The following is a 115343-nucleotide window of genomic DNA, read 5'->3' as shown; positions in this document are numbered from 1 at the left end:
GCCGAAGGATCTGGATGTAGCCAAGCGCGCCAAGGTAATTGAATGGCTGAAAACCGAAGTGATTGATCAAGTTTCACGGTTATTTAAAGCGTTATGGGAAGGCAGTACTACCCGTGTCGGTGACAGTCTGGCTAGCTTGATTATGAGCTCTTATATTTTGGGCCGCAGACTAGGGATTCCTTATCGTTCTTTAGATGACTTGCTACTGGAGAAGCTTAGAAAGCACAAGCAGGAAGGGCATCAACTGGAAGATTGGTACCAAGATATATCTGCTTTAGAAGAACATATGCGTAAGAGGTGAATACTGTTGAAATTTCGCTGGTCATCTGTGGCTTGGAGCGTAGCATACTTACTTTTGCTGCTTAGTTTAACGACTCCACTCCTCATCATCACTACCCTGTTTATGATTGTTCCGGCAGTAGTGTTGTTTACTACACTGAACACGAGACAATTTGTGCTGCATGTATTGCCGGTGTTGCTGATTGTAGGCTTGATTACACCAATTTATCTGTTGATAGCTGCGTATTTCTTAATACCGGCTCTGGTTATGGGGCGCTGGTATAAAAGACATGCCCCGGCCATGTCTACTGTGATCGCAGGTACGGTTACGATTCTTGCACAGTTCCTGCTGCTTTTGCTGCTGGGTACGGCATTATTTAATTTTGACCTGTCTACCTATGTGAACGATGTATTACAAATGGTTAATTCACCTCTGTCCGAGCTCGGAACTACCAATCCTCTGCTCACTGATATTGGATTTTCAACTGAGGATGTAAACAAGATAAGTCATATGACGGTCCAAATGATCCCTATGACTCTAATCGTAAGCTCCTTCATGATTGCTGTGATTACGCATGCTATTGCCCGCCCGATTCTGAACAGTATGAATTATGCAGTGCCTAAGATGAAGCCTGCACGTGAATGGAGACTTTCGAGATCGTTTATTTGGTACTATCTGATTGGTGTTGTTCTACAGCTCTTCTTCTCAGGGTCGGAGAACAATTTCATCCTCATGATTTCTGCCAATCTTCTGCCATTGCTGCGAATTGGCTTTATGATTCAGGCCATCGGATTTTTCTTCTTCCTGGCGCATGAACGCAAATGGAACAAGATGTCTGCCGTTTTGTTAGCGATACCGGTTATTTTACTGCCGCCGCTGCGCATTATTGGTATTATTGATCTTGCGTTCCCACTGCGGGAGTATGTGACCAAATCGAAACGATAGGGTGAGAGTTCATGCCTAAATTTCTGCAAAGACGCTGGCACGGCTATCATACCGTATGGGCGTTCATGCTGCTGTTGGTCCTTATTATAATTGTCAGTGTCTATAACTGGGCGCTTGGGGTCGCCGGCCTGTTTCTGTCAGGTACTTTATGCTTCTATATGTTGAAAGCGGAGATCTCGTTCCGCCGTAATCTGGTGGAATATATTAATGGGCTGTCTTTCCGCATTAAGCGGGTAGAGGGCGAAGCAGTCAGCATGCTGCCGCTTGGAATCATTCTGTTTAGCGAGGATCGAACGGTGGAATGGAATAACCGCTATGCCGGCGATATTTTCGCACGCAAGTCTTTAGTTGGGGAATCACTGCAAGAATTATTGCCTGATATGCAGTCTTTTTTTACAGGTGCTGCAGCGGGTAAGCGGGAGGTCGGCAAAGAAGGTGTGCTCCATGACACCCGCCTTGAGATCACCGTGGATGAACGATTTTATCAAGCTGTCATTATTCCGAGTGAGCGTATTCTTTACTTGTATGATATCACTGAGCTTGTGGTGTTACGTGAGCGGTATGAGGATGAGAAGCTGGCGATCGGCATAGTGATGATGGATAACCTGGATGAATCCGCTCAAGGAATGGATGATCAACAGCGAACCTCGCTGATTGCTAAGGTGACGAGTGAGATCACTGAATGGAGTAAGCAGTTTGAGGTTTATCTGCGGCGGTTGTCCTCGGAACGTTATCTAATGCTGCTTAATCATCGTAGCCTGCAAGCATTGGAAGAGAGCCGCTTCGTGATTCTAGATGAAGTCAGAGAAATGACTGCTGATCTCAAGGTACCTATGACACTGAGTATTGGTCTGGCCTTTGGCGCAGACTCTGCAAGTGAATTAGGGGCATTGGCCCAATCCAGTCTAGACATGGCGCTGGGCCGAGGTGGTGATCAGGCGGCTGTAAAAGCAGGCCAACGGTTATCCTTCTACGGTGGCAAGAGTAATGCTGCTGAGAAGCGTACCCGAGTGCGGGCGCGGGTCATTGCGCATGCTTTGCGGGATCTGATGCAGGAGAGCGATCGTGTGCTGATCCTCGGTCATCGGACACCGGATATCGACGCTGTGGGTGCTGCAATCGGCCTGTTAAGGGCTGCGCAGATGTATAATGTAGAGGCTAGCATTGTGATGGAGACTCCTAATCCATCGATAACTAACATGATGGAGCAGATTCGTAAGGATGATGAGTTGTATAAGTCATTCATCACAACGGAGCAATCCCTACAGATCATGACAGAGCATACCCTGCTTATTGTTGTGGATACACATAAGGCGTCTATGACGATGGAGCCGCGGCTAGTGCAATATGCCAGCAGAATTGTAGTGGTGGATCATCACCGCAGAGGTGAAGAGTTCATTAACGATGCTGTATTGGTGTATTTGGAACCTTACGCTTCATCGACTTGTGAGTTGGTAACAGAGCTGCTTCAGTATATCCATGAGAAGGTAAAGATCAGTCCGTTGGATGCTACAATGTTGTTAGCAGGGATCACGGTGGATACGAAGCATTTTGCGCTCCATACGGGTTCGCGTACCTTTGAGGCCGCAGGCTTCCTGCGCCGGAATGGTGCCGATACCGTACTTATTCAGCGCATGCTGAAGGAGGATTTACAGGAGTATATTTCCAAAGCCGAAATTATCAAACATGCGCGAATGGTGTATGACCAAATCGCGCTCGTAGTTACGGCACCAGGCATGAAAATCCCGCAGCTTCTTATTGCTCAGACTGCGGACACGCTACTTGGGATGACCAACGTAGTCGCTTCATTCGTCATCAGCGAGCGGCCTGACGGCCTGATTGGCATTAGTGCCCGATCACTCGGACGTATGAATGTACAGGTCGTGATGGAGAAATTAGGCGGCGGTGGGCATCTGTCCAATGCCGCAGTACAGCTTGAAGGAACATGTAAAGAAGCAGAAGCCAGATTACTGCAGGTGCTGGCGGAAATCGAATCGAAAGAGGGGTTATTCGAATGAAGGTCATTTTCATAAAAGATGTTAAGGGTCAAGGTAAAAAAGGTCAGGTTAAAGAGGTATCCGAAGGTTATGCTTCCAACTTCTTATTGCCACGTGGATTGGTTCGTCCGGCAACGGAAGGTAACGTGAAGACGCTGGAGAATCAAGCAGCTGCTGAACAACGCCGTAAAGATAACGAAAAAGAAGAAGCACAGCAATTGGGTAAGAAGCTTGACGAGTTAACACTGACAATGAAAGCAAAATCAGGTGAAGGCGGACGTTTATTCGGCGCTATTACAAGCAAACAGATTGCTGAGACACTGGCTTCCACCAAAGGAATTACTATTGATAAGCGCAAGATTGAATTAGGTGAGCCAATTCGCCATATAGGAGTATTTCAAGTAAGCGTAAAATTGCATACTGAAGTAAAGGCCACACTTAAGGTTGAGGTAACGGAGGAGTAACATGGGTGGAGATCTCTTTTTCGATCGGGTTCCCCCGCAGAATCTTGAAGCCGAGCAGGCGGTAATTGGTGCGGTTCTGTTGCAGGATGAAGCGCTCATTACTGCAATGGAACGGGTGAATACTGAAGACTTCTACGATAAAGCGCATCAAATGATTTTTGAGGCGATGGTGCAGCTCGGAGAAGAGAGCCAGCCGATTGATCTTGTTACACTTACGTCCAGACTGCAGGACAAAGGAGAGCTTGAAGATATTGGTGGTGTTAGCTACTTAGCTAAGCTGGCGCATGCCGTGCCTACTGCTGCTAACGTAGAATACTACGCCCAGATTATCGAAGAGAAAGCCATGCTGCGCCGTTTGATTCGCACAGCCACGCAGATTGTGAGCGAAGGTTATACTGGCGGTGAAGATGTAGCCGATATGCTGAGTGATGCAGAGCGGCGTATTCTTGAAATCTCCAACCGGCGAAGCGGCAGTGGATTTATTGCGATCCGCGATGTCTTGATGGAAGTGTTCGACAAGGTTGAGTTGCTTCATCAAAATAAGGGGGGTACCTCAGGTATCCCAACCGGATTTGTGGATTTAGATCATATGACTAACGGATTCCAACGTAACGATCTGATCATTGTTGCGGCTCGTCCATCTGTTGGTAAGACTGCATTCGCCCTGAATATTGCACAGAACGTGGCAGTACGCGCTAAAGAAACTGTTGCGATATTCAGTCTGGAAATGTCAGCGCCACAGCTGGTACAGCGGATGATTTGTGCTGAAGCCAACTTAGATGCCAATATTATGCGTACCGGTGACTTCAAGAGTGATGATGATTGGTCCAAGCTGACGATGGGTATTCAGTCTCTATCTGAAGCGGAGATTTATATCGACGATACACCAGGTATCACGGTAACCGATATTCGTGCAAAGTGCCGGAGACTGAAGAAGGAAAAAGGACTTGGCATGATCGTCATCGACTACTTGCAGCTCATTCAGGGCCGCGGTAAAGGCGGAGAGAACCGTCAGCAGGAAGTATCGGATATATCTCGTACACTGAAGCAGATTGCTCGTGAGCTGGATGTTCCGGTTATTGCTCTGTCGCAGTTAAGCCGGGGTGTAGAGCAGCGTCAGGATAAACGTCCAATGATGAGTGACTTGCGTGAATCGGGTTCTATCGAGCAGGATGCCGACATTGTTGCGTTTCTGTATCGTGATGATTATTACAATGCAGATACGGAGAAGAAGAATATTATTGAGATCATTATAGCTAAACAGCGTAATGGTCCCGTAGGCACGGTAGAACTGGTCTTTCTTAAAAATTTCAACAAGTTCGTTAACTACGAGCGAGCACATGCGGAACCCTTTGCTGGTTAAACCTGACATGTATAATTCCCGAACGATTGCACATTTCTTTGTGTAATCGTTCGTTTTATTTGACTTTGAAAAAAACCGCTGTTACACTGAGAATTGTCCTTTAGCGGGTTAAATCTGCTTGGCGTCCGGAGGGCCACGTACATAAGAATGACGTATAGGGCCCATATTATGAAAAATAATGGTGCTAAGTAGCACCTACGGAGGAATGAACATGTCAACGGTAGTCGTCGTGGGAACACAATGGGGAGACGAAGGTAAAGGGAAAATCACTGACTTTCTAGCGGAAAGTGCAGATGTGGTCGCCCGTTATCAAGGGGGCAATAATGCCGGTCACACGATTCTGATTGACGGTGAGAAGTTTAAGCTCAGCTTGATCCCTTCGGGTGTATTTTATAAAGAGAAAACTTGTGTAATTGGTAACGGAATGGTTATTAATCCGGCTGCCTTGATCCAAGAAATTAATTATATTCACGAGAACGGTTTTGACACTAAGAACTTAGTGATCAGTGATCGTGCTCATGTCATTATGCCATACCATATGGTGCTGGATGCTCTCGAAGAAGACCGTAAGGGTCCGAACAAGATTGGTACTACACGTAAAGGTATCGGTCCTTGTTATATGGATAAGGCAGCACGCAACGGTATCCGTATTGCTGACTTGATGGACGCTGAGGAATTCGAACTGAGACTCCGCCCCTTGATGCAAGAGAAGAACCAAGTGATTACACAGGTCTATGGTGCGGAAGCTCTTAACGTAGAAGAGATTCTGACTCAATATCTGGAATATGCAGAAGTGCTGCGTAATTATGTAACAGACACCTCTGTTATTCTTAATGAAGCCATTGATGCGGATCGCAAAGTGTTGTTTGAAGGTGCGCAAGGAGTAATGCTTGATATCGATCAAGGTACGTATCCGTTTGTTACTTCATCCAACCCATCTGCCGGTGGGGTATGCATAGGTTCTGGTGTGGGACCGTCCAAAATCAAACAGGTTATTGGGGTTGCAAAAGCCTATACCACTCGTGTTGGAGATGGCCCGTTCCCTACAGAACTGAATGATGCAACAGGTGATTATATCCGTGAAACAGGTCATGAATATGGCACAGTTACCGGACGTGCGCGCCGTGTAGGCTGGTTCGACAGTGTAGTTGTGAGTCACGCTCGTCGTGTAAGTGGAATCACAGGGCTATCTCTTAACTCGCTGGATGTACTTAGCGGACTTGAGACTGTGAAGATCTGCACAGGCTACAAATACCGTGGTGAGGTAATTACTCATTACCCTGCTAGCCTCAAAATGCTGGCAGAATGCGAAGCGGTATATGAAGAGCTTCCAGGCTGGAGCGAAGATATTACTTCTGCAAAAACGTTGGATGATCTTCCAGCCAATACACGCAGATATGTTGAACGTGTATCTGAGCTTACGGGTATTCCGATTGCTATCTTCTCAGTGGGTCGTAACCGTGAGCAGACGAATCAAGTATTGCCAATTTATATCTAAAACCTAGTTATACTAAGGAGCCTCGTTAGAGGCTCTTTTTTTTGTTCTGAGGACTATATCTCTCTCTTTTGGGGCCTAGATTTATGCCTAGACGTTTCCCAAGGCCGGTTCTAGTCAATACTGGATGTATAGAAGAACATGTACATGATCTACCAGATAGACTTGAACATAGGTGAGAGGAGAAATGAAGATGAAGATCGTGAAGCGTGCACTTAGCGTATGTCTGATTGTGGTACTTGCCAGCACTCTTTCAATTCTAACAACGGGCGTGGTTGTAAATGCTTATATTCAGTCGGTACTGGCTAGCTTCGATATTAAAGTGAATACTCCCGGTCCGGGATTTGGAGGAATGATTCGGAGCATTATTGGCATGGATAACAAATCTGACTCGGATACAGCTAATAAAGAAGTAACCACAGGGAGTACAGTTAGCAAGGAGACCGACAAAAGCACGGATTCGCCAGCTAAAGGCAAGGGTGAGCCCGTAGATGATAATACTCCGACTGATGCCTTACCAGTTATGGGGCAAGTTACAACCGAAAGTTCAGCTGATAACGGAAGTGGAAGTGTTGGTGACCAACAATTAGTAATGACACCTGAGGCACTCAGTGACTTCAAAGATAAGCTTCCATCGGAAGAGAAGGTAAATATATTCAATATTTTGATGTCCAAACTACCCCAGGATGAGATGGCAAAAATTTCAACAGCGATGGAGGATGGATTAACAGAAGATGAGGTTAAAGAGCTGCAGCAGGTAATTGCAAAATATGTTGATGCAGACGAATATGAGAGCATAATGAAAATGCTTACACCAACTACAGAATCTACGCAATAGCATTTGTAATTGTCACTTTATAGACACATGAAAAAGGTTAAAATTTCATATTTGCGCAAAAAACCCGCGTATTTGGCGGGTTTTTTGTTATGTCTAAAGTTGAAATTTTTCTCTAAGCTATGGTACAGTAAACAAGGACCTCAAGAGGTTAATTTTTTGTAACCTCCTTAACAACCTTTTTATAGGTTCATTAGAAGCAGGAATTAAGCACTAGTATACGCAGAAATTTACATGGACGTAATCTATATAATCGAGGTCGTACAATTAGCTTGGCCGCTTTTGTCGGAAGTAAAAGCGGACTGAAAGGGAGAGTTTCATGAAGGGATTTATGTTCATGCGTCGGATGAGCAAGCTGCAGGATGGACATCCAGCAGAGTCCGAGGCGAATGTTCAACAGAGCCACAATTTCGATCACGACTCCAAACACTTTCAACAAGAGAAAGGTACTCGCAGATTTCGGCGCGCTTGGATTTTGGGATCTGTCGGCCTTGTGCTTCTAGCTACGGTGTTGGTTGGAGCAGAGAAAAAGTATGTAGCTGCTAACACGGTTACCTATTATCAAGTGTTGGTGAAGGGTGAAGAAATCGGAAGACTTACCGATCAGACGCAGCTTAACCAGCTATACGATAAGAAACAACGAGAATATCAGGAGAAATATCCGAATTCAACCATGGTGCTGCAAACAGAGGGCATTACAATAGAAGAGCAGAAGGCATACAAGCCAGAAGTTGATAGTGAGGCGACACTTACTAAACTAGATGGAATGCTGAAGGCTTATGCGGTAGGCGTACAATTGATGGTAGATGGCAAGGCTGTTGGCATAGTTAAGGATCAGGAAACTGCTAATGCAGTGCTTGAAGGGGTAAAAAATCATTATGTCCCACAAGCAGAAGTAGCAACGACGGCTAGTAAGCTAACAAGAACGGCTGCTTCCAGCTCATCTGCTGCAAAAGCGAAGACTCCGGAGCAAGTAGAGTCGGTAGAGATTAGTGAAGATATTTCTATCGTTCCTATCAAAGCAGATCCTAATAAAGTGTTGGATGTGGAGGCAGCGGTCCAGACACTTACCGAAGGTAAAGAGGCGCCCCTTCTTTATACCGTTCAAGAGGGTGATACGATTTCGGGGATTGCCAAACGGTTTGAAATCACCCAAAAAGAGATTTATAGTAACAATCCTAACGTGAAAGAGCTGACGTTGAAGATTGGAGATACACTGAAGCTGAAGGTACCCCAACCAGATGTTACAGTAGTAACTGTGGAAAAAGTGACTGAGCAAATAGTGACTGAGCCGGAAGTGGTTGTGCGTTCGAGCGATCAGCTAGCGGCAGGCAAAAGCAAAGTCGTTCGTCCAGGGCAAACTGGACTTAAAGAAATGGAGTATCGGGTAACGAAGGAAAATGGTACGGTCGTCCAAGAAGAATGGTTAGGCCAGACCGTTATACAAGCCTCGCTGCCAGAAGTTGTTTATCGGGGAACGAAGGTTGTTGGTGAAGGAACAGGCATGTTCAGTTGGCCGGTAAGCGGGGCGACACTGACAAGTAGCTTCGGCGAGCGTTGGAGCCGTGCCCATAAGGGTATTGATATGGTATCTAGCAATCGGAATATAAAAGCTTCTGATGCCGGGACCGTGATCTTTGCAGGTGTGCAGAGTGGATACGGGAATGTAGTTATTGTAGATCATCGCAACGGATACCAGACCTATTATGGTCATTTAAAAAGCATCTCGGTTTCTACAGGCCAACGCTTGGAGCAGGGTGGCAAGATTGGCGTAATGGGCAGCACTGGACGTTCGACGGGTACACATCTGCATTTTGAGATTCGGAAGAATGGCACTGCTGTAAATCCAATGAAGTATTTGCAATAATTCATACTTTATCCTTTAACTGCTCGATTTCAATCGGGCGGTTTTTATTTTTTTAATCTACGAGTGACGGCAAAGCCGTTTCTTTTTGCTGGGCAGGGGGATTGCTTATTTCGTAGGATGTGACGGTTAGACAGGTATGTTAAAATAAAGGAATGATCATTAAGTAAGGATAGGAAGGTGAAGCTGGGACATGCAGATGGGAACGATTCTGGTAGTAGATGATGAACAGCCTATTGCTGATATATTGAAATTTAATTTAGAAAAAGAAGGCTACGAGGTTATTTGTGCTTTTGATGGCAACAGTGCAGTGGAGCTGGCATTGTCCAAAAGGCCCGATCTTATGCTGCTTGATCTTATGCTGCCCGGCAAAGATGGCATGGACGTCTGCCGCGAGGTGCGTTCTGCGCACTTGGACATTCCTATCATTATGCTTACAGCCAAGGACGGAGAGATTGATAAGGTACTTGGCCTGGAGCTTGGTGCTGATGACTATGTGACCAAACCTTTTAGTACACGTGAATTGCTGGCCAGAGTTAAAGCCCAGATGCGGAGACAGCATAAACCGTCACCACAGGGGTTGGCGAGTGAACCAGCAGAGAATAAGCAGGGCATTTATCATTTTGATTTGTTTATAGATACAGATATGTATTTGGTCTATAAGGGCGGGGAGCCGCTTGACTTGACCCATCGTGAATATGAGCTGCTCTACTATATGATCAAACATGCCGGTAAGGTGATGACTCGGGAGCATTTGCTGCAGGCAGTGTGGGGATTTGAGTATTTCGGTGATGTGCGGACCGTTGACGTGACGATCCGTCGTCTAAGAGAGAAAATTGAGGAGAACCCCAGCAAGCCCGAATATATTTATACTCGGCGTGGACTCGGCTATTTGATGCATAGCCCTAAAAATGGAGGACTGTGATGAAGTGGCGGTCCTTTATCCGGACAATTCAGGCAAAACTTATTATTATTTACGTGTTGCTGATTCTGATAGCTATGCAGTTGATCGGGGTTTATTTTGTCAGCTCGATGAAGAACTCGTTAACAGATAATTTCACCAAGGACCTTAAAGCACGTGCTGAGATGTTGTCTATCCTGACTGCTGATAAATTTGGTAGTGAGGCTGGAACCGCAGATGAGGAAACCGCTGTGGAAAGTCTGCGCGGGATGGTCAATAATCTGTACATTAACGGGGCTGAGATTCAGGTACTGGATGCCAGCGGCAAAATCATCACCACTTCCGTTCCCTCGCAGAATGACTATGTCGGGCAGCGTAACACCCAGACAGTTGTGAATCGGGCCTTGCAGGGCATCAGTGATAACGAGGAATATATTATTGCCGATGATAATGTGCGTAAAAAGGTTGTGGCCAAGCCTGTGCTCTCGGGTGACAAGGTAGTGGGCGCAATCTATATTGCTGCTGACATGAAGGATCTGTACGCCACGATGGGCCGGATCAATAGTGTATTTATCTCAGGTTTGCTGTTAGCTCTAGCGTTAACGGTTGTTTTATGCGTCATTCTGGCGCACACCATCACGCAGCCTATTAAGGAAATGACGAGGCATGCTACGGCTGTCGCTGAAGGCCGATTCAATCGTAAAATGCCTGTATTAGGAAATGATGAAATTGGACAACTCAGTCAGGCGTTCAATTATATGACCGGTAGATTGCGTGAGGCACTCTCGCAGAATGAAGAGGAGAAGGAGAAGCTTACCTCTATTCTGACGAACATGAGTGATGGTGTTGTGGCTACAGATGAGAACGGAGTAGTGATTCTGATGAATCGGCGGGCAGCACTGATGCTCGGAAATGAAGGCCCGTTGCCGGAAGGCGCTCCTCTAGATAAACTGTTGGGCTTAGATTACGAACAAAGCGGATCTCTGGCTAAAGGTAATGCCCAATCTGCAATGCTTCATCTGACCCATATGGGTGGAGAAGATTCTAATATCGTAAGAGTGACGTTTACTCCCATTCATCGTCGTGAGGGTGGCATTGCCGGCACAATTGCTGTGCTGCAGGATGTCACCGAACAGGAGAATCTGGAGGAATCACGCCGTGAGTTCGTGGCGAACGTTTCGCATGAGCTAAGAACACCACTTACCACTATTAAAAGCTATGTTGAAGCACTGGATGATGGAGCACTTGAAGATCCGCAGCTGGCGGTTCGATTTGTTGGGGTTATTCGCAACGAAACCGAACGGATGATCCGTCTGGTTACGGATTTGCTGCATCTTTCCCGTCTGGATTCCAAGGAAGCTCTTCTTCGAATTCAGCAGACGGATATTACCGAGATGCTGGAGGATGTTGCGGATCGTTTTTCTTTTCAAATTCGGCAGAAGCGTATCGATATAAGTACAAGGGTCCGCAAAGATGTTACCACGGCGTGGCTTGATCGCGATCAAATCGATCAGGTCTTGGGGAATTTGGTCTCCAATGCGCTAAAATATACGCCAGAAGGCGGTACGATTGAACTGGAAGCGTTGAAGAATGAGGATGGAATGCTCTCCATTTCTGTGCGTGATTCGGGGATAGGGATTCCGAAAAAGGATATCGAGCGGATCTTCGAACGATTTTATCGCGTGGATAAGGCACGTTCGCGGAACATGGGAGGCACCGGCCTTGGCCTTTCCATTGCCCGGGAAATTGTGAAGGCACATGGAGGCTCCATTTCCCTGCAATCCGAGCTAAATGAAGGTTCAAAGGTAACCTTTACCTTGCCTTTGAACGAGCAAAGGGGGAGTGAGGCATGAAGGAACGAATCAAATCATGCATTCTAGCCTTGCTCGTGCTCGGAAGCCTGGTTGAAAGCTATTATTTGATCTACCGTTTGCCTGGTGCTGATTCAGCAGTGCTTTCTGAGAACCTGTATGTGAAGACAGATAATATGGGTCCGGAAGAGAAGGTAGAGAACCTGTTATACCCTGACAAAATGATCATCCATATGGGAGAAGGCAAACATACGCTTTTTTATCCGGACTCTACGTTCTATAGCTTGATCATGAATCGCTTAAAAGGTCGTGGCTTCGAAAGCTTCCAACGGCACTCGGTACAGGATTATGATTGGGATAAGATCCGCAATGAGAATCCTGGGATTGAGCTTTCATTCGGAGCGGGCATTCCGGTAACGTTATTGCAGCGGGTGATGCAGTTATCGCCAGATTCCCTTTTTGAAGGAGAAAGCATTGATCGCATTTGGATCTATAACATTAAGAATGATTCCAAGGCCCATGCTATTTTCTTCAGTACGAGAGGCGACATCATATACGAAGCGGCAAAAGCGGATTTAACGGTTCAGGATGTGCAGCAGCATGTTGATTTCGGTAAGAATTGGACGCCTTACAAGACCGTAAGCGGGGATTATTATGTGCCAGACAGTAAGATTTCTCTGGTTCAGGTAGACATGCCTTCCGGGATGTACACCATAGAGCAAATGCAGAGTAATCTTTTCTTCGATGTTGGAAGCACTAGATATATTCGGGAGAAGAACGGCTCGGAGATTTATACGGATAGCAAACGGAGCCTTCAGGTGGACCAGGGTAAGAACTGGATGAGCTATAGTGACCCTGCGGCGCTTCCAGCTGGAGAAAGTACCCCTGCCAAGGATGCTTTGGAAGCTGTAGAATTTGTGAACCAGCATGGCGGATGGAATGGGACTTACCGTTTGGAGGCTACAGAGGAAGGCAGACAGGAGAGAAAGGTCTCTTTTCAACAATATTATGGCTCCTATCCGTACGGCTCCTATCCAATAATGAGCAATTCATCATTACAGTATGGTGTAATAAATCTGGAACTGCAGCAGGGAACAGTATCCTCTTATGAACGTTCTCTAATTTATATAGATGAAAGTAAGGCCGTAAAAAAGGTAGTGGAGCTATCTGGAGGTGCGGATCTGGAGTATAGGTTGTCTCTGGTCAGTAAAACTTCGGCAGTGAAGGATTTAACGCCTGCTTATGTGCCTGAGGTGAAGGAAGATCATCTGGAGCTGATACCTGTCTGGAAAGTTACACTTAGTGATGGCAGTGTTCTTACTTTAAATTAATGGACAAGTGGTTCATATAACAATTAGGAGGTTCGGGTATGGATTGGGGAAGAGCTAAAAATGTACTGATTTGCGCCTTTTTAGGTCTGAATCTGCTGCTATGTTACCAGCTGTGGGTCGATTTGCGCGATCAGGTTAGTGCTAATCTTGATTTTACTTCCCTGTCTGCTGAGACCCAAGCCGTAATGGAGCAGAAAGGGATTCGTGTATTGTGTCCCATTCCGGCTTCTACCCCGCAGCTTCCTAACATTACTTATCGTTATTCTGCTGAAGAGCAGACTGAACCACCAATTAAATTAGATGTACCTATAGACAGCAAGCTGATCTATTCTTCCTTCTCAGAGCTTAGCAAGGCGCTTGAGGATAAGATTCCTGATATTTCCAATTATCGCTTTGATTCACAGGAAAGTGAGGTTGGGAAGTTTGTTCTTCATCCGCTGGTTCAAAATCAGTGGTCGTTGTTCCGTGTTAGGCTAGAGTTGATTAACAGTGATCAAAAAATCGTAGCTTACCGCTGGCCGAAGATTGAAATAGGGACAAGCAGCAGCGATAAAGAACAGAAGGTGCTTCCAGCATCGCAAGCACTTAGTAGCTTGATAGAGAAGTATTTCCCGGCAGATTCCGTAGTGAAGGAGATTGAGCTGGGGTATTACGGTGAGCTGTTCAACTCGGAAAGTCAGGTAGCTTCGCCGATGTGGCGGTTTATGCTGGAGAACGGCAATGCCTATTATGTGGATGCTATTAGTGCGGACATCATCAGTCCTAAGACAACAGAGTAGAAGGAGTAAGGAAAATGGGGATTTCATTTACAGTACTGTCCAGTGGTTCTACCGGCAATGTAACGGTGGTACGAAACGGGGAGACAACACTTATGATTGACGCAGGTTTTAGTGCCAAGCGGATCGATGAGCTGTTGGCCATGCGTGAACTAACGGGTAATGATATAGACGGGATTCTAGTTACACACGAACATTCCGATCATATCAAGGGACTCGGGGCCATGGCCCGTAAATACGATCTTCCGATTTATGCGAACACCAATACCTGGGGAGCTATCGAGAAGGGAATTGGTAAAATACCGGAGTATAACCGTATGATCATGGAGTCTGGCCAGCACAAGGATTTCGGCAGTATGCGAGTAGAATCCTTTGCGATTTCTCATGATGCAGCGGAGCCAGTGGGTTACAATTTTTATGATGGAAAAGAGAAGTTATGTGTAGCTACAGACCTGGGCTATGTTAGTGATAAGGTAAGAGATGCAATTTCAGATGCAGATGTATTGGTGCTGGAGGCGAATCATGATATCGAATTGCTGAGAATGGGACGTTATCCGTGGAATACGAAACGGCGCATCCTAGGCGACATGGGTCACCTTTCCAATGAGGCAGCTGGAGCTGCGCTTAGCGAAATTCTTACAGGGCGGACCAAACGGACCTATTTGGCGCATTTAAGCCGGGATCACAATATGATGGATTTGGCAAAAATGTCGGTACGCGGCGCAATGGAGGATCGGGGCTGTTTTTTCAAAGATAGTGAGTTCAGACTGTGTGATACGTATTATGATCAACCTACGCCATGGGATAAGCTGAGCCAGTCATAAGCTGATCAAGTTCAGCGGTCTTGCGATCTAATTCTTGGCGGGAGATCAGGCCTTTTTCAATCATCAATTCGATCATTGCGCTAAAGGCAAGGGTCATGTGGTAGTGTTCATCCTTTAAGTCACCAAGCTTACCGATAAACTCGACTAAATCCATACTTGTTGAAAAAGAACTCATAATTAATCCTCCTTTAATAGTGTGAATTTATAGTGTAATTAGAACTGAAAACTGTAAAAAATTCGCAGGTGTTTTAGCTGAGGAAAATCCCGAATTGCAGGTTGCCTGTGATACAATTAAAAGCGTGATGAGCAAAGCTAAAATTTTAGGGACACTTCTATTTTATTGTAGTCTTTTAAGTTGCAAAATATTCCTAATAGAGAAGATATATTAAAAGATTATCATAATCTAACGATTGATCGAAACTCTTGTGGGGTTAATGGATAAAGTGAAACTTTTTAGTGATATTTGGAGTCTAATGGTTACAGAGGTTTGGTTCGGACGTGGTTGCTATAGGTTCAGGTCTTAACAACAGTGAACGCTTGGCAATAGAAGGGGGAGATTTTCGGTGGGATTGTTTGATGATGATTTCTATTCAACTAAAGTTTCGCGGTCCAGAGGGGATGAAGCATCAAAGGGATCGTTTGCTAACCGTAGACATTCTGTACGCAGATCGCGTAAAGGGCTATCTACCTGGCAAATATCCGCCGTTTGCTCCTTAGTCAGCGCTGTGGTGGCAGTTCTGTTATTCAGTATGTTTACAGGCCAGATGAGTCATGAGACTGCTCAAAAGCCGGTTGTAACAACTGGAAATGTTGCCCCAAGCAGTAGTGATCCATTTGACCGGATTATTCAAGCTGCTGCCACGGTTCGCCCTGCAGTAGTAAGTATTATCAATCATAAAGAAGATAATGAAGAATTAAACATTCTGGATGAGTCCGCACTAGGGTCAGGAGTGATCTATAAAAAGACAGGAAATAAAGCATTTATCATTACCAATAATCATGTCATCGAAGACTCCGGTAATCTCGAGGTAGTTACAGTGAACGGAGAGACCCGTAAGGCAACACTCGTTGGAACGGATAAAGTAAGCGACATTGCGGTACTCTCTATTGATGCCAAAGGAATCGATACCATCGCGCAGCTCGGTGATTCCTCTAAGCTTCGTCTAGGTGAAACGGTCATTGCTATCGGTAATCCGCTAGGACTTGGTGATACATTGACCTCGGGGATTGTTAGCTATACTGAACGGATGGTTCCCGTATCCCTTAATCAGGATGGAGTATATGACTGGGAACAAGAAGTGATACAGACTGATGCGGCGATTAATGAAGGAAATAGTGGCGGCGCGTTAGTGGATCTCGATGGCAAGGTCATTGGAATTAACACGATGAAGATTTCAGATACGGGTGTAGAGGGTCTGGGTTTTGCAATTCCTGCGAATCATGTGATAGATATCGCTAATGAGCTGGCTGAAAAAGGGCATATTGCCCGTTCGTACTTGGGTGTATATTCAGTTGATTTGAACAATCCGTACGTTCCACTAGCAGAAGATCAACGCAATGAATTGAACCTGCCGAACAGTGTTAAGGATGGAGTAGTTGTTCTAGAAGCCGTTGGCCCTGCGAAGGAAGCTGGACTGCAATTCAATGATGTCATTACCAAATTTAATGATCAATCCATCATATCTACCCTTTCTCTTCGCAAGTACTTATATAATCATACGAAGATCGGTGATGATCTGAAAATTACTTACTATCGAAACGGCGAGGCCAAACAGGCAACAGTTAAACTTCTTGAAAAACCACAGGAATAATATGCTGGAAGTCGGTATATAATGATATAGCAGTTACGACAAGTAGAGCGGACTACCCCTTCGATTCCGAGGGGGTACCTTCTTGAAAAAGCGGATAAAAGTAACGTTTTTGGGAAAGCTATTTTTCTAAAACCATGATAATTATGCCAGAAAAAGGATCTATTTAGGGAATAAACACTAAGTGGCAGCCCTTACATTGGAAGGTAATACTTATTAGGGCAAAACCGGATATATTCGGATGCTTGCTTGCCTTTGCTAATCAGGTGTGGTAATATGATATCAATCATACATTTAGTCCCTAATTCTCGCATTGAAAAGGGCTGTCATATTTGGTAATACAACCTTTTTCAATGTGTGAATTTTTTCTTTGTTTGAAGATAAAAAGAACATATTAATTTAAATTTGTGGAGGTAACACACATGCAAACAGGTACAGTTAAATGGTTCAACGCAGAAAAAGGATTCGGATTTATCGAAGTTGAAGGCGGAAGCGACGTATTCGTTCACTTCAGCGCAATCACTGGCGACGGCTTCAAAACTTTGGACGAAGGCCAACGCGTTGAATTCAACGTTGTTCAAGGCAACCGTGGACCACAAGCCGAAAACGTTGTAAAACTGTAATAATAGAAGAAACCGTCCCAGCTTGTGAAAGTTGGGACGGTCTTTTTATATCTAGTTACTCACTATTGACTTACAGGATGGGAGGAACGGCAATGAACTACCGGAAGAAACCTTTGGAAGAAATACCGGAAGAAAATACCGCAATTTGGGCATGTACCAATGAGGGATGCAACGGATGGATGAGGGATAATTTCGCATTTGAACATGCGCCTTCTTGCCGTCTATGTGACTCTCCAATGGTTCGCAGCACGAAGATGCTACCCCAATTGCTTAATTCGAATGGCGATCTCAAATCGCTGAAGAAGGGTATTTCCATCTAACCAATACCTAAATGAGTCAAGCATTTAATAGAACGACGAACCACTCAAGACGGGTAAACCGTCTTATTTTTTTTGCTTTTTTTATGCTAAATTGTGATCTTTGTCACAAATCATTTGAATTTCACCGTTAAATGACTATCTTTATGTGACATTTATCACAAAAAGAAGCTTAAATTTTTGACAGAATATAATTAACGAAAAGGGGAGAAGGAAGGGACAAATATGGATACAGTAATGCTGTCGCGTATACAATTTGCGTCGACGACAATATTCCACTATTTCTTTGTACCGGTATCAATCGGACTAGCGCTCTTGATTGCAATCATGGAGACAATGTACGTTAGAAAAGGTAATGAAGAGTACAAAAAAATGGCGCAGTTCTGGGGAAAGCTATTCCTCATCAATTTTGCAGTAGGGGTAGTTACAGGGATATTGCAGGAATTTCAGTTCGGGATGAACTGGTCCGATTATTCACGTTTTGTTGGTGATGTATTCGGGGCTCCACTTGCAGTTGAGGCATTGGCAGCCTTTTTCCTGGAGTCTACTTTTATTGGGATATGGATATTCGGCTGGGATAAGGTGTCCAAGCGAGTACATTTACTGTCCATCTGGCTGGTAGCATTCGGTACGATGTTATCTGCATTCTGGATTCTAGCGGCTAACTCTTTTATGCAGCATCCTGTGGGTTTTGAGATAAATAATGGACGTGCAGAAATGAATGATTTCTTCGCGCTTATTACGAACGGACAATTGCTGGTTGAATTCCCACACACCGTACTGGCTGCTTATGCAACAGGTGCTTTTCTTGTAACTGGTATTAGTGCTTATAAAATATTGAAGAAACAAGAGGTTTCTTTCTTTAAGAAGTCTTTTCAGATTGCAGCCATCGTAGGGATTATTTCTTCTATTGGTGTAGCTGTTGCTGGTCACGCCCAAGCGCAATATTTGGTTGAAACTCAACCAATGAAAATGGCAGCTTCCGAAGGACTGTGGGGTAAGAGTGGTGACCCGGCACCTTGGACCGTATGGGCAAACATTGATCCAGAGAATCAAATCAGTACTGGAGAATTTCAAATTCCTTATATGCTGAGTTTCCTTTCATACAGTAAATTTTCCGGTGAAGTTAAAGGTATGCTTGAGCTGCAAGCGGAGTATGAGCAAACCTATGGCCCCGGTGACTATATTCCACCTGTACGTACGACATTCTGGAGTTTCCGGATCATGGTTCTAGCAGGAACGTTAATGATTGTATTGGGAATGTACGCTATGTACTTAATGTGGCGCAAAAAAATGGACCGTCCGAACACTTGGTTTATGCGGTTTATGTTATGGGGCTTGTTGCTTCCTCCGATTGCGAATACAGCCGGTTGGGTTATGACCGAATTCGGGCGTCAGCCATGGACGGTATTCGGACTGATGACAACGGAAGACAGTGTGTCGCCTAATATTACAAGTGGTCAAGTTCTGTTCTCCGTGATTTCTTTTACAACGATTTATTTAATTCTAGGATTAGTGTTGGTCGGATTGTTTATTAAAGTGATTAAAAAAGGTCCTTATGCGATGGATAACGATCACGGCGATTCGAATGATCCATATAACGAGGAGGGTTCCCATGATATCTCTTAATGAATTGTGGTTTGTGCTGATTGCAGTTCTGTTTATAGGGTTCTTCTTCCTGGAGGGTTTCGATTTCGGCGTAGGGATGGAAACACAAATTCTCGCTAAAAATGATACAGAGCGCCGTGTTCTGATTAACTCGATCGGACCTTTCTGGGATGGGAATGAGGTATGGCTTATCACCGCTGCGGGTGCAATGTTTGCGGCTTTCCCGGAGTGGTATGCAACGCTGTTTAGTGGATTCTATATTCCTTTTGTATTTGCCTTATTAGCTCTGATAGCGCGTGGTGTCGCTTTTGAATTCAGAGGTAAACGTGATTCATTGGCTTGGAAAAGAACTTGGGATGCTTGTATCTTTATCGGCAGCTTCCTTCCACCATTCCTCTTGGCTGTAGTGTTTGCAAGCTTTATCAAAGGGTTGCCTATTGATGGGGATATGCAAATGTATGCAGGGTTCACAGATATCGTGAATGTGTACACTGTAGTAGCAGGGCTTACTGTTGTCCTTCTGTGCCTGGTGCATGGTCTCATGTTCACAACGCTGCGTACAGTGGGTGATCTACAGGCTCGCGCTCGCAAGTTGGCACAAAAATTGCTGATACCACTCGCAGCTTTATTTACTGCTTTTGTGATTATGACTTATAATATGACGGATATTTTCGAGCAACGTGGAACGGTTCTTATGATTATTGTAGCCCTGGGAGTTATCGCCTTTGTACTGTCCGGTTACTTCATGACGAAGAAGAAGGACGGCTACGCTTTTGGAATGACAGGAGCGGTAATGGCGCTTTCGGTAACTTCTATCTTTGTAGGATTGTTCCCGCGTGTTATGATTAGTTCAATTGATCAAGCTTTTAATTTGACGATCACTAATGCGGCTTCGGGCCATTACTCTTTGAAGGTAATGACGATTGTGGCACTGACCATCCTTCCGTTCGTATTGGGATATCAAATTTGGAGTTACTTTGTCTTTCATAAACGGGTTCACGAGAAGGAGCATCTTGAATACTAATGGATAAAAACTTGCTTGGGTATAAAGGAGTTAAGCCAGTCTTTCTGATTGTAGGCTTCCTTACCCTGGTGCAAAGCTTGTCCATACTTCTGCTGGCTAAATCGCTGGCAGAAGTCATCTCTGCGCTATTTGCGGGAGAACCTCTGAAGGAACAATGGGGCACTGCGCTATTGTTCCTTCTTGCATTTCTTGTGCGCCATGCTTGTGCTATGCTGATGAGCCGTGTCTCTTACCGCTTCGCGGAAGCAACGGGCAGCACTATGCGGAGGGAAATGATGGACAAGCTCTTCCAGCTTGGCCCTAGAATGGTGGGCGGGCGTGGAACCGGGGATCTTGTTACACTAGTGCTGGAAGGCGTAACTAAATTCCGCACGTATCTAGAAGCAATCATTCCTAGAATGGTAGGGATGTCTGTTACACCGGTCTTGGTGCTTATTTACGTCTTTACGATGGACACTACGAGCGGGATTATTCTTACGGTAACTATGCCGATTATTATTGTTTTTATGATTTTGATTGGGATGACGGCCCGTAAGCAAATGGATCGGCAGTTGAAATCATATCGCACATTATCTAATCATTTTGTAGACTCACTACGTGGGCTAGAAACATTAAAATTTCTAGGACGAAGTCGTAGTCATAGCGACAGCATTGCTACGGTCAGCGATCGTTATCGCTCGGCGACCATGCGTACGCTGCGAGTGGCCTTTTTGTCATCGTTCGCCCTGGATTTCTTCACTATGCTGTCTGTAGCATCTGTAGCGGTAAGCCTCGGTTTACGGCTTGTAAATGAACAGATGACATTGGTTACGGGCTTAACGATTCTAATCTTGGCTCCGGAATATTTCCTGCCTGTCAGATTGGTGGGTTCAGATTTCCATGCTACTTTGGATGGGAAAGAAGCCGCTGAAGCAATGAAGAGCATTATAGATCAAGATGAGGTGAAGGCTGAAGTAATCGGCCCTAACGGTAATCTATCTGTCGGTTCTGCAGCAAAAACATCGGAACAAATATTCACTTGGCATGAGAATAGCGTGCTCACATTAAATGACGTTAGCGTGAAGTATGAGGAAGCAGAGCTTTCTTCGCTGGAAGCGCTGAACCTGCAATTTAAAGGAGCTAGCAAAATTGGGATTATCGGAGAGAGCGGGGCCGGTAAATCTACTTTAGTGGATATATTAGGGGGCTTCTTACACCCTACCTCAGGAAGTATCACGGTTAACAGTACAACGGTTAGTGCATTAACGGATGAGGCTTGGCGAAAACAGACCTCATATATCCCGCAGCGTCCGTATATTTTTAGCGGCACGTTAGCGGATAATATACGTTTTTATTACCCTGAGGCTTCTATGGAAGCTGTTGCCGCGGCAGTGAAAGCTACTGGTTTATCGGGGCTGGTGGATACTCTTCCGCATGGTTTAGATGAGATGATTGGTGGCGGCGGCCGTTCGTTCAGCGGTGGCCAGGAGCAACGGGTGGCATTAGCCCGGGCACTGCTTAGCAGCCGTCCAATTATGCTTCTAGATGAGCCAACGGCGCATCTGGATATTGAAACGGAATATGAGCTGAAGGAGACGATGGTGCCTCTTTTTGAAGGAAAGCTGGTCTTTCTGGCTACCCATCGCCTACACTGGATGCTAGATATGGACATTATTGTAGTAATGAAGCAAGGCCAAGTGGCAGAAATCGGTACCCATCAGGAGTTACTTGCCCGCAAGGGTGCGTATTATGAGTTGATTGGGTCGCAATTGGAGGGAATCCATTGAAACGTGAAGGATGGTTTGCTCCCTATGTATCGTCGTATTTTTGGCGTTTTGTGCTAATTATTGTGCTTGGGGCGTTGACGATATTTACAGCCTCTTCATTGATGTATACTTCAGGATTTCTGATCTCAAAAGCGTCTACACCGGTCGAAAATATCCTGATGATCTACGTGCCGATTGTTGGTGTACGTACGTTCGGAACAAGCCGAGCAGTCATTCACTACGTGGAACGGCTGATTGGGCATGACACGATTTTACGGATTCTTTCTAAAATGCGTGTGCGCCTGTACAATATTTTGGAGCCACAGGCCTTGTTCCTGTCGTCGCGTTTCCGTACTGGGGATATTCTCGGGATGTTAGCTGATGACATCGAATATTTGCAAAATGTATATCTGAGAACTGTATTTCCAAGTGTTATTGCTTTATTGATCTACGGGGTTGCGGTGATTGCGTTGGGCACCTTTGATATCGGTTTTGCGTTATTAATGGCTTTGTATATTTTGGTGTTGGTCGTGGTATTGCCGCTTATATCTTTGTTGTTCACCCAGAAACGTCAACGTGAAGTGAAGGTAGAGCGTAATCGCCTCTATCAAAAGCTGACTGACGCCGTTCTCGGTATGGGCGATTGGGTCATTAGTGGACGGCAAAGCCAGTTCGTGGAGACCTATGAAGCAGATGAGAAAAAAGTGGCCAAAACTGATGCAGCGCTGCGCAGCTGGGCGCGTCTACGTGCGTTCATCGGGCAAGCAGTTGTTGGAGTTGGCGTGCTTTCGATGTTATATTGGGCCGCCGGGGAGTATGCGGATGGTGCTATTGCAGGTACGTTGATTGCGGCGTTTGTATTGGTTGTTTTTCCTGTGGCAGATGCTTTTTTGCCAGTATCCGAAGCTGTGGAGAAAATCCCGCAGTACCGTAACTCGCTGGAGCGGTTGTCTGGAGTGGTTGGAGAAGAGCAGAATATAGTTTCCGAACAGGCATCTGTAGTCGATGTTCTACCTCAGGCCATAAAAAGTGCTCATATCCAGCTCGAAAATGTGGGTTACCGCTATGGATCAGAGGATAACTGGTCGGTTCGTGATCTCAGCCTCGACATCCCACAAGGCAAAAAAATTGCCATCATCGGCCGTAGTGGGGCAGGGAAATCGACGTTGTTAAAGGCTATTCAAGGGGTTATCCAACCTTCTGCAGGTTCGGCTATGATTAATGGAATCGCGGCGGCTGCCTATGGCGATAATATTCCTTCTATTATTGCGGTGCTAAATCAAAGCCCACACTTATTTGATACTACGGTAGCGAACAATATTCGCATGGGTGATCCGAAGGCTTCCGAACAAGCGATTAAAGAAGCTGGCGCATTAGCCAAAATGGATACGCTGATCTCCTCGTTACCAGAGGGATACAATACCTTTGTCCGTGAAGCGGGGCAACGTTTCTCCGGTGGAGAGCGTCAGCGGATAGCGTTAGCTCGTATTTTGCTGCAAAATACACCTGTCGTCATTCTTGACGAACCGACCGTAGGGCTGGACCCAAGCACGGAACGTAATCTTTTGCAGACGATGTTTGAAGCTATGGACGGTAAATCTCTGATCTGGGTAACGCATCATTTGGTTGGTGCGGAGCAGATGGATGAAGTGATTTTTATGGAAAATGGCTCGGTAGAAATGCGTGGAACCCATGCGGAGCTGATGGAAAAAGAACCACGTTACCGCAGATTGTATGAGCTGGATCGTCCAGTGGAGTTTCTAGTGTAAGATGGAGAGTTTGTAGATAACATTTATAGAAATTAGAGAGATATTAGTGAAGAGATTCCTTTTGCCCGTTTGGGGTGAGAGGAATCTTTTTTTTCGGTAGGGCAAGAATATAGACAATGGATGAACAGATTGCTGGAATGGATAGATAGGAGTTCCATTTTCGTGGGAAGTATGGTAGAACAATAGAAGGAGTATAGGCCGCAGCGGCACAGAAAGGGATGCTTGGTTGAATGTATGTAGTATGTAAAGAACATGTAGAGTTAGCCATCGACAAATTTGTGGACGAGTATGAGGATGCACCTGATATTGTGGACTTGAAGGAGACCGAGTTCTCGGACTGGGACCCGCCGGCCAAATGTGCGGAATGTGAGAAGAATGCGGAATATTTAGTGGTCTAAAGGACTGTTAAAATTTATTAAAAACACCTTGCAGTCCCGGAAATGGGCCGCAGGGTGTTTTTTTGCATGAAATAATATATGTGTTAGCCGATTAGGTCTTATGCATCTGCTGCATCTACTATGTCGGTCAGCGAGCTACTTCGGTTGCCTCGGCGGTAGAGAATAGCTGAGATGATGGCGATCAATGCTGCAATAGAGAGTCCCCAGTAGATATTGGAGTAGGCTGCAGAAAGCGGCAGTCCGCGCTGCCATTCTAGTGCGCTTGCGGCCATAGCCACGCTGAAGGCGCCGCTGAAGAATTGCAGCAGCTGGAACAGGCCCATCCCGGAGCCAATTTGTGAAGAAGGCAGAATCCGAGAAATTTCATTGGATACACTACTGGACAGTGTCGTGAAGGCCAGACTCATAATCATATAGATGAACATGACGGCAATCCATGACCGCCCAGCAAAGAAAGCGAATAGGATGGTAGCGGTCAATACGAGCAATGGTGCAAAACGCAAAATCCCCGCATTGCCATAACGGTCAATGATTCGCCCGACGGAGCGGGAGACAAAGATGGCGAGCAGCGAACCCGGAAAGATCACAAGCCCGGCATGGCTTGCGCTGAAGCCGAAACGGTGAGTCAGAATCTGCGGCAGCAGGAATAACGTGGCAAAGCTGCATAGGTAGGAGGCAACTCCGATCAGAGCCAACACGAGATATGAGCGGTTACGGAAAAGCTCCGGCATCACGAATGGATCAGGTGTGCTGCGGATACGGCCAACAAATAAAGCAATGGCGACAATTCCGGCGATCAAGGCAATCCACAGCCCGCTGGTCAGGAACAGCAGCAGCCCGGTCGTGCCGACGCCCAAGAACAGCCCACCAAGCACATCAAAGGAGCCACGGGTGGGTACTTCTTTGGGCAGCAGGATAAGGAACAGCGGCACTAGAAGCAGAATAGCTGCCGTTACAGAGAATAGCCAAATCCAGCCGAGATATTCGACGATGGCTCCGCCCGCGACCGGCCCAAGCCCTAGACCCAGCGAGACGGCTGACATAATTGTCGCCATTGCTTTGCCGCGGCGGGCTTGCGGGATATAGCGGGTAAACAGGACAAGCGACAAGGACATTACTGCGCCCGCGCCTGAGGCCTGGAGAATGCGTACGATAAGCAGGAAGATAAAGTTGGTGCTGAAAAAGCCGGCAACAGCCGCGAGGCCCAGCGTCAACAAGCCTATAACCAACAGACGGCGAATCGGCAGAAAATCAGAAAGCCGGCTGTACGTGATTGAGGCAATCGAGAACATAATAGAATACCCGGTGACAATCCAAGAAGCGGACGCAGCCGTAATCCCGAAGGCTTCGGTCACATCAGGCAGCGCCAGATTGAACATAGCCGTATTCATGATGACGAGAACCACAGCGACACTGAACAGCAGGGTCAGCAGGCCTTCTCGTGGAAGAGGCGCTTCCGGAACGGAGGCTTCATGATCCGCATTCGCGGAGAGGTTATTTACAGAAGTCATGTGCGAAGCACTCCTTTTATTATTGTTTAATAGTTCGATTACTTACGAACAATTGAAATATAGCATGCGTTGATATAAAATGCAATTAGGAACACCAATATTTTTTTCGCATTCATCGTACGACAAAAGGGGATAATCATCCGTGAAAATACTATTTCATCCGGACCGCAAGGACATTCAGCTTGCCTCCGTATTGTATGCACTCAGCGATCCGATTCGCTTACATATCGTATCGGATATTCACTTAAATGGAGAACAGGCTTGCAACGGCTTCAACGTCCCGATCGCAAAATCCACTATGTCTCACCATGCCCGTACTTTGCGCGAGTCAGGAGTTGTTTTTACACGAGTTCAAGGAACACAGCGCATGTTGTCCCTGCGGACTGAGGATCTTAATGCACGTTTCCCAGGCTTGCTGGACTCTATATTGAGCGCTTATGAAGCTGGGGGGAAACCGGATTTTTTGATGGAGGAGCAGGAAGAAAGTAAGTAGGGATGGATTGAACCTGCTGAGGACGAGGAATACATGAAATTCTAGATTCAGGAAATCTAGGAATACGTGGGATCAGGAGATCCATAGATTGCATGAAAAATAGGACATTTAGGGACTGCGCAAGAGTAGGCCGTTTTAATTGTCGTTTCTTTTCCACCAAATATGTGATAGAACAGAAGGTACTTACTAAAACTACAAGGGACGCCCAGTGCGCGTCCTTTTGCTATTTCTATAGAGGATTATGACAGGAGGCACTTATGCTTATTCAAATTATTGGCGTAGGAAAATTGAAGGAAAAGTACTTGATCGATGGCATCGCGGAGTATGCAAAACGGCTGACACCATACCTGAAGTTTCAGGTCATTGAGGTGGCAGATGAAAAAGCACCCGATTCTCTAAGCGAAGCAGAGGTCGTGCAGGTAAAGGGACGCGAGGGCGAACGCATCCTCGCGCAGATTAAGAGCGAGGCGCATGTCATTGCGCTCGCGATCGACGGCAAGCTGTGGAGCTCGGAAGAGCTTGCCGCAGAAATTGACCGGCTCGGCACCTACGGGACGAGCCATGTCGTGTTCGTCATCGGAGGGAGCCACGGGCTCTCCGACGAGGTCATGCGCCGCGCGCAGCAACGCATGAGCTTCGGGCGCATGACGCTGCCTCATCAGCTCATGCGCCTGGTGCTGGTGGAGCAGGTGTATCGCGCGGTGAAGATCAATCGCGGTGAACCGTATCACAAATAGTGGTAAAGCGGAGAACAGAACTCAATATTAGTTTAAATGACTTGAACTGCACAGCATAACGGTTAAAGCCAATACAATTGAAATAACAAAAATGTAAAAAGAGCCTCCACTTCGATTTTAGTGGAGGCTCTTTTAAGGCTGCTAATCAATGCGCCAGATGCTCGCTCATACTTATGTAAAATAAAATGTTAGCTACTTGGCAATGATAGGCACCCATAATTCCTGCTCAATTTTGGCTTCAGGAGCCAAATAATTCTCTATACATGAGGAGTGAAGAGTTTATGGTTACCTCAGCTGAGAGCGATATTCAGGAGATACGCGTGGCGAAAAATGTACTTAAAGAATTATTATAAGATACGTCCCTTAGAGCAAATGAGGTCATTTAAAACAAGCGCACAAGCCATTGACTTGTGCGTTTTGCTGCAGCTTAAGTATATTTCTTATTTTATGATTAATGGAAATAGTCTGAAGTTTGAGGCGTAACAAAAAATATCTTTAATAAAGAAATGTCGCTTTAACTAGCGTACAATTTATGGGTCATAGGAGGAAAAAATGTCTGAATTATTAGCTCCAGCAGGAAATATGGAAGCTTTAAAAGCTGCAATATCTAATGGTTGTGATGCAATATACTTAGGAATGCAAAAATTTGGTGCACGTGCATACTCGTCTAATTTTGATTTAGAAACGTTAAAAGAGGCTGTTACGTATGCGCACCTGAGGAACGTTAAAATCTATGTTGCCATGAATACCATCGTTTTTGAAAACGAAGTTGAAGAGATGAAAGAGCAGATACACGAATTAAATAAAATCGGTGTTGATGGCATTATCGTCCAGGACCTGATTGCTTTTGATTATATCGTTAAAAACTTTGTTGATATGGAAGCACATTGTTCAACTCAAATGGGAATAGACGATCTAGATGGAACTTTATTATTTAAAGAACTTGGTGCTAAAAGAGTTGTTCTGTCCCGTGAGGTCAAGATTGAAAAAGTAAAAGAGATCAAAAGAATAGCTGAAATCCCTTTAGAAATTTTCGTTCACGGTGCTTTATGTGTATCTTATTCGGGAAATTGTCTAATGTCAGGATTGCTCGGCAATCGATGCGCAAATCGCGGAAGATGTGTGGGTTCATGCCGTAAGGAGTATGAACTAATCGATAAGACAACAGATACATCTTTAGGGAAAAGCTATATTCTATCTACTAAGGACTTAAACACCATCGATTATATCCATGATTTAAAAGAAATCGATTCTTTAAAAATAGAAGGCCGAATGAAGGCGCCTACGTATGTTGCTAATGTTGTATCCAAATACCGCAAGGCCTTAGATCATAAAATAACCGAAGAAGACAAAGAAAATCTGAAAAAAACATTCAATAGAACATTTACTAAAGGGTATTTGTTTCACGAAGACAGGAGAAATATTACAAACATCTTAAAACCTAATAACTTTGGTTATGAAATTGGAACAATCAGCGGGATTGTTAAAGACATGTATGAAATAACACTTACACGTCCTTTAAATCAGAACGATACCATTCGAATCAGTCACAACAATGAAGATGTTAATTTAACGGTTGCCAAACTGTACGATAAAGATGGCGAATTAATCAACAAAGCAGAGGATGTCTGCTATATCAAAATCAAAGAAAAGATGTCTAAGGGAGATTTAGTATATAAAACGAAGGATTATTTCTATAACAAAGAATTAGAAGCATCACTGGAAAAAGAATTTAAGCGGTTTGACCTCGATATTAGAGTATATGCATGTCCAGATTCAAAGCTTTTCATAGATGCGGAAGGCTTAGGCTTTAATTATTCCTATGAAAGCGAGGAAATACTGGGCGAAGCCATTAATAATCCAACAACAAAAGACCAGGTAATCAAGCAATTCTCAAGATTAAATGATACGATATTCGAACTTAATCATGTCGAGTATGAGGAATGCAATGCATTTATTCCAGCTAAACTGTTAAATGCAGCAAGAAGAGATATTGTACTGGGCTTGTATGACTTAAAGCTTAACAGCCAGCAGAAAAGAACCAAGGCTTTGGAAGCAAAAGAAAAAATAAGCTTTGCCCCTGGAAAACCATACCTTACGGCCTCTGTAACGACTAAGGAACAGTACGATGCTTGCGTGAGCTGTGGAATTAAGGAAATCTATTACGAAAATGTGGTTAGAAGAAATCAGAATGATTATAAGGAACAAGAAGGACAGCTACTAATTGGAGGATATGGGGGGATTAATCACTATAGAGAAACAAACCCGTTTGTTACGGACTATTCTCTAAATGTTATTAATGCCACTAGTTGCTATGAATTATATAAATTAGGTGCAAAGCGAGTCACTTTATCTTATGAATTGAATAAGGGCCAAATTGAAGATTTAATGAATGCCTATGTTAAAGAAAATGACGGCTATCCTGCACTGGAAATGATTGTATATGGCAGGGCTCCTTTGATGTTTACGAAATATTGTCCGATGAAAAAAATGAATCAATGCAGAATTTGCAAAACGAAGAGCTATGAGTTAAAAGATGAGCACGGAACGTTCCCTATCATTTCCCATGATGATTGTACAACGACTCTCCTTAACGGGAAGACGCTTAATCTTTTAGATGAGCTACAAGATATCCAAGGAATTGAGGCGCTCAGATTAAACTTCACAGTTGAATCAAAAGAGCAGGTTGTGAAAGTCATTCATATGGCGTCAGGCAAATTAAATGGCTCTATGAATAATGCTGTCTTTAATCAGGAAACAGACACAAGAGGACATTTTAATAAAGAGATTGTGTAGTCGTTGAATTCATTAAATGTTCTAAAATCAATCATACGGATGACCTTCAGATGAAAGTATTATTAGTTGAAGATGATAAGACGATCGCGTAGGGACTGGAATATTCGCTGCAGCAAGAGGGTTATTGGACTGTTCTCTGCCATAATGCCGCTTCAGCCCGAAAGGTGCTCGCCGAAGACATCGATCAGTTCACTTTGTGCCTGTTCGATTTACAGCTTCCAGACGGAACTGGCTATGAATTATGCAAGATGGTGAAGGAACGGCGGGATATTCCGGTCATTTTCTTAACGGTGATTGATGATGAGGTCAATGTCGTGATGGGGCTCGATATGGGAGCCGATGATTACATTACCAAACCTTTTCGGGTTCGCGAGCTTCTCTCCAGGATCAAATCCGTCTTGCGGAGATACCAGAAGCTGTCCCACGCCGGAGCAGTCATCGACATTGACAATGTGCGCATCCATAAGTATATAAAAACGGTGCCGAAATTTCGCTAACCGCCTTGGAATACCGCTTATTGCTGATCTTTGGCAACCACGTTGGACAGGTCCTCACCAGGAATCAGCTCTTGGAGCAAATCTGGGACGTGGCCGGCGACTTCGTGAATGACAACACGTTAACGGTCTATATCAAAAGGCTAAGGGAAAAGCTGGAGGATAATCCGGAGCAGCCGGCTCTGATCAAAACGGTACGCGGTTTAGGCTATAAGGTTGGTGATTAGATGCTACGCAATCGGGAAAATCTAATATTATTGCTCGTCATGGGCTCGATCAGCTTATCGGCGATCGTCATTGCTGCTTTCATTTCGTCTGTCGCCGCAGCCCTGGTTATTATTGTATCCGTGCTGCTTACCGGCACAGCTTTATTATTCACAAAACGGAGATATTACGAGCTAGAGAAGCTGTCCATCTATTTACGGGAGATTAGCAGCGGCCAGGCCTCCCTTGACCCTCGCGATAATCAAGAAGGTGAGCTTAGCATCTTAAAGAATGATATTTACAAGGTGACACGCATGCTCTCCGAGCATCGTTCTCTATTGCAGCAGGATAAGCTTCAACTGACCGATGCCATCTCCGATATTTCACATCAACTCAAAACACCGATCACCTCTATGACAGTCATGGCAGATCTGTTAAGCGCCCCTGATCTGCCTCCACTCAAAAGAACGAAGTTCACCCATCATATTCGCATTCAACTTGAACGGATCGATTGGCTTGTTTCATCTTTATTAAAGCTAGCGAAAATGGATGCGGGAACTATCCCGTTCAAAAAAGATCGAATACACATGAAAACCCTAATCCAAAATGCACTGGATCCGGTTATGATTCCGATGGATATTAAGGGACAGACCGTTTCCATCACAGGGGATGACAACGTCTCTTTTGACGGCGATTTCCATTGGACTGCTGAAGCGGTTATCAATATTTTGAAGAATGGAGTGGAGCATACACCTGAGGGCGGTGCGATTACCATCACATTTTCCGACAACGTGCTATTTACGGAAATCGTTATTGCTGACAACGGAGAGGGCATTCCGAAAGAGGATTTGCCTTATATATTCAAACGTTTTTATAAAGGGAAGAATGCTAATGAAGGAAGCATCGGTATAGGGCTTGCGATGGCTCACAGCATCATTGCAAGCCAGAACGGCGTGATTGATGTAACGAGCGACAGCGGGACTGGTACAGAGTTTCGGATCAAATTTTATAAGCATGTGATTTAACAGCACTCCATAAGTGACTAAACTGTCACCTCCAATGTCACTGTAAAGTCATTTTGGACAGATAAAATGATATTCATCAGATGAACGATGGAGGTACAACCATGCAAATGAAGCAGCAGCGCAAGATTACTTTTTTTATCACCATAGGCTACACCCTGATTATTCTTTATTTTATGTTTTTTGCTTTCGGCAGAGCGGATAAGGTAGATCTAACCAGTCAGTACACCTTTATTTTTTTGCCGGACGATTTTTTTAGGGTGCCGGGTCTTTCCGATCTTCTACATCCGACACTGATGGACTTGGTGGGTATTGGAAACATTGCAGCCTTCATACCTTTTGGCATACTGTTTCCGTTGTTATACCGCACCAGCTTTGTTCGCTTCATGACAGGGTTTATCCTGTCCATTCTTGTGGTGGAGACCATCCAGGCACTAACATTCCTCGGCAGCTTTGACACGAACGACGTCATAAAGAACTCATTGGGCGCTGCTATTGGATTCGGGGCGTACAAGATTGGCTTCCGTACAAAAAACTACTGGAGAAATATCACTGCTACGGGAATTGCCAGTGCTGTCTTAATGCTCGGCGTGTGGGGGGTCTTAGGAGTAGCTGATCAAGTGTTCACCAAAGAGTTGGCCCCTTTTGTAGCGATAAACGAATGGGAAGATAGTACCGGAAATCGATTAACGGGAACCAAACAGAACAGTCTTAAGATTGGCGGTCAAGACGTGACACCCCAATATAATGTGTATGGCATCGAAGGTAAAAAGAAGGAAACATATACGTATTCGCTAGGTAATAAGGGAGATCTGTATCTTAGCTTGAATTATGGAATTCCTGATCATAAGGATTTTCAGGGCAGCATTAAGGTTACCGTTGACGGGCATGAGCTCCTGTCTGTATCTGCAGAAGATCAGCTCCATGAGCCGGATATGAGGATCCTTTATCTCACCGGGGCTAATGAGCTTAAGATAACCATTGAGGGGAATGAAACCCTTTGGGATGTTGGATATAGAGAGATGGTATATACCTGGAATTGAGCATCTAGGGAAGGAGGGATGACAATGGAGATTTTAACAATTGAAAATTTGTCCGAAATATACGGCACAGGCGAATCGGCGGTGAAGGCGCTTGATGATGTTTCCTTTTCGGTCCAAAAAGGTGAATTCGTCGCAATTATCGGACCTTCCGGATCGGGGAAATCGACACTCCTTCATATGCTGGGCGGTGTGGATCGACCGACTGGCGGGAAAGTGTATGTTCAGGATACGGATACGTATACCTTGGACGAAACGCAGCTGGCCATCTTCAGACGCAGGCAAATCGGGCTGATCTACCAGTTTTTCAATCTGATTCCCGTCCTGACGGTGGAAGAGAATATTACGCTGCCGCTCTTGCTGGATCAACAAAAGGTAGATCAAAAGCAATTGGCTGATCTTGTGAATACGTTGAATTTGCAGCATCGATTAAACCATCTGCCGAATCAGCTATCCGGTGGACAGCAGCAGCGTGTCTCGATTGGCAGGGCGATCATCGGCAATCCTGCGATCATGCTGGCCGACGAACCCACCGGGAATCTGGACAGCAGGAATAGCATTGAGATCGTCGTTTTATTGAAAATGCTGAATAAGACCTATCATCAGACACTGATCGTAATCACGCATGACGAACGGATCGCCCTGCAAGCCGACAGAATCATTTCGATTGAAGATGGGAGGATTGCCAAAAACGAGGTGATAAGGCGATGAATATTGTCAATACATTAACCATCCGGCATCTGAAGCAGAACAAGAGACGAACACTTGTGACTATTTTTGGCGTAATTATTTCGGTATCCATGATGACCGCTGTCATTACGCTTATTTTTTCCTTTGCGGATTTAATGATCAGACAAACTATCACAGATACAGGGGAGTGGCATATTCAGTATCAAGATATAACCAAGAAACAGCTTGCGGCGATACAGGGCGATGATGCAACCAAAACGGTTGCAATCACAAGAGACCTTGGGTATGCCCCATTAGAAGGGGGACAAAATTCCAATAAGCCGTACTTGTTCATTAAGGAATATGATGTGCAAGGGTTCACACAATTTCAGATTGAAATAAGCAAGGGACGCCTTCCGCACACGGACAAGGAGGTTGTGATCTCCGAGTCTGTTGCAACAAATGGCAAAGTGAAGTACGAAATCGGCGACCGTCTAACGCTTCGCGTCGGCGACCGATTCGAACAAGGGGGCGATCATCCCCTGGATCAGACGGAACCGCTGCGCAGGAAAGACGGCACATTAACCGAGACATTACAGCATAGCATAATTAGGGATTATACGGTGGTAGGCTTCATTAAACATCCGGTGTCGGAAACGGCTTGGGCCCCGGCTTATACGATCATTAGCTATGTCGATGATCATATCATCGGGGGGGACGATCGGGTCGATGCGTCGGTGGTCTTGCAGCAGGTCAATCCGTTCTTGTTCGCACATGCGGAGAAGCTGGCTGAGAAAAACCAAATTGACACTGTCCAATATAATGACGATTTGCTTCGTTATTATGGCTTGTCCAGCAGCGGGGCCTCATCCAGCATGATGTTCTCATTATCGGCAATCATTATAGGGACTATTATAATTGGCTCGGTTGGACTCATCTATAACGCTTTTGCGATATCCGTCTCGGAACGTTCCCGCCATTTAGGGATGCTCGCGAGCGTGGGGGCGACGAAAAGGCAGAAGCGAAATTCCGTATTTTTTGAAGGTATCGTCATTGGTTTGATCAGCATTCCCATTGGCATCTTATGCGGTCTTGCCGGAATCGGAATCGCCTTTTCGTTCATGAACACAATGATTGAAGGGGCATTATGGACTAGTGAAAAGCTGAGGCTTATCGTCACGCCGTTATTGCTCTTGATTACTTGTCTTGTTTCGATGCTGACGATTTTCGTTTCGGCGTATCTCCCGGCGGTTAAAGCATCCAGGGTATCTCCCGTGGACGCGATTCGCCAAACCACTGACGTAAAGCTTACGGCCAAAGCAGTGAAGATGTCGAAGATCATTCGTAAGCTCTTTGGAATCGAAGCAGAAATCGGGCTGAAAAACTTAAAAAGGAACAAACGAAGACATCATGTTATTCTTTTTTCGCTTGTCATCAGCATCGTTTTGTTTTTGACGATATCGTTTTTCACGACTGGCCTGACACAATCTCTGGCATTGTCGCTGGAAGGCATCAATTACGATATTGAAGTGTCGTCCAGTAATGGCGAAAGACTAGATGACCGGTTGATGCAATCGCTTGTATCTCTTGTTGGCGTCACGGAATACAACGTGAGTCATGAGTTAGTCGGGAACGCTTGGGTCGATGCAGCAAGCATCGCCGACGAGTTGCAAGAGAAGGTTAAGCAGGATAAGAGTATGCTGCAAGACGGGAAATACCCTTACGAAATTAAGCTATATGCAATGAATGATTCGAGCCTGCAAGCCTATGCCAGAGCGGTTGGCGCAGATTACGAACAGCTTACGGATCTGGATCATCCCGCCGCAATCGTGATGGATACGATTCATTACAAAGATATAGATACGGGGAAATATATTCAGACGAAGTCCATATATGCGAATATCGGACAACATATCGAGCTAACGAGTTTTATTAAAGCGAGCGGGGAAGAAACGAAGGCAAATAAAGTGATATTTGCCGCATTGACGGATAAGGCACCGATGGGGATGAGCCCGGTAGGCGTAGGCGGGTTAAATATGATCGTGTCGGAACGCGTCATGAATCGGCTGGCAGACGGCGAGGAGCTGGCTAACGCTTCGATGTACCTCCATTTGAAAAGCACGGAACCGGTGAAAACGCAGCAGGAAATTGAAGCGATGAATGAGACCAATCTGAATGTCTACAATGTATATCAATTCAGAATAAGAGAAGAACAACAGATTCTGCTGATGAAGGTCTTTTCTTACGGTTTTATCGTATTAATCTCTGCGATTTCTGTTGCGAACATCTTTAATACGATCTCAACAGGGCTGGCTCTTCGCAAACGGGAATTCGCGATGCTGAAATCCGTAGGCGCGACGCCAAAGGGGTTTGCAAAAATGCTGAACTATGAGAGTGTTTTTTATGGGGTCAAGTCGCTCTTGTATGGGCTTCCTGTCAGTTTCGCCGTGATGGTTCTGATCTATAAAGCATTTGCGAACAAATTCAGCTATGGGTTCACCCTGCCCTGGATGAGCATTCTGTCTGTCATTGTGTGTATATTTGTCATTGTCAGCTCTGCGGTTGTTTATTCCGGAGCTAAAGTAAAAAAGGAGAATATTATTGATGCATTAAAGCAAGAGAATATATGATTCACTTACTTCACCCAGAGGAGGAGACGTTACCCGACGTCACACACAATCATGCGAGTTGACCGATTGCTCTCCATGCTGCTGATCATCTCCGGTAAAGGTACGGTAACGGGCAAGGAGCTTGCCGAGCATTTCGAGGTATCCTTGCGGACGATCTACCGGGATATCGAAAAATTAGGAGAAGCCGGCATACCGGTTGCCTCGTCCAGCGGCAAGGGCGGAGGATACTATATTATGGACAGCTATAATATAAGCGGCCTCTTTTTAAACCGGGATGAAGCTCATACGTTTGTAGCTGTAATGAAGAATTTACATGGCTTGTTTGGCAGGAACGAAGCTTTTAATGACATTATGCTAAAGGTTGAGCATACCTATAAGCGGGAGCCCGAGAAGCACAAACTGACTCTGGATATGTCCCATTTCAGCATGGAGCAGGAAATTAAAGAATACATTGGGATCATAAGCAAGGCCATCACGGATAACAGGCTGCTGGTGTTCGACTATATCAACAGGGATATGGAATACCTGGAGCGAACGGTAGAGCCAAGCTGGATTGACTTTCGCCATGGAGATTGGTATGTGATAGGCTTTTGCCGGGTCAGAGGGGACTACCGCAGATTCAAGCTCGTGCGGATCAAGCAACTGAAGCAGGGACCGCCTTTTGTAAAAAGAGAGCTGCCCGATGACCAAATCGCCGAGGTCATTGAGCACAGCTATTCGCAGCGGGACATACAGGTTGTGCTCAGATTCACTTCACGAATTGGTGCGCAGCTTCCCGAGTATTTTCAGAAAGAGAAGATTAGCCGGGGTGAAGGTGGCAGTAGGACGCTCCAGCTATATTATGATAGAAATGTGTATAAAATGAAATTTATCTACATTGATCCATTTACACAAGAAGAAAGCTAATCAATGAGGAAACCTATCGTTTCGGCGTACAATTCACGATTCCAAGTAAATCTGTCTGGGGATTAGGAGTGACTGGAATTGGATGGAAGGCGTTAGACGGGGCACCGGAAATTGATGAGTATGCTATGAACTTAGTACCGGCACAAAATGTGACTTATGAGCTTATCTTGCCTGACGAAGGAAGCGGAGAAGGCGGAGAGGGTGAAAATCCGGGATTTCCAGGTTTTCCGGGATTTCCGGGAAGTCAATTCCCAGGCCTTACGGGTTTTATAAAGTTCTAATGTAGTTGTTATCATTTAGTTGGTTTTTATGAAAAGGTTCATCGCGGCGGACTGCTGCGATGAACCTTTTTTGCTGACTGTTCTATCACATAGATCACTTAATTTGCCGTCTTATTGATAAAATCAATCTCATTTCTGATCCCTTTATGGGCGTCATTCCACAGGCCCTTTGTCAGGCGAATGCGCAGCAGGCATGTGTTAGGATCTTCGTCGTTATTGGCTTCGTTATACCAATCGGCGAATATAGTGCGCAACTTAGTCATCATCTCGGCGTTATTCTCGTCACATACCCAGCCCAGGTTCTCACCGATACCATCGGCCGTAAAGTTTTCGACGATGATACAAACGGCGACTTCGGGGTTCTGGGCGATCTGCCGCATTTTGCCTGAGGTCGCATAAGTGACGGTGTAGAACGCGCCGTCCTCATAATAGGCGTCCACTATGCGGGCGGCGGGACGGCTTATACCATTGGCCCCGGGTTCCAGCGCGATGGTAGACAGAGTAATCAGGCCGTCCTTGTTACCCACTTGTTCTTCCAGCAGCTTCATGGCTTCGTCGTACTTGCTCATTATACTACCTCCTAAAATGTCATAAGGTATACATTGTTAAGCTTATCATTGTAAAATATTGGTGCATGTGAAGAATAATACGATAAAAGATTAAATCGCCATCAATCCAAGCTTATACTCGATGGTCTTTTTTTTATGCCATTTAATCTCCAGTCTACAAATATATCTATTTTTTTTATGTAATAGACATTGTAAATTACCCTGGTCCTATTGTAGAATCAAGAAGTTGTCGAATAATGGTGTAAAATGCCATCCTTGGAACTCACTAGGACGACAGACTCATTGATATTTTTAGAGTAAGAAGGGGGAAGAAACAATGTTATTCCAAGCAGCACGCCGTAAACTCAGTCTGATGATTGTGTTTGCCCTATTAGTAAGCACTCTTACGCCACATATGGTGTTTGGTGAGGCCGCACAGTTCAAAGACATCACAGGCTCTTATGCGCAAAAGGAGATTCATTCATTAACTGAAGCAGGAATAATCTCAGGGTATGAAGATAACTCTTTTAAACCGAAAAAGGCTATGTCACGTGCCGAACTGGCGAAAATCATAGTCCTGTCGTTGGGTCTAGAAGCAAATGCTGATCAAGCCGCACCGTTTAAAGACGTTGCCGCGAACAGTTGGTATCGCGGTTATGTAGGTGCATTGGTAAAGGCAGGCATTACGGAGGGGACATCGGCGACCACCTTCAGTCCTAATGCAAATGTCACCCGTGAAGAGCTGGTCGTATTTTTCATCCGAGCTTTCGAATTGGATGAAACAGCGAAGAAGCTTCCGGTTGATAGCAAGCTGTCAGATATCTCAGAGGTGTCCGAATGGGCAAAAGCACAAGTATCCCTTGCCTTTAAAAATGGTTTCATCAACGGGGTCCAAGGCAGTGACGGCACCCTGAAATTCAAACCCAAAGAGCATGCGGAGCGCCAAGCTCTGGCTCGTCTGGCTTATGAGTTCAAAACCAATAAGTCAGTATATGTCGAGAAATCCAAACAGCTTCTGGCTGAAGAGGTTAATAAGGGCAAGAGTCCTGAGGTAACACCGACTGCCACCCCGGCAACAACTGACCACGGGACATCTGTGACAGCACCAGCGCCGGGAGCTTCAGGTCCGGGAACGCCAGCATCGGCAACCCCAGCACCGGCAACCCCAGCACCAGTGACACCAACACCAGTGACACCAACACCGACATCGACACCGACACCGGCAACCCCGGCACCGGCAAATGCTCTCCAGGTTGTGGTGAAGGGGGAGAGTTCAGATGCCATTTATGTGGAAGAGCCAACAGAAGTTATATTCCGCTCATCGATTAATGCGGCAGGAACGGTAATCGCTAGTGTCTATCAAGTAGATGACAGCGGCAAAGTGATTTCCCAAATCATTTCGTTGTACGATGACGGTTTGGAAGCCCATGGAGACAGTCTTGAGGCAGACGGGCTGTACAGTGGCAAAGCAGTATTGACTGAAAGTACGGAGGGTTACATAAATCTGCAGGCGTTTGTGGGAGATGTGCCAAGCAGCACAGTTTTTAAATTATCTGTAATGAAGCATCTTACGGATGAACAGCTTGCACAAACGGAAATCATTGAAAATAATACACAGAGTAAGCTTGATCAACTGGCTACTTCATATGGTAATTTGCAAAAAGCAAAGGAAGAAACTGTGGCTTGGCTCCAAACCCAAGCAGAAGTAGAGCATGCTGGAATTTCGGGTGAAGGAGGAAGCATCTGGTATTTGCTGGACAACGGGATTCTAGGGGGGATATCCGCAGCTCCTGAGAATACAAAAGGGTTAAGCAGCACCGTAGAAGAGGCTGCGTCCAGTACTGCATTGGCGGCTGAGGCGCTAACGCAAAATGTGGAACAAACTGTAGCCACCATAGGAAGCCAGCGGGTTGCTGTAATTTCTCCGTTCTCCGGCACACTTCCATCTTCGACTGTTTATGACGCTGTATATCACAGCTTTGACCAGTCGAGTTACCCTTTCCTTGTGGAAAGAGTAAAGGACACCGCAGCGGGCGTGAATTTCTTTAAAGGACTGAATCAGTATGGCGTCGTGGTCTTGGATACCCACGGAGATACTTATTATGATGAAATAGTGCTACAGAAGCTCCATAATAAATACGGCATTGATTTCAAATACGCTGGACCGCAAGTCATGTTCCTGACAGGAGAAAAGGCAACGACAGAGAGCAAAAAGACCTATGAGTTGGACTTGAAAAAGGGAAGATTGGCTATTATATCCGGTTATTATGCTATTACACCGTCTTTTATTACACGGTACAACGATATGCTTCCTGATACCATCGTATATAATGGCAGCTGCCGCAGCGCGTACAACGATTCCATGGCAGATGCCTTCATCAACAATGGTGCTGGCACTTATTATGGATATACCGATTATGTAAAGCTTGCATATGATCAAGCTATTGCTAAATCCGTATTTACCGCTTTAAACGATGAGAACATGACAACCGAAAAAGCCTTTCAAGCAGCAGTGGCTGCCCATGGAGCAAACGATGGGTTGGCGGCATTCTTCATGAAAGGAAGCAGCATTGGCACTAAGACCGAAGGGGTCATCAACGGAACCTTTGAAAACGGAACTTGGACCGGCTGGAATGGAAACGGCGATGTTCGGGTGATCTCCAAGCTGGGACCGCTTAAACCGACAGAGGGGAACTACATGGCTATTATCAGCACTGGCCTTGGGTATGAAAACAATGATCAAGGAGGATATGACTACAATTCAGATAGTTATATCGAGCAAAGTTTCATTGTTCCAGCGGGTGCAACAACCCTATCGTTTGATTACAATTTCATTTCTGAGGAGCCTAAGGAATTCGTTGGAAGCAAATTCAATGACACCTTCAGAGCAACGGTAACTTCCAGTGTATACATTAATATGGCTTCCCTCATTACTTCTCACATGAATGGCGGCAATACAGTGACGTCCAGTGTCTATGGCAATGATTCTGTTATTATCGGGGCTGAATCGATTAATGAATCCACGGCCTATTGGATTGAAGAGAACAAAGTAGCGATTGATTTCTACGGCGGGGATCATACAACATACATGACGAATTGGAAGCATGTACAATTTGATGTAAGCCAATTTGCCGGCAAGGGCTCCATTGTCCTTCGGTTCCATGTTTGGGATCAAGGAGATAGTATCTACGATACGGCAGTACTAATCGATAATGTAATATTAAAGTAATCAAAAAACGGCTGGATCAGGGGAACCTGACCAGCCGTTTCTTTTGGAAATAAGCTAATGGACTTGCGTTCGGATATGGATTCCAAATAAAATGTGCATATTGCACATAATTTGTGTTATACTTTATTATGTGCAATATGCACATAATATGGGGTGGAAGAAGGGTGTAAATATGAAGGCAGCAATCGTAAAGGATAAGGGGACGATTCCCGTAATGGGTCATTGTGATTCCCCTGTTGGGACAGAGGGGCTAGTTATAATTAACGTTACGGCCACAGCCTTGAGTCGAGTTAGCAAGTTCCGTTCAATGGGTATGCACTACTCTTCTGAAGTTAACTTTCCAATTGTAGCCGGTATCGACGGTGTAGGAACTTTGAAAGATGGGTCTCGTGTTTACTTTGCGCTGCCTACTGCACCATATGGCAGTTTGGCTGAGCAAACAATCGTCAACGAAAAGCTGACTGTCCGTTTACCAGATGGTATTGATGATCTCACTGCTGCCGCTATCGCCAACCCTGCTATGTCGTCATGGGCTGCATTGGTATTTCGAGCTGGTTTTAAATCCGGTCAAACTGTATTGATTAATGGCGCTACTGGTGCATCCGGTAGTTTAGCAGTTCAGATTGCTAAGGGTCTGGGGGCCAAGAAGGTCATTGTAACAGGACGCAACGAATCGAAGTTGCAAGCACTTGAAGCTGATGAGGCTATTGCATTTGATATGACAGCCGACAACGGTCAAAAAATGTTTGAAAACGCCCTAATGCCAGTTATTGCTGAAGGTGTTGATGTTATATTGGATTATCTTTGGGGCGACAGCGCACTCGCTATCATGTCAGCTCTTGTTAAGGCGAAAACGGATCGTTCAACTCGTTTTGTAAGCATTGGAACTTCATCTGGCCAAGAAAGCATTCATTTACCTTCATCTCTTTTACGCTCATCAACAATCGAACTCGTAGGTAGCGGAGATAAGAGTGTTTCTAAAGCTGATATGCTATCTGCTGTTAGAGGTGTCTTTGAAATGGCTGCCGAGGGGAAGATAAAAATTACCACAAAAGAGTTCGCTCTAGAAGATATTGAAGAGGCTTGGAATGCCCCGCTAATGCCTCGTCCTGTTGTAAGGGTGAAATAAAATGGAAAACGATATTTTTAAAGCACTGATCGATTTAGTTTCCATTATCAATAGGCCAGACCGTGATAAGAAGATGATTGCTAATGCTGGCGTAAATTTGGAAGCAGCAACCTTTCGTGTCTTTGTGGGCATCGTGCATCTCCAACCGACTAGTGTTGGTGATTTGGCCGCCATGATGGGAAAAAACTATTCGAGTGTTAGCCGGCAAATTGATAAGTTAGAAAACGCGGGGTTGGTTCATACGTATCCATCAAGTGCAGATTCCCGCATTCGTGTGTCTGAATTGACGAAAAGCGGGGAGGAAATCAATGCAATGATTAGCCTCACCCGTGAACGCATTTTGCATGAAGCTTTGGATGACTGGACTCTAGAGGAAAAAAACAGCTTATTGAATAACTTAAGGCGTTTATTTGAATCGTTGCAAAGATTCGACTAGTTGCAGATTATGACTGTTCACACACAGCTCAATGTTTATTGCGATGGTGGATATTCGGGTAAAAGGAATTACGGATTCAATGGGGAACCATTCTGAAATCGGATTTACGAGGAAGCCGCAAAAATGCTAAAACGCTACTGACACAACGTTGTCAGTAGCGTTTTTGTATATTAGGGGTATAGCGAGTAGCGCAGTGTTTTGGAGATAGGGTGACCTTGCTCATAATCTTATTATAGAGGTGGAATTTATTCATGAGTAATATCAAATGGGAAGTGGATCCGGACCACAGCTCCGTCGAGTTTTCGGTGACGCATTTAATGATTAATAAAATCAAAGGAGTATTTGAGCGTTTCCAGGCTATCTTAAGTTTTGATCCCAACGAGTTAACAACTATGGGTATTCAGGCTTCCATAGACGCAAATAGTATCACAACTCGCCAAGCGCAACGAGATGAACATTTGAGGGGCGACGACTTCCTTCATGCTGCCAAGTATCCAACCATTGCGTTTCAAAGCACCAACTGCGTCTTTGCTGGTGAGCGGCAATATGAACTTACAGGCAATCTAACTCTGCATGGAGTAACCCAATCTGTTACTTTTCATACTGTATTTGAAGGACTAAACAAGGACCCACGCGGACGGGAACGTGTAGGATTTCATTCAACAGCCAGTATTGATCGTAATGAATTTGGTTTGAAATTCAACTCGCCTCTGGAAACCGGTGGAATTATAGTCGGAAATGAAGTGAGGATCGAGCTTTGTATTGAGGCAATTAAAATACTGTGAACCGTATCACAAATTAATGTATTTTTACACCAAACGTAGTTATGACAAGGTATAAAAAAATCCCTCTCTGCGTAATAGAGAGGGACAGTAACTATTTAAGTACCAATTCATTAGAGCCTTATTAGATCATAACTGGTTGGTCTGTAAGAGCTGCGTAGGTTTAGTAAGCAGAGCAGGCCTCGCCGCTATCCAAGCCACTGAGAGTGTGGTTATAACACATAGGCCAATCCCATAAATCACCCATTTAACATCAACCAGGACAGGTAACTTGAACATAAGTTTTAGAGCTACAGTCGTTAACAACAAAGCTATCCCTGTACCAGCAGTTCCTGAGACTAAAGATAAAACAAAGTTCTCTAACAAGATTGACCGTAATGTCTTACCATTGGATACTCCCACTGCTTTGATGATTGCAATTTCTCTGCGTTTTCTTAAAAGGCTTATCACAATTTGATTCCCGATGGTAAGTATCGCTGTAATGAAGGCAAATAAAGTCACTATAGAGAAGAATACACTTATCATACGTATCATTGAATTTAAGCTTTCGGAGGCTGTACTTGATACTGAATACGCCATAGCGGATGCTGGAAGTACACCGTTTAATTCAGAGAGTAAACCCGTAGTCAGGGTCCCTCCGTCAATAGAAAACATTACCCGGTTAGGCGCCCCATATTTAGACAATATATCTTTAGTTGTTCTCATACCTACTGTTTTTACGAACCCTGATTCAAAAAAGCCAACAATTTTGAAAGGAATCTTCTTTTCTCCCATTGTAACTTCAACTGTATCGCCTGTCTTAATTCCCAACTGTTGATAATCTTCCAATAATAATGCGGTCTTGTGCGATGAATCATCTTCTATAAGGTCACGTCCACCAATAATGGAATAGGACCTTGATGCAAGTGAAGGGTCAACACCTTCAATGCTCAATTTATTGGAAGCGAAGAACTTATTCCCGTCTGACTTTTGCTGAAAAAGAGAAGTTGCTTCACTTCCGTTAATTGAACTTAAAAGACCGTTCATCTGGACACCCTCTGTCCACTTTTTAATATCGAGAGATTGAAAAGCTTCCTTGACTGCTTCAGACTCTACTAAGGAGCTTGTGATGAGTAGATTTCCTTTGGCCTCGGTCTCTAACTGTTGACTGACAGACTGAGTTAAGTTATCAGCGAAAAGTTCGCTTGATACTGCTGATGCAACACCAACACTCAAGATAAGAGCCAATAGTCCGTATCGTTTTCTTCCAGATGATAAATTATGAAAAGGGATAAACCAACGAGGAGAGATGAGTTTCCTCATGCTTCCAACCACTCTGAAAATGAAAGAGAAAGCAGAAGAACATACCTTCACAAATATACTTACCAATATAATAATCAGTAGAATCCCTAAAAAAGATAGAACGACTCTAGAACTAATGGATTCGGTTGAACCCAGAAAAAGTGTTTTTTGTAAGTAGAATGCTACAACTAGCGAAATCAGTAATAATAAGAGTCCTCTTTTCCAAAAGCGTACCCGATAAGAAGGGATCTGATGGTTTCCTTCAAGCAATAGCTGCATAGGAGAGACGATGAGCATTCCTTTTAGAGGAATCCATGTTGATATCAGTGCCATTAGCATTCCTACTGCGAAGGTAACAATTGTGACTTTCCATGAAAACTCCCAAGACAACGGTATAGCTAACATTTTGCCTACGTAAGAAGTTAACCAAGTACTCACTAGAAGACCTGTTACTATTCCAGTAATAGTTCCTATCGTCCCGATAAGAATACCTTCTGTTAAAAAGGTACCGGCAACTGAGCGAGAGCGTACACCTATTGCCTTCATAACTGCAATATCGCGCATTCTAGTGCTCATTGCCTGCTTCATTGTATTTGAAACTGTCAAAGCGCTGATTCCCAGTGCAAGCAGACTGAACAATTGTAAAAGTAAAAGAAGGGTCTTGGCTTGAGCCAAGCTTTCGTCTGTCCGCTCTTTCGTGTCCGTTAGTGTAGCACTTGGCAGATGCTTCTCAAGTTCTGCTTGCCAAGAAGTCTTTGGTGTGCCCGCTTTCCAATGGATAAGAATTTCATTTGTGCTTCCGGCTGGAGCGTTTAGCAGATTAGCTGCTTCATTCAACGGAAGATAAGCAGCTCCAAAAATATCCGCATCTCCGTAAGACTCTTGAACATTAAGTACTAATCCTTTTACCTTGTACTCATGCAGACTTCCATCAGACGCGCTCGGCAACCAAATTTTTTCTCCAACCTTTACCTGTAGGCGATCTGCTGCATTATCAGCAAGAAGGACCTCATTTGCTTGAAGTGAACGGATGCCAGGATATTGATTTTCCCCATAATAAGGGTAAGTCTTCGTATCAATTCCCTTCAAGATCACGCTTGTTGTTTTATTTTTGGATTGCACCATGCTCTGTCCGACATATGAAGATGAATGGCTGTCGATTTCTCCCATGTCTTGGAATATATCATTCACTATATTGCTCTGTAGTGGCTTAAGGTAGGACTGGACTAATACATCCCCACCTAATAGCAGTTTGGCAGAATTCTCAATAGAACGTGGCGCCAATTCAGATAATAGGAACATACTAAAGAAACTTGCACTTCCAATAATGAGAGACAATATAGTGAAAATTGTTCTTAATTTGTTACGTAATAAACTTCTCCCGGCAGAGCTCAGCCATATCATCAGATATTCACCTTCCTTTACTCAGACAAGGATCCTCAGTTTCAACCCTTCCATCTCTAATGTAAATCACTCGGTCGGATTTTGAAGCAACCTCTGGATCATGGGTAGCAATAATGAAGGTCATTCTCATTTGCTGTTTTAAGCGGAAGATAAGGTCAAGAACTTTCTGTCCGGAATCACGATCTAAATTGCCGGTTGGCTCGTCAGCAATGACTAGAGAGGGCTTATTAATCAGAGCTCTTGCAATAGCGACACGTTGCTGTTGTCCGCCGGATAGTTGATTAGGCAGGTGCTTCATCCGATCGCCCATCCCCACAAGCTTCAACATTTCTTCTGCTTTTTTACGTATTTCACTATGTCGGGTGCCTTTGATGCAGAACATGGGAAGCATTACATTTTCAAGAGCGGTCATTGTAGAGATTAGATTGAAGGATTGAAAAACAAACCCAATTTTTTGTGCGCGATAATCAGAAAGTTTTTCTTCAGATAAAGATTCGATTGACTTACCCTCAAGTGCGATTTTCCCTGTACTAGGCTTATCTAGGGATCCCATAATCCCAAGCAGGGTTGATTTTCCGCTGCCGCTGGGTCCCATAATGCTTACAATCTCACTTTTGTAAAACTTCAGATTTATTCCCTTAAGAACAGATATTATGCCGGCTTCGGATTCGTACTCTTTGTTAAGATTTTGGATGGCCAGAATCGGTTGTTCTACAATCAACTGAATTTTCCTTCTTTCTGTTAATTTTTTTAATAAGTAATATGGTGAAATGAAGAATTAATATCACAATCACTATCAAAAGGCCTTTGAAGTTTGTCCAGTTCCAAGAATGAAAGAGGGAAGTAAATGAAAAAATAAAACGTAACATATACATTAAAGCAATGCTGAAAACAATTAAGTATAAAGAGGAATACGCTAAAAACACTTTCTTGTAAGTACTGCTCATATTGATAATATTTAATCTAAATTTCTCGCGGAAAAGTCGTTTCCTACATACATATCCCAATAATCCTTGTTTTACCAATGTAAAAGTTCTAGTATGCAGGTTGGGAATTCCGAGGATATCTGTAAGTACCCAGAAACCATCAAGACGTAATAATGGATTTAGATTGCTAATAATGGAAAGCAAAATAAAATGGTTGGCAGTAAATAGTATATTGCTCCCTGTTATTATAGATGATAATTCATATATAATAAATATCCATAATTGAAAATATATACCTCCAAGGTCGATCACTACTCGCTCTTTTCTACTTGCTTTCCAAGCATCACTCAAATCCACGAAAAGAACAGGGGCTAAAAAAAACAATCCGATCCCCATATCTCTTGGTTTAACATTATATTTAAAAGCCGCCACTGTATGCCCAAATTCATGGAATATAGCCGAAAACAAAATCATGAAAAAAGTAATAATCCAAAAAAGATAAGAACCTAAATCTGCTTTATTTGCAGAAAGACTTAAATTTATTATGTAGTTGTAGAGGGCAATACTCATAAGAACTCCAAAAATACAAATACCTTTTAAAGAAAAAAGATGCTGAAAGGGTTGGGAACAGCCTTCCAGTCGGCTTGCATTTAATAGTGGAGTACGAAAACGGATGGCCGAGGAATGTTCTGCTATTTTTTCGCTCCCTACAACGATACCCTTCTCAGTTAGAAGATGTTCTAATAAATATTGTAGCTCTTCTAAGCGTGGGGCAACTTCATATTTCTCTAATAATTGCTCAGAAATCTCTAAAAGCGACTTTTTTCCGTCCATACAGTTAAAAATGGTTAAAATCTTTTCTGTTACTTTCATTTGTAGACCATTGTCAAAGTGAACTAAATAGCGAGCCCCCTCTTCCCAAACATCCATTTCATGGATAATATAGGGTATCAATTGGGGATATTTTGTTGCTGCTATCGCATTCATAATTATCCCCCTCTTTCTTTAGACGGTACCCAATTCTTCGAAAAGGTGTTTATTATGTTTGATATAAACATCTATTGTTTCATTGGCATAATTACAATAGGGCTTTGTAATATCTCCATTCCTCATTAAATTGGCATAAGCACAACCACCACCACAAAAGAGAGAGATAGAGCATTCCGTGCATTCCTTGGAATCTGTAATTCCCCGGTCCCATTGCTGATGAGCTTCAGAATTCAGCTCATATTTTGGGAAAAATGATCCAACGGCGGTCTCTGCACGGCCTACAGAGTCGGGACAGGCATAGATAAGTCCTTCTGTCCCAAATGAATAGAAACGTTGTTCGCGCGCGCTGCATTCTTTAAAATGTGGAACACTAGTGACCCCCGAGGAAGTACAAGCATCCATATCGTCCATCCTGCTCCAATCAAAAGATCGGATCGTGTTTCTAATTCGTGAGGTGCGCATGTTTATCACTGATCCCAGTCTTGCGTTGTATTTATCAATAAAAGAATCCAAGTCGCCGAACATTTCATATAGGGCTATCAACAGTTCATGTTCAGGTAAGTGGTCGGGCATTGGTTCACTGAAGTGATTAGTAACAGGCGTGACTTGCCAACCAAAGTGGGGGAACTTATTCCAGCCCTTTTGTTCAATGAAATTAGCCAGTTCGACCAGATGACCCAGATTTTCTTTGTTAACATTTGTCCTAGTAGCAACGGCAAAGCCTCGTTCCAGGGCCATATCAATATTTTGGACTATACGATCAAATGTTCCTTGTCCACCAGCCATGATACGCCGTTTATCGTGAACAGCTTTGGGGCCGTCAAGTGAAATTTGAAAGAAATCCCATTGGTCACGGTAAGGTTGAAAAATATCTAAAAATTGATGCAAGAATGTCCCGTTAGTAATAGCGCACATACGGAAACCATATTCATTAACAGCACGTTCTACCACTTCTTTAACTGTATTTTTAGTCTGCGGAAGAAGTGGTTCTCCTCCATATAAAACCATACGATGTTGTGCTCCTATGAAGCGGCCACGATTTTCTTCCATTTTAATAATTTGAGTAATAGCTTCGAACATTTTGGTTATTTCATCTGAGTCTAATGCATGATTATGGTCATGAATTTGATGGCCTTGATAGCAATAGGGGCACCTTAGATTACAAGCATATGTTGTACAAACATTGAAGGTCATACCCCATTTACTCTTTGCCGTCATTTTTTCCATTGCATCTTTAACTTTAAAAAGTATTTGTTGTTCTTCTGCAAGGCTATGAAAGATATACCCTCTTTTTTTGAAAAAAGTAAGTAGTTCAACCTCATCTTGATTATCTCGTTGCAGATTAGTCTGTTCAATCCGATCTAGCCGTTCCTTTACTAGACCATCCACTACATCTACTGCTCCACTAAGAGAATTAATCAAGATATAATTCCCATTGTTAATAGGATGAATAGAATTATATGTGCTTTTGATCATGATTTAACCTCCTCGTATTGTGCAGCTTCCTCCTGCAATTCGTGTAGATATTGACCAAGCATGTTCTTTGCATCCGGACAACAAGGAAGGTCCAGATCTCCGTATGTTGATAAAGCTTGTGCAGCGCAGCCGCCGCCGCAAATCATTGCTGCAGAGCAGTCTTTGCATTTGGGTATTTGTAGAACATTAAAATTTCTCCATTGGTCAAAAACGGGTTCCTTCGTAAAAACAGGGGAGAACTGGCCGATGCGATATTCTGATTTTCCCACTAAATCCGGACATGCATACATATTATTATCAGGTCCAAAAGCATAGGTTTTTCCTTCAGTAGCCTCACAGTAGACAAGTTGTGGCGAAATAATCCCAACTCTATCTTGTAATTCAGGATCAAGTAACATGCCTGTCCGGAAGAAACGGAACATTTCAGGACTAAGGCCGATCTTCTTTTGTTTTTCAAGTTCTGTAAAGTTAGGGACGTGTCGGATTAAAGACTTTGCAATCTCATAACCTTTCATCAAAGTAGAACTCAGACCTAGACAAGTATGATCTGTTACAGGAGCAAAGGTTATTGAGAAGGAAGGATGCCCGAAGAAGCCGCATTGATGATAGTACTTTATTAACTCAGGTACAGTTTTAATATTAGTTTGATCTATATTAATCCGGATCATAACAGGGATGTTACGGTTTAATAATTCATTAACGCCTTGGTGTATCCGTTGAAATGTACCCTGTCCTCCAGATAAAAAGCGCCGACTATCATGTATTTCCTCAGGGCCATCGACAGAAACCATAACACTTAAACAATCGCGAAAGCGTTCTAAAATGTCGGCGTAAGCTTTCAAGTGATAACCATTTGTATTACAACCGATTATAAAATTTCGTTTTTCCGCTTCTTCGCAGATTTTTTCTACCATGTTCTTGGCGGGAGGTAAGAGGGGCTCACCTCCGAATAGGTTAATTAATCCTTTGTCCATTCCGCTTTCTTTATGCAGAATATCAATTGCGGAAAACGCATGCTCTATTTGTTCTTCGGTAATGAAGCGTGTACTCTCATGAAGCAAATGATCTTCAAAGCAATATGTACAACGAAAATTGCAGGCATAAGTCGGACAAATAATATAATGCATGAATTGATCATAATTCATGATTTGTGATGCTTGGTTTAATCGTCGCTCCTTATCTTCATTATTCTCAAAAATGTAGCCTCTCCTCAATAAGAACTCGATATCGTCTTCTTTAAGCTCAGGCGGGTAATTAGATAGTTCCCAACTCTCTGCTGAATCCAGTAAATCAAGCATTTCTGCAGAGAAAAAATCTACAGCACCTGTCAAAGTATTGATAACAAGGTTTTTTTCATCAAACTCATATCTTAAATGGTATTTATTTACTATCATGATATTTTCACCTCTATACAATTTTGGAATTATTAAAAAATATTGTTTAATTGTATAATTTATTGTGAATCACTTATATTGGGTATTAAAGAATTATTCGTAAAAAAAAGCCGCAGAGAACGGCTTTTTTCATCGACTCAAATTTGGAAACAACAATTCCAGCAACAAAGATTAATGCAGGCCATTTCGTCACGATTTTCCAATGTTTCTACCTGATCAAATAATTCTGTCCATAGATCCTTGTCGTCGTTCACGGAGCGAGTTTTGAATTGATTTTCACTCGACATATGTAAACCTCCTTTATATTATTTTTATCTAGAAGAAAGATGCTTTTAGATAAAATTGTTAACCCAAACCTAATGACATCCATTGATTCTTTAGATACCCTAATAACCCATTTATTTACAATGTTATTCTATAATTTTAAATCTACTTATTATGTGAATTTAGTCACAAAATCAAAACTCTTCCAAAATTTTCGAAATAAATGTATTAAATCTCAGTGAGGAATTTAAGTTGAGGGAATTCCTGCTCACTAGAGATGCGGTAAACTAGATGCCTTGACTACTAATATTTGCATTAAATATTACCTAAATCGTATTTATCGAGGAGGAAATAACAGGAACAAAATTGAAAAAGTATACCCTATAGCAGCACTGACCGGGAGGATGGCATGCAATTTCAACCAATTTATTATAATGGGGAATTATTTCTACCGAAGATCGAATTAAATATGACACCGAACCAATCGGTTGGCATCATAACGGACTTGAAGCGAAAGCAGCTTTTAATGAATCAATTAGGGGATCATTCCCAATATTATTTATTTCGGGCTGGGCAAAACGAGTATATGCGTTTAACGGTGGAGGAACTAATCACTTTTCTAATCAGAGTAACAGAGAGGAATGAGCGTACCGCTTCGTTGATAGATTATTTTGCTTTAAAAGAAGAACGGAAGGTAAAGATCAAGGATCTAAGCTCATCGAAAAGGATGTATGTGACATTGCTGCGTGTCTTTTTTGCGCATCAGCCTACACTTGTACTGGAGGAACCCTATTTTTACTTGGAAGAGCAAGATTGTCGTCAACTCAAACGGATTCTGGATGATCTTTCTCAAGAAAAGCAGATTTTAATTTTAACTTCGAATTTAGAGGATGCCCTTATTTCCTGTGATGCCATTTATCGGTTGAACGAATCGGGATTTCATCCATTGGATATTCGGGACTTCGACGAGGATAAGCAGGAAGTACAGAAACAAGACGAGGCCAATATAACCTTGCAGAAGATCTCTACCAAAAGAAATGATAAAGTGATTTTATTTAATCCGCCTGAAATTGATTTTATAGAAAGTGTAGAGGGGTCAATCCTTGTTCATGTGGGCGGTGAAAATTATGACTGTGCGTTGACGCTGACCGAGCTCGAGCAGCGATTATTAAATTTCGGTTTTTTTAGGTGTCACCGATCTTACATTGTTAATCTGCAAAAAGTAAGAGAGATTATTACATGGACGAAAAATAGCTACAGCTTGCGATTAAATACAGGTCAAGATGCCGTGGTTCCGTTATCCCGTTCAAAATTGCCTGAATTAAAAGCACTTCTTAACATTTAAAGGGTACCATTCAGGCGCTTACAGCTACATTTCGGCGCGTTTTGATGGCAGGAAGCATGTAATCTGTATATGTTTAAGCCATCAACACTAAGGATGTGGAGTTAATGAATGTTATCCGGGTAGAACGTATCCATAAGAGATTTGGAGAAAAGGATGCGTTAGCAGATGTTTCTTTTTCAATTCCTAAGGGTGAAATTTTTGGTTTCCTTGGCCCGAGTGGCTCAGGCAAAACAACATTAATTAAGATTCTAACGGCACAGTTAAATCCGACAAGTGGACAGGCAAGTGTATTTGACCAGCCGGCGGAGATGATGCAGCAGTCTGCTCAGAAGATGCGTTTTGGCATTTTGACGGATAACAGTGGTCTATATGAGAGGTTAAGTATTGAGGAAAATCTGGAGTTGTATCGTAAGTTATATGATCTTCCCAAATCTGCGGTCGACAAGGTGCTGCAGTTTGTAAACTTAAGCGGGGAGCGCAAAAAGAAAGCTAACCTCTTATCCAAAGGGATGCGTCAGCGTGTCATGCTGGCATGCGCGATTATCCATGAGCCGGAATTATTATTCCTGGATGAACCAACTTCGGCTCTAGATCCGGTAAACACAGCACATATCTATAAAGGCTTACGCTACTTAAATGAGAAAGGAACTACGATTTTTCTGACTACGCATGATATGTCTGAAGCAGAATTGATATGCAACCGTGTAGCGATTCTGTATCAGGGTCAAATCCAAACCATCGGTTCACCGAAGGAACTTAAACGGCAGCACCGGGAGAACGTAATTAGTGTGGACTTAATCAATGGGGAAACCTACGAGCTCCCGATCGATGAGGGGGCGGCTGACCAAATCGCGGATTGGATGAAGCGGGGGCTAATTGACCGGTTAGAAACGAAAGAGCCAAGTCTAGGTGATATTTTTATTAAAATGACAGGAAGTGAGCTACTATGAGTATCTCATACAAACGTGCCCGGGCGATATTTGTGAAGGATTACAAAGAGTTTTCACGTAACTACGCGCTGTCCATTATGCTGATTTTTCCTATTATTATCGCTCTGATTTTCAAGAGGGCAGGTGCGTCTTTACCTGGAGCCAGCGGTTTTCTTTTTAATAGTTCGTTTGTATTGCTAACATGTTTCGCACAAGCCTGCTTGATTGCGGAAGAGAAGGAACGTAACACTTTACGGTCATTAATGATGACACCGGCTACGACCATGGATGTACTAATCGGTAAAAGCAGTTTGGTCTTTGTCATGTCTGCTGTTGTTCTCGCTATTTCTACATTATTATTTGGCTATGAGCCAGCTAATATATGGGCATTTGTGGCAGTAATCTTTCTTTCGATTATTCTGTACACTGCAGCCGGGACGATCTGCGGTTTATTCTCCAAGACGTTGCTTGAATCCTCATTATCTATACTCCCTGTGGCGTTCATATTTATGGGGGCACCGTGGGGAGAAGTACTAGTGAAGGATTATCCGGTCTTCAAAGTGCTGGATTACATGCCAAGCAGTCAGCTTGTGCATCTGCTGGGTCTAAGCAATACAGGTTATACGACGGGCGATGTAGTGAAACCACTCCTCATTAATTTGGCATGGACGGTTGTGCTAACAGTAGTGTCTGTCATTTTATATCAGCGGCGGTTGAAGGACGAGTAAGGGAGCTCTGAAGGGACTTTAGCCAGCCTTTGGTGGGTCTTTGGTAGGGTTGAAACAAGCGGCCGACTGAGACTATACGACGATTATTTTCCAATTGAGGCTGTGATGTTGTCATGACGGGGCCTGCCGGGTAATAAAGATGATTAGAACTTTCAAATTTGGCTGATTTTGGATTGGGAGCCAAGGAAACGGGGGAAAGATCATGGCGGCACAGACAGTATCAGGCATCAGCTCCGTACAGACCATTGCGGCCTACGGCGGTACACAGAGTGATGTCAGTTCTCTGGAGAAACAGCGAAACCGGCTGATGATGGAACTGGATAAAGTGAATGCGGCACAAGGAAGTGAGATGCAGACTCCTTATCGCAGGGAGCAGCTGCAGCGGCAAATCCGGCTGCTGGAGTCCCAACTGGTACAGAAAAGCGGGAGCAGTACCTCCGTAAATTTTGTGCCTGCTTCTCCGCTTCAAGATCACCTCCCCCTTTGGGGAAATGAAGGAAAGGGAGGCCTCAAGGGCATCGGCCTGACTGATCCCCGGACGGCGACGGTGGACGCGGAGGGTCATTTCGACGCGTTAATTTAGGCAAGCGAGCGAAGGTGCGGAAAGCGTCAGGTGATAAACTGACACTCCATAATCATGAGGCTAGCTAGCCGAGCTTCCCCCGAGAAGACCCGCAGCACGGTAAAAACAACAAAATAGGCGAGAGGGAAGCTTCAACACTTCCTCCTCGCCTATTTGTGTTCATGCAGTTGCTTAGGGTTCAACTATTTTATTCTGGTGTTCCTTGGGTTACCCCATGGATATACGAGAGCGTCGGGGAATCGACGGCCCCTTGTCCCGGATTATAGGTGAAGGAGTACTCGATGGTATCCCCGTGTTGCAGGTGATTTACAGGGTAGGTATAGCTACCGTTCCCTGCCGGGGTCATGGCTACGTTTAGCTGCCCACCGTTATTCAACTTATAGTGTAAGTCGGCAAAGGTTGCGCCGTTCACATAGAACAGCAGGTCGTCACCTATTTTCTTCAGGCCCCGCACCTCATCGCCGACAATGATAACACCGGATGATGCTGCCGGTACAACAGTGATGGTGGAGAGGGCTGTTTTATTACCGTCGGCTGTTGTAGCCGTTACGGTTGTTGTGCCTGGAGTGAGTCCCGTCACGAGACCGTTCGGATTCACGGAAGCGACGTTGGTACCTGATACGGTCCAAGTGACCTGCTTATTGGTTGCATTAGACGGGGCAACATTGGCGTTCAACTGCACAGTCTGTCCGACCTCCACCTGCGCAGTGGTTTGATTCAGAGAAATACCGGTAACCGGCACGTTTACCGGATTCTCGCTGTTGCCTTCTTTATAGACACGAACATAATCCACTTGCATTGTTGCAGGAATATCCGACGGATCTGGGGTATGACCGCTGTCGAAGTGCCCGCCGATCGCCAGATTCATAATGATGTAGAAGGGTTGATCGAATGGGGCGTTCGGATTGTTAGGTGCAGCTACGGAATACCATTGATCTCTACTGACTTTAAAGAAGAACTTGCCGTCCACATACCATTTCATATTATCTTCTTCCCAGATCATGGAGTACACATGATAATCATTGGCGAAGGTCTGACCTTCAGGGAAGTGATATTCACCAGCAATATATCTGTTTACAGGCCATTGTCCGCCAAAGTGTATGGCCCCGCTGGTCGTGCCGGGCAAGCGTCCTTTGGCTTCCATAATATCAATTTCCCCGGATGCGGCCCACGCTCCATAAGCGGCATCTTCCGGAAGCATCCAAAGTGCTGGCCAAACGCCGTTACCTGTAGGCAGCTTAGCACGAATATCTACTCTGCCGTACTGGAAGGACAGCTGATCTTTGGTGTTAATCTTGCCGGATGAGTACTGGGCATACCGGCTTGGGTCCTGTGGAAAGGATTTTGAATCGTTCAAAGCTCTGATATTCAGCTTTCCGTCCTGTACAAATACATTTTGTGTACTGTCTGTATAGTGCTGCAGTTCCGCGTTGCCCCAGCCCCAGCTATTCGGATCGTCAGTAATATAATAACCTTGTTCGTAGCTCCATTTGCTCGTATCGAGTGCTGTTCCGTTAAATTCATCCTGCCAAATGAGATTCATGCCCTCTATCGCCGGGTCGTTTGGTGTTCCGATGGCAATGTCATCATGATCGGATACATCCGGACGTGGGGCATCTGGATTACCAATAAAGGTATAGTTGACGTAATTGTTGCCGACACTTCCGCCCGCCTGTCCATTTAATGGATAGCCAATACGGATTTGCACATCCTCTTGGACAGGCTGGAACCAAAGCCCATAGATGTAGTCAGCCCAATATCCCCACTGGTTGGCATCGGACATGTTGTTATAGCCATTGCCGGCGTATACAAATCCGCTCTGGCTGGAATCACTCATAGCAACCCATTGTCCGTTGATGTTAATTTGGTATACGTAATTTCCTAGTTCAGTGCCTATTGGAGCGCCCCCATCAATCTTAGGTAGCGGTACACCTATTACACCTTTTGCATCTGCGGTAAAGGTCGTTCCCTCATAAGGAGTTAAGACATATGAATTTCTTACAGGTTTATTAAAGGTGAGGGTATAAACGACGTTAGCCGTTGAGGTTTTCGATTCTAACTTGACGTTGATAGACTCTGTTACGGTGAACCAGTAGCCACCGCCGCCTTCGGTGAATTGTCCGAAGTTGTTATCATAGATCCAGCCGCTGGCTGCATTATTGTCAATATCAATCCATGTACTGCTGCTTACAGGTTTTACATATACCTTCAGATCTTCAGCTACGGCTTCATAGGTAACGGCCGGATCATTGTTGAAGGTAGGATAAGTAAAGCCTGCACTTCCTGTAAATCCTGCTGAAATCTGCGGCCCTTGTGTAGGGGCCATAGCAGTAATGGTCGTTTTGTTTATGTTTTGAAATACCAGGGTGTAATCAAGTGTAACTCCATTAGCCTTGGAGAACAGCTGAATCTCCGTTGTTGCGGAGAGAGTGAACCAATAGCCATTCAAGCCACCGTCGCTCCAGTGTCCCCAGTTTTGGTTGTAGGTATAGCCGCCTGCATGGTCAATATCCACCCAGTTTCCAGCAACTTTTACTTTTACACCGACGTCATCGGAAACATCATTCCAGGTGGCAGAGCCCCCATTGAATGTGGGCATGACGAAACCATAGCTAGCTTGCCCAACCCCTGATTTTGAGATGACAGGACCGTCTGCCGCTGAAAAGTAAGACATAGAGGTAACTGTGGTTCCTGCTGCCTGCACCTTAGAAGTCGGCAATAGACCAACCCCAGCCAACAGTACTACTGCTAAGAACAAACTAAATACCTTCTGCTTAAAACCACTTTCCGTATTGTAAAGTCGTTTCATACTTGCCCTCCTTTAATAAAATAATGAAGAAACGAAACCGCTTACATTTAGGGTCATCTCTATTCTATCGAATATAATAATCAGCTAAAAGGTACAATTATTTTTGTTATAACCCAATTTTTTGGCTTTTGATTATTTATAGCGCTGTGTCACGGAACTTTTCCTCGCTGTCGTGCTTCCGGCGCATCATTTGCCGGTATTCTGTGGGCTGCATGTCCATGACATCCCGAAATGATCGTGTAAAACTTTTGTAGCTTTCATACCCTACCATGGTGGCTACCTCTACAATTTTATGATCGGTTTCGGCCAGCAGCCGCCGGGCTTTATCCAGGCGCACATCGCGCAAGTATTCTGCAAAGCCTTTGCCGATATTTTTTTTGAACAGGTTAGAAAAATAGGCATAATTAAGCGACACGTGGTTCGATACCATCGCGAGATCCAGGGGTTTATGATAGCTTTCGTGTATAAAGCGTATGGCTTCATTCAAATCTTGCGAGTTGCGATAGCTGCACTTATATTCATAATAAAATTGGTTCAGCCGAAGCAGCTGTTGTTGCAGCGCCTGAATATAATCGCGAATACCCGGATAATCGAATAGATTACGTAAACATTCGATGTCCAGCGCTTCTTCCCCCATGTACGGGCGGATTACACGCACAGATTCCTCCAGCATCTGTACAATGGCACGGCATAGCTGCTGTGTGTATTGGATGTGATAACGTTGCAATGTATCTTTGTGAAATATCATAGAAATGCCTTGGGTGATTGTACCGCTGTTTTTGGTGCCGATTAACTGGAACAGGGCATATAACTCCTCATAGGGAAGCTCCCACTGCTGCTCCAGTCGCTCAATATGTGTTGGCAAGATGCAGCTCTTCTCTGGAAACAGGTAACTGTGGCGATAGAGCTCTAGCGCTTGTGTATAGCTGCGGGGCAACTCCTTCAATCCTTGCTGCGGGCTGGTCATGGCAGTAATGGCATCTATCTGTCCTGCTTTGAGGGCGGCCGGGAAGGCTCCCGTATCTACGGCTGCATCAACCGCGAGAATCAGGTACGGGCGGTGTTGCAGGCATATACACCCTCGTCTGCCATACACACGGTAGGCAAGGGATTCCATACTGTGGCTACTGTCGGCCCCCGGTTGGTTAATCCATAATTCCTCCCGCAGCAGACACAGGCGGTAATTACTCCACAACTCTGGATTCTGTTGCTGGGTCTGGAGAACCCACGCTTCATCAATCATTGCACCCTGCATGAACATACTCAGTTCTTTGCGGTCTGTCTCCCGGGCGCGGCGGGAGATATGCTCCATATTACGCGAGAGCGCCTGCCGTGTTTTTATCTCATTTGCTACATGTTCTACTGCGGTTTGCAGATCTTCACGTTTCACAGGTTTGAGCAGGTAGCCTTTTGCTCCAAGTTCGATGGCTTTTTGAGCATAGGCAAAATCACTATAGCCGCTAATAATCAGGTAATCTACCTCAATATGCTCCTGTTTGCTCTTCGCCATCAGCGTCAGTCCATCCATATCGGGCATCCTGATATCAGTAATCACCAGTTGGATGTTGTGCTGACTCAATATATCTAAGGCCTCAATTCCGTTTACTGCACAGTAAATATTGTCCAGCTGCAGCGGAAATTGACGCAGCATCGCCTGCAGCCCATCACGAATGTGCTTTTGATCGTCCACAATTAGAATATTGATCATGCCCTACCATCCTCCAAGATTCACATTTTCCCAAGGCAAACGTATGGTTACACAAGTATAGGCACCCTGCACACTGTCAATCCAAAGACCGCAGTTCTTACCATAATGAAGCTGTATGCGCTTATGCACGTTCTCCAAGCCCAGTCCGTTTTTGCTGGTAACAATCGGTGAATCTGAGTCGCCCCGCAGCACAGCCTGCAGACTGGACAGCATTTCCGGGTCAACACCTGCGCCATCATCTCGTATCTCAATTAGCAGAAGGCTTTCATTTTCTACCGATACGGTAATATGGATACGTACGCTGCCGCCCGAGGGCGCTGCATGATGAACGGCATTTTCGACGATGGGCTGCATGCACATTTTAGGAATTGTATAACGCAGTACCTCCTGCGGGAGATCCGCCGTCAACTCAATGCTGCCACCCTCCATAAAGTTTATGAATCGGACATAGCTGTGTATGTTGGCAAGTTCTTCGCTAAGCGCAACCGTATCGCTGCGCCATTGCATGCTGTATCGCAGTTGTGAGCCTAAAGACACCAACGCTTCGGCGATAGCGGGCTGTCGCTGAACCTCCGCGAGCATACGGATGGATTCCAGCGCGTTATATAAAAAGTGTGAATTGATCTGCGAATGCAGCGAGTGCAGCTGTGCATTTTTGGCAATCAGCTGCTTATCTACCACTTGGGTCATCAAATGTTTGATTTCGTCCAACATATTATTGTAGCTGACGGCCACCTCGTCGATTTCGTCACCGGTTTCGTTTTTATCCAGGCCGGTATCAATTTTCGCATCCAGTTGGCCTTGCCGCACCTTGCGCATAGAAGCCAGCACCCTGTCGAGCCGGCGGAAAATGCGCCGAGTGGTATGTGAAACGAGCAGTAACATTAGCAGCAATACACACAATGTGATCGCTACTACGAGCAAATACCAGCTTCGTGGGCCTTTCATCAGCGCTTGATGAGAGGCAATATCCACTACATAGGCGTTCAGTGGGGCGATGTAGCGATACAACGCGTAGTAAGTATGGTCGCCTACCTTGACCTTAATGGGGCTACTCTGCTGCAGCACATCCAGCCGCTGGTGAATGCTACCTAGAATGTTATCCAATTCCTCACCGGCATTTTGTGAAAAGATATGCTCAGGATTGTATACAGATCGGGAAGAGTCGGCTCCATCCATCACTACAGAAAAGAAATCCCCCCCGCTATCCTCAAGCAGGTCACTGAAAAAGACGCTATGCTGGGCGCGGATTTCCATAATGGTAGGGAGTTTCTGCTGTTGCCCCTGAAGGCGTACCAGCCGGTAATAGGATAGCGTATGCTCTCCATCTTTAAAAGCAAATAAGCGGTATGCCGCACCGCCTTCCTCCCGAAGTGTCACCCAGTAGTCCTTCGGCCAGAACTTGTCATAATGGTAGATTTCAGGCCAAATCTCAAATAGGTTGGGATTATCGACATAGAAACTTAGCTCGCTGATCATCTCGTAGCTTTGAATGATATTATGCATTTGCTCAAATTGATTTTGTCTAAATTTTACGAGACGCAGGCCATCCCCGCGCATATTGGAGTGAATAAAATCTACAAATGCCTTTTGATTCAGCGCAGTAGAGGAAGCGTTCTCAATAATGCCCATTTTGCTGCGCAGTTGTTCGTTAATTCGTGAGACATGGCTGCTGCCGGTAGCCATAGCGTCCTTGTATAGCTGACTTTCCTGTGTGCGGATAAATAAAAAGGATACCACAATCGCAGGGATGGCAATCATCATGCTAAAAGCCAGAAACAACTTTTGGGAGATTCGGGAATTACGGTACAGCTTCCTCATTTTAGTCAGCAGATACTTCATTTAAGTAGCCTCCTACCCTTGTAATATACCATATATTACAAACTGCCCGGTAGGTAACTAGGCTGTTTTGTTAAATGGTTAAAGAAGCGAAAAAGGGAATACCGGCCACCCTTTCGGTGGCCGGCAGCAATCTTAATACGGGCATTATTACTCTGCCATTTTGGATTTTCGCACATCCAGTTCAGCCTGGCGGTATTCCATCACCTTGCCAAAGTTGTAATTCTCGCGGCGGTCAAGGAAATTGTCGAAGATTTTATCAAATTCAGCCTCATTTTTGGCCGTAATTAGCTCAGGGAGTACTTCCTCCCAATTTTGCGAAATACGGGACCAGGCTACCGACACATCAGAATCGCCCTGTGGATCTAAGCCCTTATAGCTACCGCTATCAATATCGGCCTGCTTATTGGCGAAGTCTTCCATTTGCTTAATGACAGGAGATTTCTCCGGTCTCCACTGGTTGACGATTACAGGGTTTCGCATCATCCAATAGGTATCCATGATGCCGTATTCTTTCTCCAGCTTCTCAATATCAGTGTCGAGTAATTTTACCATTTCAGGCTTCAGTTGCGGCTTGCCATCTACCATCTCCCATGTTTCGCCTTCCTTGCCAAGGAACAAATCTCGTTGGCCTTCTTCGCTGGCCAGATAGGTCAAAAAGCGGATGGCTCGTTCAGGGTTTTCGGTTGATTTGCTAATCATCGTCACCATCCAGCCGTCCATGTTGCCAGGGAATAACTTAGGGTTATCGCCCTTGCTGTTCTTTGGCCCATCGACTGCGATGTAGTAAGAGTCCGGGTTGCCGCTAGCAGCCAGCATAGGATTGACAGCCGACATACCGGTCCACTCGCGGACCATCATGAAATAGCGGGCGTTGTTTGTTTTTTCCTCTACCTGAGTATCGGAATCCACCAGGAAATCCACATTAATCAACCCGCGCTCGTAAGCCGTACGGAAGGTTTTTAGCCAGGCAATATAATCGGGATCGGTAATGCGGTCGTATACTTTTCCGTCTTTCTCATGCGGAACGGCCAGTAGGTTCTGCAGATATTCGGTCATCCCGTAAGGGACGTTCCCTTGTGCAAAAAAGGGACTGATGGGCTGGCCTTTATATTGGGAGTACTTATCCTTTACCAGTTGCAGTGCGTTCAGAAAGCCCTCTGGAGTGCTAAGGTCCGGGCTGCCCATCTCCTCATACAGATCTTTCCGCACCAGGAAAGTCTGGTTAGCCGCCGTCATGCCAGTTTCATGCATCAGGTTGGGGCTATATGAATCATTCGGAACGCCATAGGTATTGCCATTTTCTTGACGATACCACTTCAGTGTACCGTCCCCGGCCACCTTGAAGAAGTAAGGGTCATACTTGTCAGCTAATTCATTTAAGGCGTAGACATGATCGCCTTCCCACAGCTTTTTGACAGCGGTTTCCCACGAACCCATTGATATCAAGTCTGGCAGCTTGCCCGAGGTCATCATCAGGGTAATATGTTCATTGGCTTCACCGGAAGGTACTTCAAGCTTGATGTTTACGCCTGTTTTTTCCGTTACGTACTTGGAGGTCAAGCTGTCTCCCCAAGTGTGGGCATACCAGTTAGCACCTACGAACCAGGTTAAATCAACAGGGCTGGTATCCAGCTTCCATGCCGGATCATCGGGATTGAGCTTTGCTTCACTCGGGGGCGGCTGTGTACTATCTGTAGGCTGTGGTGTCGGCTTATTTTCACTATTCGCTGAATTGGAACACGCGGCTATGCCTAGCATCAGGCTTGCGGCCAGAACGAGGGTCAACCCCGGCTTAATGAGATTACGTTTCATGACATAATCATCCTTTCTTTGCTGCTTCTGAATTTTTGAATACCAGTTTCTAGACACTCACACTCTTATCCCTTAATGGCGCCAATCATCACGCCTTTGACCAGATAGCGTTGAATGAAAGGATAGACTATCAGAATAGGCAGTGTGGCCACCATCATGGATGCAAATTTAATAGAGTTGCCGGGAAGTCTTGCGCCGAATTGCGCCATAGCTTGCTGCTGCATGAAGGACATAGAGTTCTCCGCAATGATTTTGTACAGCATGGTCTGCAGTGGCAGTAATTCCTGCGAACGGATGTAGATGACCCCCTGGTAATAATCATTCCAATGATAAACGGCTGAAAAAAGCGATATAGTCGCAATGACAGCCATGCTATTGGGCAATACGATTCTGAACAGGACGCCATAGTCTGAAGCACCGTCTACCTTCGCAGACTCCTCCAGGCTATCGGGTATGGTGCGGAAGAAGCTCATGAAAATGACCATATTAAAAAAAGTGTACATAGAGGGAATGATGAATATCCAAAAATTATCATATAAGCCCAGCTTCGTCATCAGAATAAATGTAGGGATCAGCCCGCCTGAGAACAGCATCGTAACCAATGCGATTTTAAGATACAGCTTGCGTCCGATCAGATTAGACTTGCTCATTCCGTAAGCAATAATGGCGGTAAACAACACATGCGTTGCTGTCCCGATCACTGTGCGCAGAGTGGTAATGTAAAAACCGTTCATCATAGTCTTATCATTGAACACAACGCTATAGCTGGCCAGCGATAATTCTTTGGGAAACCAGTTGACGGTGCCCAGGGATGCCTGCTGCGGAGCATTAAGCGAGTTAATGAATACAAACCACATCGGGTACAGTGTTAAAAAGCAAACCGCCAGCATCAGCAGGGTGTTGCAGACCTCAAATACTCCAATTTGCCGAAATCTTTTGCGTCTTTCCATACCTCTGTCCTCTCCCTTCTAAAAAATGCTGTCGCCGGTTAGTTTTTTGGATGTGTGATTGGCCAAAAACAACAAACCTAGCGCCACAATAGAGCGGGCGAACAGGACGGCTGTTGAGAAGGAATGGCGCCCGGAGACCAACCCCATGTTGTAGATATACAAGTCTAGGCTTTCCGCCATCCTCATGTTCATATTGTTCTTCAACATAAAGATCTGCTCAAAGTTACTGCCGAGTATCCCGCTGACAGCGAGGATGAACAAAATAGCGATGGTGGGGCGTATGCTCTGAATGGTGATATGCCACATCCGCTGCCGCCGGTTTGCGCCATCCAGCTCAGCCGCTTCGTACAGCCCCGGATCAATGCCGGATATTGCCGCTATGTAGATAATGGCGCTCCAGCCGGTTTCTTTTAACGTATCGGTGAAAAAGGTGATCCACCAAAAGTACTTAGGGTCGCTGTTAAACAGGATTTCGCGTTCCTGGAACCCGAACGCCATCATCAACTGATTGATCACACCGCCCTCGCCCAGCCAATTGAGCGCAATGCCGCCAAAAATCGTCCAGGCAATAAAGTGCGGCAGGTACGAAATGGTTTGTACCGTTCGCTTAAATCGAAGACTCCGTATTTCATTCAGCAGCAAGGCGAACAAGATAGGAATGGGAAAACCCAAGACCAGCTTGATGCTGCTCATTCCCAGAGTATTGCGAATCGAACGCCAAAAACGCTCATCCGTCAAAAAATCCTGAAAATGCTTCAGCCCGACAAACGGTGATTCTAGTAAGGGTTTGGCGATGCTGTAGTCCATAAATGCAATAATGAGCCAGAACATAGGGATATAACAAAAGATAAACATCCAGATGATTCCCGGGATAACCATGCTTTGCAATTGCCACTGCTTAAAAAGCGCTTTCATTTGTTCCGTTCTGTATTGGAACATTTTCCGTGCCCCCTTTCTATTTCATCGTATGAAAAAGCGTATAGGAAAAAAAGCCCATGATTATCGACCCTATCCCATTTTTTTAGATTTGTTTGACCAGCCGCAAAAATTAAGTATGCTGTGATTAAATGAAGGGAGTGTGCAAAGGATGAATAAACCTATATGGGAACAGAATTTCTTAGATAGAAATGCCGATTTAAAGCTATGGAATGTCCGCCTTGGCAACGACTTGTTAGATAATGAGGGTAATCCCATAGACCCAGGTTGGGGCAACGGAGAGCAGCAGTATTACACGGATCATTCCAGCAATCTGTATATCGATGAATTTGGCTTAAACCTGTGCGCGCGCAGCGAATCCATTGAAAAGGATGGGCGCAATTTTGCATATACCTCGGCTCGTTTGGATACAAAGGACCATTTTTCCTTTTGTTATGGCAAGTTGGTTGTGCGTGCAAAACTGCCGGTAGGGCAAGGGGTATGGCCTGCCATCTGGTTGCTTCCGCAGGAACAGGCTTACGGGCCTTGGCCAGCTTCCGGCGAGATTGATATCATGGAAGCCAAAGGCCGCTTGCCTCAGCAAATATCCGGAACACTGCACTACGGAAAGAATTGGGAACATCAAATCGTTGAGGAGTTCTCGCACCATTTTGAAAGCGGAACCATTAATGAATTCCATGATTATGCACTGGAATGGAATGCCAGTTCGATTCGATGGCTGGTAGACGGACATTGCTTTGCCGAGCGTTGCTTGGAGCCAGGCATTATGCCCTTTAACGAGTCATTTTATCTGGTGCTGAACCTTGCAGTGGGCGGCTGGTATGACAATGTAGCGGTTGACGAGACTGCACTGCCAGCGGTGATGACGGTTTCAGGGATATGGCTGTATCCATAATTAAAAATTTTGGAGATGCCCTCTTTTTCGATTTTCAATACCTACATCCCATCTGGTAGAATAGGGAAAACCATATTTCTCTATATTCTAGTAACTTAATTATAAGCTTGGGGAGGTAGACTATGGACAAAGAACTAGTGGCACAGCTGACACAGTGGCATGAAGATGATGAACACCAGAAGATTGTAGACACTCTGATGGAGATTCCTCCAGCGGACAGAGATTACGAGGTAGTCAGCAGTCTGGCAAGAGCGTATAACAATCTGGGATGTTATGAAGAAGCCCTTGAACACTTCGCGATGATTGCGGAACAAGGGCAGAATGATTATCTGTGGCATTTTCGTGTGGGATATTCCTACTATTATTTGAATCGATATGAGGAAGCGGTGAGAGTGCTGAGTATTGCCCATGACCTCGATCCGGATGATGAGAACACGGCCATGTTTTTGAAATTCAGCCAGCGCAAGCTTCGCAAAGAACAAGACGCCGCAGCCAGACGGGCAATCAGAGAACAGCATAATGATTCGGGGACGACTGCAGCTCCTTTTGACGGGATGGATCTCTCCGGCTTTTGGGACGATAGTGATTATGCGCTAAAAGAATATGTTTCTTCTCCGCCTACGGATGAGCTGATTGCTTCTGTAGAAGAAGAACTGGGTTACAAGCTTCCTGCCTCTTATATCAGTCTGATGAAGCAGCACAATGGGGGAGTGCCTTATAATACTTGTTTTCCGACCGAGGACGCGACCTCATGGGCTGAGGATCATATTGCGATTACGGGCATTATGGGCATCGGACGCGAGAAAAGCTATTCTATCTGCGGCGATCTCGGCAGCCCGTTCATGATTGAGGAGTGGGGGTATCCCGACATCGGCGTGGTAATTTGTGATTGCCCTTCGGCAGGCCATGATGTCGTGATGCTGGATTACCGCAATTGCGGGAGGAACGGCGAACCCGAGGTAATTCATGTGGATCAGGAAGATAATTATGAGATTACGTTTCTGGCCCAAGACTTCGAGACGTTTATACGCGGCCTGGTGAGTGATGAGGAATACGACACCTCTGAAGAAGATAAAGAGGAGGATTTGCGTAAAGTAGCCGTAGGCCAATTCTCACCTTTGCTTGCGAAGCTGTGCAGCGATGTGTCTGAGGTAGATCAGCTTGAGCAGAAGATCCGTAAAGTCTGTACCCGAATCGTTGAAGAGAAGGGACACTTCTCCTTTCATGCGGATGAGCTTTCTACTCTGATGTACGATGTGCAGTTCTGGCTGTACACAAGCTCTTATCCAAATACGAGCCGTCAACAATATCTGGATGTATATGAGAAAATGATCGCTTTTGGCGGCGAGTTCGGGCAAGGAGGATACGCTCCGGGATGGATCAGCGACTGGCTGGATGGGCGAATACGGGAAGGGCTAATCGTCCAGGAAAACGGGGTGCTTCGCTTCACAGATCAAGCCCGCTCTGAGGTCATTGCACGGCTGGAAGCGGAAGCTGCAAAATAGGAGACGTTGATTCGGGGGCTACTCTCCCGCACGGAGCTCGGTTGATCACAATCGTATTCAAGGGTCATCCCACAAAGGATGGCCCTTAAACTTGCCGTTTCAGACAGTGCACTCCGCATAATAAGCGAAAGAAAATTAAAGCGCTTACTCGTGAAGTATTTATATATAAATGTAATTATTAACATTTTTCGACAACATTCACCTTACTTTTACATGGTAGTTATGATATATTCTGGGCGAATATGGATAACAAAAAAGAAAGGGGAATGAGTATGGAAGCGTTGGTGTGGACATCTAATCATAAGCTGGAGCTTTGCGAATGGGAAGAGCCGCAGATTGCAGCACCGGATGAAGTCAAGATCCGGATTGAGATGACAGGTGTATGTGGAACAGATTTAGCAGTCATAACTGGGAAAGAGGAGGGGGTTCCAGGGGTCATTCGTGGTCATGAGGCAGTAGGGACTGTAATCCAAATCGGCAGCAACGTTGACCGTGTTAAGGTAGGCGACCGCGTAGTTATCGATCCCAATCAAAGCTGTGATGAATGCTATTTTTGCTTGAAGAAACAGCCGCACCTCTGTACGGGCATCGATGGAAATGGGATGCCTATTGCGGGTTTGAATCGAAATGGGACATTCACTTTTTTTTACTCAACTGCACAAACGTTTGCACACCGTCTTCCCGATCATATGAGCTGGGAGACGGGGGTTTTGATTGAGCCGCTTGCCTGTGTACTGCACAATTTCAAAGAAGCCAATGTCACAGCAGACGACAAGGTACTCATTCTTGGATCGGGTCCAATGGGACTGTTAAGCCAAATTGTGAGCAAGTCGAAATCTGCGCTCACGGTAGCGACTGAAGTTAATCCCTATCGGCTAGCTTTTGCCAGAGAGATCTCAGATTTTGCTTTAACCCCTGCCCAATTAAATCAAGCTGCCGTAGACAAAATCTGTGCGGGACATAAGTTTGATGTGATTATCGATACGGTGGGCACTCAACTCGAAATGGCGGAAAAGTGGATTGAACGTGGAGGCCGCATCGTTCCTTTTGGTATTAATGCGAAGTATCGCTACACCTTTTCCCCTACTAAATTCGTGCAGCATGCAATAAAAATTATAGCAGCAGGTGAATACCGCTACATGTTCGAGGAAGCTTTGCGGTTTGCCGCTGAAACTCCTGAAATGGAGAAACTAGTGACTAGAAAAGTTAAGCTCAGTGAGCATGAAGCAGCGATAGACGAGTTGATCGGCTATGAATTGAACTCTTTGAAGGTGGTTGGGAGTGAAACCGTAAAGACGGTTTTTGTTCCCTAAACGTAAGACTACAATCAATGAGAGGTGGCACTGTTGATGAGCAATGATAGCAAATTCAGATTAATTAAAGATTACTTGTCTACACAAAAGGCCAAAGACATAGAGCCAATTTGGATACCCGCAGTGTGGAATGAGTGCCAATATGGGCGTGTTCTCTTAGAAAAAGAGGGTGAAATTTGTGTACACCCGTATGATTTTTTGACAGATCATTTGAATTATGTGGACAGGCTTTCGTGGAGATATCTGCTTAAGGAACGCACAAATCTGGACGATAGCGCGATCTATTCTTCGCTTATTCGCTATTCTACGGCTTGGGATTACAACCATGACGGAAAAATTGAATCGGGTACTTTTTTAAGATTCTTTATTCTTCTGCCTCTGCTAAAGAAAATGGGCATCAATATTCTGTACATGCTTCCAGTTAACCAGTACAGCAAGTTGAATCTGAAGGGGGATATTGGGTCCCCTTACGCAGTGCAATCGTTATTCCATTTGGACGAGAACCTGCACGATAGCCTATTGGATGATATGGAGGAGTTTACGATCCACGATGAGCTCAGCGCTTTGGTAGAGGCTTGTCATTTACTTGATATTAAGACTGTTGTTGACTTCATTCCCCGTGTGACGGCGAAAAACAGTGCGTTCATTACCGAGCATCCTGAATGGGTGTATTGGATCAAAATGGATGAATTAGAAGGCTTTGCGCCGCCCGCAATTCCCCAGCTTGGATTTTTTGAGGAGTGTACGCCGGACAAATTGGAGACGGTCTACCGCAGCCAGGAGACAGCGGTATTTCTGCGGAAGTTCACGCCACCGCCCAATGAACTCCATCCAATCCTTTGGCAGCACTTGAAAGAGAGAGCTGCTAAAACAGGAGATGAGCTATTAACTTTGGTAGAGCAAGAGATGGGGATAACGACTGCTCCAGCGCATTCGGATTGGATAAATGATGTGCAGCCGATTTGGACAGACATTACGTTCTTACGCCTCTACCAGGATTTCTCTCCGCAAGTGAGACATCTTATAAGTCCGGATCAGGCGCCATATGTCCTTTTTGATACGATTAAATGCAATGACTACCCGGGAGAGGAGCCGAATCTGGAGCTGTGGGATGTTCTGGAGGAGGCAGTACGGGTTAATCTCGAAAAATATGGGATTGACGGCTTCCGCATCGACATCGGACACGTGCTTCCTATTCCATTGTTGACTCGTATTTTTGACACGATTAAAGAGATGAATCCAAATGCGATCTTAATCAGCGAAGATTTGTTTAATCGCAACCACAAGAAGGCAGCAAACACCGGCTATAACATTATGCTTGGCAGTGGATGGAACGTCATGACACAAATTACTAAAGAGAATCTCATTTCATTCTTAGAAGAGCTGCCTGAGTTGAATATTCATATATTTGCCTGTGCAGAAACAGCAGATACTCCTCGGATCACCAGCCGTGGCGGTGTAGAGGTTGCTCGGATGATCGCGGTATTTAATCAATTTCTTCCGAACGCAATTCCATACGTGACGACGGGTTATGAAATGAATGAGGAGCAGCCGCTCAACTGTGGTCTTGGAGACAACACGAACGGAAAGGAGATTTCCCGAGCTTTTTTTAACGTTATGCAAATTAATTGGACCAATCCTACACCGATGCTGCCGCTGTTGGCGGAGCTAAGTGAACTCAAGAAAGATTGGCGCCACCTAGTGAAGCCGGAAAACTTTTTCGTGGCTCAATCCCCGGAAGGTATTGTTCTGTACGGGTATATGCAAGGGGATGAAACGCTGCTGTGCTGCTTTAACTTGAGTGCTGATGCTTTCTGCCAAGTTGATTTGAAGGTTGCCGTACCTGGCCGATGCCCAATGACGGTAACACTGGATAGTTCCTTAACGGGTAGCAGCGTAGGTCAGGCGTTCGATTGCTTGCTGCTTGCGCCTAATCAGGCTTTAGTGCTCGTAAACAATCATAGACAATTTAGGTAAGGGAGAGAGGCTGCAATGGAAAAGAACAATAAGGAAGTCGTGGTATGGCATGAGTTTGATGGTCCAGGAGATACCTCGATTGAGGTGCTGGAGGGAATTTGTAAGCTGTATACAGAGCGCTTCGGCGTACAAATTACACCACAAGTGATGAATATTACGGAGCTGACTGCGCGCCTGAACCAAATTAAGGACACCCAGCAAGGTCCGCATCTGGCGATGGTTCCTGCTGACATGTCCTCCTATGTGGAGAACGGTCTTTACTCCGAAGTACCGGGCGGGCTATTTGACGATACGCTGACTGAGGGAGCCCTTTCAACGATGCAAATGAATGGTGTTCAGTATGGTATCCCTGTATTGCGGGGTAATCATCTGGTTGTGTATTACAACCCGTTGATTTACCCTAGTGCGCCGACGACATGGGACGTGTTCGAAGAGGCAGCAGAAAAGTTATCCGCCCAAGGTATCATACCGATTGGAGCAGACTTACAGCAAGGCTATTGGTTTATTCCGTTCCTTACAGCTTTCGGCGGTTGGCCTGTACAGAATGGAAAGCCGAATATCGTCACCTCTGAAATGAAGCAGGCGCTTCAGTTTATTCGCGACAAGATGGATCAAGGCGTGCTCGTTAGTCTCGACGGCTCCACAGGACTGCTTGAGCAGTTCATTGACGGTAAGATCGGCGCCATTATTTGTGGCGAGTGGATTTATAACCATCTAGATAAACATATGAACAATAGGCTTGCGGTTTGCCAGCTTCCGAGCATCGAAGGGCGGCAATCATTATCCATGTCTTCTTCTATTGGCCTGATCTACCCTAATCATTCATTAACGTCCGAGGAGCGGGAAGATATTTTATCATTCACGCGCTTTATGCTGAGTGACGAATGCCAAACTATGTGGACGCTGGGTGTACAGCGGATTCCGGCTCAGGAAGAGGTGCTGAACCATCTAGCTGCCTCTGCTGCGCCTAACAGAAAGATGATTTTATCGCTTTTGGATCACTCACGGCCGATGCCGACTTATCCCTTCATGATCCATGTATGGGAGGCGTTAAATGCGGGTCTTATCGAGCTGCCCTTGAGCAATCCTGAACAAGCATTGAACAAAATAGAACAGACTATTCAAGCCTCTTGGGGCGCATTTAAAAGCTAATTAGAGATGGGGAGAGCCAAATGAAAACAACGATATTCAGCCAAATTTCTATTGATGGAAAGCTCACTATGGGCGCTGGTAATTCGAGTAAAGAGCTTTTTTCTTTATTTTCCAGTGAGGATATGGAATTTATTCATCTATTCCGGGGGAAGGTGCAGGGAATTATGGTCGGCAAAAATACAATTTTGACGGACAATCCCTTTCTTACTAATCGGTATGAGGAAAATAAAAATCCAATTCGTATCATTCCGACAACTACCTTGGATATTCCGCTAGATTGCAATGTACTCTCGGACCAAGGGAAGACGATTATTGTCACGACCGAGAAAGGAAGGGATGAAGAAAAAATCAAACAGATCCGGCAAAGAGGAAAGGAGTGCCTTATCTGCGGCGAGGATAAAGTAGATTTTGTGGAGCTTGAACGTCAGTTGGAGGAGAACTATGGGATTACCAGTCTGATGGTCGAAGGCGGCGGATTCTTAAACTGGCATATTTTCAATCAGGATATCGTCGATGAGATTATTCTAATGCAGCTTCCAATCATCATAGGCGGCTCCACAAACATTACTTTAGTGGATGGAGACGGGTATCAGCAATTGAACTTTGCGAAAAAGTTCAAGGTTGTAGAAATTCAACCAAAAGATAACTACACGCTCATGCGCTACAAAAAGGTGATCTAACCTCAAACTAAGTCATAGACTGCGAATGGCTATAAGTTCTGGAAAAATCGAGAATATGGGGGTTGTGAACGATACATGTCAGAGAAAGAAGATTTCTACAAAAGTGTGTATAAAATCGCTGTGCCCGTTACGCTTCAAAGCTTGCTGATGGCATTGCTTAATTTGACGGATCAATTGATGGTTGGGCAGCTGGGAGATGTGGCAATTGCCTCGGTGGGGATGTCGACCAAAATATACGGGATCATCGCGGTTGTCTTGGCCGGTTTATCGACGGGTGTATCCATATATGCAGCCCAGTTTTGGGGAAATAAAGATTCCAAAAGTGTCTCTCAAGTACTGGGTCTCGGACTGATCACCGGCTTTGCGTTCTCGTTCCTGTTCTCTGCGGCTGTCTTTATCGATTCGCCGCTCTTTCTGAGCCTATTCACTACAGACGTGAATGTAATAGATGAGGGGTATATCTTTCTCCAGATAATGTCGATCGGTTTTGTGCCTGTCATGCTCACGATGATGTATTCCGCGATTTTACGCAGTACTGGCCATGCCAAGTGGCCGATGTATGTAAGTCTAATTGCAGTTGGCTTGAATATTATACTGAATTACGTACTTATTTACGGTCATTTCGGTGCTCCTGCGCTTGGCCTGAAGGGCGCTGCCATTGCTACTCTTATTTCTAGAGTCTTTGAATGCTTGTTGATCATTGGTGCCGTGTACCGGTATCGTTTACCGGGAGCTGTCGGGTTAAAGAACTTATTCATCGTTCCTAAACCGCTCATCCGCAAGTTTTTTGGAACGACCTATCCGCTGCTGTTGACTGAATTGATCTGGGTATTGGGTGAAACAGCATATGCGGTCATTTATAGCCGTATGGGGACGATGGAAATGACTGCGATGACCATTACTTTCCCACTTCAGGGTCTTTGCATTGGTTTATTATCGGGGCTGGCTAGTGCAGCAGGGGTAATGGTTGGCAACCGTTTGGGTGCGAATGAATCCGATATCGCACTCGATCATGCGAAACGGTTCATTCGTCTAGGCATCATTATCTCTCTGATCGTCGGGGTTATCATTGCGGCAGGCTCGAAGCTGTATGTCTCAGCGTTCAATATCTCCGAGGATGCTAAACAAATGAGCATGTATATCGTTATCGTGTTTGCTGGATTTCTTTGGGTCAAAGTATCCAATATGATTATAGCCGGCGGTATTCTAAACAGCGGAGGAGACAGCAAGTTCGTATTCGGCATGGAGTCTACCGCAACTTGGCTGATAGGTGTCCCATCCGGGCTGTTGCTGTCATACATTTGGAAGCAACCTGTCTACCTTGTGTATCTCGTCATCTCGCTGGAGGAGGTTGTCCGCTTTGGCTTCGGCTACGCCCGGATTTACTCCCGTAAGTGGATGAGAAATTTAGTTAGCGATCTGGCTGAAAAAGCTATGTAACATAGGACCTGATTGAATCGCTCAAGACTCCCATGTATTCCCGATAAGGGGATGCATCGGGAGTTTTTTTAGCTACCGATATGATTTTCATAAAGAAAAAGGGTGAAAAAGGGCCAGCCCACAAAAGATGGTCCTAAAACTTGCGATTACGGACAGCGCGGTGAGCCATATCATAAGTAGGGCGAGAAATCTTGGTGTGCAAAATTGGAGGGTATTTTAAGGAGAGCCGTCTATTTCTATTTTACTTAGGTTGCTTACGTCTTCTGAGATAGGACCGGATCACAAATACCGCTTATAATAAAAATAAAGCTATGGTTAACAACGGCATTTTGTTAATGGGAAGCCCTCCTGAAAAATATTTGCTGAAGCCATGAAGTCCCCATCTCCAGGTTCTATCATAGTTTAAATTTACCATATATTAACTTTTGTTTGAAGTTTCAATGGTTTCATAAATCTAAAATAGTCTATGGACTGTTCAACAAATTGTGTGAGTGCTGCGGAGGTGATTTTATAGGATCAACTCCGCAAGACGATGAATGCCTTGCTCAATCGCTGCCTCATCTACTTTTGCAAACCCTAATACCCATCCTTTTCTTTTGCTATTCAAACAATAGGGCCCAAGAGGGTACACACGTATTCCATGTTGTAGGGCTAACCTTGTCACAGCTTCTTCGTCGAATGTTTCCTCAGCTTCTAATAACATATGTAATCCAGTTTCTACTCCACTGAGCGTGAAGCGCTCCCCTAAACCGCTAGCCATAATAGCTTTTGCCATGACCTCGTGTCTTCGCCGGTACACATTTCTGACTCTTCGCATATGGCGCATAAAATGACCATTTTTAATGAAGTGGGTTAGTGTTAGCTGATCCATAATCGGAAGATGACGGTAAGTCAGCTCCTGCACCTTCGCTAGCTGAGCAATCGCCTCGACTGATCCAACAATAGCCGAAATACGAATGCCTGGTGCAATCATTTTAGAGAAACTCATGAGGTACAAAGTATTATTAGATGCCTGACTAAACAGCGTTGGCAGCGGCTCCCCGCGATATCGAAATTCACTATCATAATCGTCTTCAATGATCCAAAATCGTTCTTGAACGGCCTTATGCAGCAATTGTTGCCGGCGGGGCTCCGACATAACGACCCCTACTGCGCACTGGTGGGAAGGGGTGGCAAAGACCAGCTTGGATTGCGGGTGAATATGCTCAACCACTAGACCATACTCATCAACGGGAACGGGTACCACATTCATACGGCGGTATCTCATTGCCATCCAAGCAGCTGGGAAACCTGGATCCTCTACTGAGACAGTGTCCCCATCAGCTAAAAGTGACTGTGCGATTAAGTCAATACTATGCTGAGCTCCTGAGGTCAACAGAATCTGATTGGTTTGGACATGTATGCCCCGTTCAAGTGATAAATAACGCTGTATTTGCTCACGTAATGGTGTGTACCCGTAGCAGTTACCGTAAGCCCAGCTTGATAAATCCATTTCAGCGGATGCCTGGAGCAGCGATTGCCGCCAGTTTTTTTGAAATTGTTCATCCAAATAGGGTTCATGGGGACTGAAATCAATATCCACTTCTAGCTGTTCTTTACCTCTGAACCAGTCATGTAATTGATCAACAGCTGAGTCTAGCAAGGAGAGTGACGGAGGTGTGGGGCCCTCTGTTTCTATTTCCTTCGTGGACATAGTGACTTGCTTCCACGTACTAACTCGCGTCCCTCCCCGGCGGGAGGTAACTGTATAACCTCGACTTAACAATTCCTCATAGACGATCTGTATAGTTGAGCGGGAGACACCTACGATGTGCGCAAGTTCGCGGGTAGGAATCAGTAATTCTCCTGGTGCCCAGACTCCGCTAGTAATATTATGAATCGCTTGATCAAGCAATTGCTGCCAGATTGGTCTCTTATCATTGCGAATTACTTTCATCATCGTACATACCTCCAAATAGAAACTCCAATCATAAAAAACGAATTATGGATTGCTCTAAACAGCGAATTTTGGATATTTTAATACAATCCATTCATTGATATACTACCGTAACAACGCTGGTATCCGCAATTTAAATAAAAGGAGAGATTCGATATGAATTCGGTTCGTTACAAGACCAGGGAATGCTTAGATCAAGAGAAGATTGAAAGGTTCCTTCACCAAACGAGATTAGGTTATCTGGGGTTGGTTGATGGGAACCTCCCTTATGTTGTGCCACTTAATTATGTATGGACTGAAGGGAAACTGTATATTCACGGGGCTGGAGATGGAAGACGTAATCAGGTCATGCGTGATAATCCGGAGGTATGTTTTACGGTATGTGAGGAATACGGAACTATTACAGACCCGGTACCAGCCAAAACGGATACAGCTTATATGAGCGTAATGATTTTTGGACAAGCAGAACCGATTTCAGATTTGGATGAAGCCACACACGTACTTCAGGAATTGATCAATAAATACGTACCGGGTTATTATAATCGCCCCTTGTCCAAGCAGCATGTGGAAAAGTATAGATCGGCTGTATTTGGCGGTCCGGTTCAAGTTTATCGGGTAATTCCGTATCATATCACGGCAAAAGAAAGTCCTATTGAAGCAGAAAAAATGTATAAAAGGGGCATGGGTACTGGACGAGATGTTTAGCCGCAAGATACCATTACAAATGGTGTTATGCTAACGAGGTCTTTGGCAGCCTTTATGTCCTAATCATATGGGGAGAGGGAGGCTTTTTAGAGGTACTATCTATCAAAGTAGGCCGCAATCCAATGAAGGAGGGCGGCCTACTTATTTTTACATTTATTTAGGTTGTTTACGTCTTCTGAGATAGGCCCAGAACACAAATACCGCTACTAGAGCAATAATGGCGCTAATGGTGATAGACCTTGTTAGATGATTATTATCGTCCGCATAATATGCGGAAGCAATGGTTCCCGACCCATCCTGCTCGTCATCGGAAGAATCGTTCTGCATCGTTTGTAACACATCAATTAAATGCCCGGGTGCTTGAGGCTCCGAAATATTGCTTAGTCCTTTTGTTTCTGCTGATGAGGCTTGTTGTGGGGCGATGATTAGTTCCTGATTGTCTTTCTTGAAGGCAGCTATATATTCGTCCCGCTCACGGATAAGTGTAGGCTCACTCACTTCACCCTCAGCTTCTAGTGAATGAATAGCATAGGCCAAAGTATTAGGATTTCCTCCAAACTCAGTAACTTGATAGGACCCGTTTGAATCCTTTTGAATGATCATTTTAGATTTGGGTATTCCGCCCGATAAAATAAGAAACTCCCAGTTGTCTTGGGGTGTGACCGTTTCAATCAGACTATCGGAAGCCGCCCTAAGCTTAGCACCATCAATAAAATGAATCTGCATTCCTTGACCTACGGTAATTTCACTAATCTCTGCTTCATTGTTGTAACCATACCCTTCAGGATCTTTAGATAGCCCTTCTTTAATCAATGTTAATCCTTCTGTATTTGCAAAAGAAACAACATCTTCAGTTACGGTCTGAGCCCATACAGGTGAGAAAAAAGTCAGAAATAAAACGAATGAAGTTACAGTTAACAGCAGCGTTTTCTTAATGGGAAGCCCTCCTTAAATATATTTGTTGAAGCCATGAAGTCCCCATCTCCAGGTTCTATCGTAGCTGGAGCCACCTTTAATGTTGGTGTATAACATGGAGGTTTTTGTGCCCCCACTCGGGTTCATGTGTTGAATCCAATCATTTCCACTATATGTGTCGTACCCATAGATAACTACTGCGTGCCCGCCACCGGTAGCACTATTCCATTTCCAGCTTACATATATAGGACTGCCAACATTATCAATCTGGTTTTTTACATCGCTGTAAGATAGTGCTCCTGTATGATTCCAACTGGAGACACCATAATCATGAATGCCTTCTTGAACAGTTCCATAAGATTCACTCTCGTCTGTTGTACAGCCGGAGGTTCCCTTCACATGATCATAAAAAGAACATTGGCTTACAGAGATTCCGTAATATTGAAGTATGGTAACGCTAGTCGCAGCCCAGCACCAATTATTCTTAGCTTGTGTAGCTGTAGGGTAGCCAATTAAATTAGTCGCATATGCTTGGGAAACAAAAGAAAAAAGAAAGACTGAAACAAAGGTTCCAACAAGCATCAATCTCTTTTTTAAAGATAGTTTCATGAATGGAATCAGCTCCTTATTATGGATTAATATTCCTTTTAATAACGCTATTAAAATACCATATATTAACTTATGTGTAAAGTTTAAATATTTTTTCGTTTTTATAATAGATTCTACACATTTGATATGGAGAGGGGGATACTGATATGGATAAGGAAATATTGATGCTCGTAGGAATACGTGCTCCAATGATCCAAAGCAAGCCATTCATAACAAAAGCCACTCCGCTAAGGAATGGCTTTTCTTCATTTACTCTGCAATTACTAGTTACAACTGAGGTTCCTTGCTAACTAGGTTTGCTTTCTTTTCAATCATGAGCTTGTTTTTCGTGGGCATAAATAATGTTATAACAAATGCGGCAACGGATAAAATCATCATGAAGTAGTAGGCGTCACTTGCCCCAAGAATCGATGTAAGGGATTTAAAGATCTCAGGAGTAGCGGAGGGATTATTCTGCATCAGTGTAGTTGCATGACTGGTTGCCTGCACTGTATAAATTGTAATTACGACAGCAGTGCCAATGGCCCCGGCAATTTGGCGAACGGTATTATTCACAGCTGTACCATGAGTGCCAAGTTGTTTGGGCAACGCATTTAGTCCGGCTGTATTGAGTGGCATAGTAATGAAGCTTAATCCAATTCGCAGGCCTATGGTACGAATCATTAGATAAGTATACGTGGTCGATTCAGATAAATCTGTTACCGCCCACATAGATGGAATAATAAACAATAGGCCAATGATGAACAGCGGTTTCGCACCGAAACGGTCGTATAATTTACCGGTGACGGGTGACATGAACGCATTTACGAGTGCGCCCGGCAACAATAGTAGTCCTGCATCAAATGCTGTAAACCCGCGACCATTCTGCAGATAAATAGGCAATAAAATCATATCTGCGTACATCATCATCGTGATTAATACGTTAATAAGAGATGTCATCGTAAACACTTTATTTTTGAAGACCGACAGGTTTAGCAGTGGATCATCAGATTTGACTTGTCGAAGACAGAATACGGCTGTTACCACGACCCCAATCCCTAAGGTCAGGATCACGATTACATCATCCCAGCCTTTACTTCCTGCACTACTGAAGCCGTATAAAATTAAGCCGAATCCGACGGTTGATAAAAGAACACTTACCACATCAAGCTTCGACTTAGACGTCTCAGATACATTCACTAAATACTTGAACGCCAACGTTATAACAATGAGGACAAGTGGAATAAGCCCGATAAATAACCAGCGCCAAGAGTGGTATTCGACAACAAAACCCGCGAGCGTTGGCCCAATAGCAGGAGCGAATATCATCGCCAGCCCAAGCAGTCCCATAGCGCTGCCACGTTTTTCAACGGGGAAGATCGCGAGCACAACACTCATCATGAGCGGCATTATAATCCCTGCACCGGCAGCTTGGATCATCCGTCCGATTAAGAGTAGACTAAAGCTCGGCGCTGCTGCACAAATTATAGAACCGATTAATAAAAATGACATGGCACTTATAAATAATTGCCGTGTTGTAAAACGTTTCATTAAATAGGCCGTAATCGGAATCAAAATCCCGTTGATCAGCATAAATCCTGTTGAAATCCATTGTACGGTTGTTGCTGTGACATCAAAAACATCCATCAAACTACTTAAGGCGACATTTAAAAGCGTCTGATTGAGTGTGGATAAGAAACAACCAAAGATTAAGATGGTTAATAAGATCCCTTTATTTATGTTCTTAGTGTCTTCTTGCATGTTGCAGTCCTCTCTTCATTGCTTTTTCGACATAGTGTCAATAAAATAAATCATATCAGGATTTAAAAAGTATTCCTATTTGCAATTTTATTGAAAATGTCGACTAATCGACAGAATAGGCAAATTAGTTGATGAAAGGCCATTTAAACGATAATAGAGGGATGAAATGACTGAACATAAAAGAGTTGACCCACGAGCCATTCGCTCAAAAAAGATGTTGAAAAACGCTGTTTTTTCATTATTGTCCGACAATGTGGAGATTTCGCAATTGACCGTCCAAAAAATCGCCAACCGCGCGGAACTAAATCGCGCAACGTTTTATTTGCATTATGAGGATATTAACGATTTATTGCGCCAGATCGTACATGAAATCTTCGATGACCTATCCATGAAGGTTGAACCGCTATTACAAATGAAGAGCAACAACGAACAGGAGCAGCTGATCACCTTTTTAAATTATTTTTTTGAATACCGGAAAGTTTTTGCTGTATTGATTGAGCATAAAGGCTTCAAAAACCACTTGACCAACCTGTTAAAAAATACTGTCGAAAAACGAAGAAACGCGAGGAACATTGACTCTACTAAGGAGGTAGTCTCCGTTGATATTATTGCAGCCTCACTACTGGGGATTATTATGTGGTGGATTAAGGATGGCAACCAATATAGCGCTGAATACATAGCGGGGCAAATTACCTTGATGTATAAAAGAAGATATTTATAAGGGCTTTTATGATATATTCAAGTAAAGTTTGAGTCCCTAGCCAATATTCATAAAAAAGGAAGTGCGAACAATGGATTTAGAAACGGTCATGCAAGAGCTTGAAGCTCTCGGCAAGGAACGCACCAAGAAAATATATCTATCCAATGGCGCGCACGAACCGCTTTTTGGTGTGGCCACAGGCCAGATGAAGCCTATCTTCAGAAAAATAAAACATAATCAACCCTTGGCCGAGCAGCTTTATGCTACGGGAAATTACGACGCTATGTATTTTGCCGGGGTGATCGCGGAGCCTAAAGCAATGTCAGAGTCGGATTTTGAGCGGTGGATTGCTGGGGCTTATTTCTATATGCTATCGGACTTTGTGGTGGCAGTAACGTTGGCGGAGACGGATATTGCGCAAGAGGTTTCTGATAAATGGATTGCAAGTGATATAGAGTTGAAAATGTCGGCGGGCTGGAACTGTTACTGCTGGCTGCTCGGAAATCGCCCGGACAGTGAATTTTCCGCAGAAAAATTGGCCGCTATGTTGGAGCTTGCTAAAAATACGATTCATGATGCCCCTGAACGAACGAAATACGCAATGAACAATTTCATCTACACTGTGGGCGTATCCTATCTGCCGCTTCATGATAAAGCGGTTGAGATTGCAAAGGAAGTTGGCCCGGTGGAAGTCCATACCGGTAGTACAAAAAGCAAGATTTTGAATGCTTCAATTAATATTCAAAAGGCAGTTGATAAATCGCAGCTGGGCTTCAAACGAAAACATGTAAGGTGTTAGTCAGTCATGGAGTGCTAAGGAGAGCGTATTGAAGGTTGTGCCTGCAGACAGAAGAATTGGCGGCTTGGCTGACAAGCCCTTAATTGTGTGCAATAAAAGTTAATGGAACAATAATAAAGCGGTAATTAATGTTATTGACAAAATATTTGACAATGATTAGTATTGAAAAATATTAAAAATGAAGTTAGCGACATAAAAATTAAATAATTCGCAAGCTATGATTGCTATGGATCACACTATAGCAGGAGCAGCTTCTGGAGAGACCGTGGGGGAATCCCCCGGCGCCGAAGGGTTCACAATCTCAGGCAAAAGGACAGAAGAGTACTAGATAATTCATTTGTTATTCTGATCATCGTCAGAATAAATAAATGTATTTTATTTATTATTCTTATACCTAAGAGATTGGAGCGTATCCAATCTCTTTTTTGTTATCATTTTCACTTGTTATTTTTTTCACATAAGGGGGAGTTCGAAATGGCAGCACAAGAATTAAAGAGAGATTTAGAGAATCGACATGTTCAGCTCATTGCGATTGGTGGAACCATCGGTACCGGATTATTTTTAGGATCTGGAAAAGCTATACAGCTGGCAGGACCATCGATCATTTTTGCTTATTTAATCGTGGGTATCGCTATTTTCTTTGTGATGAGGGCATTGGGAGAACTTCTGTTGTCAAAAGCAGGTTATCAATCTTTTACAGACATTGCCGAAGACTATCTTGGACCGCGGGCGGCGTTTGTAACTGGATGGACCTATTGGTTTTGCTGGATCATGACGGCTATGGCCGATATTATAGCTGTTGGGGTCTATGTACAATATTGGTTTGATATCCCGCAATGGATACCCGCAGTCATTTGTTTAATTATTTTATTAGGACTCAATTTATTAACTGTAAAAAGCTTTGGCGAATTGGAATTTTGGTTTGCTTTAATTAAGGTAATCACTATTCTCGCGTTAATTGCCATAGGGGTAGTTTTACTGGTGATTGGATTCAAAACAACTACCGGAACGGTTGCGCTCAGTAATATTTGGGCACATGGGGGAGTATTTCCAAACGGGATTTCCGGGTTCTTACTTTCATTTCAAATGGTTGTGTTTGCTTTTGTGGGTGTGGAATTGGTGGGGGTATCAGCAGCGGAAACATCCAATCCAGAAAAAACTATCCCATCGGCGATTAATAAAATACCTTTGCGAATTCTATTTTTCTACGTGGGTGCTATTATTGCCTTATTATGCATCAACGCTTGGACAGAACTAAACCCGGCAGAAAGTCCTTTTGTTAAAACATTTAGTTTAGTGGGGATTCCGATTGCCGCGGGGGTTATTAATTTCGTTGTATTAACTTCAGCTGCTTCCGCTTGTAACAGCGGGATGTTCTCAACAAGCCGGATTCTATACAATCTAAGCAGAAATGACCAGGCTCCAGCCAACTTTGCAAAGCTTAATAAAAATCATGTGCCAAGTAATGCTTTATTCATATCCACGCTTGTCTTATCTGTAGGGGCTTTGTTGAGTAAGCTGATTCCGGAGACGGCCTTTGGCATCGTGACAACGATTAGTGCCATTTGTTTCATCTGGGTTTGGGGCGTCGTTCTAATTTGCCATTTGCGATATAAAAAGACGAAGCCGGAATTGCAGGCCAAATCAAAATTCAAGGCACCGTTCACACCTTTTGTGAATTATGTTGTTCTAGCCTTGTTTGCAATCATACTCATAATTATGCTGTTTGCTGATGAAACTCGTCCGGCATTATTGTTGACGCCTTTATGGTTTATTTTATTATTTGTTTTGTATTCGATAAATAGAAGAAAGAGGGAAAGAGATAATAAAATAATCAGGACCGAAACACCTCTCTAGTTTATGAGGAAAGCTTTAACCGGCGCAGAAGCCGTGGTTATATTCAACCGCGACTGGGCAGGGAGCCCTTGCCGGTTTCAAGCGTTCCTACATGGACGTTTGCTTAAAGAATATGCAAAGTTAAACAGAAAACCGGAAGATACTGTTAAAATGGTATCTCCCGGTTTTTTAATTTTTTACAAACTATAATATCATCGAGTTTACAGTTTTTTTCAGTTATTGTTTATTACTATTTCAACTGATATAATTCTTATTTCGACAATAAGTTTACAAGTAAGATAACTATCGTAATGGTAAAATCAATTTAAAAGTGGTGAATTCATGAGAGAGTTCTACAGTCGGGTGAATCGAAAAACCTATTACATATTAATGTTAATGATCATCGTTCTTATGATGTTTGGATTGATACTATCTACCCTAGAGTTAGATGGGATTGATTTTGGTTATATCATTCATTTTTTATGTGTGGCGTTTCTAACGGTTTGTTTATGGATTTACCCTAAGCATGAGACACATACTTTTAGAAAGATTATCATTCTATTTGGATTTGCGTATTTTTATACGCTATTCTTTTTATATCCTCAAACATGGACTACCTATATCCTCATTTGTCTTATTCCTGCACTGTCTATTCTATTTTTTGATTTAAAATTGTTCTATTTTTCCTTCATTATAAATGGGGTACTAATGGTAATTACATTTGGCTATATCCTCTTGATTGATAGAGGGGATTTATATACATATTTACATTATGATATGCTAGGCAATTTCATTAATATAATAGCGGTTCAAGTGTTATTATTTTTCATTTTTCAAATATCATTTAAACGGATGAAAAAACAGCAGCTTTATTATGAACAATTACAGCAATCTGAGCGTTTAAAGATGGTTGGACAATTAACAGCTGCCGTTGCGCACGAAATTAGAAATCCAGTGACAGTGGTTAGAGGTTTTTTGCAGTTTTTTGATGAGGATCCTTCATTTGATGATCCTATGAAAAGAAAATTTAAATTAATGATTGATGAATTAAACACAGTAGAACAGATTATCTCGCAATTTCTAACCCTTTCAAAGCCAAATGGAGAGCAAAAATTAGAAAAAGTAGATGTGAAGGATGTACTTGAAAGTGTTACAGGATTGCTCCATTCCTACGCAATGTTATCTGATAATCAAATCGTTACCTACGTAGAAGAAGATTGCATGATTTCTATTAATAAAATTGAATTTAAGCAGCTGCTTATTAATATAATAAAAAATGCTTTAGAGGCTTCGGAAGTTGGTAAATCTGTCTCTATTATGGCGAATAGGAACAATAATTTTATTGAGATAACAATCATCGATGAAGGAAGCGGGATGTCAGAAGCAGAGGTTAAGTCGCTAGGCACTCCTTTTTATTCATTAAAAAGTAATGGAACAGGTTTAGGATTAATGATTTGCTTTAATATCGTAGAAAAATACGGCGGGGAAATTTATTATAGTAGCTCTGAAGGTAAGGGGACAACAGCTACTATCCGCTTTTTAGCTATAAATGATCAGTAATACGGAACCTTCTTTCAATTGAACAAAGGGGATTACCTCAAGCCTTCGGCGGAGAGGTAATCCCCTTTTCCTAGATATATATGTTTATGTTTGCTGCGTTAACGATTATTTTAGAGGGATTTTGATCTCCAGTTGCTTGTTATAATTTTTAACTACATTGCCTTTGGCATCTAATTTATAAGCCCCGGTGTTGCCTTTTTCAAATACGGCTTGATAAGGTCTGATAACTAGATATTCAGCGGCTGAGCGAGGTGCTTCGAACAATAAATCTTCAGAAACCGTATTTTGAGTTGCTGCAATAGAATCTCTTGCAATAGATTCTAATTTATTGCCCAGATTATCATAAATGTCATATCCTAAAGCCTGGCCTTGGGTGGCAACCCCTTTAACCGCTAAAGCGATACGCACAGAAGTCTCTCCCGCAGCAACACGGGTGGTTTTGATTTCAAATTGGTTGTCTTTCTTTATAGCAGGTAGCTGAATATTACGCACTAATCCTGCTTGCTTGAGGGAAAATTTAAGTACATACGGGTTTTCGATTCCGTTAAGCTTCACATAGATACTCAATTCAGAGGAAGCCAGGCTTGCCTTTTGTTGCTCGGTTAGCCATCCGGTCTGCAATACAACAACCGCCTTGTTGGCATCTCCGTCACTGATCCAGCGTGGTGTTTTTAAATCGATGCCTCCTGGTTGAGCGAGCTTGGCGTCTATTCCCACAATAGTACCTTCTGCAAGATAGGGTTCGCCTTTATCATTTAAGGTTACTCCTGCGAGCATTCCTGAAAATAGCGATCCCTCACGGCTCAGGTCGATCTTAATATAATTACCGTCAAACTGTGCACTGCCCTTTAAAGTAAGCTGATCGTGTGAATCGGCCACTTTTGTTGTATTCAGGGAAGCTTCAACAGCGGGTTGAGCACTGGATGCTTGGGTTAAAGCTGGCATTCCCAACGCTCCTAGGCATACAGCAGCACTTAAAATTACAGACATCTTCTTAGTCGTTTTTTTCATGATATTATCAAGCTCCTTAATTTTTATTTAACTAGCACGTTTATCTCTAGACCGTCAATATAATGCTTCACTGGGTTTCCAGAACTGTCTGTTTTAAATGCTCCATTCTTACTTTGTGGGTTCTCAAACTCATAAAGATAGCCACGGATTGTGAGCATATTAGGGTGTTTCTCAAATGGCTCAGTAAGCAAATCGACATTAAGTGACCTATTGGAAGTCGAGAGGACTTTCTGCGAAATATCTTTCAGCACCTGTCCTTGTTGATCCTTTACTTCAAAGCCCACTAAACTCAATGCTGTATGATCTTCGTCTGTATCCTGTTCCAGCATGAGCGACAGGCGTGTCGTTAATGGACTATATTCCAGCTTTTTCAGGATCAAACTCCATCCTCCAACTTGTGCGCGTATATCAGGTGTGGAAATTTTATTAATCGTAGCCTTCCGCGCAGGAATTTGGAGAACAAACGGTTCATCAATACCGTTTAAGTCAAGGGTTACGGTCAATACAAATCGATCAGGAAAAGGTTTGTTGGAGATCCCCGAATTCGAGGAATCCACTAGTCTAAAAATAGCTGTGTTGCTTTCAGCACCTTCTATCCAGCTTAGAAACGGCATAGCTTTCCAGAGACCTTCTGAAAATTTCTCCAGGGAAGCCCCGTCGATCAATACTTCTGCAGAGGTTATCGCACCTTCCGCTAGAAAAGGCTTCCCATCCGCTCCAATCGTTACTCCGGCTAGCTTACCTTCCAGTTCTTCTCCCTCACGCTTCACCGAGAATGCCAACCGGCTGCCATCAAATACAGCCTCTTCGGCAGACAAGGTGATCCCTTCATGCGTATCACTGCTGTTTAGACGGGAAGTCAGTCCCAGACGCTGGGCCGCTTGTAATCCTATATCATCTGCCCGTTCAAAAATACCACCTATCAAGGGAAGCTGCTTGAGCGCATTGGCCAACGTAGGCGGATAGATAGCCGTTAGCATAACACTTAACAATATCGCCGCAGTCACAGCAGCTGTGATTTTTGGATAAATCCGCTTTTTCTTTTCCTTTTCCACAGGATCCTGGACAATGGTGGCCAGCGATGCATAAATCGAATCCTGCCGTGATCGTAGTAAAGGAGGAAGCTCCTGTATATTAGCTTTCCCTAGCTCCCTGATCTGCTTTTCTAAATTGTTATTATTCATTAGCAAGACCCTCCTCCGGCACAGGATGTATCTGTTTGGACAACAATCTCCGTGCGCGATGGAGTCGTGCCCTGACCGCTCCCTCGGAGATGTCGAGCACATCTGCAATCTGCTTAATGGATAAATCGTCATAATAAAAAAGCACGATAGCAAGCCGCAGGGATTCGTCCAACTGATTAATGAAGCTTTGCAGGTCTACGTTGCCTGAATCTTCAAAATGCACATAGGAAACGACCGGTTCCTCGGGAATTTCCGCCACAGCTATAGTTCGTTCTCGCATACGAAGTAACTGATTGCATTCATTAATCAGGATGCGTATAACCCAGGTTTTAAAAAACTTAGGCTGCTTAAGGTTGGCCAACCCTTTATACACCTTCAGTGTTGTTTCCTGAAGAGCATCCGCGCAATCTTCATCTTTTAGCAGAATGGTTTTGGCTAATCTGTACAACTGGGATTCCAGTTGCCTGAAAAGACGGGTAAACGCCTCGTGGTCGCCTTTCTGCGCTTTTTTGATATCCAGTTCGTTTTCCAGCAAATGATTTTTCCTCCTTGAGGGCCCTCTGTATAATTAGATGGAGAAGACATACAAAAAGTTATATTTAGGATAAAATTCATTCTCCTGGACAAATCACTTACCTCGGTAGTGGTATAAAGTCCGTGCAATTCATTGTTTTGGCAAGGGGAGTTTCAAGTGGATAAACTGAAAAAAATCCAGAATTACCACCTTAACTGAAAAGAAGTAGTGGGGTAATCCTGAATTAAAAAGTGTATACATATACCTTGGTACGCAGTGTGTCCGTGCATGTTATGGTACGGACAGGCTGCATGCCTGGAAGGGCAAAACAAATGCTAATAACCACCGCACCCGGCAGTAGCTCACGCTTGAACTTTTCCGCCAGCCGTTTCATCGCTCCGGGAAATAAGTAACAAAGAACAATATCCGCATGCTCGTAAGAACTGCTATAAATATCCCCACGTACATAACGGAGCCTTCCGTGGAGCAGATTCTGGCCTTTGGCTGCTCGTAGCATACGTGTGCCGAACCTAGTAAGCAGCTGGGATGTCCATAAGGGAATACTGGAATTTTCAATGCCTGTCAGCCTTTTGCCTGGACATTGGCGAATAACATCCATACCAAGTGTTCCCCAACCCGATCCCGCCTCCACAATGCTGCTATATCCCGGAATCCGATTCACCTCAACGGCAACAGCCGAGCGTACAGATTTTGACGTAGGCATCGGCGATATCCCGTTCCTCCAGCTCACCAGCACAATCGACACCATGGATAACAAGGCTGCGAAGGCGATGAGCCAAGCGATGGCTTGAATCACAATCAATACGATCATTCCTTCTTCATCTGCTAGAAGTTGGCTTCAAATTCTCTTACTTTCTCCCAGCATTTCGTTTATCAACTTGATATTTATAAAGATCCTGAATTTCCTTGCTTTCAATATCTTGACCTACATAAAAAATCAGAGTGGGATCATTTACTGGATGGGCATAAGAAAGGTAAGTGCGATGTATAAAATCAAAATCCATCTTACCCAGCTGGAAATCGATTTGATATTTATCTTCTAAATAGATTTCAAATTGCTTTTTTAAAGCCAGAGACTTCCACGGAAGTCCAAAGAATAAAAAGTAGACTCCTATAAGAAATATCAAAAAAATTAAGAGGAAAAGCGACTTTTTACTGAGAATGGTATGTTTTATAATTCATAACCCTCCCTAGCGTTTATTCTACATGAACTTTGCTGGAAATATCAAAATCAACCTCTTCAAGAAATTCAATAACTTCTCCATTGGGACTGTGAATGATCGCGTTTTTTATTAGAAGAGGCGGTTCGCCCAGAGACAGAGAGTCCGGTGCTATAAAAGCTTTTGCCCCATGTGCAAGGGCTTTTTGATACATCTCCTCTACATTATCTACATAGAAGGCAAGATGTAATAACGCTCCGTGCGCTATATCTTCATCAGACAAGGCTTTTTTTCCTTGAGCGGCGATGACTGCATCATTATCAAAAATCTCAATGCAGGTTCTGCGGTCAGGTGAAATCAGCATGGAGGCTTCTTTGATCTGAAAGGATGGCAGACTCCAATGATGACCTAGCTTAAATCCTAAAACGTCAATATAGAAAGAAATAGTTGCTTTATAGTCTTTGGCTTGAATCGCTACATGTGCAAGGCCTTTTACACTCATTTATAATCGCTCCCAACTTTAATATATATTTATTATAGTTGTATTAAAATATGAGATATATATATAAGATAAGTGTTTTGTAGTAATATGGTTATTAAATTTAAGGTATTTTAGTGGAATCAGTTTATTTTATAAAATGAGTTTAGGAGGCGCTTGCTATGGAACAACTTATAGATGACATTGATAAAAAGATTATGCAATTACTTCAGTACAATGCCCGAATGTCCATTTCACAAATCAGCAAAGAGGTTTCGATGTCACAACCCTCTGTTAAAGAACGAATGATCAAGCTGGAGGAAAGGAATATCATTTCTGGGTATCATACAGCTTTTAATCTACGAGATCTGGATCGGGGCACAACTACGTTTATTCTATTAAAAACAGAACATTGCCAAGAGATTACGGATTTTTGCAAAAATGCTATGGAAGTTACCGATTTATATCGGATTAGCGGTGAATATAATTATCTCATAAAGGTGCAAACCGCGTCGATTGAGGAGTTAGCTGAATTCCAAGACAACCTTATAAAGTTTGGACCTTCAAAATCTCATATCAGTCTGAAAAATATATTGGAAAACAGGGTGTTGCTCTAAAGCCCATTTTCCAAACACAATATATAGTAACCGCTTTCATTCCATTGTAGAATGGATGAAAACAACGTTAGCATTGACTCGGATACAAGGGAGCATGGGTATGGAGAGGTTTTTATTCAGTAAAAAGTATATTCCGTTCACCTATAAGATGATGATACCGTACCTCATTCTAGTATTGCTGACAGATGTATTGGTGGGTTATATAGCTTATACGATGCTCGTAGAGTCCAGAACGGAAATGGCGGAAACGAATGTCCGGACAGCTTTGAAGCAGACGAGGAACAATATCGAATATCAGACAGATGAAATCAAACGAATGACTAACTCGCTGTTTCTCAATACGAATTTTCAGAATGCTCTGCAGTTTAGGGGAGATGCATTGGAAAACATGCTCAAAATGAGGGATGACATCGTTCCTTATATGAAAGCCCCTCTGCAATTGTATGGGAACAATCTGAGACTTGTGCTCTATACCGCGAATGAGACGATGCTTGAAATCCCCGGTGATGATATGTCTGTACCTATCGGTAGAAGCGATTATTATATTCTTTCTGATCAGGTTATTGAAAATAAGGAATGGTTCAAGTCGATCGTTGCCAATAACAAAGACAGCTTGTGGCTTCAGGCGGACAGCGACAGTGAACTAAGCAATATTTCGTATTTCCGCAAGCTGGTTTCTTCCAAGGGAGGCCCGTCGATTATTGGTTATATTCGCGTCACGGCGAGAATTGACGAGCTTTTTGGCAATTTCGATACCTTTCCAATTGAACAGGGCATAGACCTTCGCCTAGTGGATAGGGTTAGTGGATTAACGCTTTATGAACAAGGTATTGTCGATGAACATGCGAAGCAAGATGCTTATCTGATCATTAGTGAAGATATTCCGTTGTCTGACTATGCTATCGAGGTACGGGTGCCGCATGCATACTTAAATAAAGATGCTAGCCGAATGCAGAAGGTGATCACCACTGTTTGTTTGATCAGCTTTTTAGTCATGGCGGTGATCGGCTTCCTCGTTGCCCGCATATCAGGCAAAAAAATTAAGCGAATCGTATATTTGGTCCGGTCGTTTCAGGAAGGGAATTTTTATAAAAGAATTGGGTTTGCCGGGAACGATGAATTTGTCTACATTGCTAATAGTTTTAATCAGATGGCGACTAGCATCCAGGACTTGATCCAGAACGTCTATGAGCAAGGTATTCAGAAAAAGCAAGCAGAACTGGATGTGCTTCAAGCTCAGATCAGTCCGCACTTTTTGTACAATACATTGTCGACCATTGGCAGCTTGGCCAATTTGGGCGAAGTTGAGAAGGTTACACAGATGGTACAAGGTCTTTCTAAATTCTATCGCCTCACCTTGAATGAAGGACATGTCTATATCTCTCTTGAAAAAGAGCTGGAGCAGGTAAGGATGTACCTTGAAATTCAGAGGGTAAAGTATGCCGATGCTTTTGAGGTTTATTATGATATTGATCCTGATATTTTACAGGTTCCCATCATCAAGCTGATTTTGCAGCCATTTGTAGAAAATATATTCAAGCATGCTTGGTTTGGGGAGACGATTGCGATCCGGATTACCGGAAAACGGCTGGGTGAACGCATCGAGCTTAAGGTTATCGATAACGGAATTGGTATGCGGGCGGACACACTGCGAAATATGCGTTCGAGCTCATTCCATTCGAGCAGCTATGGACTGAGAAACGTGGAGGAACGAATCAAGCTGAGATACGGCAATGATTTCGGCATTCATATCGGCAGTTACTTTGGGGCAGGAACGACCGTTCAAATTATCTTACCGGTGGATAATGCGGAAATCCGGGAAGTTATGGGGGAGTAAATAGTATGGCGATGGAGATCAACGTTCTGCTGGTGGATGATGAAGTGATCGATTTGGAATGGCTGAGACGGCGGGTGGCGGGCAGTGATCATTTGCCTTTGCATAGCGTGAGAACGGCAACGAGCGGTTTTTCCGCTTTAAAAATGATGGAGCAGCACCGCGTTGATATTATTCTCTCCGATATCCGCATGCCGATTATGTCAGGTGTGGAATTTGCCCGGAAAGCGAAGGAGATTAACCCTGAGGTCCATCTGCTTTTTATTAGCGGACATCAGGATTTCAACTATGCCAAAGAGGCGATTCAATTAAATGCCTCCGGTTATTTGCTTAAACCCGTCGATGATGACGAGTTGAATAAGACGCTGACTGAACTCTGCGCCAAGATTGAGAAGGAGAGGAAGCAGCATATTTCCTTGTCGGAAACACTGACGCTTGTGAATCAGGAGCTGCTGCTGCGCTGGTTTAACGAGACTGCCCCGGGGCAGGTCGAGACGCACATTCACAACGTTCTCACGTCATACTTACAAGGCGCGTCGGCGGTCGCCATCGTCGAGATCGACGATATGGCACGGAAAATACAAACTTGGACGGAAGAAGAGCGGAGTTTATGGAGCAGCGCAGCTAATCAGTTTATCCGGAAGTTCGCGCAAGATCAAAATTTAGGCATGGTCATCACAACCTATGACTATCATTTTGTGATCCTAGCTGCGGTTCAGGAACAATATTTTACCGCTTTGATGGAAGAGCTCATTCGGTCATTCTATCAGGAGTTCTCCTGTTCAATTACGATTGGAAGAGGGATGTACACAACAGAACTGGGTAAGCTGCATGATTCCTATCGGCAAGCTCAGGCTGCTTTAAGTATTAAATGGATTGTTGGGAAAAACAGAATCATCCAAGATGCTTCGGAATGGAGCCCGAAGGAAAAAATCGCCTCAGATTTAGAGGTTATTGTGGACCGGATGCTTAAAGCGATGCTCGACTACGACCTTACCACCATTGATGATTGTTTGCTGAAGCTGTTTGCCGGGGACAGTCCGCTCTCCCAGAAAAACGACATCTACGATATCATTATTCGAATTACCTCCAAGCTTCATGCCGATCTGCAGCAAATGAACGAGCATCTATACGAGATTTTAAATTGGGATTCGCATCATCCCTTTGTGCTGTTTCAGTTCGAAACGGTGCATGATATTCTCTCGTGGCTGAGAAGAAGGTTCTTTGAGTTGTCGGAGCTGCTTTATTTGAAACGGCAAAGACAAAAGCGGAAGTTAATTGATGAAATCACGGAATATGTGAAAGAAAGATTAGATCAAAAAATAACGCTGAACGAAGTGGCCGCCCACTTCGATTTTACGCCTAACTATCTGGGTCATTTGTTCAAGCTTGAAACCAACAGTTTATTCAGCGATTTTTTAAGTGAATTACGGATGAAACGGGTATGCGAGCTGCTCGAAGATCCGACTAAGAAAGTGTATGAGATTGCGGAACAAGCCGGATATAAAAATATTATTTATTTTAACAGACAGTTCAAGCACTACATGGGCATGTCGCCCGGCGAGTACCGGAAGAAAAATAAAATCTAACAAAACAGCGGTGAAATGAAAACCCGGCGATGATTTTTCTGTTATTGGAGAATCGCTGCCGGGTGTTTTTGGTTTATCCGCTAACCTTTTTTTGTCGAATCGTTGAATTAGTATTATGTTTAGTTGTTTCGCTGAATTATCTAAGCGTCTTCGCCCTTTTATAATGAGAGATATAGAGAAGAGAGGGGTGCAAAGATGAAAGGGCATACATTTTGGAGCGATTTGAAAAATTACAGGGTTCTCTTGCTGATGCTGGCTCCGGCGGTTGCTTTTTTCCTTCTGTTTGCCTACGTCCCGATGGCGGGTATTATTATTGCCTTCAAGCATTACGATTACGCGGGCGGTATTTTTGGAAGTTCCTGGAACGGACTCGACAACTTCCGCTTTTTCTTTGAATCAGGCGATGCTTGGCGGGTAACACGAAATACAGCACTATATAACATTGCGTTTATCGTCGTCAATAACAGTTTGCAAATTTTTGCAGCGATTATGTTGTTTGAGGTCGGTGGTAAATGGTTCCGCAAAATCACACAATCGGCGTTGTTCCTGCCTTACTTTATCTCATGGGTCGTTGTCGGAGCGATTGCTTATAACCTGCTCAATTATGATATTGGCACCGTGAATGCTTTGCTCAGAGGTATCGGACTCCAGCCTGTCGATATTTATAATACGCCTTCCTATTGGCCGTATATCCTGGTTATAGTTTCTGCATGGAAAAGTCTCGGATACGGAACGGTAATGTACTTGGCTGCGATTACGGGGATAGATACAGAAATGTATGAAGCGGCCGAAATTGATGGGGCTAATATTTTTCAGCGAATTATGAAAGTAACCATTCCAAATTTGTATCCGACGATTATTATTCTGGTGCTGCTGGCGGTCGGAAATATTTTCCGTGGTGATTTCGGGATGTTCTATAATATGATCGGCAACAACGGCTTGCTGTTCTCCTCGACAGACGTTATCGACACTTTCGTATTTAGGTCACTGATTACTTCGAATGATATCGGCATGTCAGCTGCAGCTGGTGTTTTCCAGTCCGTTCTTGGCTTTGCGACGATCATGTCAGTGAACTATGCTGTCCGTAAATACGACAAAGACCGCGCTCTGTTCTAATCGTATCAGGAGTTAAGTCTTTCATAATGGAGGTAACGATATGAAGCAGCTCGATCGTAAAATATTTTCAGGTATTGGTTATGTGTCTCTGATTTTTCTCTCAGTTTTATGTATTTTCCCTTTCATACTTGTCGTATCTTCATCCTTTACGGAAGAAACCAAAATCCTAACGGATGGTTATCAATTTATACCGACGGCCTTCTCAACCGAGGCCTACAGCATTTTGTTTAAGTATCCCGAACAGATGATTCAAGCCTATATAGTGACAATAGGGGTTACTATACTCGGCACGGTGCTTGGCTTGTTTTTGACTTCGATGACTGCTTATGCGCTATCCCGAAAAGATTTTAAGTGGCGCAATAAATTTTCATTCTTCTTTTTCTTTACGACTTTGTTCAGCGGCGGTTTAGTTCCGTGGTATCTGCTTATGGTCAACTACCTGCATATGAAGGATACGCTGATGGCCTTAGTGGTTCCGATGATGCTCAATGTCTTTTATATCATTGTTATGAAGTCTTTTATGGGCAGCATTCCGGAAGCGATTGTAGAATCAGCAAAAATTGACGGCGCAGGCGACTTTAAGATCTATGCTCGTCTAATCCTGCCGCTATCCAAGCCGGCGTTAGCTACCATTGGATTGTTTCTAGCACTAGCCTACTGGAATGACTGGTACAATGCATTGCTGTTTGTATCGAATGAAAACTTGATGCCGCTTCAATATTATTTGTATAAAATGCTAGGCAATATGGATGGCATGCGCAAAGCGATGATGGGTGCAGGGGCAGTCGTAACGACATCGATCCCAACCGAGAGTTTGAAAATGGCGATGACAGTTGTGGCCACTGGCCCGATTTTGCTGGCTTATCCATTCGTGCAGAGGTATTTTGTCCAAGGTTTGACGATTGGTGCTGTGAAAGGATGAACCCGGGGACACTCGGTTTATCAATATAATTAAACACAAGGGGGAAGGCTTGAGATGCTGAAGAGAAATAGATTGATAATGCTAGCGCTCGTTTTAACCTTCGTAATGATTCTAAGTGCATGTGGTGGTGGAAACAACAATGCTAATACTTCTGCACAGGCTACAAATAATGCGTCAGAGGGGGGAAGCGACACTACGAACACCTCAGAACCTGCAACTACCTCAGACACCCTTGATACCTCAAAAGAAGTGAAGCTGAAAATGATTTTTGTTGGCCCTAAACCGATAGACTATGATAGCGTTTTTGCTGAGATTAATAAAAAGCTGAAAGAAAAAATTAATGCTACTGTAGAGGGCGAGTTCCTGGATTGGTCGGACTGGGCGCAAAAATATCCGTTGAAGCTGGCAGCAAATGAAGATTTTGACCTCATCTATTCGGCAAACTGGGCTGGCTACAATGACCAGGCGTTGAAAGGCGGATTCCTGGAATTGACTGATGAGCTGCTTACCAAATATATGCCGCAGACTTTAGCAGCCATGTCTGATGTGAGCTGGGATCAGGCTAAAGTAAACGGCAAACTGTACATGGTTCCACAAAACAGAGGGGAATCCGTTGAAAAACTGATTTTGTACCGTGAGGATTTGCGTAAGAAATACAATCTTCCTGAGATCAACAGCCCAGAAGCGTATGCCACTTACTTGAAAACCATAGCGCAAAACGAAAAAGGAATTACACCGTTCACTCCGGAAACAGGAGACTGGAAATTTCATAATTTGGACCGTGTATTGCTGAAGCAGCAAAACGAATGGAATATGTTTGATCTCGACCTTCCGTTTGCTTTCAAATTGACGGATGAAAAAGGGCAAGTATTTAACGTATATGAAACCCAAGAGTTTAAAGATCTACTCGTATATTACAAAGATCTTGCTGATAACAATGCATGGTCGAAAAACGTCCTTAACAGTAAAAATGATCATCAGGCCGATTTTAAAGCAGGCAAAACAGCATCGATTACACACAACAACGGAACACTTGGAGCACTTATGGCTTTGATGCGCCAAGAGAATTCCCCTTATGAAGTAGCTTTGGCTGACATCAACCAAGGCAAGCAGAAATCAGTGGCAATTTCAACACAAAACGGTACTTCGATCCACGCTACTTCTAGAAATGTGGAACGCTCCTTGATGTTCCTCGATCTGATGCAAAATGATAAAGAACTGCACGACCTGATGATGTACGGCCTTAGCGGTGTACATTACGAAGCGGTTGGCGATGACAAATATAAAGCACTTGAAAAGAATCCGAACTTTATGGGCTTCTCTAACTGGAACTTCAACTCGCCACTTAACCGTGACAATGAAGCATTCCCGCAAGAAGCAAACGATCTGGCTAAAGGCTGGGAAGCAAATGTCTATCACTACGCGCTTGAAACCTTTGTATTCGATAACAGCAAAGTGAAAACGGAAATTGCCAACATTGGTAACGTAATGCTCCGTTATGCGATTCCGCTCGAATACGGCGTAATTAAAGATATCGATAAAGGTCTTGAAGATCTGAACAAGCAACTGAAGTCCGCTGGCATTGATAAAATCCAAACCGAACTGCAAACTCAAATTGATGCTTTTTTGGCAAACAAATAAGATAAGGAATAAGGGAGACCTAACAGTCATCAAATGGCTGTTAGGTCTCCCTGTTTAATTGAACTCATCCGCGGGTGAAGTCGCTATCGGACACAGCGGACCTCACAGTCGCTATCAGCCTAAAACATGCCTAGAATGAAGCTCAGGATAAAGAATAGCTGCACTGGAGTCCGAAAGTCTGCTTTAAAGGCTGAAAATCAGTAAACTCAGGAGAACGGATACTCTTTGTGAAAAGGAATAAAAAAGAAGAACCGGCATGAGCTGCCGGTTCTTCTTAATATATAATTTGCGCACAACGAAATAACGTGATAATATGAGAAGACCACTGTTAATCCGTGTATTTTAGACAGATTTATTACATCTTATTTATACATTAATAATACCATGCGGATTAGCAGTTTGTCAAATTTGTATTTTTGCTTCTTGATAACAACCTTGAAAAGGAGCGTGTTAGTAAAAATGTTAAACGAAAAAGATTGGCAGCGAGAACAGGAACGGCTAGATTTGGTCACGGAAGAATTGCAATCAAAGGTTGGCGAGCTGGAACCGGAAGTGACAGGATTACGTGAACAGGTAACGGACATCCGCAAGCGGTTTTGGGAGGAAGTTACGGTCAATACGAGCACACATGAGGATTTCGAGGAGACCTTTTACAGTATAAAACAGCAAGAAGCGTTGTTGTCTGAACGGGAGCGTAGTCACCGCCAACGGATGCAGCGTTATAAGAACATGAAACGGCTGCTGCCGTCGCCCTATTTTGGACGAATGGACTTTCAAGAAGATGGGTTGAACTCCAGTGAGCAAATCTATGTCGGGGTGGCGTCTTTCATCGATGCAGAAGGTGTGAATTTTCTGGTATATGACTGGCGGACACCTATTGCAAGTATGTATTATGACCATTCGCCAGGCCCCGCCTCTTACGATACACCGGGAGGACAAATCTCGGGAACGATGATGCTGAAGCGGCAATACCAGATCCGTCAGGGTCAGCTTCAGAACGTGTTCGATACGAGCTTAACGATCGGTGATGAATTACTTCAGCAGGTGCTTGGTAAGGGTGCGGATTCACAAATGAAGAGCATCGTGGCGACTATTCAGAAGGAACAGAATGCTATTATCCGCAACGATAGTAGTCGTATGCTCATTGTGCAGGGGGCTGCGGGCAGTGGGAAAACATCCGCAGCGCTGCAACGGGTAGCCTATTTGCTATATAAACACCGCGATAGGCTCAAGGCGGATCAGATTGTTCTTTTTTCGCCTAACCCGATGTTTAACAGTTATGTATCCACGGTGCTTCCCGAGCTTGGCGAAGAGAATATGCAGCAAACTACCTTTCAGGAGTATATTGATTATTGGCTTGGATCTACGCTTCGTCTAGAGGACCCGTTCGAGCAGATTGAATATGTACTGACGTCCAAAGCTTCTCCAGAGTATGAAGCGCGGCTAACTGGCATGCAGTATAAAGCTTCAGAAGCTTTTCTGCATGCTCTGCAAAACTATGCGTTGTGGTTAGGGAAGGAAGGGATGTTGTTTCATAGTATCCGCTTTCGGGATCGCGAGTTGATTACTGCGGAGCAGATGGAATCGCAATTTTACAGCTATGATAGCTCCATTCGTTTGGCTAATCGCATCGTTTTATTGCGTGAATGGCTACTGCGTCAGTTGGCTTCGCTGGAGCGTCAGGAACAGGAGGCATTCTGGGTTCAAGATGAACTCGATTACCTCGATACCGATCAGTATGCCGAAGCCTACAGTGAGATACTTAAGAAATATCGGCGGGAGGAAGCCGTCTTTGATTTTACGACTCAGTATCTTGAGAACTATGGGGATTTTCCTAATCAGGATCAAGGGGAAGAGAACGTTTTTGACTTTGGTCTGCAGGAAGAAGAACTGCTGCGCCGCATGATTGTGAAGGAGCACTTTAAACCGCTGAGACGCGATGTCAAACGGTTCAAGTTCATAGATACGATTGGGTTATACGATCAGTTGTTTATTGATGAAACCATCTATCGGAGAATGACAAACGAGACTGAGTTGCCTGCTCAGTGGCAGGGGATCTGTAAGCAAACGAAGGAAAAGCTGAGCCGCGATGAACTCTTTTGCGAGGATGCGACTCCATTCCTGTATTTAAAAGAACTTGTCGAGGGGACTCGTATGAACACAGAGGTGCGGCATCTGTTTATCGATGAAGGCCAGGATTATTCGCCGTTCCAATACGCGTTTCTCAAACAGCTGTTTCCCCGCGCGCGCATGACTGTGCTCGGCGATTTCGGCCAAGCGATTTTCCCGCAAGCAACGAATTTGCACGAGGTGGATTCGCCTTTGATCCGGCTTTATGGGGAAGATGAAACGAGCCTGATCCGTCTAATTCGAAGTTATCGATCAACTCGTCAGATTGTGGAGTTTACGAAGGCGTTGCTGCCTAAGGAGGAGATCGTACCTTTTGAAAGAGAGGGTGAGAAGCCGTTCCTAGTGAAGGCGAGTAGCGACGTAGAGCGGGCGATAAGAATTAAAGAGGATCTCGCGGCGCTGATGGCTGAAGGGCTCGACTCTATTGCCGTTATTACCAAGACTGCAGCTGAAAGCCGTGCGGCCTATGAAGAATTAAAGAAACAAGGATGCGAAGCTCTGCGGCTTATTACGAAGGAGACGCTCACTTTTGAGAAGGGCATTTTAGTAATTCCCGCTTATCTCGCAAAAGGGGTTGAATTCGACGCCGTACTGATTTATGATGCTTCCACACAGACGTATGATCGGGAAAGCGAACGCAAGCTTTTTTATACAGCCTGTACGCGTGCGATGCATCGGCTTCTGCTGTACACAACGGGTGATTGGTCACACTTTATTCAGCGGTTAGAGGTATCTTTATATGAGGTCGTGCAATGAGATTGGAGAGATAAATGAAAAGCATATTGTATAAGTATATGAGTAAATTTACATCTCTTAACGAAATGGAACAGCAGGATATTGTTGAAGGTATTCCTATTGAGGAATACAAGAAGGGAACGGTACTCCTTAGACAAGGAGACGTTCCCTCAAAATGTTTTTTTGTGTTAAAGGGATGTGTGAGGCAGTCCTCGGTAGATGAATCGGGCAAAGAAGTCACATCTAATTTTTATACGGAAGAGCAAGCGGTTTCGATTTTTAATCGGCATCAAGAGAGTAGACCCTCAGCGTACACCTTAACCTGCCTAGAAGACAGCATATTGGTGGTTGGTGATCTTAATGCGGAACAGGATATGCTCCATAAACACGCTCAGCTGGAAACCATGATACGCAAAATGGTAGAGGAAAACCTGGGTGAGGTTCAGGATGAGTTGACTTCCTTTATTGCTTCCAATCCTGAAGAACGTTACAAAGCCTTGTTACAAAAAAGACCTCATTTACTTACCCGTGTCCCCCAACATCAACTAGCCAGTTATTTGGGGATTACGCCAGAGTCATTAAGTAGAATTAAGAAGCGGGTTCATTCCGGTGATGAATAGCAAAATCGTTATACACTTTTGGGGATTTTTCCACCTCTAAGCAGTAGCCATATCCCAAAGCCTAGTTCTCCTACAATCATAGGAATAGTAAAAATAAAATTAAGTGTTGTAATGACTGCCTCATATTGTGTGAGAAACATTTTGCTTAGATGAATGATAATATAGCCTATTGAAGCAAGCAGCAGCAGGATGCTGATTACTTTAGGAATGACATCGGATTTTAAAGCCACATAGCCCACTATTAACAAATGCCCGCCAAAAACGACTAACCCCATAGACCAAATGAATTGAAATGCATCCAGAAATAACATCATAAATGCTTGAGTTTGTTCGATTGTTAATGTGGAAAAGCCATTTGTGTTTCCCGTGAGCAGCAGCACAAATATCAAGGTTAAGATAGAGATTGCCAATATAGCGGAATAGGTTAAACGGAGCCATGCGCCGAGTAATGAAAGATTTTGGTTGACGGGTTCTAGAAACATATAAAACGCCCAGGCGACCAGAATGTCAGCAATCATAATGATGATCCAGCCCAAGATTTCCCCTTTGAAAAGGTTGTTGGAAGATACGATGTTAATAAATGTGGCACTGGCATCGCCTTGCACAACAAGAGTCCCATGGACAAAGCCATATGAAAAAAATGAAGCAATGGTCATGATGATCAGTGATATTCCAGCTGTTAAAGCGGACTTGCGCTGATTCGACAGGTCTTTTTCTGAGATAGCCATAAGATAGCCTCCTAAAGGACTTTTATTTCATTGTAATTAGGAGTACTATGTCGGGCATTGACTTAAATCAAGACTCTGAATTTAATCAAGCGAAGTAAGTATCATTGTTATCGCGTTATCAACAAAGGATCGCTCTGGGCGAGATTTCAAGAGTACAGTAAGCCCTATTAGCGATACGATTAGTGCCTGTGCCAAGGCCTTCGCATTTACACCACCCTTAAGCTCACCTGATTGTATACCGCGTTCAATAGTTTCTTGAAATATGACCGATAGATACATTTGATGTTCTCTTGTAAGGATCTCGAATTTCTCATCATGAGGTGCCAGCTCGACCATTGTATTGATGCAAAAACATCCTCGGTTCACACTGCCTGAATACTCCTCCGCCACCACATCTTCAAAAAAACTACGAAAGGCTTTTTTCACGGATGGATTGCTTTGAAGTTGGGCTCGGACACGAGAAGCATGGGACATCGTATATTTACGTAGCGCAGCTTCGAACAATTCTTTTTTGTCTCCAAAAGCTGAGTATATACTGGGGCGTTGAATGCCCATTCTGGAAGTTAAATCACTTAATGAGGTAGCCTCATATCCCTTTTCCCAAAATAGCTCCATAGCTGATTCTAATACTTTTTCCTCGTCAAATTCACGGGTTCGAGCCATTATAACACCCCTCTTTATATTTGATTTCAATAATTGATTACCGAACAGTATTTTATAATACTAGAACTAGTCGTATAAATTGTCAAATGAAAGTCGGTGGCATCAAATATTTATGTTGACATCATTTGTTTTGTGAGATAAATTTACTGAGCACAATAACATACTGATCGGTATGGAAAGTGTTTGCGATTTAAATTTAACAGAGAAAGGGTGTGTCCAAAATGCAAGGGACTAAAGAGAAGCTTTCGTCACAAGAGACGCATACGCCATCTGATTCTATTCATGCTTCCTCGATGCCTCGTTATATGACACTTTTGTTTGCCGTTGTCTGCGGGATGTCGGTTGCAAACATCTACTTTGCACAACCATTGCTTGATCATTTGTCGAGAGAATTTGGTATTGATTATTCAACCATTGGTATTCTTATTACTATCACGCAGATTTTTTATGCAGTGGGGCTGTTACTGCTCGTGCCACTAGGAGATTTACTGAATCAGCGCCGCCTGATTATCGGCCAGATGTTATTATCTGTGGTGGCTTTGATTATCGTGGGTACTGCCTCTTCCAGCACGGTACTATTCGTAGGTATGGCCTCAGTGGGACTACTCGCTGTTGTAACACAGACGCTTGTTGCGTTCGCGGCGACAATGGCTGCCCCTGCCGAACGCGGGCGAGTCGTAGGCATGGTCACAAGTGGAATTGTGATTGGAATACTTCTTGCGCGATCCATTTCAGGAATACTTACAGATCTTGCAGGTTGGCGTTCCGTATACCTTTTTTCTGCTGCTTTAATGCTTTGTATGGTGTGTACATTATTTAGGGTGTTGCCAAATGTGGAACGTGAGGTAAAAACACTGTCATACGCTCAGCTGCTTAGTTCAGTGTTTATGTTGTTTGTGCAAGAGAGAGTATTGCGTATCCGCGCTATTCTGGCTTTGCTGATTTTTACTGCTTTCAGTATTCTGTGGACTTCTGTGGTCTTGCCTCTCAGTGCTCCGCCGTTATCACTTTCACATACTGCAATTGGGGCATTTGGTCTGGCGGGAATTGTGGGAGCATTAGCTGCTGCGCGGGCGGGAAAGCTAGCTGATCAGGGTCATGGACAGAGAACGACAGGCATAGCATTACTTCTATTGTTGATTTCATGGTGGTTTATCAGTTTTACGGAGCAGTCGCTGTTGGCATTGGTCATTGGTATTGTTCTGCTTGATTTGGCTGTGCAGGCGGTGCATGTCACCAATCAAAGTATCATACTTACCTTGCGCATGGAGGCACGTAGTCGGCTCACCGCAGGGTATATGGTTTTTTACTCCATTGGAAGTGCTACCGGATCGATTGCTTCCACTCAAATATATTCTCACTATGGCTGGAACGGGGTATGTTGGCTTGGAGCTTCTGTTAGTGCTGTGGCTTTTTTATTTTGGGCTGTAACCTTGCGTGCTACGAATGCCGCGTTGCAACGGCGCCCTGCTTGGAAATAATCGGGGCAAGTCAATAAGGGTGGAGGTTCCGGTTTCCGGGCATGTTATTTAAAACAGGTTTGGGAGGGGATAAGGATGTCTAGAAGAAACAGGAAATATGCAGTGCCGGGAGCCAGCCGCGGAATGCAAATTTTTAAAGCAGAAGTGATGCGCCGCGAGGGGTATGACGTAGATCCGGAGCGGCCTGATGATGTGAAATACGAAGTTGCAAAAGAACTGGGTGTCCCTTTGGAGCACGGTCAAAATGGTCATTTGAGCACAGAATCGGTGGGCCAGATCGGCGGTAAAATTGGTGGATCGATGGTCCGCGAAATGATTCGTCTCGCACAGCAGCAATTGGTGGACCAGGAAAGGCAGTAGCATTTTTCTAATATATGTTGCTGAGATCGCGGGAGGCGGTTTTTGTCCTATATTGTATGGGACTGAGACCGTCCTTTCGGTGTTTGCGTTATTTTATATTTGTATAGTAAAAAAATTCCTGAAATTCCCTAAAACAACCTGATTCATGGTAGAATTTTACCGATGTTCCACGGTATAGTGGAGAAGGATATATCATCATTCAAGTCTGTAGTGGGAGAGGAATTATCAGATGAATCAGAGATATCGCAAACGCAACACGGCTGCTTTTACGGGGGCATCGTATTTTGCATTGGGGGCAGGACTTTTTCTATTCTGTTTGGGAGTGTACAACGACACTTGGGAGCTAAACGTAAAAGGGTATTATTTGCTCTGTATGGTGTTAATTACGATTTCCTGTATCGTTGTGCAAAAGGTGGTCAGGGACAATACAGAGGATAAAGAATTTCGTTTGGATAACCCTAAACACAGGATGAGAAACACAGGGGCCTTCACAATTATGGCTTTTGTGGGTTTGATTATCGGGTATGCGATGTTTTTTATTGGCCTTTACAATGCTCCATTTGAATTAAATGTAAAGGGGTATTACATAGCTGTTATTCTCTTGATTTCTTATAGCGCTATTGGCGTTCAGAAAGTGACGCGGGATAACGCGGAAGATAACGAGATTCTTGCCGAGCAAGAGGCGAGACGGGACATCCAAGGATAAAGAGGGATATAGCCAGCTTTCTCGCTGCCAACAGCAAGCTGCTTCAACTTTACTTACCATCATAAATTGTAAACAGGAGCTTCGTGTATTAACGGAGCTTCTTTTTATTTTTTTGAATAGCAGCAATAATCTTGCCGATCTAAATATTATGAGGACTATTTGTTAGAACAACATCCTTAGTTTGGATTGTTTTTTACTATACGGTTCTCTATACTCTTCATAATACTTGAAGTAGGAGTGGATAATGGATGATCCGTCTGAAGGATATAGGGAAGTTCCAGGAACTGCCGCAAATGGACATGCATATTTACAATGGAAACATTCCGGAATTAGAGGCTGCCATTAGAGCAGGCTGGGATATTGAAGAGGGCATCGTCCTTAGCCAATATACTACGTTAACCCCGTTAGATTTGGCGCTTATATCAGAGAGAATGGATGTCATAAAGCTGCTGGTACAGCACGGTGTAAATCTGAATGTGAAGAATAATCCGGCTTTTTTGCTCGCGGTTCGCTATTGCAAAGAAGATATCGTCCGCTATATTGCAGCACAAGGGGCTAAACTGGACAAGCTTAATCAGGTCAAGTCAGGTGCATATTCGCAGGCCTACTATGGCAACAAAAACAATATCCCGCTCATACATGAGCTAGGATTAGATATTAAGCAGCATGGTGGGGGCGTATTACGCAAAGCGGTGTCAGATCATGACCTTAAGACCGTTACTTATTTACTGGATCATGGGGTGGACATTAATTACAACAAATCCGATATGGTCTATCCTTATCAAGCGACTCCGTTAACAGTTGCCACGAGAATTGGTAATCAAGCGATGGTACAATTTTTGATTGAACGTGGCGCAGACGTTACCTTGGCAGAAAAAGATGGCGATCGCCCGTACACCATTGCAGTGAGTAATAAGAATACAGCTTTGGCTGACTATTTGAAATCGTTAGAGCCGGCTGAATTTCATGATATCGAGAACAAGAAGTTTGAGCTGAGAAAATATAAATTGTCTGATGAATTGGTTAGCTTTCTTACTGGAAAAAATCTGCGTCTTGAGCTAACACAAAATGAATATGAAATTAGATATATCGACTTTTTCACATTAACTGATACCATTGAAATGAAAATCGGCCGGCAAAAGCTGCTCCGTCTGTCAGCCGATATAGATAATTACTCTGATCTGCTGCTTATGTGGAATCCGAAGAAAAAAGGCCTGATCGGCTGTTACGACGTGGAACATCAGACGTACGCGGATTTATGTAGTTTTGCAGAATTTCTCACGCAGCCGGAGATATACCTTATTAATTTTCTTGAAGGAACATAGTTGTTAATATCTCTTGATCTGTCTATTTCTTTTGCAGGAATCATTCTATTCGTCGTTGAATATATCCCGGTAACCGTATTACGTATTCAAAATACGTAGCCACAGGAGGAGAACAACATTGAAATCGATTACCGTTCAAAGCCTTACGGAAACGTTTAAGCTGGAAGTGCTTGCGGGTGCTAGCTGCATGGACCGTGAGATTACTCGCTCAAAGACACATAGACCTGGCCTGGAGTTCGTGGGTTACTTCGATTTTTTCCCCATGAAGCGAGTACAAGTATTGGGCCGCAAAGAAATCAATTATCTGCTAAAGCTAAGCGTTGAGCAACGCAAGTTACATATTGGCAATATTGTTAAGTATCATCCCCCATGCTTTATTGTGACGACGGGTCAGCAGGAGATTCCTTATTTGACTTTATTCTGCGACCAAGAAGGTATACCACTACTTCGAACGGAAGAGACGACGTCAGAGTTCATCGCAAAGATTGATACTTATCTGGTGAAGGCGCTGGCGCCTGAACTTTCAATTCATGGAGTGTGTGTGAACGTGTCCGGCATAGGGGTCCTATTGAGGGGCAAGTCCGGGATCGGAAAAAGCGAAACCGCACACACGCTCATTAGGAGAGGCCATCGGTTTGTGGCCGATGATGTAGTTGTGCTTAAGAAGCTGGGACCGGCGACGCTTCTCGGCACGCATAATGAAACGACCCGTGAATTCCTAGCGCTGCGCAGTATTGGTCTAATCAATGTTGTACGGCAGTACGGGCGTAGAGCTTTTCAGGAAGAGACACGAATTGTACTCGACATCGAGTTGTCACCATGGCGGGAGAATTCCTTGAATAATGAGCTCGAAATCGAACCCCAGTTCACAGACTATCTTGGCGTGCAAATTCCGCATATTGAAGTTCAGCTTCAGCCTGGCCGCGATGTGGCTGGCCTGATCGAAGCGGCTGCGAATAATTGGTACCTTAAGCAGCTTGGCTATAGTGCCGCTGAAGAGTTCCTGCAGAGGATCGAAAACGGGATGCAGTCGTAAAGGCAAGATAGAAGGCAGCAATTATAGTTACCCATAAATAAATGGTTTTCTGTATACGAAAAACAGGCCGCAGATAAACGCTGCGGTCTGTTTTTCACAGCAAAAAGGGAAGTTGTCTTTTGATTGATATGGCTAGGACATGCGTTATTGGCTGGGCATAGGTTAGAAATGGTATAATTTCTAATAGGTATTTTGAGTGATCGTTAATAGGAGGTATTAATGATGAGTGATGAGTTATTGGCAAAATTGGATGAATGGCATGAGGAAGATGAATTTCAAGAAATCGTGGATGCAATCGCGGAAATTCCTGAAGAGGAAAGAGATTATGTTCTAACTAGTCATTTGGGCAGGGCGCTTAATAATCTCGGTCAATATGAAGAGGCTTTAGAGCAGTATTTGAGCATTGAAGAAGAGGGTGAAGGTGACCCGCTCTGGCATTACCGTATCGGGGTTTCTTATTATTATCTGAAAAGATATGACGAAGCTTTAAAAGCGTTTACGATTGCCGATCAGCTGGAGCCTGATGATGAAGACACATTGGAGTTTCTGGGCTGGATCAAACGTAAATTGGCTAAAAAAGCTGCGAGAAAGCCTGTAAACAAACCTGCAAAGAAGCCTGTAATAGCGTTGGATACCACTAATTTCTGGGATGACAGCGAGTATGCGTTCTCAGAATATATCTCTGATCCGCCTTCAGATGCGTTGATTACTTCAGTACAAGAAGAGCTGGTCTTCAAGCTGCCTGCTTCCTATGTGGATATGATGAAGTTACATAATGGGGGAATTCCTCATAACAATCGTTATCCGATTCCGGGAACAGGAGAATTTATTACGATTTCTGGTATCCTCGGAATTGGACGAGATAAGAATAAGTCGCTGTGTGGAGCTTCAGGCAGCCGGACTGTGATTGAAAATGGACGTTATCCTGAAGTTGGCGTGGTGATTTGTGATTGTCCTTCTGAGAATGAAGTGGTGATGCTGGATTACCGCGAATTCGGGAATGATGGCGAACCTGAGGTTATTCATGTAGATCGGGATAACAAATACAAAATCACACGTTTGGCTGATAATTTTGAGACCTTTATCAGCGGACTGGTGAAATAGTCCATTTCGCTGGCTAAGAATACTTATAATCAAATCAAGGCATTCCTTAAGAGGAGTGCCTATTTCTATTAGGTGATTATTAGGGAAGCGTCTTTCGGACTCAGCTGACCTTAAATGCAGCTTTTTCGCATATTTGGAATGCCAACGGACTGCATAGCAGCTATTGGCATAAAAAACACCCAATATGAACCCGATTCATAGGAATAGCGTCGCTGGAGTCCGAAACTACGCATAAAAGGCTAAAAACATGCCAATAACGTCATCTGGGTCCGAAAGCCTCAGTAGACGAATACGATTCGGCGATTTAGCTGAAGGTGAGGCTGATTCGAAGTCGTTGGGTTTTACTAGCCAATAATCGGTCTTGAGTCAGCTAACCAACGACCCAAAACACAGAGCAGCGGTGCCCCCATTAATGGGGAACCGCTGCTCTGCTGTCTTTTTCTCGGATCATTGCTGGGTGCTAAACACCTTAGATTGCAGGATATCGAGGGCATGGTTAATCTCGGCTAATTCCTCTGGGGGAACCTCTTTAATCCGGTTCAGAAAACGTTCACCGATCCGTTCAAAAGCCTCGTTCATCATCGCTTGTCCAGCATCAGACAACCGAATCATTTGCTTACGCCGGTCCTCGGCGACATCAAGCTTCTCACACAGGTTTTTTTCTGTTAATTTCTTGAGCTCACGGCTGGTATTCGGCATAGAGATATTCTTACAATCGCTGATTTGGCTGAGGGTAACAGGCTGGCTAACCGCAATATATTCCAGAATACTATATTGAACGGGCGTAATGCCTTCCGGTCTAACATCTTTGGTAAAGTCAAATGTTACTTCATGGACTGCTGTCGTAAAGGTAACAATTTTCTGAAAAAACGCTTGTTTGTCCATAAGGATCACCTCTTATTGTAAACCTTAACAAAATAATTATCATAATACAATTATCATTTGACAACTAAATAACGGTTGTGATACCATTTTGTTATCAAATGATAATTAAAGAGGTGGAGCAATGAACGTTTTAGTCATCTATACACATCCGAATCATAAAAGTTTAAGTTATGCTTTTTTCAATAAAGTCATTCAGGGAAGTAATGAGAATCAAACGATCACGAAGATAGAGGTCCTTGATCTTTACGAAGAGCAATTTGATCCTGTGCTGGTCTTTAATGAAAATAAACGTAGAAGAGACATGCATATCGATCCCAAGCTCGAGAAGTATAGGGAGCAGATTCGTCAGGCCGACAAAATTGTGTTTGTGTATCCAATCTGGTGGGGCCGGCCTCCCGCGATGTTGCTCGGTTATATTGACCAAATGTTTGCTTCTAATTTCGCTTACAGAGAAAAGGGTGGCCTCATCCCCGAAGGGCTGCTGAAAGGAAAGTCTGTGGTTTGCATTTCCAGCATGAAGGGGCCGACCCTGTATCCTTTATATTGGCTGAATAATTCCCATAAAGTGCTGATGAGAAAAGCATTATTTCAATATTGTGGCATCAAGAAAGTGAAGTTTTTCGAATTTGGGAATATGGAGAGTCCAAAAGGGAAACATGATAAGAAGTTAAATCAGGTGTACCAATATTTTAAAGCTGTGGCTAATTAATACCTCGAAAATATCTGCTCTATGATTATTCAAGATAACACTGGAAGTGGATGTCTCAAGCGATCCCATAGTTGGATGGTTCAAAACAACGGTGGGATCAAACCAAATGTTCTCCACGATATAAATACGCGCATACATTGTAGTCATACATTTCTTCCACCGACTGCTTTTTTTATTCAGCCTCCTTATTTACTATTAATTGTGAAAGCCTTAAATATATACAACTCGTATGTAATTAAATATAATTAATGTAAAAAAAGCCTAGATTAATCCAAAGCAGCTTGTGAGCTCAGATGAAGATGGAGAAATAGCTCTCACACCGGTGTTAGGTATGGTGTTGCTGGCTAATTTTTTTTGTTGGCTTTTGAAATAAGGGCTGTTATATTTGAAAATACTATGTAACTTAAGGTTCAGCAACTGGGTATCGACACAATGGAGAGGCGGATTCACATGCAACAAATGTTAGACAGTATGATTAGCGCAACAAATGACTTTCTTTGGTCGAAAATTTTGGTGGTTCTGCTTATTGTTTGTGGAATTTATTTCACCATTCGATCGAAGTTTGTTCAGTTTGGCATGTTTAAAGAAATGTTTAGGGTCCTTAAAGAGTCCAATGAAAGGTCAAAAGATTCCATTTCGTCGTTTCAGGCTTTCTGTATCAGTATGGCAGCAAGGGTTGGGACAGGGAATATTACAGGGATCGCAATTGCTATCGCAATAGGTGGACCAGGAGCTGTTTTTTGGATGTGGGTCATAGCTATTATTGGATCAGCGTCCGGATTTATTGAAAGTACTCTGGCACAGGTGTATAAAGTGAAGGACAAGACTGGATTTCGTGGTGGTCCCGCCTATTATATGGAGCAAGGCCTGAAAAAACGCTGGATGGGCGCGGTATTTGCGGTTTTGATCACGTTATCCTTTGGTCTTGTATTTAATGCAGTTCAATCCAATACGATTACAGTGGCCTTTGAGAATTCATTTGGCACTAATCGGGTGATTCTTGGACTTGTAGTCGCTGCTGCTTTTGCGGCTGTTATCTTTGGTGGGGTTAAACGTATTGCTAGAATGTCCGAATATATTGTAGTGGTAATGGCAGGGATCTATATTGGGGCCGCTGTTATTATTATGTTAATTAATATTACGGAAATACCGGCGATTCTGGCGCTTATTGTGAAAAGTGCTTTTGGATTTGAACAAATCGCGGGGGGATCTTTTGGGGCAGTCATTCTGCAAGGGGTGAAAAGAGGACTATTCTCCAACGAAGCGGGGATGGGTAGTGCTCCAAATGCTGCGGCAACTGCAACAACTAGTCATCCGGTGAAACAAGGGCTGATGCAAGCGCTGGGTGTACTTACAGACACGTTACTTATTTGTTCGAGTACTGCTTTTATTATCTTGTTATCTGATGCGTATAAACAGCCAGGGCTGGATGGAATTAAGCTGACACAAGCGGCATTAAGCGAACATATTGGTTCGTGGGCCTCTGGATCCCTAGCGATCATGATTTTGTTGTTTGCTTTCAGTACGTTAATCGGAAATTATTATTATGGTGAGACCAATATAGAATTCTTGAACTCCAATAAAAAAGTATTACTATTCTATAGATACAGCGTCTTGGCGATGATTATTTTTGGCTCCGTAGCTAAGGTTCAATTGGTATGGGATTTGGCTGATTTATTTATGGGCTTCATGGTCATCGTGAATTTGATCGCTATTCTTCTATTATCTAAGGTGGCCTTTGCCGCCCTGCAGGATTATAAGCGCCAGAAGCGTGCAGGCAAGGACCCTGTCTTTTATAAAGATAGCATAGAGGGTTTGGAGAACGTGGAATGTTGGGACAATTCTTCAGATATAAAAACATAGTAGGGTAAGTATTTGAGGGCTCAGGAAACTGAGCCCTTTTTGGTATAAAGGGGTAGTTAGAAAAACGAGCCTTTAGAATCGCTTCTAAGGCTCGTTTGGTGTACAGAAAATTAAATTACTCCCTCTTGATTTAGGGTTTAACCAGCAGCCCATACATCTAACTCAATTTTTAATTCAGGTAACCCTAATCCTTTAATATAAGCAATTGTCATTGAAGGAGGTGTCATGCCGAATACTTTATTCCAAATTTCATAGAAATGGTTCCAATCGATTTCTTCCGTAGCCCAAATGTTGATTTTGATTACATTATCAGGTGTTAGCCTTTGAGAAGAAAGGACTTCAACAATATTACTCATCGTATTTGTTACCTGTTGGTTAAAATCTGTAGGGATATGATTGTTTTGATCGATTCCAATTTGGCCAGAAAATACATACATTTCAGCATTTCTACTTATTTTTGTTACATGACTATAGTTACCAACCGGTTTAGCAATATTCTCTGGATTATATCTTGTAATAACATTATTATTTAAGTTCATTTTGTGAATTCTCCTTTAAATAGAAGATACATACCGATATCTAAGTTATATATCTCCGCTGTTTTTTAGTTTCTTTTAATTTTTGACAGACCTATCCTATCAATAATTAATTCTAGAAAAAAACAGCAGTAGAATACCCAATACCAAAAGATAGATATTTTAGCGATCTCTTTTTCACCGGGTATTCCTCCTTCATATTTAAAGTAAGATAAGTTTCCTCAGAATGATATCATTAATCCAAGTGATACTGCAACAATTCCACTTTCGACACAATTTTCTAAGCTTTTTTTGCTGTTATAAATGAAAATAATGAAATATTTTTTGAAAAAAAAGCAAAAAAGACTTACATTAATCATTTTTATATTGTTATAATAACAAACAGACCGGTTGGTATGTTAGGGGGAGTACGTTATTGTGGATACAAAATCGCTAATGATTGAGACGGCGACACTTCTTTTTCAGCAAAAAGGATATAAAAATGTAGGCGTGAGTGAAATTTTAAAAGCCTGTAATGTGACCAAAGGAGCGCTTTATCATCATTTTCCAAATGGAAAAGAAGAACTATTAATTGCTTGTTTAAAGGGCTTAAATGAAGCAATTACGATAGATATTGAGGATATTTTTAAAAAGCATCCATCGACGTTAGAAGCTACACAATCCATGATTGACAAGTTAGTTCACAACTTAGAAACTGAGGGCACGATTACCGGATATACCTTTAGCAGTATTGTCAGTGAGATGGCTACGGTGAGTGAACCTGTTCGCCAGGCATGTAGCTTGCTCTATGAGAACATGGAACGAATTTACTGCGATAAGCTTGTAACTGAAGGTTATTCGCAGGAATCAGCCTCCGATATGGCTTTGTGGATGACGGCTTCGATTGAAGGGGCGATGATGTTGTGCCTAACGCAAAAATCTACAACTCCCTTAAAAACTATCGCCAAACTATTACCGACAATATTGAAAGGAAGAACATCATGAATCAAGAAGCAAGATTACCAAGAAACGGTAAGGAGGGGGCATTATATGGTGCAATCATTTGTACACTGACGGTACTGTTTATGTCTTCAATAAATATCATTTTAGGGGTTGGAGAATTTAATGGTGAGGTTGCCTTAACGATTCTTAAGGTGTTTCCGATCATTTGGGTAATTGTCATGATTATTGAGCCTGTTGTTATTGGCCGTATTGCCGAAAAGCTGACAGCTACATTCACACAACCCACAGATAGCTTCAACGCCAAAATCCTATTCCGTATCTTGTTCACCGTACTAGGGATGTCATTTTGTATGACGTTTATTGGAGACATTATCGGAAACGGGTTGAGTTCTCAAACGTTTAATCACTTCTTAGCCAATTGGCCAAGAAATTTCCTGATTGCACTGTTCGCTGAAAGTATATTAATACAGCCGTTTGCAAGATTTGTGATGGTAAAGCTACATGCTTCTCAGGACAAAAAGAAATCCAGCGCTGTTGGCGTAACTATACATGGATTATCAGAACAAAATTCCTAACATAAATAAGCTCTCAGGCGAAGCGATTCGTTTGAGAGCTTTTCTATTACCGTGTATAATGATGTTTTGGTTGAATAATTGAAACTCAAATCTTTGCCCGATATCTTTCGGGTAAGCCCTCCTATATAACAATGAAAGCATAACAATGAAAGGTGATTTTCTGACATGATGATCTATAGTCGTCTTGCCATAATGATGCCCCCATTTCCCTAGCTAGGCTCATATTCTTGTAGTTGTTCGAGGATATAAGCTTGTAGGAGGGCGAAAATAAGATGAAAAAATATGCAGCACCATCGTTACTTTTAATGATTGTTCTTGTGGCTTTTCCGCAAATTAGTGAGACGATTTACACCCCATCGTTACCGGATATCGCAGTAGCACTTGGGGCCACCAATAGTTCTGTACAGTTAACGTTAAGTATATATTTTATTGGATTTGCTTTAGGTGTTTTTAGCTGGGGTTGGTTGTCTGACTTCATCGGGCGGAGATCTTCCATGCTGGCTGGACTTCTTGTATACGGTATGGGAAGCCTGATGTGTTTTTACTCAGAATCCATTCATCTGCTGTTAGTCAGCCGGTTTATACAAGCGTTTGGAGCAGCAACAGGTTCGATTATTACCCAAACCATTCTTCGTGAGAGTGTCTCCGGGAATAAACGGCATGTTATGTTTGCCCAAATCTCGGCGGTCATTGCTTTTACTCCCGCAGTAGGTCCGTTAATTGGCGGATGGGTGGATCAAGCTTTTGGTTTTCGAGCGGTTTTCTTTACATTAGTGATGATGAGTGTGTTGTTATTTATGTATGCTTTTTGGAAGCTGCCAGAAACCACTGATGTTTCCATGAGAAAAAAGGTGGCTATTCTGCCTATAGTCAAAAAAATGCTCGCATTGCCACGTGTATTGGTGTTTGGATTACTAATTGGAGGCATTAACGGAATCTTATTCAGCTATTATGCTGAAGCTCCTTTTATATTTATTGAACACTTTCAGATTTCGCCAGGAGTCTATGGTTTTCTCGGCATTATTGTGGCTTTGGCGTCGATTGTAGGAGCAATGATCTCCAAAAGGTTATTAACCCTCTATGCCCCAGAAAAAATAATCCATATCGGCTGTCTAGTAATGGCGGGCGGAGCCTTGCTATTAACAATCGCAAGCAGTCTTGACTCGCTGCCGGACATGATAGTGATCGTATGTATTCTAATAGCGCTGTTTGTCCTATTAATGGGTGCAGGGATTGCTTTACCTAATTGTCTAAGTCTTGCTCTTGTTCAATTTCAGGATGTTGTAGGAACAGCAGGCGCAATATTTAGCTTGGGCTATTATTTGCTTGTTAGCTTGGCGACGTGGGGAATGAGCGCTCTTCATAATGGTTCATTACTGACGATGCCTATTTATTTCTTGGGGATTAGCGGCGGAATGTGGTTATTAGGCAAAAAATTTATTGTAGTGGAATAGAAATAACTTCTTAGTCATTTGATTAGTAGGAAGATATGGATCGGGGCGTCCATAAATTAAGGGCAGCAGTCTGGAACTTTTTGAGTTCCGGACTGCTTTTTGTTTGTTAGTCCACTTCTGGCACAATGACTTGGATATGACGAGGGAGAACACTTAGTGTAATAGGCAAAGTTGGACCTTCTTCGCCATCTACATTGGTTCTTACGGTTTCTGGAGAGCTTACACTTACATTGTGGGCTGTGAAATAGACAACGTCTTTATGATCTTTGAGGGTACCCAGCAGTAAAGATATACTGGCTGTAATGGTATTGAATATACTGAGGTCCAAAATAATAAAACAATGAAGCAGACCGTCGTCAACCGCAGCATCCGGTATTAGATTCTCGAACCCGCCGACTGAGTTGGTTAATACGGCGAGAAAGAGTAAGGAGTCTCCTTGCCATATTTGTTCATCATGGTGAATGACAAGGGGGTGGGCTGTAGGGCTTGTAAGTTGTTTAAGACCTTCTTTCAAGTATGCCAATGAGCCGAGTTTGGTTTTATCTTCGGAGGATACAGAGGATAATGATCCGGCAATTGAACCTACAGCAACAACGTTGCCGAATAGGCGGTCATTTAAGCGACCGATATCTACGTTTTTTAGGTTAGAGGAGGCAAGGGTTTGAATGGCTATTTCGGGATTCAGTGGAATTTGTAATGCACGGGCGAAATCATTAGCCGTTCCTAAAGGAACCACACCTAATATTGGGTGGTGTTCCTGATCGATAAGACCATTAATGGTCTCGTGAAGCGTGCCATCCCCGCCGATAGAGACAACCAGGTCATAACCTTCCTCACAAGCAGTGATGGAATAACGAGTGGCGTCTAGTTCTTTTGCCGTCTCGTTGATCGTAACGGAGTAGTCTTTGTCACTTAGGACTCTTGTTGCGTATCTGACATATTGGCTGGCTTCCTCTTTACCGGATGAGGGGTTAATAATAATCATAGCTTGCCGCATAAGGATAATCCTCTCTATTGTGATCTAATAGAAGTTTATTCTTACCATTACCCCAAAGTAGGCCAGCGGAACTCGTTCTCATAAAAAAAGGTGAGCAAGATTGACCTAAGTCATCCTGCCCACCTGTGTATTCAATTAATAGACTTTATCTCCATTAAAAATGGAGTTCTTAACGATAACGTA

The 115343-nt window shown here is 43.8% G+C and carries 100 protein-coding genes, 2 pseudogenes and 1 riboswitch (2 of these 103 cut by a window edge); of the genes and pseudogenes, 72 read left to right on the top strand and 30 right to left on the bottom strand.

The window, feature by feature from the left end:
* The 13 genes from MKX34_RS32040 to MKX34_RS31980 form a co-directional block, all read left to right on the top strand.
* Positions 1-301, top strand: partial view of a MazG-like family protein gene (locus MKX34_RS32040; protein ID WP_170914153.1) — the 3' portion only. Its footprint begins 2 nt before the window's first position; the window shows 301 of its 303 coding nt (coding positions 3-303); only part of the start codon is in view: it crosses the left edge, with 1 base visible at position 1; it ends in the stop codon at positions 299-301.
* Positions 302-307: 6 nt separating this feature from the next.
* Positions 308-1225 (top strand): DUF2232 domain-containing protein, encoded by a 918-nt coding sequence (locus MKX34_RS32035; RefSeq protein ID WP_036677800.1) that lies wholly within the window; start codon positions 308-310, stop codon positions 1223-1225.
* A gap of 11 nt (positions 1226-1236) precedes the next feature.
* Entirely contained in the window at positions 1237-3243 is a 2007-nt protein-coding gene (locus tag MKX34_RS32030) for a DHH family phosphoesterase (protein WP_076296967.1), read from the top strand.
* The gene (gene rplI / locus MKX34_RS32025) at positions 3240-3686 is read left to right on the top strand and encodes a 50S ribosomal protein L9 (protein WP_036677804.1); all 447 of its coding nucleotides are present in this window, start codon (positions 3240-3242) and stop codon (positions 3684-3686) included. Before MKX34_RS32030 ends, rplI begins: the two co-directional genes overlap by 4 nt.
* Position 3687: 1 nt before the next feature.
* Positions 3688-5049, top strand: coding sequence for a replicative DNA helicase (dnaB, locus tag MKX34_RS32020; RefSeq protein WP_036677807.1), 1362 nt, complete (start codon positions 3688-3690; stop codon positions 5047-5049).
* Positions 5050-5260: 211 nt separating this feature from the next.
* Positions 5261-6547 carry an adenylosuccinate synthase gene (locus MKX34_RS32015; protein WP_036677809.1) on the top strand — a complete coding sequence of 429 codons (1287 nt, stop codon included), beginning with the start codon at positions 5261-5263 and terminating at the stop codon, positions 6545-6547.
* A gap of 190 nt (positions 6548-6737) precedes the next feature.
* A complete protein-coding gene (locus MKX34_RS32010) occupies positions 6738-7382 on the top strand; it encodes a hypothetical protein (RefSeq protein WP_036677811.1) in 645 nt (214 codons plus the stop codon).
* Between the two features lie 316 nt (positions 7383-7698).
* A complete protein-coding gene (locus tag MKX34_RS32005; RefSeq protein WP_076296968.1) occupies positions 7699-9246 on the top strand; it encodes a M23 family metallopeptidase in 1548 nt (515 codons plus the stop codon).
* Between the two features lie 190 nt (positions 9247-9436).
* Complete coding sequence (gene yycF, locus MKX34_RS32000) at positions 9437-10168, top strand: response regulator YycF (protein ID WP_076296969.1); 732 nt, start codon at positions 9437-9439, stop codon at positions 10166-10168.
* On the top strand, positions 10168-11997 hold the full coding sequence (gene walK / locus MKX34_RS31995) for a cell wall metabolism sensor histidine kinase WalK (RefSeq protein WP_036677817.1): 1830 nt from the start codon (positions 10168-10170) through the stop codon (positions 11995-11997). The genes yycF and walK overlap by 1 nt, the downstream gene beginning before the upstream one ends.
* Complete coding sequence (gene yycH, locus MKX34_RS31990) at positions 11994-13286, top strand: two-component system activity regulator YycH (protein ID WP_036677820.1); 1293 nt, start codon at positions 11994-11996, stop codon at positions 13284-13286. The genes walK and yycH overlap by 4 nt, the downstream gene beginning before the upstream one ends.
* 38 nt (positions 13287-13324) lie before the next feature.
* Positions 13325-14065, top strand: a complete 741-nt coding sequence (gene yycI, locus MKX34_RS31985; protein WP_036677823.1) for a two-component system regulatory protein YycI — start codon at positions 13325-13327, stop codon at positions 14063-14065.
* Positions 14066-14079: 14 nt separating this feature from the next.
* The gene (locus tag MKX34_RS31980) at positions 14080-14886 is read left to right on the top strand and encodes an MBL fold metallo-hydrolase (protein ID WP_036677825.1); all 807 of its coding nucleotides are present in this window, start codon (positions 14080-14082) and stop codon (positions 14884-14886) included.
* Here the strand turns inward: MKX34_RS31980 and MKX34_RS31975 are convergent.
* Entirely contained in the window at positions 14855-15061 is a 207-nt protein-coding gene (locus MKX34_RS31975) for a hypothetical protein (RefSeq protein ID WP_036677826.1), read from the bottom strand. The two genes, MKX34_RS31980 and MKX34_RS31975, sit on opposite strands and share 32 nt — an antisense overlap.
* Before the next feature lie 388 nt (positions 15062-15449).
* Between MKX34_RS31975 and MKX34_RS31970 the strand changes: the two genes are divergently transcribed.
* The 8 genes from MKX34_RS31970 (at position 15450) to MKX34_RS31935 (ending at position 24178) form a co-directional block, all read left to right on the top strand.
* On the top strand, positions 15450-16697 hold the full coding sequence (locus tag MKX34_RS31970; RefSeq protein ID WP_036677827.1) for a trypsin-like peptidase domain-containing protein: 1248 nt from the start codon (positions 15450-15452) through the stop codon (positions 16695-16697).
* Between the two features lie 419 nt (positions 16698-17116).
* A complete protein-coding gene (locus MKX34_RS31965; RefSeq protein ID WP_019914582.1) occupies positions 17117-17317 on the top strand; it encodes a cold-shock protein in 201 nt (66 codons plus the stop codon).
* A gap of 92 nt (positions 17318-17409) precedes the next feature.
* Positions 17410-17637, top strand: coding sequence for a cold-shock protein (locus MKX34_RS31960; protein WP_036677829.1), 228 nt, complete (start codon positions 17410-17412; stop codon positions 17635-17637).
* A gap of 222 nt (positions 17638-17859) precedes the next feature.
* Positions 17860-19263 carry a cytochrome ubiquinol oxidase subunit I gene (locus MKX34_RS31955; RefSeq protein WP_036677831.1) on the top strand — a complete coding sequence of 468 codons (1404 nt, stop codon included), beginning with the start codon at positions 17860-17862 and terminating at the stop codon, positions 19261-19263.
* Complete coding sequence (cydB, locus tag MKX34_RS31950; protein WP_038573947.1) at positions 19250-20266, top strand: cytochrome d ubiquinol oxidase subunit II; 1017 nt, start codon at positions 19250-19252, stop codon at positions 20264-20266. Before MKX34_RS31955 ends, cydB begins: the two co-directional genes overlap by 14 nt.
* Positions 20266-22032, top strand: coding sequence for a thiol reductant ABC exporter subunit CydD (gene cydD / locus MKX34_RS31945; protein ID WP_076296970.1), 1767 nt, complete (start codon positions 20266-20268; stop codon positions 22030-22032). Before cydB ends, cydD begins: the two co-directional genes overlap by 1 nt.
* Positions 22029-23780 (top strand): thiol reductant ABC exporter subunit CydC, encoded by a 1752-nt coding sequence (gene cydC, locus MKX34_RS31940; RefSeq protein ID WP_038573943.1) that lies wholly within the window; start codon positions 22029-22031, stop codon positions 23778-23780. The genes cydD and cydC overlap by 4 nt, the downstream gene beginning before the upstream one ends.
* A 230-nt stretch (positions 23781-24010) precedes the next feature.
* On the top strand, positions 24011-24178 hold the full coding sequence (locus MKX34_RS31935) for a CxxH/CxxC protein (protein ID WP_063829780.1): 168 nt from the start codon (positions 24011-24013) through the stop codon (positions 24176-24178).
* Positions 24179-24276: 98 nt separating this feature from the next.
* Here the strand turns inward: MKX34_RS31935 and MKX34_RS31930 are convergent, their stop codons facing one another.
* Complete coding sequence (locus MKX34_RS31930; protein ID WP_038573941.1) at positions 24277-25689, bottom strand: MFS transporter; 1413 nt, start codon at positions 25687-25689, stop codon at positions 24277-24279.
* Between the two features lie 142 nt (positions 25690-25831).
* Between MKX34_RS31930 and MKX34_RS31925 the strand changes: the two genes are divergently transcribed.
* The 10 genes and pseudogenes from MKX34_RS31925 (at position 25832) to MKX34_RS31880 (ending at position 36961) form a co-directional block, all read left to right on the top strand.
* Positions 25832-26182 carry a helix-turn-helix transcriptional regulator gene (locus MKX34_RS31925; RefSeq protein ID WP_076296971.1) on the top strand — a complete coding sequence of 117 codons (351 nt, stop codon included), beginning with the start codon at positions 25832-25834 and terminating at the stop codon, positions 26180-26182.
* Between the two features lie 257 nt (positions 26183-26439).
* Positions 26440-26919, top strand: a complete 480-nt coding sequence (gene rlmH, locus MKX34_RS31920; RefSeq protein ID WP_036677839.1) for a 23S rRNA (pseudouridine(1915)-N(3))-methyltransferase RlmH — start codon at positions 26440-26442, stop codon at positions 26917-26919.
* A 552-nt stretch (positions 26920-27471) separates the two neighbouring features.
* Entirely contained in the window at positions 27472-29715 is a 2244-nt protein-coding gene (locus MKX34_RS31915; protein ID WP_076296972.1) for a U32 family peptidase, read from the top strand.
* A gap of 95 nt (positions 29716-29810) precedes the next feature.
* Positions 29811-30436, top strand: a pseudogene (locus MKX34_RS31910) (response regulator transcription factor).
* Complete coding sequence (locus MKX34_RS31905; protein ID WP_076105147.1) at positions 30437-31438, top strand: HAMP domain-containing sensor histidine kinase; 1002 nt, start codon at positions 30437-30439, stop codon at positions 31436-31438.
* Positions 31439-31539: 101 nt separating this feature from the next.
* Entirely contained in the window at positions 31540-32478 is a 939-nt protein-coding gene (locus tag MKX34_RS31900; protein ID WP_038573933.1) for a VanZ family protein, read from the top strand.
* 24 nt (positions 32479-32502) lie between these two features.
* Positions 32503-33186 (top strand): ABC transporter ATP-binding protein, encoded by a 684-nt coding sequence (locus MKX34_RS31895; RefSeq protein WP_038573931.1) that lies wholly within the window; start codon positions 32503-32505, stop codon positions 33184-33186.
* Positions 33183-35774, top strand: a complete 2592-nt coding sequence (locus tag MKX34_RS31890) for an FtsX-like permease family protein (protein WP_076296973.1) — start codon at positions 33183-33185, stop codon at positions 35772-35774. Before MKX34_RS31895 ends, MKX34_RS31890 begins: the two co-directional genes overlap by 4 nt.
* Before the next feature lie 51 nt (positions 35775-35825).
* Positions 35826-36680, top strand: a complete 855-nt coding sequence (locus MKX34_RS31885; protein ID WP_256717637.1) for a YafY family protein — start codon at positions 35826-35828, stop codon at positions 36678-36680.
* A gap of 68 nt (positions 36681-36748) precedes the next feature.
* Positions 36749-36961 (top strand): hypothetical protein, encoded by a 213-nt coding sequence (locus MKX34_RS31880; protein ID WP_076296974.1) that lies wholly within the window; start codon positions 36749-36751, stop codon positions 36959-36961.
* 98 nt (positions 36962-37059) lie between these two features.
* Here MKX34_RS31880 and MKX34_RS31875 read toward each other — a convergent pair whose 3' ends face one another.
* Entirely contained in the window at positions 37060-37530 is a 471-nt protein-coding gene (locus MKX34_RS31875; RefSeq protein ID WP_076099768.1) for a pyridoxamine 5'-phosphate oxidase family protein, read from the bottom strand.
* 316 nt (positions 37531-37846) lie between these two features.
* Between MKX34_RS31875 and MKX34_RS31870 the strand changes: the two genes are divergently transcribed.
* The 4 genes from MKX34_RS31870 (at position 37847) to MKX34_RS31855 (ending at position 43088) form a co-directional block, all read left to right on the top strand.
* Entirely contained in the window at positions 37847-40738 is a 2892-nt protein-coding gene (locus MKX34_RS31870; protein ID WP_076296975.1) for an S-layer homology domain-containing protein, read from the top strand.
* A gap of 172 nt (positions 40739-40910) precedes the next feature.
* The gene (locus MKX34_RS31865; RefSeq protein WP_036682403.1) at positions 40911-41867 is read left to right on the top strand and encodes a zinc-binding alcohol dehydrogenase family protein; all 957 of its coding nucleotides are present in this window, start codon (positions 40911-40913) and stop codon (positions 41865-41867) included.
* A 1-nt stretch (position 41868) separates the two neighbouring features.
* The gene (locus MKX34_RS31860; protein WP_036682401.1) at positions 41869-42303 is read left to right on the top strand and encodes a MarR family winged helix-turn-helix transcriptional regulator; all 435 of its coding nucleotides are present in this window, start codon (positions 41869-41871) and stop codon (positions 42301-42303) included.
* Positions 42304-42554: 251 nt separating this feature from the next.
* Positions 42555-43088 carry a YceI family protein gene (locus tag MKX34_RS31855; RefSeq protein WP_076105142.1) on the top strand — a complete coding sequence of 178 codons (534 nt, stop codon included), beginning with the start codon at positions 42555-42557 and terminating at the stop codon, positions 43086-43088.
* Between the two features lie 126 nt (positions 43089-43214).
* Here MKX34_RS31855 and MKX34_RS31850 read toward each other — a convergent pair whose 3' ends face one another.
* From MKX34_RS31850 to MKX34_RS31830, 5 genes are read right to left on the bottom strand one after another with little or no spacing between them, the layout of a single operon-like run.
* Positions 43215-45770 carry an FtsX-like permease family protein gene (locus MKX34_RS31850; RefSeq protein ID WP_051491238.1) on the bottom strand — a complete coding sequence of 852 codons (2556 nt, stop codon included), beginning with the start codon at positions 45768-45770 and terminating at the stop codon, positions 43215-43217.
* A gap of 7 nt (positions 45771-45777) precedes the next feature.
* Entirely contained in the window at positions 45778-46491 is a 714-nt protein-coding gene (locus MKX34_RS31845; RefSeq protein ID WP_036682398.1) for an ABC transporter ATP-binding protein, read from the bottom strand.
* Entirely contained in the window at positions 46451-47683 is a 1233-nt protein-coding gene (locus tag MKX34_RS31840) for a hypothetical protein (RefSeq protein WP_052097394.1), read from the bottom strand. Before MKX34_RS31840 ends, MKX34_RS31845 begins: the two co-directional genes overlap by 41 nt.
* An 18-nt stretch (positions 47684-47701) precedes the next feature.
* A complete protein-coding gene (locus MKX34_RS31835; protein WP_036682397.1) occupies positions 47702-49162 on the bottom strand; it encodes a radical SAM protein in 1461 nt (486 codons plus the stop codon).
* Positions 49159-50556, bottom strand: coding sequence for a radical SAM protein (locus tag MKX34_RS31830; RefSeq protein ID WP_036682396.1), 1398 nt, complete (start codon positions 50554-50556; stop codon positions 49159-49161). Before MKX34_RS31830 ends, MKX34_RS31835 begins: the two co-directional genes overlap by 4 nt.
* 673 nt (positions 50557-51229) lie before the next feature.
* Between MKX34_RS31830 and MKX34_RS31825 the strand changes: the two genes are divergently transcribed.
* From MKX34_RS31825 to MKX34_RS31810, 4 genes are all read left to right on the top strand, one after another.
* The gene (locus MKX34_RS31825; protein WP_038573913.1) at positions 51230-52165 is read left to right on the top strand and encodes a LytTR family transcriptional regulator DNA-binding domain-containing protein; all 936 of its coding nucleotides are present in this window, start codon (positions 51230-51232) and stop codon (positions 52163-52165) included.
* A gap of 104 nt (positions 52166-52269) precedes the next feature.
* The gene (locus MKX34_RS31820; RefSeq protein ID WP_038573911.1) at positions 52270-53115 is read left to right on the top strand and encodes an ABC transporter ATP-binding protein; all 846 of its coding nucleotides are present in this window, start codon (positions 52270-52272) and stop codon (positions 53113-53115) included.
* Positions 53112-53822 (top strand): ABC transporter permease, encoded by a 711-nt coding sequence (locus tag MKX34_RS31815; protein ID WP_076105140.1) that lies wholly within the window; start codon positions 53112-53114, stop codon positions 53820-53822. Before MKX34_RS31820 ends, MKX34_RS31815 begins: the two co-directional genes overlap by 4 nt.
* A 202-nt stretch (positions 53823-54024) precedes the next feature.
* A complete protein-coding gene (locus tag MKX34_RS31810; RefSeq protein ID WP_038573907.1) occupies positions 54025-54405 on the top strand; it encodes a FlxA-like family protein in 381 nt (126 codons plus the stop codon).
* Positions 54406-54592: 187 nt separating this feature from the next.
* On the opposite strand, the gene MKX34_RS31805 is transcribed toward MKX34_RS31810, so the two are convergent.
* From MKX34_RS31805 to MKX34_RS31780, 6 genes are all read right to left on the bottom strand, one after another.
* Positions 54593-57214, bottom strand: coding sequence for a family 16 glycosylhydrolase (locus MKX34_RS31805; RefSeq protein WP_076099765.1), 2622 nt, complete (start codon positions 57212-57214; stop codon positions 54593-54595).
* Between the two features lie 136 nt (positions 57215-57350).
* Positions 57351-58922: a response regulator gene (locus tag MKX34_RS31800; protein ID WP_076132881.1), complete on the bottom strand. Its 1572-nt coding sequence runs from the start codon at positions 58920-58922 to the stop codon at positions 57351-57353.
* Positions 58923-58925: 3 nt separating this feature from the next.
* Entirely contained in the window at positions 58926-60764 is a 1839-nt protein-coding gene (locus MKX34_RS31795; RefSeq protein ID WP_038573903.1) for a histidine kinase, read from the bottom strand.
* 147 nt (positions 60765-60911) lie between these two features.
* Positions 60912-62633 (bottom strand): extracellular solute-binding protein, encoded by a 1722-nt coding sequence (locus MKX34_RS31790; protein WP_143763748.1) that lies wholly within the window; start codon positions 62631-62633, stop codon positions 60912-60914.
* Positions 62634-62641: 8 nt separating this feature from the next.
* Positions 62642-63526 carry a carbohydrate ABC transporter permease gene (locus MKX34_RS31785; RefSeq protein WP_038573901.1) on the bottom strand — a complete coding sequence of 295 codons (885 nt, stop codon included), beginning with the start codon at positions 63524-63526 and terminating at the stop codon, positions 62642-62644.
* An 18-nt stretch (positions 63527-63544) separates the two neighbouring features.
* On the bottom strand, positions 63545-64465 hold the full coding sequence (locus MKX34_RS31780; RefSeq protein WP_036682380.1) for an ABC transporter permease subunit: 921 nt from the start codon (positions 64463-64465) through the stop codon (positions 63545-63547).
* Between the two features lie 148 nt (positions 64466-64613).
* Here MKX34_RS31780 and MKX34_RS31775 point away from each other — a divergent pair, with 148 nt between their 5' ends.
* The 7 genes from MKX34_RS31775 to MKX34_RS31745 all read left to right on the top strand — a co-directional run bounded on the left by MKX34_RS31775 (position 64614) and on the right by MKX34_RS31745 (position 73424).
* Entirely contained in the window at positions 64614-65357 is a 744-nt protein-coding gene (locus MKX34_RS31775; RefSeq protein ID WP_051491236.1) for a glycoside hydrolase family 16 protein, read from the top strand.
* 122 nt (positions 65358-65479) lie between these two features.
* Positions 65480-66862, top strand: coding sequence for an SMI1/KNR4 family protein (locus MKX34_RS31770; RefSeq protein WP_076296977.1), 1383 nt, complete (start codon positions 65480-65482; stop codon positions 66860-66862).
* Positions 66863-67104: 242 nt separating this feature from the next.
* The gene (locus MKX34_RS31765; protein ID WP_256717287.1) at positions 67105-68175 is read left to right on the top strand and encodes an alcohol dehydrogenase catalytic domain-containing protein; all 1071 of its coding nucleotides are present in this window, start codon (positions 67105-67107) and stop codon (positions 68173-68175) included.
* 36 nt (positions 68176-68211) lie between these two features.
* On the top strand, positions 68212-70152 hold the full coding sequence (locus MKX34_RS31760) for an alpha-amylase (RefSeq protein WP_081383976.1): 1941 nt from the start codon (positions 68212-68214) through the stop codon (positions 70150-70152).
* A 15-nt stretch (positions 70153-70167) separates the two neighbouring features.
* Complete coding sequence (locus tag MKX34_RS31755) at positions 70168-71304, top strand: extracellular solute-binding protein (protein WP_038573897.1); 1137 nt, start codon at positions 70168-70170, stop codon at positions 71302-71304.
* A 20-nt stretch (positions 71305-71324) separates the two neighbouring features.
* Positions 71325-71984 carry a dihydrofolate reductase family protein gene (locus MKX34_RS31750; protein ID WP_036682374.1) on the top strand — a complete coding sequence of 220 codons (660 nt, stop codon included), beginning with the start codon at positions 71325-71327 and terminating at the stop codon, positions 71982-71984.
* A gap of 75 nt (positions 71985-72059) precedes the next feature.
* The gene (locus MKX34_RS31745) at positions 72060-73424 is read left to right on the top strand and encodes an MATE family efflux transporter (protein ID WP_076132870.1); all 1365 of its coding nucleotides are present in this window, start codon (positions 72060-72062) and stop codon (positions 73422-73424) included.
* A 508-nt stretch (positions 73425-73932) separates the two neighbouring features.
* On the opposite strand, the gene MKX34_RS31740 is transcribed toward MKX34_RS31745, so the two are convergent.
* Positions 73933-75363 carry a PLP-dependent aminotransferase family protein gene (locus MKX34_RS31740; RefSeq protein ID WP_076296978.1) on the bottom strand — a complete coding sequence of 477 codons (1431 nt, stop codon included), beginning with the start codon at positions 75361-75363 and terminating at the stop codon, positions 73933-73935.
* Between the two features lie 153 nt (positions 75364-75516).
* Between MKX34_RS31740 and MKX34_RS31735 the strand changes: the two genes are divergently transcribed.
* Positions 75517-76065, top strand: a complete 549-nt coding sequence (locus tag MKX34_RS31735; protein WP_036682364.1) for a pyridoxamine 5'-phosphate oxidase family protein — start codon at positions 75517-75519, stop codon at positions 76063-76065.
* Positions 76066-76218: 153 nt separating this feature from the next.
* On the opposite strand, the gene MKX34_RS31730 is transcribed toward MKX34_RS31735, so the two are convergent.
* Together MKX34_RS31730 and MKX34_RS31725 are read right to left on the bottom strand one after the other, a co-directional pair.
* Entirely contained in the window at positions 76219-76878 is a 660-nt protein-coding gene (locus tag MKX34_RS31730) for a hypothetical protein (protein WP_076124251.1), read from the bottom strand.
* A gap of 135 nt (positions 76879-77013) precedes the next feature.
* Positions 77014-77589: a C39 family peptidase gene (locus MKX34_RS31725; RefSeq protein ID WP_076105127.1), complete on the bottom strand. Its 576-nt coding sequence runs from the start codon at positions 77587-77589 to the stop codon at positions 77014-77016.
* Between the two features lie 146 nt (positions 77590-77735).
* Here MKX34_RS31725 and MKX34_RS31720 point away from each other — a divergent pair, with 146 nt between their 5' ends.
* Positions 77736-77879, top strand: coding sequence for a hypothetical protein (locus tag MKX34_RS31720; protein ID WP_179086882.1), 144 nt, complete (start codon positions 77736-77738; stop codon positions 77877-77879).
* Here MKX34_RS31720 and MKX34_RS31715 read toward each other — a convergent pair.
* Positions 77857-79329 carry a DHA2 family efflux MFS transporter permease subunit gene (locus MKX34_RS31715; protein WP_076296979.1) on the bottom strand — a complete coding sequence of 491 codons (1473 nt, stop codon included), beginning with the start codon at positions 79327-79329 and terminating at the stop codon, positions 77857-77859. The two genes, MKX34_RS31720 and MKX34_RS31715, sit on opposite strands and share 23 nt — an antisense overlap.
* Positions 79330-79495: 166 nt before the next feature.
* Between MKX34_RS31715 and MKX34_RS31710 the strand changes: the two genes are divergently transcribed.
* The 4 genes from MKX34_RS31710 to MKX34_RS31695 all read left to right on the top strand — a co-directional run bounded on the left by MKX34_RS31710 (position 79496) and on the right by MKX34_RS31695 (position 84224).
* Positions 79496-80050 (top strand): TetR-like C-terminal domain-containing protein, encoded by a 555-nt coding sequence (locus MKX34_RS31710; RefSeq protein ID WP_036682356.1) that lies wholly within the window; start codon positions 79496-79498, stop codon positions 80048-80050.
* A 70-nt stretch (positions 80051-80120) separates the two neighbouring features.
* Complete coding sequence (locus tag MKX34_RS31705) at positions 80121-80828, top strand: DNA alkylation repair protein (protein ID WP_076296980.1); 708 nt, start codon at positions 80121-80123, stop codon at positions 80826-80828.
* A gap of 244 nt (positions 80829-81072) precedes the next feature.
* A riboswitch (glycine riboswitch) is annotated at positions 81073-81155 on the top strand.
* A 147-nt stretch (positions 81156-81302) separates the two neighbouring features.
* Positions 81303-82685, top strand: coding sequence for an amino acid permease (locus tag MKX34_RS31700; protein WP_036682353.1), 1383 nt, complete (start codon positions 81303-81305; stop codon positions 82683-82685).
* A gap of 375 nt (positions 82686-83060) precedes the next feature.
* The gene (locus MKX34_RS31695) at positions 83061-84224 is read left to right on the top strand and encodes a HAMP domain-containing sensor histidine kinase (protein ID WP_256719411.1); all 1164 of its coding nucleotides are present in this window, start codon (positions 83061-83063) and stop codon (positions 84222-84224) included.
* Positions 84225-84329: 105 nt separating this feature from the next.
* Here MKX34_RS31695 and MKX34_RS31690 read toward each other — a convergent pair whose 3' ends face one another.
* From MKX34_RS31690 to MKX34_RS31665, 6 genes are all read right to left on the bottom strand, one after another.
* Positions 84330-85235, bottom strand: coding sequence for a DUF5643 domain-containing protein (locus MKX34_RS31690; protein WP_038573876.1), 906 nt, complete (start codon positions 85233-85235; stop codon positions 84330-84332).
* Positions 85236-85258: 23 nt separating this feature from the next.
* Entirely contained in the window at positions 85259-86419 is a 1161-nt protein-coding gene (locus tag MKX34_RS31685) for a DUF4179 domain-containing protein (protein WP_038573874.1), read from the bottom strand.
* The gene (locus MKX34_RS31680; protein WP_235219471.1) at positions 86412-86954 is read right to left on the bottom strand and encodes a sigma-70 family RNA polymerase sigma factor; all 543 of its coding nucleotides are present in this window, start codon (positions 86952-86954) and stop codon (positions 86412-86414) included. Before MKX34_RS31680 ends, MKX34_RS31685 begins: the two co-directional genes overlap by 8 nt.
* 223 nt (positions 86955-87177) lie before the next feature.
* Complete coding sequence (locus tag MKX34_RS31675; RefSeq protein WP_038573872.1) at positions 87178-87765, bottom strand: class I SAM-dependent methyltransferase; 588 nt, start codon at positions 87763-87765, stop codon at positions 87178-87180.
* A 37-nt stretch (positions 87766-87802) separates the two neighbouring features.
* Positions 87803-87958, bottom strand: coding sequence for a hypothetical protein (locus MKX34_RS31670; RefSeq protein WP_170914150.1), 156 nt, complete (start codon positions 87956-87958; stop codon positions 87803-87805).
* Between the two features lie 193 nt (positions 87959-88151).
* Positions 88152-88616 carry a VOC family protein gene (locus MKX34_RS31665; protein ID WP_038573867.1) on the bottom strand — a complete coding sequence of 155 codons (465 nt, stop codon included), beginning with the start codon at positions 88614-88616 and terminating at the stop codon, positions 88152-88154.
* A 158-nt stretch (positions 88617-88774) separates the two neighbouring features.
* Between MKX34_RS31665 and MKX34_RS31660 the strand changes: the two genes are divergently transcribed.
* From MKX34_RS31660 to MKX34_RS31625, 8 genes are all read left to right on the top strand, one after another.
* Entirely contained in the window at positions 88775-89209 is a 435-nt protein-coding gene (locus MKX34_RS31660; RefSeq protein ID WP_038573865.1) for an Lrp/AsnC family transcriptional regulator, read from the top strand.
* Positions 89210-89309: 100 nt separating this feature from the next.
* A complete protein-coding gene (locus tag MKX34_RS31655; protein ID WP_076105121.1) occupies positions 89310-91046 on the top strand; it encodes a sensor histidine kinase in 1737 nt (578 codons plus the stop codon).
* Between the two features lie 5 nt (positions 91047-91051).
* Entirely contained in the window at positions 91052-92632 is a 1581-nt protein-coding gene (locus MKX34_RS31650; RefSeq protein ID WP_305953663.1) for a response regulator, read from the top strand.
* A 195-nt stretch (positions 92633-92827) separates the two neighbouring features.
* Complete coding sequence (locus MKX34_RS31645; RefSeq protein WP_076296981.1) at positions 92828-93748, top strand: ABC transporter permease subunit; 921 nt, start codon at positions 92828-92830, stop codon at positions 93746-93748.
* A gap of 40 nt (positions 93749-93788) precedes the next feature.
* Entirely contained in the window at positions 93789-94670 is an 882-nt protein-coding gene (locus MKX34_RS31640; RefSeq protein WP_036682338.1) for a carbohydrate ABC transporter permease, read from the top strand.
* A 54-nt stretch (positions 94671-94724) separates the two neighbouring features.
* Positions 94725-96311 (top strand): ABC transporter substrate-binding protein, encoded by a 1587-nt coding sequence (locus MKX34_RS31635; RefSeq protein WP_076296982.1) that lies wholly within the window; start codon positions 94725-94727, stop codon positions 96309-96311.
* A 459-nt stretch (positions 96312-96770) separates the two neighbouring features.
* The gene (gene helD, locus MKX34_RS31630; RefSeq protein WP_076296983.1) at positions 96771-99197 is read left to right on the top strand and encodes an RNA polymerase recycling motor HelD; all 2427 of its coding nucleotides are present in this window, start codon (positions 96771-96773) and stop codon (positions 99195-99197) included.
* A gap of 14 nt (positions 99198-99211) precedes the next feature.
* Entirely contained in the window at positions 99212-99796 is a 585-nt protein-coding gene (locus MKX34_RS31625; protein WP_036682333.1) for a Crp/Fnr family transcriptional regulator, read from the top strand.
* Positions 99797-99804: 8 nt separating this feature from the next.
* Here the strand turns inward: MKX34_RS31625 and MKX34_RS31620 are convergent, their stop codons facing one another.
* Positions 99805-100524 carry a DUF4386 domain-containing protein gene (locus MKX34_RS31620; protein ID WP_076296984.1) on the bottom strand — a complete coding sequence of 240 codons (720 nt, stop codon included), beginning with the start codon at positions 100522-100524 and terminating at the stop codon, positions 99805-99807.
* An 81-nt stretch (positions 100525-100605) separates the two neighbouring features.
* Positions 100606-101187 (bottom strand): TetR/AcrR family transcriptional regulator, encoded by a 582-nt coding sequence (locus MKX34_RS31615; RefSeq protein ID WP_036682330.1) that lies wholly within the window; start codon positions 101185-101187, stop codon positions 100606-100608.
* Between the two features lie 293 nt (positions 101188-101480).
* Here MKX34_RS31615 and MKX34_RS31610 point away from each other — a divergent pair, with 293 nt between their 5' ends.
* The 7 genes and pseudogenes from MKX34_RS31610 to MKX34_RS31580 all read left to right on the top strand — a co-directional run bounded on the left by MKX34_RS31610 (position 101481) and on the right by MKX34_RS31580 (position 107199).
* Positions 101481-102668 carry an MFS transporter gene (locus MKX34_RS31610; RefSeq protein ID WP_051491242.1) on the top strand — a complete coding sequence of 396 codons (1188 nt, stop codon included), beginning with the start codon at positions 101481-101483 and terminating at the stop codon, positions 102666-102668.
* A gap of 75 nt (positions 102669-102743) precedes the next feature.
* Positions 102744-103028: an alpha/beta-type small acid-soluble spore protein gene (locus MKX34_RS31605; RefSeq protein WP_036682328.1), complete on the top strand. Its 285-nt coding sequence runs from the start codon at positions 102744-102746 to the stop codon at positions 103026-103028.
* A gap of 229 nt (positions 103029-103257) precedes the next feature.
* Positions 103258-103470, top strand: a pseudogene (locus MKX34_RS31600) (YiaA/YiaB family inner membrane protein); the annotation flags it as partial.
* A 27-nt stretch (positions 103471-103497) separates the two neighbouring features.
* Positions 103498-103734: a YiaA/YiaB family inner membrane protein gene (locus tag MKX34_RS31595; protein ID WP_305953524.1), complete on the top strand. Its 237-nt coding sequence runs from the start codon at positions 103498-103500 to the stop codon at positions 103732-103734.
* Positions 103735-103982: 248 nt separating this feature from the next.
* Positions 103983-105059, top strand: coding sequence for an ankyrin repeat domain-containing protein (locus MKX34_RS31590; RefSeq protein WP_076296985.1), 1077 nt, complete (start codon positions 103983-103985; stop codon positions 105057-105059).
* A 118-nt stretch (positions 105060-105177) separates the two neighbouring features.
* Complete coding sequence (gene hprK / locus MKX34_RS31585; protein ID WP_036682323.1) at positions 105178-106095, top strand: HPr(Ser) kinase/phosphatase; 918 nt, start codon at positions 105178-105180, stop codon at positions 106093-106095.
* Positions 106096-106317: 222 nt separating this feature from the next.
* The gene (locus tag MKX34_RS31580; protein WP_036682322.1) at positions 106318-107199 is read left to right on the top strand and encodes an SMI1/KNR4 family protein; all 882 of its coding nucleotides are present in this window, start codon (positions 106318-106320) and stop codon (positions 107197-107199) included.
* A gap of 447 nt (positions 107200-107646) precedes the next feature.
* Here MKX34_RS31580 and MKX34_RS31575 read toward each other — a convergent pair whose 3' ends face one another.
* On the bottom strand, positions 107647-108084 hold the full coding sequence (locus tag MKX34_RS31575; protein ID WP_076105115.1) for a MarR family transcriptional regulator: 438 nt from the start codon (positions 108082-108084) through the stop codon (positions 107647-107649).
* Positions 108085-108205: 121 nt separating this feature from the next.
* Here MKX34_RS31575 and MKX34_RS31570 point away from each other — a divergent pair, with 121 nt between their 5' ends.
* Together MKX34_RS31570 and MKX34_RS31565 are read left to right on the top strand one after the other, a co-directional pair.
* The gene (locus tag MKX34_RS31570) at positions 108206-108793 is read left to right on the top strand and encodes an NAD(P)H-dependent oxidoreductase (protein ID WP_076296986.1); all 588 of its coding nucleotides are present in this window, start codon (positions 108206-108208) and stop codon (positions 108791-108793) included.
* Between the two features lie 450 nt (positions 108794-109243).
* Positions 109244-110656 (top strand): alanine/glycine:cation symporter family protein, encoded by a 1413-nt coding sequence (locus tag MKX34_RS31565; RefSeq protein WP_036682317.1) that lies wholly within the window; start codon positions 109244-109246, stop codon positions 110654-110656.
* Positions 110657-110793: 137 nt separating this feature from the next.
* Here MKX34_RS31565 and MKX34_RS31560 read toward each other — a convergent pair whose 3' ends face one another.
* Entirely contained in the window at positions 110794-111195 is a 402-nt protein-coding gene (locus MKX34_RS31560; protein WP_036682315.1) for a RidA family protein, read from the bottom strand.
* Positions 111196-111609: 414 nt separating this feature from the next.
* Between MKX34_RS31560 and MKX34_RS31555 the strand changes: the two genes are divergently transcribed.
* The 3 genes from MKX34_RS31555 to MKX34_RS31545 all read left to right on the top strand — a co-directional run bounded on the left by MKX34_RS31555 (position 111610) and on the right by MKX34_RS31545 (position 114163).
* On the top strand, positions 111610-112176 hold the full coding sequence (locus tag MKX34_RS31555) for a TetR/AcrR family transcriptional regulator (RefSeq protein ID WP_036682313.1): 567 nt from the start codon (positions 111610-111612) through the stop codon (positions 112174-112176).
* Positions 112173-112709, top strand: a complete 537-nt coding sequence (locus tag MKX34_RS31550) for a DUF2798 domain-containing protein (RefSeq protein ID WP_036682312.1) — start codon at positions 112173-112175, stop codon at positions 112707-112709. Before MKX34_RS31555 ends, MKX34_RS31550 begins: the two co-directional genes overlap by 4 nt.
* Positions 112710-112981: 272 nt before the next feature.
* Entirely contained in the window at positions 112982-114163 is a 1182-nt protein-coding gene (locus tag MKX34_RS31545; RefSeq protein ID WP_036682310.1) for a multidrug effflux MFS transporter, read from the top strand.
* 106 nt (positions 114164-114269) lie between these two features.
* Here the strand turns inward: MKX34_RS31545 and MKX34_RS31540 are convergent, their stop codons facing one another.
* Complete coding sequence (locus tag MKX34_RS31540; protein ID WP_036682309.1) at positions 114270-115160, bottom strand: diacylglycerol kinase family protein; 891 nt, start codon at positions 115158-115160, stop codon at positions 114270-114272.
* Positions 115161-115295: 135 nt separating this feature from the next.
* Positions 115296-115343, bottom strand: partial view of a GMP reductase gene (gene guaC, locus MKX34_RS31535; protein WP_036682307.1) — the 3' end only. It continues 936 nt past the right edge of the window; the window shows 48 of its 984 coding nt (coding positions 937-984); its start codon lies off the right edge, out of view; its stop codon occupies positions 115296-115298.

Source organism: Paenibacillus sp. FSL R5-0636, from assembly GCF_037974255.1.
GTDB classification, from domain to species: domain Bacteria; phylum Bacillota; class Bacilli; order Paenibacillales; family Paenibacillaceae; genus Paenibacillus_AQ; species Paenibacillus_AQ odorifer.
Note: the sequence above shows the minus strand (reverse complement) of the source record. Positions and strands in the feature narration are given on the sequence as shown.

Bases quoted from the DNA above. Each gene is read 5' to 3' on its own strand.
- MKX34_RS32030 (WP_076296967.1), top strand. From the start codon at position 1,237: ATGCCTAAATTTCTGCAAAGACGCTGGCACGGCTATCATACCGTATGG.
- rplI (WP_036677804.1), top strand. From the start codon at position 3,240: ATGAAGGTCATTTTCATAAAAGATGTTAAGGGTCAAGGTAAAAAAGGT.
- dnaB (WP_036677807.1), top strand. From the start codon at position 3,688: ATGGGTGGAGATCTCTTTTTCGATCGGGTTCCCCCGCAGAATCTTGAA.
- MKX34_RS32015 (WP_036677809.1), top strand. From the start codon at position 5,261: ATGTCAACGGTAGTCGTCGTGGGAACACAATGGGGAGACGAAGGTAAA.
- MKX34_RS32010 (WP_036677811.1), top strand. From the start codon at position 6,738: ATGAAGATCGTGAAGCGTGCACTTAGCGTATGTCTGATTGTGGTACTT.
- MKX34_RS32005 (WP_076296968.1), top strand. From the start codon at position 7,699: ATGAAGGGATTTATGTTCATGCGTCGGATGAGCAAGCTGCAGGATGGA.
- yycF (WP_076296969.1), top strand. From the start codon at position 9,437: ATGCAGATGGGAACGATTCTGGTAGTAGATGATGAACAGCCTATTGCT.
- walK (WP_036677817.1), top strand. From the start codon at position 10,168: ATGAAGTGGCGGTCCTTTATCCGGACAATTCAGGCAAAACTTATTATT.
- yycH (WP_036677820.1), top strand. From the start codon at position 11,994: ATGAAGGAACGAATCAAATCATGCATTCTAGCCTTGCTCGTGCTCGGA.
- yycI (WP_036677823.1), top strand. From the start codon at position 13,325: ATGGATTGGGGAAGAGCTAAAAATGTACTGATTTGCGCCTTTTTAGGT.
- MKX34_RS31980 (WP_036677825.1), top strand. From the start codon at position 14,080: ATGGGGATTTCATTTACAGTACTGTCCAGTGGTTCTACCGGCAATGTA.
- MKX34_RS31975 (WP_036677826.1), bottom strand. From the start codon at position 15,061: ATGAGTTCTTTTTCAACAAGTATGGATTTAGTCGAGTTTATCGGTAAG.
- MKX34_RS31965 (WP_019914582.1), top strand. From the start codon at position 17,117: ATGCAAACAGGTACAGTTAAATGGTTCAACGCAGAAAAAGGATTCGGA.
- MKX34_RS31960 (WP_036677829.1), top strand. From the start codon at position 17,410: ATGAACTACCGGAAGAAACCTTTGGAAGAAATACCGGAAGAAAATACC.
- MKX34_RS31955 (WP_036677831.1), top strand. From the start codon at position 17,860: ATGGATACAGTAATGCTGTCGCGTATACAATTTGCGTCGACGACAATA.
- cydB (WP_038573947.1), top strand. From the start codon at position 19,250: ATGATATCTCTTAATGAATTGTGGTTTGTGCTGATTGCAGTTCTGTTT.
- cydD (WP_076296970.1), top strand. From the start codon at position 20,266: ATGGATAAAAACTTGCTTGGGTATAAAGGAGTTAAGCCAGTCTTTCTG.
- MKX34_RS31935 (WP_063829780.1), top strand. From the start codon at position 24,011: ATGTATGTAGTATGTAAAGAACATGTAGAGTTAGCCATCGACAAATTT.
- MKX34_RS31930 (WP_038573941.1), bottom strand. From the start codon at position 25,689: ATGACTTCTGTAAATAACCTCTCCGCGAATGCGGATCATGAAGCCTCC.
- rlmH (WP_036677839.1), top strand. From the start codon at position 26,440: ATGCTTATTCAAATTATTGGCGTAGGAAAATTGAAGGAAAAGTACTTG.
- MKX34_RS31915 (WP_076296972.1), top strand. From the start codon at position 27,472: ATGTCTGAATTATTAGCTCCAGCAGGAAATATGGAAGCTTTAAAAGCT.
- MKX34_RS31905 (WP_076105147.1), top strand. From the start codon at position 30,437: ATGCTACGCAATCGGGAAAATCTAATATTATTGCTCGTCATGGGCTCG.
- MKX34_RS31900 (WP_038573933.1), top strand. From the start codon at position 31,540: ATGCAAATGAAGCAGCAGCGCAAGATTACTTTTTTTATCACCATAGGC.
- MKX34_RS31895 (WP_038573931.1), top strand. From the start codon at position 32,503: ATGGAGATTTTAACAATTGAAAATTTGTCCGAAATATACGGCACAGGC.
- MKX34_RS31890 (WP_076296973.1), top strand. From the start codon at position 33,183: ATGAATATTGTCAATACATTAACCATCCGGCATCTGAAGCAGAACAAG.
- MKX34_RS31885 (WP_256717637.1), top strand. From the start codon at position 35,826: ATGCGAGTTGACCGATTGCTCTCCATGCTGCTGATCATCTCCGGTAAA.
- MKX34_RS31875 (WP_076099768.1), bottom strand. From the start codon at position 37,530: ATGAGCAAGTACGACGAAGCCATGAAGCTGCTGGAAGAACAAGTGGGT.
- MKX34_RS31870 (WP_076296975.1), top strand. From the start codon at position 37,847: ATGTTATTCCAAGCAGCACGCCGTAAACTCAGTCTGATGATTGTGTTT.
- MKX34_RS31865 (WP_036682403.1), top strand. From the start codon at position 40,911: ATGAAGGCAGCAATCGTAAAGGATAAGGGGACGATTCCCGTAATGGGT.
- MKX34_RS31860 (WP_036682401.1), top strand. From the start codon at position 41,869: ATGGAAAACGATATTTTTAAAGCACTGATCGATTTAGTTTCCATTATC.
- MKX34_RS31855 (WP_076105142.1), top strand. From the start codon at position 42,555: ATGAGTAATATCAAATGGGAAGTGGATCCGGACCACAGCTCCGTCGAG.
- MKX34_RS31850 (WP_051491238.1), bottom strand. From the start codon at position 45,770: ATGATATGGCTGAGCTCTGCCGGGAGAAGTTTATTACGTAACAAATTA.
- MKX34_RS31840 (WP_052097394.1), bottom strand. From the start codon at position 47,683: ATGAATGCGATAGCAGCAACAAAATATCCCCAATTGATACCCTATATT.
- MKX34_RS31835 (WP_036682397.1), bottom strand. From the start codon at position 49,162: ATGATCAAAAGCACATATAATTCTATTCATCCTATTAACAATGGGAAT.
- MKX34_RS31830 (WP_036682396.1), bottom strand. From the start codon at position 50,556: ATGATAGTAAATAAATACCATTTAAGATATGAGTTTGATGAAAAAAAC.
- MKX34_RS31825 (WP_038573913.1), top strand. From the start codon at position 51,230: ATGCAATTTCAACCAATTTATTATAATGGGGAATTATTTCTACCGAAG.
- MKX34_RS31820 (WP_038573911.1), top strand. From the start codon at position 52,270: ATGAATGTTATCCGGGTAGAACGTATCCATAAGAGATTTGGAGAAAAG.
- MKX34_RS31815 (WP_076105140.1), top strand. From the start codon at position 53,112: ATGAGTATCTCATACAAACGTGCCCGGGCGATATTTGTGAAGGATTAC.
- MKX34_RS31810 (WP_038573907.1), top strand. From the start codon at position 54,025: ATGGCGGCACAGACAGTATCAGGCATCAGCTCCGTACAGACCATTGCG.
- MKX34_RS31805 (WP_076099765.1), bottom strand. From the start codon at position 57,214: ATGAAACGACTTTACAATACGGAAAGTGGTTTTAAGCAGAAGGTATTT.
- MKX34_RS31800 (WP_076132881.1), bottom strand. From the start codon at position 58,922: ATGATCAATATTCTAATTGTGGACGATCAAAAGCACATTCGTGATGGG.
- MKX34_RS31795 (WP_038573903.1), bottom strand. From the start codon at position 60,764: ATGAAGTATCTGCTGACTAAAATGAGGAAGCTGTACCGTAATTCCCGA.
- MKX34_RS31785 (WP_038573901.1), bottom strand. From the start codon at position 63,526: ATGGAAAGACGCAAAAGATTTCGGCAAATTGGAGTATTTGAGGTCTGC.
- MKX34_RS31780 (WP_036682380.1), bottom strand. From the start codon at position 64,465: ATGTTCCAATACAGAACGGAACAAATGAAAGCGCTTTTTAAGCAGTGG.
- MKX34_RS31775 (WP_051491236.1), top strand. From the start codon at position 64,614: ATGAATAAACCTATATGGGAACAGAATTTCTTAGATAGAAATGCCGAT.
- MKX34_RS31770 (WP_076296977.1), top strand. From the start codon at position 65,480: ATGGACAAAGAACTAGTGGCACAGCTGACACAGTGGCATGAAGATGAT.
- MKX34_RS31765 (WP_256717287.1), top strand. From the start codon at position 67,105: ATGGATAACAAAAAAGAAAGGGGAATGAGTATGGAAGCGTTGGTGTGG.
- MKX34_RS31760 (WP_081383976.1), top strand. From the start codon at position 68,212: ATGAGCAATGATAGCAAATTCAGATTAATTAAAGATTACTTGTCTACA.
- MKX34_RS31755 (WP_038573897.1), top strand. From the start codon at position 70,168: ATGGAAAAGAACAATAAGGAAGTCGTGGTATGGCATGAGTTTGATGGT.
- MKX34_RS31750 (WP_036682374.1), top strand. From the start codon at position 71,325: ATGAAAACAACGATATTCAGCCAAATTTCTATTGATGGAAAGCTCACT.
- MKX34_RS31745 (WP_076132870.1), top strand. From the start codon at position 72,060: ATGTCAGAGAAAGAAGATTTCTACAAAAGTGTGTATAAAATCGCTGTG.
- MKX34_RS31740 (WP_076296978.1), bottom strand. From the start codon at position 75,363: ATGATGAAAGTAATTCGCAATGATAAGAGACCAATCTGGCAGCAATTG.
- MKX34_RS31735 (WP_036682364.1), top strand. From the start codon at position 75,517: ATGAATTCGGTTCGTTACAAGACCAGGGAATGCTTAGATCAAGAGAAG.
- MKX34_RS31725 (WP_076105127.1), bottom strand. From the start codon at position 77,589: ATGAAACTATCTTTAAAAAAGAGATTGATGCTTGTTGGAACCTTTGTT.
- MKX34_RS31720 (WP_179086882.1), top strand. From the start codon at position 77,736: ATGGATAAGGAAATATTGATGCTCGTAGGAATACGTGCTCCAATGATC.
- MKX34_RS31715 (WP_076296979.1), bottom strand. From the start codon at position 79,329: ATGCAAGAAGACACTAAGAACATAAATAAAGGGATCTTATTAACCATC.
- MKX34_RS31710 (WP_036682356.1), top strand. From the start codon at position 79,496: ATGACTGAACATAAAAGAGTTGACCCACGAGCCATTCGCTCAAAAAAG.
- MKX34_RS31705 (WP_076296980.1), top strand. From the start codon at position 80,121: ATGGATTTAGAAACGGTCATGCAAGAGCTTGAAGCTCTCGGCAAGGAA.
- MKX34_RS31700 (WP_036682353.1), top strand. From the start codon at position 81,303: ATGGCAGCACAAGAATTAAAGAGAGATTTAGAGAATCGACATGTTCAG.
- MKX34_RS31695 (WP_256719411.1), top strand. From the start codon at position 83,061: ATGATCATCGTTCTTATGATGTTTGGATTGATACTATCTACCCTAGAG.
- MKX34_RS31690 (WP_038573876.1), bottom strand. From the start codon at position 85,235: ATGAAAAAAACGACTAAGAAGATGTCTGTAATTTTAAGTGCTGCTGTA.
- MKX34_RS31685 (WP_038573874.1), bottom strand. From the start codon at position 86,419: ATGAATAATAACAATTTAGAAAAGCAGATCAGGGAGCTAGGGAAAGCT.
- MKX34_RS31675 (WP_038573872.1), bottom strand. From the start codon at position 87,765: ATGATCGTATTGATTGTGATTCAAGCCATCGCTTGGCTCATCGCCTTC.
- MKX34_RS31670 (WP_170914150.1), bottom strand. From the start codon at position 87,958: ATGGATTTTGATTTTATACATCGCACTTACCTTTCTTATGCCCATCCA.
- MKX34_RS31665 (WP_038573867.1), bottom strand. From the start codon at position 88,616: ATGAGTGTAAAAGGCCTTGCACATGTAGCGATTCAAGCCAAAGACTAT.
- MKX34_RS31660 (WP_038573865.1), top strand. From the start codon at position 88,775: ATGGAACAACTTATAGATGACATTGATAAAAAGATTATGCAATTACTT.
- MKX34_RS31655 (WP_076105121.1), top strand. From the start codon at position 89,310: ATGGAGAGGTTTTTATTCAGTAAAAAGTATATTCCGTTCACCTATAAG.
- MKX34_RS31650 (WP_305953663.1), top strand. From the start codon at position 91,052: ATGGCGATGGAGATCAACGTTCTGCTGGTGGATGATGAAGTGATCGAT.
- MKX34_RS31645 (WP_076296981.1), top strand. From the start codon at position 92,828: ATGAAAGGGCATACATTTTGGAGCGATTTGAAAAATTACAGGGTTCTC.
- MKX34_RS31640 (WP_036682338.1), top strand. From the start codon at position 93,789: ATGAAGCAGCTCGATCGTAAAATATTTTCAGGTATTGGTTATGTGTCT.
- MKX34_RS31635 (WP_076296982.1), top strand. From the start codon at position 94,725: ATGCTGAAGAGAAATAGATTGATAATGCTAGCGCTCGTTTTAACCTTC.
- helD (WP_076296983.1), top strand. From the start codon at position 96,771: ATGTTAAACGAAAAAGATTGGCAGCGAGAACAGGAACGGCTAGATTTG.
- MKX34_RS31625 (WP_036682333.1), top strand. From the start codon at position 99,212: ATGAAAAGCATATTGTATAAGTATATGAGTAAATTTACATCTCTTAAC.
- MKX34_RS31620 (WP_076296984.1), bottom strand. From the start codon at position 100,524: ATGGCTATCTCAGAAAAAGACCTGTCGAATCAGCGCAAGTCCGCTTTA.
- MKX34_RS31615 (WP_036682330.1), bottom strand. From the start codon at position 101,187: ATGGCTCGAACCCGTGAATTTGACGAGGAAAAAGTATTAGAATCAGCT.
- MKX34_RS31610 (WP_051491242.1), top strand. From the start codon at position 101,481: ATGCCTCGTTATATGACACTTTTGTTTGCCGTTGTCTGCGGGATGTCG.
- MKX34_RS31605 (WP_036682328.1), top strand. From the start codon at position 102,744: ATGTCTAGAAGAAACAGGAAATATGCAGTGCCGGGAGCCAGCCGCGGA.
- MKX34_RS31595 (WP_305953524.1), top strand. From the start codon at position 103,498: ATGAGAAACACAGGGGCCTTCACAATTATGGCTTTTGTGGGTTTGATT.
- MKX34_RS31590 (WP_076296985.1), top strand. From the start codon at position 103,983: ATGATCCGTCTGAAGGATATAGGGAAGTTCCAGGAACTGCCGCAAATG.
- MKX34_RS31580 (WP_036682322.1), top strand. From the start codon at position 106,318: ATGAGTGATGAGTTATTGGCAAAATTGGATGAATGGCATGAGGAAGAT.
- MKX34_RS31575 (WP_076105115.1), bottom strand. From the start codon at position 108,084: ATGGACAAACAAGCGTTTTTTCAGAAAATTGTTACCTTTACGACAGCA.
- MKX34_RS31570 (WP_076296986.1), top strand. From the start codon at position 108,206: ATGAACGTTTTAGTCATCTATACACATCCGAATCATAAAAGTTTAAGT.
- MKX34_RS31565 (WP_036682317.1), top strand. From the start codon at position 109,244: ATGCAACAAATGTTAGACAGTATGATTAGCGCAACAAATGACTTTCTT.
- MKX34_RS31560 (WP_036682315.1), bottom strand. From the start codon at position 111,195: ATGAACTTAAATAATAATGTTATTACAAGATATAATCCAGAGAATATT.
- MKX34_RS31550 (WP_036682312.1), top strand. From the start codon at position 112,173: ATGAATCAAGAAGCAAGATTACCAAGAAACGGTAAGGAGGGGGCATTA.
- MKX34_RS31545 (WP_036682310.1), top strand. From the start codon at position 112,982: ATGAAAAAATATGCAGCACCATCGTTACTTTTAATGATTGTTCTTGTG.
- MKX34_RS31540 (WP_036682309.1), bottom strand. From the start codon at position 115,160: ATGCGGCAAGCTATGATTATTATTAACCCCTCATCCGGTAAAGAGGAA.